The organism is Planifilum fulgidum (assembly GCF_900113175.1).
Classification (GTDB): Bacteria; Bacillota; Bacilli; order Thermoactinomycetales; family DSM-44946; genus Planifilum; species Planifilum fulgidum.
Map to the genome: position 1 here is coordinate 1 of NZ_FOOK01000014.1, position 84,706 is coordinate 84,706.

The 84,706-nt window shown below is 58.4% G+C and carries 91 protein-coding genes and 1 pseudogene; 55 read left to right on the forward strand and 37 right to left on the reverse strand.

Features of this window, described 5'->3' with window-relative positions; translation table 11 throughout:
• Positions 1 to 219: 219 nt before the first annotated feature.
• Positions 220 to 486 carry a hypothetical protein gene (locus tag BM063_RS09185; protein WP_092038191.1) on the reverse strand — a complete coding sequence of 89 codons (267 nt, stop codon included), beginning with the start codon at positions 484 to 486 and terminating at the stop codon, positions 220 to 222.
• Positions 487 to 854: 368 nt separating this feature from the next.
• Positions 855 to 1,277, reverse strand: coding sequence for a DUF2621 family protein (locus BM063_RS09190; protein WP_092038193.1), 423 nt, complete (start codon positions 1,275 to 1,277; stop codon positions 855 to 857).
• A 402-nt stretch (positions 1,278 to 1,679) separates the two neighbouring features.
• On the opposite strand from BM063_RS09190, the gene BM063_RS09195 reads away from it, so the two are divergent.
• The 6 genes from BM063_RS09195 (at position 1,680) to BM063_RS09220 (ending at position 7,458) form a co-directional block, all read left to right on the forward strand.
• Positions 1,680 to 1,982 (forward strand): hypothetical protein, encoded by a 303-nt coding sequence (locus BM063_RS09195; RefSeq protein WP_092038195.1) that lies wholly within the window; start codon positions 1,680 to 1,682, stop codon positions 1,980 to 1,982.
• Positions 1,983 to 2,120: 138 nt separating this feature from the next.
• The gene (locus BM063_RS09200; RefSeq protein ID WP_092038197.1) at positions 2,121 to 3,302 is read left to right on the forward strand and encodes a type III polyketide synthase; all 1,182 of its coding nucleotides are present in this window, start codon (positions 2,121 to 2,123) and stop codon (positions 3,300 to 3,302) included.
• Between the two features lie 21 nt (positions 3,303 to 3,323).
• On the forward strand, positions 3,324 to 3,887 hold the full coding sequence (locus BM063_RS09205; protein WP_092038199.1) for an isoprenylcysteine carboxyl methyltransferase family protein: 564 nt from the start codon (positions 3,324 to 3,326) through the stop codon (positions 3,885 to 3,887).
• 754 nt (positions 3,888 to 4,641) lie between these two features.
• A complete protein-coding gene (locus tag BM063_RS09210; protein ID WP_092038352.1) occupies positions 4,642 to 5,460 on the forward strand; it encodes an ABC transporter ATP-binding protein in 819 nt (272 codons plus the stop codon).
• The gene (locus BM063_RS09215) at positions 5,435 to 6,403 is read left to right on the forward strand and encodes an ABC transporter permease (RefSeq protein ID WP_218154431.1); all 969 of its coding nucleotides are present in this window, start codon (positions 5,435 to 5,437) and stop codon (positions 6,401 to 6,403) included. The genes BM063_RS09210 and BM063_RS09215 overlap by 26 nt, the downstream gene beginning before the upstream one ends.
• A gap of 20 nt (positions 6,404 to 6,423) precedes the next feature.
• Positions 6,424 to 7,458, forward strand: a complete 1,035-nt coding sequence (locus BM063_RS09220; RefSeq protein ID WP_177199069.1) for an ABC transporter substrate-binding protein — start codon at positions 6,424 to 6,426, stop codon at positions 7,456 to 7,458.
• 52 nt (positions 7,459 to 7,510) lie between these two features.
• On the opposite strand, the gene BM063_RS09225 is transcribed toward BM063_RS09220, so the two are convergent.
• From BM063_RS09225 to BM063_RS09270, 8 genes are all read right to left on the reverse strand, one after another.
• The gene (locus tag BM063_RS09225) at positions 7,511 to 8,284 is read right to left on the reverse strand and encodes a glucose 1-dehydrogenase (protein ID WP_092038203.1); all 774 of its coding nucleotides are present in this window, start codon (positions 8,282 to 8,284) and stop codon (positions 7,511 to 7,513) included.
• 156 nt (positions 8,285 to 8,440) lie between these two features.
• Positions 8,441 to 9,262, reverse strand: a complete 822-nt coding sequence (locus BM063_RS09230; protein ID WP_092038205.1) for an SDR family NAD(P)-dependent oxidoreductase — start codon at positions 9,260 to 9,262, stop codon at positions 8,441 to 8,443.
• An 11-nt stretch (positions 9,263 to 9,273) separates the two neighbouring features.
• Positions 9,274 to 10,362, reverse strand: a complete 1,089-nt coding sequence (locus BM063_RS09235) for a class II aldolase/adducin family protein (RefSeq protein WP_092038207.1) — start codon at positions 10,360 to 10,362, stop codon at positions 9,274 to 9,276.
• A gap of 1,385 nt (positions 10,363 to 11,747) precedes the next feature.
• Positions 11,748 to 12,221, reverse strand: a complete 474-nt coding sequence (locus BM063_RS09245; protein ID WP_092038211.1) for a hypothetical protein — start codon at positions 12,219 to 12,221, stop codon at positions 11,748 to 11,750.
• Between the two features lie 214 nt (positions 12,222 to 12,435).
• Positions 12,436 to 12,831, reverse strand: coding sequence for a hypothetical protein (locus BM063_RS09250; protein ID WP_092038213.1), 396 nt, complete (start codon positions 12,829 to 12,831; stop codon positions 12,436 to 12,438).
• Positions 12,828 to 13,412 carry a redoxin domain-containing protein gene (locus BM063_RS09255; RefSeq protein WP_092038215.1) on the reverse strand — a complete coding sequence of 195 codons (585 nt, stop codon included), beginning with the start codon at positions 13,410 to 13,412 and terminating at the stop codon, positions 12,828 to 12,830. The genes BM063_RS09250 and BM063_RS09255 overlap by 4 nt, the downstream gene beginning before the upstream one ends.
• Before the next feature lie 54 nt (positions 13,413 to 13,466).
• Positions 13,467 to 13,991 (reverse strand): MauE/DoxX family redox-associated membrane protein, encoded by a 525-nt coding sequence (locus BM063_RS09260; RefSeq protein WP_092038217.1) that lies wholly within the window; start codon positions 13,989 to 13,991, stop codon positions 13,467 to 13,469.
• 700 nt (positions 13,992 to 14,691) lie between these two features.
• Complete coding sequence (locus tag BM063_RS09270; RefSeq protein ID WP_177199070.1) at positions 14,692 to 16,224, reverse strand: FAD-dependent thymidylate synthase; 1,533 nt, start codon at positions 16,222 to 16,224, stop codon at positions 14,692 to 14,694.
• 243 nt (positions 16,225 to 16,467) lie between these two features.
• Between BM063_RS09270 and BM063_RS09275 the strand changes: the two genes are divergently transcribed.
• The 5 genes from BM063_RS09275 to BM063_RS09295 all read left to right on the forward strand — a co-directional run bounded on the left by BM063_RS09275 (position 16,468) and on the right by BM063_RS09295 (position 22,155).
• The gene (locus tag BM063_RS09275) at positions 16,468 to 17,487 is read left to right on the forward strand and encodes an ABC transporter ATP-binding protein (RefSeq protein ID WP_092038223.1); all 1,020 of its coding nucleotides are present in this window, start codon (positions 16,468 to 16,470) and stop codon (positions 17,485 to 17,487) included.
• The gene (locus BM063_RS09280; protein WP_092038225.1) at positions 17,453 to 18,430 is read left to right on the forward strand and encodes an ABC transporter ATP-binding protein; all 978 of its coding nucleotides are present in this window, start codon (positions 17,453 to 17,455) and stop codon (positions 18,428 to 18,430) included. The genes BM063_RS09275 and BM063_RS09280 overlap by 35 nt, the downstream gene beginning before the upstream one ends.
• 105 nt (positions 18,431 to 18,535) lie before the next feature.
• Positions 18,536 to 20,155, forward strand: a complete 1,620-nt coding sequence (locus BM063_RS09285) for an ABC transporter substrate-binding protein (protein WP_092038227.1) — start codon at positions 18,536 to 18,538, stop codon at positions 20,153 to 20,155.
• An 81-nt stretch (positions 20,156 to 20,236) separates the two neighbouring features.
• Positions 20,237 to 21,247, forward strand: coding sequence for an ABC transporter permease (locus BM063_RS09290; protein WP_177199071.1), 1,011 nt, complete (start codon positions 20,237 to 20,239; stop codon positions 21,245 to 21,247).
• An 11-nt stretch (positions 21,248 to 21,258) separates the two neighbouring features.
• Positions 21,259 to 22,155: an ABC transporter permease gene (locus tag BM063_RS09295; RefSeq protein WP_092038359.1), complete on the forward strand. Its 897-nt coding sequence runs from the start codon at positions 21,259 to 21,261 to the stop codon at positions 22,153 to 22,155.
• A gap of 97 nt (positions 22,156 to 22,252) precedes the next feature.
• On the opposite strand, the gene BM063_RS09300 is transcribed toward BM063_RS09295, so the two are convergent.
• Positions 22,253 to 22,921: a DUF4328 domain-containing protein gene (locus tag BM063_RS09300; protein ID WP_177199072.1), complete on the reverse strand. Its 669-nt coding sequence runs from the start codon at positions 22,919 to 22,921 to the stop codon at positions 22,253 to 22,255.
• Between the two features lie 222 nt (positions 22,922 to 23,143).
• Entirely contained in the window at positions 23,144 to 24,901 is a 1,758-nt protein-coding gene (locus BM063_RS09305; RefSeq protein WP_092038231.1) for a UbiD family decarboxylase, read from the reverse strand.
• A gap of 549 nt (positions 24,902 to 25,450) precedes the next feature.
• Between BM063_RS09305 and BM063_RS09310 the strand changes: the two genes are divergently transcribed.
• The 4 genes from BM063_RS09310 (at position 25,451) to BM063_RS17250 (ending at position 29,289) form a co-directional block, all read left to right on the forward strand.
• Entirely contained in the window at positions 25,451 to 25,789 is a 339-nt protein-coding gene (locus BM063_RS09310; protein WP_092038233.1) for a DUF4064 domain-containing protein, read from the forward strand.
• A gap of 841 nt (positions 25,790 to 26,630) precedes the next feature.
• Positions 26,631 to 26,870, forward strand: a complete 240-nt coding sequence (locus tag BM063_RS09315; RefSeq protein WP_092038361.1) for a glutaredoxin family protein — start codon at positions 26,631 to 26,633, stop codon at positions 26,868 to 26,870.
• 785 nt (positions 26,871 to 27,655) lie between these two features.
• A complete protein-coding gene (locus BM063_RS09320) occupies positions 27,656 to 29,158 on the forward strand; it encodes a sodium-dependent transporter (RefSeq protein ID WP_092038235.1) in 1,503 nt (500 codons plus the stop codon).
• Positions 29,155 to 29,289: a MetS family NSS transporter small subunit gene (locus tag BM063_RS17250; protein WP_143085296.1), complete on the forward strand. Its 135-nt coding sequence runs from the start codon at positions 29,155 to 29,157 to the stop codon at positions 29,287 to 29,289. Before BM063_RS09320 ends, BM063_RS17250 begins: the two co-directional genes overlap by 4 nt.
• Positions 29,290 to 29,475: 186 nt before the next feature.
• On the opposite strand, the gene BM063_RS09325 is transcribed toward BM063_RS17250, so the two are convergent.
• Positions 29,476 to 30,531, reverse strand: coding sequence for a M23 family metallopeptidase (locus tag BM063_RS09325; RefSeq protein WP_092038238.1), 1,056 nt, complete (start codon positions 30,529 to 30,531; stop codon positions 29,476 to 29,478).
• Between the two features lie 194 nt (positions 30,532 to 30,725).
• Between BM063_RS09325 and lipA the strand changes: the two genes are divergently transcribed.
• Positions 30,726 to 31,604, forward strand: a complete 879-nt coding sequence (gene lipA / locus BM063_RS09330) for a lipoyl synthase (protein WP_092038240.1) — start codon at positions 30,726 to 30,728, stop codon at positions 31,602 to 31,604.
• A gap of 56 nt (positions 31,605 to 31,660) precedes the next feature.
• Here the strand turns inward: lipA and BM063_RS09335 are convergent, their stop codons facing one another.
• Positions 31,661 to 32,284 (reverse strand): YhcN/YlaJ family sporulation lipoprotein, encoded by a 624-nt coding sequence (locus BM063_RS09335; RefSeq protein WP_177199073.1) that lies wholly within the window; start codon positions 32,282 to 32,284, stop codon positions 31,661 to 31,663.
• 196 nt (positions 32,285 to 32,480) lie between these two features.
• On the opposite strand from BM063_RS09335, the gene BM063_RS09340 reads away from it, so the two are divergent.
• A complete protein-coding gene (locus tag BM063_RS09340; protein WP_245752190.1) occupies positions 32,481 to 32,807 on the forward strand; it encodes a YutD family protein in 327 nt (108 codons plus the stop codon).
• Between the two features lie 47 nt (positions 32,808 to 32,854).
• Here BM063_RS09340 and BM063_RS09345 read toward each other — a convergent pair whose 3' ends face one another.
• From BM063_RS09345 to BM063_RS09355, 3 genes are all read right to left on the reverse strand, one after another.
• Positions 32,855 to 33,142, reverse strand: coding sequence for a hypothetical protein (locus BM063_RS09345; protein WP_092038365.1), 288 nt, complete (start codon positions 33,140 to 33,142; stop codon positions 32,855 to 32,857).
• 51 nt (positions 33,143 to 33,193) lie between these two features.
• A complete protein-coding gene (locus BM063_RS09350) occupies positions 33,194 to 33,460 on the reverse strand; it encodes a DUF3055 domain-containing protein (RefSeq protein WP_092038244.1) in 267 nt (88 codons plus the stop codon).
• Between the two features lie 80 nt (positions 33,461 to 33,540).
• Complete coding sequence (locus BM063_RS09355) at positions 33,541 to 34,197, reverse strand: MerR family transcriptional regulator (protein ID WP_177199074.1); 657 nt, start codon at positions 34,195 to 34,197, stop codon at positions 33,541 to 33,543.
• 211 nt (positions 34,198 to 34,408) lie between these two features.
• On the opposite strand from BM063_RS09355, the pseudogene BM063_RS09360 reads away from it, so the two are divergent.
• Positions 34,409 to 35,022, forward strand: a pseudogene (locus tag BM063_RS09360) (LysE/ArgO family amino acid transporter).
• Positions 35,023 to 35,091: 69 nt separating this feature from the next.
• On the opposite strand, the gene BM063_RS09365 reads toward BM063_RS09360, so the two are convergent.
• From BM063_RS09365 to BM063_RS09375, 3 genes are all read right to left on the reverse strand, one after another.
• Positions 35,092 to 35,457 (reverse strand): spore coat protein, encoded by a 366-nt coding sequence (locus tag BM063_RS09365; RefSeq protein ID WP_092038248.1) that lies wholly within the window; start codon positions 35,455 to 35,457, stop codon positions 35,092 to 35,094.
• Between the two features lie 58 nt (positions 35,458 to 35,515).
• Complete coding sequence (locus BM063_RS09370) at positions 35,516 to 35,794, reverse strand: ferritin family protein (protein ID WP_425439147.1); 279 nt, start codon at positions 35,792 to 35,794, stop codon at positions 35,516 to 35,518.
• A gap of 115 nt (positions 35,795 to 35,909) precedes the next feature.
• Positions 35,910 to 36,833 carry a DUF4349 domain-containing protein gene (locus tag BM063_RS09375; protein ID WP_245752198.1) on the reverse strand — a complete coding sequence of 308 codons (924 nt, stop codon included), beginning with the start codon at positions 36,831 to 36,833 and terminating at the stop codon, positions 35,910 to 35,912.
• Positions 36,834 to 37,511: 678 nt separating this feature from the next.
• Here BM063_RS09375 and BM063_RS09380 point away from each other — a divergent pair.
• The 5 genes from BM063_RS09380 (at position 37,512) to BM063_RS09400 (ending at position 41,398) form a co-directional block, all read left to right on the forward strand.
• Positions 37,512 to 37,985, forward strand: coding sequence for a DUF86 domain-containing protein (locus tag BM063_RS09380; RefSeq protein WP_177199076.1), 474 nt, complete (start codon positions 37,512 to 37,514; stop codon positions 37,983 to 37,985).
• A gap of 69 nt (positions 37,986 to 38,054) precedes the next feature.
• On the forward strand, positions 38,055 to 38,693 hold the full coding sequence (locus BM063_RS09385) for a helix-turn-helix transcriptional regulator (RefSeq protein WP_092038254.1): 639 nt from the start codon (positions 38,055 to 38,057) through the stop codon (positions 38,691 to 38,693).
• A 226-nt stretch (positions 38,694 to 38,919) separates the two neighbouring features.
• Positions 38,920 to 39,651, forward strand: coding sequence for a class I SAM-dependent methyltransferase (locus tag BM063_RS09390; RefSeq protein ID WP_177199077.1), 732 nt, complete (start codon positions 38,920 to 38,922; stop codon positions 39,649 to 39,651).
• Complete coding sequence (locus BM063_RS09395) at positions 39,648 to 40,415, forward strand: TIGR01457 family HAD-type hydrolase (RefSeq protein WP_092038258.1); 768 nt, start codon at positions 39,648 to 39,650, stop codon at positions 40,413 to 40,415. Before BM063_RS09390 ends, BM063_RS09395 begins: the two co-directional genes overlap by 4 nt.
• A 17-nt stretch (positions 40,416 to 40,432) precedes the next feature.
• Positions 40,433 to 41,398, forward strand: a complete 966-nt coding sequence (locus tag BM063_RS09400; RefSeq protein WP_092038260.1) for an MBL fold metallo-hydrolase — start codon at positions 40,433 to 40,435, stop codon at positions 41,396 to 41,398.
• Here BM063_RS09400 and BM063_RS09405 read toward each other — a convergent pair.
• On the reverse strand, positions 41,388 to 41,936 hold the full coding sequence (locus BM063_RS09405; RefSeq protein ID WP_092038262.1) for a phosphatidylglycerophosphatase A family protein: 549 nt from the start codon (positions 41,934 to 41,936) through the stop codon (positions 41,388 to 41,390). The two genes, BM063_RS09400 and BM063_RS09405, sit on opposite strands and share 11 nt — an antisense overlap.
• Positions 41,937 to 42,109: 173 nt before the next feature.
• Between BM063_RS09405 and BM063_RS09410 the strand changes: the two genes are divergently transcribed.
• Positions 42,110 to 42,895, forward strand: coding sequence for an SDR family oxidoreductase (locus BM063_RS09410; RefSeq protein WP_092038367.1), 786 nt, complete (start codon positions 42,110 to 42,112; stop codon positions 42,893 to 42,895).
• Between the two features lie 134 nt (positions 42,896 to 43,029).
• On the forward strand, positions 43,030 to 44,115 hold the full coding sequence (locus tag BM063_RS09415; protein WP_092038264.1) for a phosphotransferase: 1,086 nt from the start codon (positions 43,030 to 43,032) through the stop codon (positions 44,113 to 44,115).
• Positions 44,116 to 44,326: 211 nt separating this feature from the next.
• Here BM063_RS09415 and BM063_RS17255 read toward each other — a convergent pair whose 3' ends face one another.
• Both BM063_RS17255 and BM063_RS09420 read right to left on the reverse strand, forming a co-directional pair.
• Positions 44,327 to 44,635: a hypothetical protein gene (locus BM063_RS17255; protein ID WP_143085298.1), complete on the reverse strand. Its 309-nt coding sequence runs from the start codon at positions 44,633 to 44,635 to the stop codon at positions 44,327 to 44,329.
• Positions 44,636 to 45,677: 1,042 nt separating this feature from the next.
• Entirely contained in the window at positions 45,678 to 46,028 is a 351-nt protein-coding gene (locus BM063_RS09420) for a DUF3899 domain-containing protein (RefSeq protein WP_092038266.1), read from the reverse strand.
• Between the two features lie 270 nt (positions 46,029 to 46,298).
• Here BM063_RS09420 and BM063_RS09425 point away from each other — a divergent pair, with 270 nt between their 5' ends.
• The 5 genes from BM063_RS09425 (at position 46,299) to BM063_RS09445 (ending at position 51,967) form a co-directional block, all read left to right on the forward strand.
• Entirely contained in the window at positions 46,299 to 47,927 is a 1,629-nt protein-coding gene (locus BM063_RS09425; protein ID WP_245752194.1) for a peptide ABC transporter substrate-binding protein, read from the forward strand.
• Positions 47,928 to 48,094: 167 nt separating this feature from the next.
• A complete protein-coding gene (locus tag BM063_RS09430) occupies positions 48,095 to 49,024 on the forward strand; it encodes an ABC transporter permease (RefSeq protein WP_143085299.1) in 930 nt (309 codons plus the stop codon).
• Positions 49,025 to 49,030: 6 nt separating this feature from the next.
• Positions 49,031 to 49,960: an ABC transporter permease gene (locus BM063_RS09435; protein ID WP_092038270.1), complete on the forward strand. Its 930-nt coding sequence runs from the start codon at positions 49,031 to 49,033 to the stop codon at positions 49,958 to 49,960.
• A gap of 10 nt (positions 49,961 to 49,970) precedes the next feature.
• A complete protein-coding gene (locus BM063_RS09440; RefSeq protein ID WP_092038272.1) occupies positions 49,971 to 50,987 on the forward strand; it encodes an ABC transporter ATP-binding protein in 1,017 nt (338 codons plus the stop codon).
• Positions 50,984 to 51,967 carry an ABC transporter ATP-binding protein gene (locus BM063_RS09445; RefSeq protein ID WP_092038274.1) on the forward strand — a complete coding sequence of 328 codons (984 nt, stop codon included), beginning with the start codon at positions 50,984 to 50,986 and terminating at the stop codon, positions 51,965 to 51,967. The genes BM063_RS09440 and BM063_RS09445 overlap by 4 nt, the downstream gene beginning before the upstream one ends.
• 152 nt (positions 51,968 to 52,119) lie before the next feature.
• Here BM063_RS09445 and BM063_RS09450 read toward each other — a convergent pair whose 3' ends face one another.
• Positions 52,120 to 53,010, reverse strand: coding sequence for a manganese catalase family protein (locus BM063_RS09450; RefSeq protein WP_092038277.1), 891 nt, complete (start codon positions 53,008 to 53,010; stop codon positions 52,120 to 52,122).
• Between the two features lie 474 nt (positions 53,011 to 53,484).
• Entirely contained in the window at positions 53,485 to 53,706 is a 222-nt protein-coding gene (locus BM063_RS09460; protein WP_092038283.1) for a NifU family protein, read from the reverse strand.
• 249 nt (positions 53,707 to 53,955) lie between these two features.
• On the opposite strand from BM063_RS09460, the gene cysK reads away from it, so the two are divergent.
• The 9 genes from cysK to BM063_RS09510 all read left to right on the forward strand — a co-directional run bounded on the left by cysK (position 53,956) and on the right by BM063_RS09510 (position 62,668).
• The gene (gene cysK, locus BM063_RS09465) at positions 53,956 to 54,873 is read left to right on the forward strand and encodes a cysteine synthase A (RefSeq protein ID WP_483878452.1); all 918 of its coding nucleotides are present in this window, start codon (positions 53,956 to 53,958) and stop codon (positions 54,871 to 54,873) included.
• Positions 54,874 to 54,877: 4 nt separating this feature from the next.
• Positions 54,878 to 56,014 carry a bifunctional cystathionine gamma-lyase/homocysteine desulfhydrase gene (locus tag BM063_RS09470; protein ID WP_092038287.1) on the forward strand — a complete coding sequence of 379 codons (1,137 nt, stop codon included), beginning with the start codon at positions 54,878 to 54,880 and terminating at the stop codon, positions 56,012 to 56,014.
• A gap of 57 nt (positions 56,015 to 56,071) precedes the next feature.
• Positions 56,072 to 56,413, forward strand: coding sequence for a YuzD family protein (locus BM063_RS09475; RefSeq protein ID WP_092038289.1), 342 nt, complete (start codon positions 56,072 to 56,074; stop codon positions 56,411 to 56,413).
• A 255-nt stretch (positions 56,414 to 56,668) separates the two neighbouring features.
• Entirely contained in the window at positions 56,669 to 56,911 is a 243-nt protein-coding gene (locus BM063_RS09480; protein WP_092038291.1) for a DUF1450 domain-containing protein, read from the forward strand.
• A 190-nt stretch (positions 56,912 to 57,101) separates the two neighbouring features.
• Complete coding sequence (locus BM063_RS09490) at positions 57,102 to 58,766, forward strand: ATP-binding protein (RefSeq protein ID WP_092038295.1); 1,665 nt, start codon at positions 57,102 to 57,104, stop codon at positions 58,764 to 58,766.
• The gene (locus tag BM063_RS09495; RefSeq protein ID WP_092038297.1) at positions 58,726 to 59,451 is read left to right on the forward strand and encodes a response regulator; all 726 of its coding nucleotides are present in this window, start codon (positions 58,726 to 58,728) and stop codon (positions 59,449 to 59,451) included. The genes BM063_RS09490 and BM063_RS09495 overlap by 41 nt, the downstream gene beginning before the upstream one ends.
• Positions 59,452 to 59,611: 160 nt before the next feature.
• The gene (locus tag BM063_RS09500) at positions 59,612 to 60,634 is read left to right on the forward strand and encodes a tripartite tricarboxylate transporter substrate binding protein (RefSeq protein ID WP_092038299.1); all 1,023 of its coding nucleotides are present in this window, start codon (positions 59,612 to 59,614) and stop codon (positions 60,632 to 60,634) included.
• Positions 60,635 to 60,662: 28 nt separating this feature from the next.
• On the forward strand, positions 60,663 to 61,127 hold the full coding sequence (locus BM063_RS09505) for a tripartite tricarboxylate transporter TctB family protein (protein WP_092038301.1): 465 nt from the start codon (positions 60,663 to 60,665) through the stop codon (positions 61,125 to 61,127).
• A gap of 14 nt (positions 61,128 to 61,141) precedes the next feature.
• Complete coding sequence (locus BM063_RS09510) at positions 61,142 to 62,668, forward strand: tripartite tricarboxylate transporter permease (protein ID WP_092038303.1); 1,527 nt, start codon at positions 61,142 to 61,144, stop codon at positions 62,666 to 62,668.
• 150 nt (positions 62,669 to 62,818) lie between these two features.
• Here BM063_RS09510 and mqnE read toward each other — a convergent pair whose 3' ends face one another.
• A complete protein-coding gene (gene mqnE, locus BM063_RS09515) occupies positions 62,819 to 63,916 on the reverse strand; it encodes an aminofutalosine synthase MqnE (RefSeq protein ID WP_092038305.1) in 1,098 nt (365 codons plus the stop codon).
• Positions 63,917 to 64,327: 411 nt separating this feature from the next.
• On the opposite strand from mqnE, the gene BM063_RS09520 reads away from it, so the two are divergent.
• The gene (locus BM063_RS09520) at positions 64,328 to 64,570 is read left to right on the forward strand and encodes an aspartyl-phosphate phosphatase Spo0E family protein (protein WP_092038307.1); all 243 of its coding nucleotides are present in this window, start codon (positions 64,328 to 64,330) and stop codon (positions 64,568 to 64,570) included.
• A 110-nt stretch (positions 64,571 to 64,680) separates the two neighbouring features.
• Positions 64,681 to 65,037, forward strand: a complete 357-nt coding sequence (erpA, locus tag BM063_RS09525) for an iron-sulfur cluster insertion protein ErpA (RefSeq protein WP_092038309.1) — start codon at positions 64,681 to 64,683, stop codon at positions 65,035 to 65,037.
• 230 nt (positions 65,038 to 65,267) lie between these two features.
• Here erpA and BM063_RS09530 read toward each other — a convergent pair whose 3' ends face one another.
• Positions 65,268 to 66,293, reverse strand: coding sequence for a trypsin-like serine peptidase (locus tag BM063_RS09530; protein WP_177199078.1), 1,026 nt, complete (start codon positions 66,291 to 66,293; stop codon positions 65,268 to 65,270).
• Between the two features lie 63 nt (positions 66,294 to 66,356).
• Between BM063_RS09530 and BM063_RS09535 the strand changes: the two genes are divergently transcribed.
• Entirely contained in the window at positions 66,357 to 66,782 is a 426-nt protein-coding gene (locus tag BM063_RS09535; RefSeq protein WP_143085300.1) for a peptidase associated/transthyretin-like domain-containing protein, read from the forward strand.
• Between the two features lie 588 nt (positions 66,783 to 67,370).
• Entirely contained in the window at positions 67,371 to 67,892 is a 522-nt protein-coding gene (locus BM063_RS09540) for a DUF4352 domain-containing protein (protein WP_177199079.1), read from the forward strand.
• 433 nt (positions 67,893 to 68,325) lie between these two features.
• Here the strand turns inward: BM063_RS09540 and BM063_RS17640 are convergent, their stop codons facing one another.
• From BM063_RS17640 to BM063_RS09565, 5 genes are all read right to left on the reverse strand, one after another.
• Entirely contained in the window at positions 68,326 to 68,730 is a 405-nt protein-coding gene (locus BM063_RS17640) for a hypothetical protein (RefSeq protein ID WP_177199080.1), read from the reverse strand.
• Between the two features lie 85 nt (positions 68,731 to 68,815).
• Positions 68,816 to 69,157, reverse strand: a complete 342-nt coding sequence (locus BM063_RS09550; protein ID WP_092038319.1) for a hypothetical protein — start codon at positions 69,155 to 69,157, stop codon at positions 68,816 to 68,818.
• Between the two features lie 25 nt (positions 69,158 to 69,182).
• Complete coding sequence (locus BM063_RS09555; protein ID WP_177199081.1) at positions 69,183 to 69,494, reverse strand: hypothetical protein; 312 nt, start codon at positions 69,492 to 69,494, stop codon at positions 69,183 to 69,185.
• Positions 69,495 to 69,507: 13 nt separating this feature from the next.
• Positions 69,508 to 69,711 carry a hypothetical protein gene (locus BM063_RS09560; RefSeq protein WP_143085301.1) on the reverse strand — a complete coding sequence of 68 codons (204 nt, stop codon included), beginning with the start codon at positions 69,709 to 69,711 and terminating at the stop codon, positions 69,508 to 69,510.
• A 166-nt stretch (positions 69,712 to 69,877) separates the two neighbouring features.
• The gene (locus BM063_RS09565) at positions 69,878 to 70,870 is read right to left on the reverse strand and encodes an NAD(P)/FAD-dependent oxidoreductase (protein ID WP_092038323.1); all 993 of its coding nucleotides are present in this window, start codon (positions 70,868 to 70,870) and stop codon (positions 69,878 to 69,880) included.
• Between the two features lie 308 nt (positions 70,871 to 71,178).
• Here BM063_RS09565 and BM063_RS09570 point away from each other — a divergent pair, with 308 nt between their 5' ends.
• From BM063_RS09570 to BM063_RS09580, 4 genes are all read left to right on the forward strand, one after another.
• Positions 71,179 to 72,375, forward strand: coding sequence for an NAD(P)/FAD-dependent oxidoreductase (locus BM063_RS09570; protein ID WP_092038325.1), 1,197 nt, complete (start codon positions 71,179 to 71,181; stop codon positions 72,373 to 72,375).
• 162 nt (positions 72,376 to 72,537) lie between these two features.
• Positions 72,538 to 73,026 (forward strand): NUDIX hydrolase, encoded by a 489-nt coding sequence (locus tag BM063_RS09575; RefSeq protein WP_177199082.1) that lies wholly within the window; start codon positions 72,538 to 72,540, stop codon positions 73,024 to 73,026.
• 178 nt (positions 73,027 to 73,204) lie between these two features.
• Complete coding sequence (locus tag BM063_RS17645; protein WP_177199083.1) at positions 73,205 to 73,351, forward strand: YuiA family protein; 147 nt, start codon at positions 73,205 to 73,207, stop codon at positions 73,349 to 73,351.
• 204 nt (positions 73,352 to 73,555) lie between these two features.
• The gene (locus BM063_RS09580; protein WP_092038328.1) at positions 73,556 to 73,825 is read left to right on the forward strand and encodes a YuiB family protein; all 270 of its coding nucleotides are present in this window, start codon (positions 73,556 to 73,558) and stop codon (positions 73,823 to 73,825) included.
• Positions 73,826 to 73,864: 39 nt separating this feature from the next.
• On the opposite strand, the gene BM063_RS09585 is transcribed toward BM063_RS09580, so the two are convergent.
• Positions 73,865 to 74,686 (reverse strand): ABC transporter substrate-binding protein, encoded by an 822-nt coding sequence (locus tag BM063_RS09585; protein WP_092038330.1) that lies wholly within the window; start codon positions 74,684 to 74,686, stop codon positions 73,865 to 73,867.
• Positions 74,687 to 74,727: 41 nt separating this feature from the next.
• Here BM063_RS09585 and BM063_RS09590 point away from each other — a divergent pair, with 41 nt between their 5' ends.
• The gene (locus BM063_RS09590; protein ID WP_177199084.1) at positions 74,728 to 75,309 is read left to right on the forward strand and encodes a GNAT family N-acetyltransferase; all 582 of its coding nucleotides are present in this window, start codon (positions 74,728 to 74,730) and stop codon (positions 75,307 to 75,309) included.
• On the opposite strand, the gene BM063_RS09595 is transcribed toward BM063_RS09590, so the two are convergent.
• Positions 75,291 to 75,773, reverse strand: coding sequence for a divergent PAP2 family protein (locus tag BM063_RS09595; protein WP_092038334.1), 483 nt, complete (start codon positions 75,771 to 75,773; stop codon positions 75,291 to 75,293). The two genes, BM063_RS09590 and BM063_RS09595, sit on opposite strands and share 19 nt — an antisense overlap.
• A gap of 275 nt (positions 75,774 to 76,048) precedes the next feature.
• Here BM063_RS09595 and BM063_RS09600 point away from each other — a divergent pair, with 275 nt between their 5' ends.
• Genes BM063_RS09600 through BM063_RS09615 form a run of 4 tightly spaced genes read left to right on the forward strand, consistent with a single transcriptional unit; the run spans position 76,049 to position 80,122 of the window.
• The gene (locus BM063_RS09600; protein WP_425439148.1) at positions 76,049 to 77,620 is read left to right on the forward strand and encodes a spore germination protein; all 1,572 of its coding nucleotides are present in this window, start codon (positions 76,049 to 76,051) and stop codon (positions 77,618 to 77,620) included.
• An 18-nt stretch (positions 77,621 to 77,638) separates the two neighbouring features.
• A complete protein-coding gene (locus BM063_RS09605; RefSeq protein WP_092038338.1) occupies positions 77,639 to 78,760 on the forward strand; it encodes a GerAB/ArcD/ProY family transporter in 1,122 nt (373 codons plus the stop codon).
• Positions 78,742 to 79,878 carry a Ger(x)C family spore germination protein gene (locus tag BM063_RS09610; protein WP_092038340.1) on the forward strand — a complete coding sequence of 379 codons (1,137 nt, stop codon included), beginning with the start codon at positions 78,742 to 78,744 and terminating at the stop codon, positions 79,876 to 79,878. Before BM063_RS09605 ends, BM063_RS09610 begins: the two co-directional genes overlap by 19 nt.
• Positions 79,879 to 79,897: 19 nt before the next feature.
• Positions 79,898 to 80,122, forward strand: coding sequence for a hypothetical protein (locus BM063_RS09615; RefSeq protein ID WP_092038342.1), 225 nt, complete (start codon positions 79,898 to 79,900; stop codon positions 80,120 to 80,122).
• Positions 80,123 to 80,138: 16 nt separating this feature from the next.
• Here the strand turns inward: BM063_RS09615 and BM063_RS09620 are convergent, their stop codons facing one another.
• Together BM063_RS09620 and BM063_RS09625 are read right to left on the reverse strand one after the other, a co-directional pair.
• Positions 80,139 to 81,092, reverse strand: a complete 954-nt coding sequence (locus BM063_RS09620; RefSeq protein WP_092038344.1) for an aldo/keto reductase family protein — start codon at positions 81,090 to 81,092, stop codon at positions 80,139 to 80,141.
• 73 nt (positions 81,093 to 81,165) lie between these two features.
• Complete coding sequence (locus BM063_RS09625) at positions 81,166 to 81,903, reverse strand: arginase family protein (RefSeq protein WP_092038373.1); 738 nt, start codon at positions 81,901 to 81,903, stop codon at positions 81,166 to 81,168.
• Between the two features lie 615 nt (positions 81,904 to 82,518).
• Here BM063_RS09625 and arsM point away from each other — a divergent pair.
• The 3 genes from arsM (at position 82,519) to BM063_RS09640 (ending at position 84,274) form a co-directional block, all read left to right on the forward strand.
• Positions 82,519 to 83,331 carry an arsenite methyltransferase gene (gene arsM / locus BM063_RS09630; protein ID WP_092038346.1) on the forward strand — a complete coding sequence of 271 codons (813 nt, stop codon included), beginning with the start codon at positions 82,519 to 82,521 and terminating at the stop codon, positions 83,329 to 83,331.
• 99 nt (positions 83,332 to 83,430) lie between these two features.
• Positions 83,431 to 83,775 carry an ArsR/SmtB family transcription factor gene (locus tag BM063_RS09635; RefSeq protein WP_092038348.1) on the forward strand — a complete coding sequence of 115 codons (345 nt, stop codon included), beginning with the start codon at positions 83,431 to 83,433 and terminating at the stop codon, positions 83,773 to 83,775.
• Position 83,776: 1 nt separating this feature from the next.
• Positions 83,777 to 84,274 carry an arsinothricin resistance N-acetyltransferase ArsN1 family A gene (locus BM063_RS09640; protein ID WP_092038350.1) on the forward strand — a complete coding sequence of 166 codons (498 nt, stop codon included), beginning with the start codon at positions 83,777 to 83,779 and terminating at the stop codon, positions 84,272 to 84,274.
• Positions 84,275 to 84,468: 194 nt separating this feature from the next.
• Here BM063_RS09640 and BM063_RS09645 read toward each other — a convergent pair.
• Positions 84,469 to 84,706 (reverse strand): transposase (locus tag BM063_RS09645; RefSeq protein WP_177199085.1); only part of this gene is annotated, 238 nt, incomplete at its 5' end.

Consider the following 84,706-nt stretch of genomic DNA (forward strand, 5'->3'; position numbering starts at 1 on the left):
CCTCCTTATTGCCGTGGCTCAAAACATCAAAAAAAATGGCCTTGCTCCTCTCGAAGAGAGGAAAAGGCTTTGTGATCCGCCTAATTTACCAAATCTAATCTCCTTTATCTGTTTATTCCCCATAAACACGCAAACCCTGGCGCTTTTCTTGCGAAAAGAGCCAGGGGGTTTGTCATCAATCTCAAGGAGGGGAAACCCCTCCTTTTTTGCAACCCGGGATCAGACCACTTTCGCTTCGGCTTTGGCGGCGGGCTTTTTGTTCCAGGCCGGAACGTGAACGGAAGCCAGTTCGTCGGCGTAGATCAATCCGAAGCGGTCGGTGATGTACACTTTGCGGTTATCGTAATTGTAAGTGTTTTTCACCTTGACGTTGATCTTTTTGCCGAATGCGCTAACGAGGGTGATTTCGTCCCCCGGCTGCAGCCAGTCCATAATCGTGCCCGTGCGGACTCCGCCCATTTCGTACCTTCCGATGTAGCGAGCCATGGAATTTCACTCCCTTCGGTTCAAGATACAATATTCGAAAAAATTTCCCTTAGATCACACCTACTTTACAACTAGATGACATCTATATTGTAATCACAAATTCGCTATTTGTGCAACCATCAATTATGTCTATTTTTCGAATTGGTTCAACGGACCTGTTTAAGGGAATCAAAAAATGTGTTCAAGTCGGTATGGAAAGATATAACGGCAAACATCTTTTGGGATGAAAGGGCTTTCGTGAGGGTTTTCTCCGATCAGAGTGCTTGTTATACAGTCATGATCGCTGTCTGTTCAAAAAATGAGGGGGCGTGACCGCTTGAACAATTGTGCACAAAAAAATCCCCCTGCCGGGGTAGATTGCAAAAATGTTACAGCAGCTCCCGGTAGGGGGTCAGATCGATGTTTTTCCTTTGCAGGGTCTTGATCAGAAACTTGTGGTCCCGGCGGGGTGTGGCCAGGATGTATCCCCGGATGATGAGATCTTCCCGCATCTCCGTCGCCTTTTCCTTCAGGGCCAGTTCGCCGATCTTTGCGGCGATCTTCTGGCGGGCCACATCCCGAAACAACTTGGGAACCGGACGAACCAGCTCCTCCAGCAGCTCCTTCTGTTCCTCCGTCCACAGGTGACGGGTTTGTTCGATGTAATATTCCTGCCATTCCAGAATCGATTTGCCGTCCTCCCGGGGCAGCGATTTGAGGAACTTGCGAAACATGAAGTATCCGCCGATGCCGAGAAAGGCCAGCATGAACAGTCCCCAGAAGAGGACGGCCCAAAACATCCATTGCGACATGAAAAACACCTTCTTAAAATCAATCTCCCGCCCTTTCGAAGGGAACGGGATGACGTCTTTCCCTCATGAGAGGGGGCGGTCCCGCCGGATGCGGGACCCGACTTTCTTCCTTACCCAAATTATATAGAAGAAGGAGGAGATCGCAAGGGAATCCTTCTTCCCCGGGACCGGATTCCGCTCCCGTCCACATTCTTTCGCGGCGGGAAAGGGCTTTCGCGCGGAGGAATGGACCGGGGCGGACGGGAAAGGAGCGGCCCCTGCGGGAAGCGGGATTTTCGGCCGAGATAAGAGCTTGTTTGTCCCGAGCGGATTGAAGTATGCTAGTTTTAAAGAATTGATGAATCCACCGCCGACAAGGCCCGAAGGGGCGTCCTGCAAAACCGAGGGAAAAGGGAGATTTACATGGATCGCGAAAAACTGTCGGAGAAGCTGTTGCAGATGAAGGAGGAGCACATCCTGTTCATTCCTTCCGGAACCGGTGTGCAAATTACGGTAGAGCGCATCCAGGTGGGCAACGAACTGGGCTGGGGGCTTCACGTGAAGGACGAGAAGCAGGTGTCGCGCTATGTGTCCCGCGATCCGGGGAGAATCACGGATTACATACTGACGCTGAAGCCCAGAGGGATTCCCCTGCTCAGGCACCGGGGGGAACGGTTGGAGGAATCGTCCCAGTTCGCGAAGAAGGCTTCCTGGCTGTTGGATTGATCAGCGCCGGGACCGGAACTTTTCCGCGCCGCATCGCGCGGTTTTTTTGTTTTTCCGGGGAAAACGGCGGGCCTTCGCATGACTGGTCCCGCGAAGGGAAATCTATGGGTATCAGGGAAATGGTTGGAGGGATCGCGATTGGCGCGGATTGTCTCGGTGGGAACGGCCGTCCCCGAATACGAGGTGGACCAGCGGGAGGCGCGGGAGTTTGCCCGCGGGCTGTTCCGGGAGGCGTTTGGGGATATTGACCGGTTGTTGAAGATCTTTGATCATGCGGCCATCGAACGGCGCCGATTCAGCAGGCCCCGGTCCTGGTTTGAACAGGACCATTCCTTTGCCGAGCGAAACAAAGCTTATGTGGAAGCGGCGTGCAACCTGGGGGAGGAGGCGGTTCGCCGCTGCCTGAAGGGGGCGGGCCTTGGGCCCCGGGAGGTGGATCACTTTATTTTCGTCTCCTCCACCGGCCTGTCCACCCCCAGCATCGACGCCCATCTGGTCAACCGGTTGGGCATGAACCCCCAGGTGAAGCGAACCCCCCTCTGGGGATTGGGATGTGCCGGCGGAGCGGCGGGGCTCGCCCGCGCCTTCGAGGTGGCCCGGGCCTTTCCGGAACGGCGCGTTCTCCTGCTCGCCCTGGAGCTTTGCGGGCTCACCTTTCGCCGCAATGACCTGTCCAAAAGCAATCTGGTGGCCACGTCGCTGTTTGCCGACGGGGCCGCCGCGGCGTTGGTCGCCGGGGAGAAGGCGGGCGTGGGCGGGGACGGGCCGCGGATCATCGACGCGATGAGCATGACTTGGCCCAGGTCCCTGGACGTGATGGGATGGGAAGTGGTGGACGACGGTCTGAAAGTGATATTTTCCAAGGATATTCCGTCCATCGTGCGCCGGAAAGTGGGGCCGGTGGTGAAGGGGTTTTTGCGCCGGTGGAATTTGACCCCCGAGCGGGTGGGGAGGTATATCGCCCATCCCGGGGGAGCCAAGGTGCTGTCCGCCTACGAGGAGGCCCTTTCCCTGAAGGAGACCGTCCTGTCCAGCGCCCGTTCCGTCCTGCGCGCCCACGGAAACATGTCTTCGGCGACGGTGCTGTTTGTGTTGGAGCGGGAAATGCGGGAGCGGCCCGAACGGGGAACCTACGGACTGATCACCGCCCTCGGCCCCGGATTCAGCCTGGAACTGATGCTTGTCCGGTGGGGGGAGGAAGGGCCGACGGAAAGCCGGGTGGAGGCGGCGGATCACTCCGGGACGGGGGCGCCGGTTTCGGAATCCGGGCGGACCCCTTCGCCGGATCCGCCGGCGTCGTCTCTTCCGAGTCACAGCTGAAGGCGGCAGGGAGGTGAGCCGATGGGGCTCGGGTGGGCGCTGCTTTTGATTGTGGGATTGCAGAGGCTGGCGGAACTGCGCGTGGCCGGGCGGAACGCCCGGTGGGCGCGGGCGCAGGGCGGTTATGAGGTGGGAGGAGGGCACTACATCCTCATCGTCTCGGTGCACCTGCTCTGGTTTCTGGGCATGGCCGGCGAAATCCTTTCGGGGGCGACGCCGCCGGTCTGGTGGCCGCTTCCTGCGCTCCTTTTCCTCCTCGCCCAGGTTCTCCGCTATTGGTCGATTCGTTCCCTGGGCCGCCACTGGAACACGCGGATCTGGGTGATCCCCGGTAAGAAACCGGTCCTCCGCGGCCCTTACCGGTTTATCCGCCATCCCAATTATCTCGCCGTCATTGCCGAGATCCTCGCGCTTCCCCTCCTCCTGGGGGCTTTTTGGACGGCGGCGGTGGCGTCTCTTTTGAATCTGCTGGTATTGCTCGGGGTGCGCATTCCCGCGGAGGAGCGGGCCCTGGCGGCGGCGATGGAAGAGGACGGGGAGGCGGGGCGAAAAAACCGTTTCCTTCCCTTCCCGAAACGGGGATGAAGGCCTGACGCGCTTTCATTGCCGCGTGCTTGCGCCTGATGCCCGGGCAAGGTTTTCCCTTTTTGATGACGCAGGAACCATGACAGAAGTCACGGGGTGTTTCTCCGTTTGTGACCGCAGGCAGTATCTGAAAAAGGGATGGGGAAGGCAAAATAAACAGGAAAAAACGGGGAGATCATCCGATGCTCGCTAAAGGGCGCGGATTGGACGGCCCCCGACGCTTGCCGGGGGTCTCTGAAATGTTGTTTACCGCTTGATCGGTGCGGGAATTTGTGTGGGGAGGCGGAAGCCCTGTTGGGAAGAAAGCCGGGGGCCGACGAAATTTTCCGGAAAGCGGCCTGGGGAGAGGAGGAAATGCCATGATCATAGCCGGCTGCTTGCTTATCGGTGTCGGTTTGGGAATGCTGTTCGGGCAGACAGGCGCGGGCGCATTGATCGGCCTGGGTGCGGGTTTTTTGCTCGAATTCTTTTGGTCAAGGGGAAAGCGGAAGGAATCGTGAGCGGAAAACGCGCCGGTTCCCTTGGCCGGGATCAGGGGCGGCGGTCCGAACGGTCCCGGACGGCCGCCCGTTTCGTTCGGGAAGTTTTTTGCGCTTTCGGCGATCGCGCCGGGGTTTTTTCTTGCGATTTAACGCGTGAACTTGCTAAAATCTTTTCAAAACATCTCTTATTTCAGTTTATTTTGTCTGTTTTTGCGGCTCCGGCCGAATCGGAACGGGCGCTTTTCCGCGCTTCCCGGAAAGGGGGTGGAGAGATGGAACCGGACAAAGGAACGGCGGCTGTAAGCCTGCACCGGGCGACGAAGTGCTTCACGACGCCCGCGGGGAAGGACTATACGGCGGTGCACGAGATCACGCTGGAGGTGCAGGAGGGAACCTTCGTCGCCATCGTCGGCCCGAGCGGATGCGGCAAGTCGACCCTCCTCAACATGACCGCCGGTCTGACGGCGCCCACATCCGGAACGGTGCGCATTTACGGTCAGCCGCTTCGCGGGATCAACCGGCGGGCGGCCTATATCTTTCAGCAGGATGCGCTGCTCCCCTGGAAGACGGTTCTGGACAACGCGGCGCTCGGTTTGGTGTTTCGCGGCCGTCGCACCGACGAGGCCCGCGAGGCGGCGAGGGAGTGGCTGGAAAGGGTGGGGCTCGGTCCCTTCGCCGACCGGTACCCGTTTCAGCTGTCCGGCGGAATGCGCAAGCGGGTGGCGATCGCCCAGAGTTGGGTCGTAAATCCCGACATCTTGCTGATGGACGAGCCCTTCAGCGCCCTGGACGTGCAGACGCGGCAGATGATGGAGAGCGAACTTCTGTCCCTCTGGTCGTCGTCGCGAAAAACGGTGTTGTTCGTGACGCATGACCTGGAGGAGGCGATCGCCCTGGCGGACGAAGTCGTCGTTCTGTCGGCGGCTCCGGCCAGCCGGGTGGTGGGCCGTTTTCCCGTCGATCTGTCCCGTCCGCGCAATTTGATGGACATCCGGACGGACCCCCGTTTTGTCGATCTTTACCGGACGATCTGGTCGATTCTGCGCGAGGAGGTCCTGAAGAGTTATGAACGGAGCAGACACATGGCGTAAGCGGGAAGAGAAGATGTCCCAAGCTTCCCGAGCGGAGCAGACGGGGAACCGCCCGGCGGAAGGGGGGATGTACGCCCCCGCCCGGCCGACGCCGGGCCCCGGAGGGGAAAGGGATGAGGCCGACCCGCGGGCGGCCGGTCGCATCGCCGCGGCCCGGCATCGGCGGAAGGTGCGCCTCCTGCAGGGGGGGTTCGGGGTTGCGCTGCTGGTTTCATGGCAGCTCCTCGCCGACGGGGGAATTCTCGATCCCTTCTTTTTCAGCCGCCCGACCGAGATTTTCAGCCGAATCGCGGAGTGGGTGTCGACCGGATTCATCTGGCCTCACCTGGCGGTCACGCTGGAGGAAGCGTTGCTGTCCTTTGTCATCGGCGTTCTGTTGGGGGTGCTTTTCGGCTTTGTCCTGGCCCGGTTTTCGCTGCTGGCCGAGGTGTTGGACCCTTACATCCAGATGTTGAATTCCTTGCCCCGGGTGGTTCTTGCCCCCATTTTCATGCTCTGGTTCGGCCTGGGCATCTGGTCCAAGGTGGCCCTGGGCGTCACGCTGGTTTTCTTCGTCGTCTTCTTCAACACCTACCGGGGGGTGCGCGAGGTGGACCGGGTGATCATCGACAACGCCCGGATGCTGGGGGCCTCCGAACGGCAGCTGCTGCGGCACGTCCTGATCCCCTCGGCCCTCTCGTGGATCTTCTCCAGCTTGCATACCAGCATCGGCTTTGCCATCGTGGGGGCGGTGGTGGGGGAGTACCTCGGCGCCTCCATGGGGGTGGGCTACGTTATCGCCCAGGCGGAGGGAGTGTTTGACACGACGGGGGTTTTTGCGGGGATGATCATCCTGATGGCGGTGGTGCTGCTGGTGGATCAGGCGGTGAACCGCGTGGAGCGGCACCTGCTGCGCTGGAAGCCGGAAAACGCGGCGGGCTGGGCGGACGGGAAGAAGGAATGAAAGGAACGGGGGGATGTGCGGTGCGGAAAAATCGACGGAGGATTGCAGCCTTTGCCCTGGCGGTGTTGCTGCCGGTTTTGGCGGCTTGCGGCGGCGGTTCCGGGGGCGGCTCCTCCGCCGGGGGAACCATCGATGTGACCATCGGAGTGGGCGGTCAGGCTTCGATCGTCTATCTGCCGACCACCCTGGCCCAGCAGCTGGGCTATTACGAGGAAGAAGGGCTGAACGTGACCCTTCAGGATTTCCAGGGGGGAGCCAAGTCGTTGGAAGCCCTGATGGGCGGGAGCGTCGATGTCGTGTCGGGCTACTACGACCACACGAATCAAATGGCGGCGAAGGGGCAAAAGCTGAAATCCTTCGTCACCATGTTGCGCTATCCGGGCCTGGTGATGGCCGTCTCTCCCGAGACGGACAAACCGATCGGGAAAATCGAGGATCTGAAGGGGGCTGTGGTGGGCGTCAGCGCGCCCGGTTCCTCCACGCATCTGTTTCTCAATTATCTGCTGTCCAAGAAGGGATTGGATCCGCGAAAGGATGTCAGCGTCATCGGGATCGGGTTGACGGGCACGGCCATCGCCGCGATGGAAAAGGGAGAGGTGGATGCGGCGGTGCTCACCGACCCGGCGGCCACCCAACTGGCCAAGCGCCATCCGGATCTGAAGATCCTGATGGACACCCGCACCGCCGAAGGCGTCAAACAGGCCTTCGGAACGGAAACTTACCCCGCTTCGGTTCTCTATTCGAAGGCCGAGTGGATCGAGCAGAATCCGGAGGCCGCGCGCCGTTTGGCCCGGGCGATCCAGCGCACCCTGAAATGGATCCAGCAACATTCCCCCCGGGAGATCGCGGAGAAGATGCCCTCCCGGTTCCACGGCGGGGACGAGTCCACCTATGTGGAGGCCATCGATCACACCATGCCCATGTTCTCTCCGGACGGGGTGATGCATCCGGAGGGGCCGCAAGCCGTAAAAGAGGTGTTGTCCCTCTCGCTGGAGGAAGTGCGCCGGGCGAAATTCGACCTGAAGGAAACCTACACCAACGAGTTTGTCCAATAGTGAGGCCTCCTGCGGCCGGCATCCAATCCCGCGCAGGCCCCTTTGGGGGGTTCTATGCGTAAATCATCTTCACCGTCATGCCGCCGTCGATCACCAGGTTGGCCCCGGTGATGAACTCCGCATCCGGAGAGGCGAGGTAGCGGACGGCCCGGGCGATGTCTTCGGGGCGTCCCACCCGGTCCGAGGGGTGCTGCCGATGGTCCTCTTCGGTCAATTGCGCCGGTTTCCGGGCGCTTTTCTTTTTCCATTCGGAGGTTTCGATCCATCCCGGACTGATCGCGTTGACGCGGACCGTCGGCCCGAGGCTGACGGCCAGCGCGTGGGTGAGGGCCAGAATTCCCCCTTTGGAGGCGGAGTAGGCCTCGGTGTGGGGTTCGGACATCAGGGCCCGGGTGGAGGCGATGTTGATGATGGAGGCCCGTCCGGCCGTCCGCAGCAGGGGCAGGCCGTACTTCGCGCACAAAAAGACGCTCCGCAGATTGACGTGGATCACCCGGTCCCACTCTTCCACGGAGAGCTCCTCCAGTGGGCGGAAAAGGCTGATCCCCGCGTTGTTGCACAGGATGTGCAGTTTGCCCCGTTCCTTGCCGATCCGGTCCATCAGCCGCCGGATTTCTTCCGGCCGCGCCACGTCCGTGGGAACAAAGGTGGCCGCGCCCCCCGCCTTCCGGATCTCCTCTTCGCACTCGGTCCCCGCTTCCTCATCCTGTTCCGCGATGTAGACGTGGGCCCCTTCCCGGGCGAGGAGTTCCGCCACCGCGCGGCCGATGCCTTGCCCTCCGCCGGTGACGACCGCCGTCTGATCCGCAAAAAGCCTTTTTTCCAAAGCTTGTCCCCCCCTGATTTTTTTCAGGCGAAAGATTTGAAAGCCCCCGGCGAAAAGAAGAAGGAGGGATGCGCGCGGGTGCCTCGGCGCGGCGAACCTTGCACCCCTTCCGGCACTTCAACGGGGCTTTTAAACCATTTTAACGCCGGGTACGCTTTATTTCTCGATTGCGGTTGAGGAGGAATTGCCGACGGGGTCCTTCGCTTTTTGACGCTGAAAATGATGATCATACATTTTTTTGGCGATTTTCCGGTAAATCCGGGGAAAGAGGGCCCGGAAAGCGAGGGCGGGCGCGAAGAGGCGCGGCACCACGAGAACCCGGGGGCGGTCGATCAATCCGATGGCGTGGCGGGCCACGGTTTCCGGATCGAGGAGCCGCTTGGCGATCGGGGCGGGGAAAAAGCGGGAGGGGTCTTCGCCCCGGAAAAAGGGGGTGGAAACGGGCCCGGGGCAGAGGACGCCCACCCGGATGACCGGCGCATATTGCAGGTCGAGGGATTCGGAAAAGCCGACCAGGGCAAATTTGGAGGCCGTGTAGGCGGCCAGGTTCGGACTGCCGGTGAGCCCCGCCACCGAGGCGATGTTGACGATCCGTCCCCCGCCGGCTTCCAACATATGGGGAATCACGGCCCGGGTCATGCGGACGGCTCCCAGATAATTGGTCTGCATCATGCCTTCATATTCACTCATCGGGATCTCGAGAAACCCTCCGAAGGCGCCGTAGCCGGCGTTGTTGATCAGGACATCGATGCGCCCCCAGGTACGTTTCACCTCATCCACCAACGCCTGAACGGCATTTTCGTCGGTCACATCGCAGGGGAAGGCGGCGCCGGTGCCCAGCTCTTCCGTCAGCTTTTGGAGGGGTTCCGCCCGCCGGGCGGCGAGGACGGGAAAATCCCCCCGCCGGGCCAGCAGCCGGGCGATTTCCCGTCCGATTCCGCTGGAGGCACCGGTGACGAGAACGATTCGCTTTCGCATGCTCTCTCTCCTCAGGACATGGGGACTTGGGGAATGATTTTTCCCTCGATCCGCTCGAAGATGTCGTCCAGATCGCGGCCGGTGATGGTCAGGCCGTGGTTTTTCAGGCCGACGACCGCCCGGGAGGGATCCTCGGCGCGGCTGATCTGCTCCGCCACCGCCTTGGCCAGTTGAAGGGTGCCGCAGGGGTAGTTGATCTTCGTGGTGGGGACGCCTTCCATCCAGGCGTGGATGTGAACGATGGCTCCCACCTCCGGATGGTTGGTGTAGATCATCCAGTGCTCGATGGCGTCGACGGAGGCGCGGCGCGGCTCCACCTTCGGCGGAACGCTGATTCGCATGGCTTTTTCTTCCGGGGAATATCCCTTGATCATCAGGATGTCCCGGCCGACGGTTTCCAGTTTGGCCTTGTTCACCCCGCTGGCGCTCATCCAGAAGCGGTTTCCATCCTTTCGGGCGCTCAGATTGCCGTAGCTCAAGCCCCCGATCCCGTAGAGGCGCTTCACGTGGCGCAATTCCCGCTCGGACAGGAGCTCCTCGATGGGAAAGGGGGCGGGCAACAGGTTCATCTCGTCCAGCTTTTTCCCCGCCCGGTTGATTTGCCGGGTCAGTTCATCCCCGTCCCAAAGGCTTTCCGGGAGATCCGGTTCAAAGGTGTTGTCGATGATCAATTCCGCGGTGGCCAGGGGAAGGAGCCGCTCGAACACCCGGCGGAAGAAGCCGGGTTCCTCCATGTCCCCCGGGATGGGGTAGCATCCCTGCTCCAGGGTGATGAAGTGGACGGCGGGTTGACCTTTGGAGCGATCCAGGTAAATCATCATGTTGCCGAGGGAGCGCACCAGGATGGGATAACCCGCCTTCAGGATGCTGTCGACCGGTTCGCTTTTCTCCGCCACCGTGACGACGAAGGTTCCCTTTCCCTTTCGCCGGAAATGGCGGGGATCATCCGGATCCACAAAATGGAGGACCAGTTTCAGATCGGGATCCTCCTTGGAGCCGTAGACATACCCGTTTTTGATCAATTCGTTTCGGAGGCCTTCGGCCAGCTTTTTGAGCACGGGACTTTGCCGCCAGTCTCCCGCCATGGTGAACGTGGTCATTCGGCATCTCCTTCCGTCGTTTCTTCCCTTACCCATTTTTTCCAAAGGGGAAGGGAATCATGCCGAGGGACGGCCCTGGCGGGCGTGCCCGTGCGAGCTCCGCCGTCATCGGAATCGGTCGAGATCGATTATATCGCAAGGGGAGGGGAAGGCAAAGGGGCCTGCAGGCGTCCCTTGCCTTCCGGCTGGGTTTCGGGGATGCAGGGATGTCGCAGGGGGGATTCCCATGCCGAAATTCGCCGTCCGCGGCAAATTCCGAGGACGGTCCGCCGCTTGCGCCGCGGTGACGGAAAGGGGACGAGCGACTCGCCGGAACTTGCGGAATACGCAAGGCACACAAATCCATACCCGCCGGTGAATGCATCTATACTTCCTCAGAAAGGAAACCGCCGGCGCGTGCCACTTACATGCCGGGTTGCCATGGGGAGGGTGCCCTGGGAAGTCGGGATTGAGAGGCGATGTTCTGAGGCGGTTCACCGGCTGCGGCAGGCGATGTCATCGCCTGCGACAACGGTGTCCTGAGCGAGGGACCCAAAGGGTGGTCGAAGCGGCGCCTTCAGGCGATTCGCGCCGGAGAGATGCTCGCATCCCTTTGAAATCGGTCTTGGGGAGCCATGGAGCGGTGGGAAGGGGACGTGCCATGCCGTGGATTCAAAGTCTTCATGACCGATAGACTGGGAAGCGCTCTTGCGAAATATCTCGAGATGACGGCGCGCAAGCGCCCCTTTCTTGGCGGGGACGGCCTTGAGACGCTTTCGATGACGGTTCTTCCATCGGTTCGGATGCAGCCGGATGGGGAGCGGGCGCAGCTGAAGGCGTGCCGGGGAAAGCGCGGGGACGGCCGCAGGCACGGAAAAAACGACTCGAAGGCGCAAAGCGGCGGCGGGAAGCAGGTCCCGGGGTCATGCAGCCGGGGCATGGCGCCCTGGGTCCCGAAGATGTCCTCGGCGCTGACGCAGAACCTGTTCAGCCCGTCTGTGCGCCCGGGGGCACGTAAGAAACCGGCGGCGCCGAAGCCGCCGGAACCTGCGGGGGCTGTGGAGGACGGCCCGGCGATTTCAAGGCGAGGAACCCCGGAGGAGCCGGAAAAGGGATTCAGCGCGCATCTTCCTCCTTCTCAAGCGCTTTAGCGATTTCTCGTCGGACTCCTGGGTGGTGGACGTTTCGTCGGGGGAGTCTTCCATGCCCTCCCGCCAGGGTCTCACTCGGGAGGTGTTCTCCCGCCGTTTGGCCCGGCCTTCAATCCCGCCTTCGCGGGGCTTTTTCCTGATCGCGCTTTTCCCCGTTTTGCTCTTTGATCCTTTCCGGTTTTGTCGATCGCATCTTCTCCTGACTGCGGTCTTCGATCCACGGGTGGGATCCGGCTGCGCGATATCATCGGTTTTTCATCCGCTGGCGAAAACACGAAAGACCAAGTAAACGACAAGCAGGATCAGCACAAAACCGTTCACCAGCCTGCCGGCCCGCCGCATCCGGGGGATGAGGCCGGGAAACCATTGACTTCCGGACATTCCGAAAAAAGCCGTGGGAATCGCCCGGCTGAAACCGTAAAGGGCGCCGAAGAGAAGGCCGTGGGCCGGGTCTTTGAAAAAGCCGAGATACAGATAGAGGAGATGGAAGGTGATGTGCGGGATGTACGTAAAAAGGCCCGCGCCCAGGATCAGCCCCCACACCGCCATGTTCCGCATCGGCGGCCCCGAGACCCACGTGTGCGGAACCTGCCATCGGTTTTGCGGCACTTTCAGGCGGATTCCGTTCCACTCATGAAGGATGTAGGGGGCGGCCAGCAGGGCGAGGAACCCCCCCTTGATCGCCGGCGGCAGCCAGAAGGAAAGCAAATACACGATGGACGTGTACAAAAATCCGGCCGCGGCGCCGGATGCGGCGGCCGTTCCGCCGTAGACGAGGGAACGAAAAGCCGCTTCCCGCTTTTTTACCCTCTCCCCGAGAGGGGCGACCGAAAGGGTCGCATTGATCCCTCAGACCGTTCCGACGGCGGTGATTCCCGCGGTGAAGGCCAGGAGAGCCGGCAGGAGGTTTTCCGGATGAAGCCAATCGTTCATGCTTACCCCCTCATTTCCGGAAGGCCCACTTGCATCCGCAAGTATGGCCGTCTTTGATGCAATCGCAACAGACAAAGTAGTGGGGACAATCTTCGGAGGTGGCGCACCAGCAGCCCGTGCTTCGGTACAACCCTTTCCAAACGGTGTAGCCGCTGGGGCACCTTAAGCCGCTGCCGTGGTCCGGACAGCCGGAACAGTATCTCCCGCCCGGCGGATGGCAGTCGCACGCCCTCCACCAGGTTTCACACCACTGGGTGGAGGCGGAGACGGAGGCGGGGTTTCGGGCGATTTCCATCAGTTTAAAGAAGGCCGCCTTCAGGGATTTCTTGAGAAGGGCGCTCTGATCCGACGTCCGGGCCCACTGTTCCGCCGACCGTCTGAAGAGGGAATCGATTGCCCGGATCACCGGAGACCCTCCTGACTGTCGCCGGTTTGAAGGGAGTCTTCCAGTTTTCCCAGCAACTCCTCGATGTGTTCTTTTCCGTTGCACAGCCCCTTGCCCCTCACGATTCCCTTCTCATCGAGGATGAAGGCGAAGGGCGTCACGCGGACGCGGAAATCCCGCAAAAAATGATCCCTCCGGTCCCAGACGATCCGCCCGTGAATCTCCCTTTCCCGCACAAACGCCTCCATTTTCTCCCGGTCGCCGACTCCCATCAGGACGAAGTTCACCTTCTCCCGGTGGTCCAGGCAGCATTGGTTCCATTCGGGGATCAGGTCCCTGCAGGCGTCGCAATTCGGTGAAATGAAGGCCAGGAGGGTCGGCCTCCCTTCCAGGTCTTTGTGTGTGACCGCGCGGGTGGTGGAAAAATCTTCCCCCACAAATTCCGGAATATAGTCTCCGATCGGGATGCCGTCGCGGGAGATGGCATCGGCGGAATTGAGATAGATTTCGCCGAACTGGCGGAAGAGAACGACCAGGGCAAAGATGACCAGCAGCTGGACGATCCACAGCAGGATATTGGAGTAAAGAAGAAACGTTTCCATCGATCTCGCTCCTCAGCGCATTTTCAAGGGCGGGCGCAGGGGGAGTCCTCCCGCTCAGCGGTTTTTCAATCGGTCCATCGCCTTCGCGTGATGGGTCCAGACGGCCTGGGCCGCCAACAGGCATGCGGTCAGGAAGCTTCCGAAAAAAAAGCTTTCGGGTGAAGGACGGACAGGGTGGGAGAAGGAGCGGATCAGCACGGTGATCGCCGCAGCCGTCAGGATCCCGATTTTAATCAGGGTGAACCGGTCCGCCCGGGCGTCGAGAAATTTGCCGTAACATCCGCAGCGGACGGTTTTTTTGGCGCGCAGGACGGCGGAGACGGCCCAGGCGAAGCCGAAGAGGAGAAGGAGCAGGATCAGGGAGCCGCAAAGGGCGGTCTTCGGATGACACAGCAGCGCGGCTCCGGAAAGTTCCGCGAAGGGAAGGAGACTCCCCAACACCCTGGCGAGAGGGCCGGGCAAAACGCCGTACGCGGCCGTCAGCTCCCGGAAGGCCGAAAGGTGCAGGAGCTTGGGCGCGGCGGAGGCGATAAACAGAGTGCACAAAAACATGGCGAGAATATCGGCGAGCATTTGCATGGGATCTTTTCCTTTCCGGCACGGGTTTACGGGCGGTTTTGTGCCCGGCGCCGGCTCCGCCGGGGGCGAAACGGGCAAACCGGAAGTGGACGGCGCGGAAAAAGGGGGATCGGACCGGCGCGGGCGGACACCGGTTTGGCTTTCTGAAATAGTGTAATGCCGGGGGATCCGGATGTGTTCCTCCTCTTTCACATGCGCCGGAAAGCGCAGGGAGACGGATCATTCGCCGCCGCGCCGGCGGGTTTGGGAGCGCCGTGCCGCCGCAGGGACGGAACCATCGCCGGCGCATTCGGGTTTCGAAGGGGACTGTTTCCGGACGCTCCCCGCATTTGCCGCCGATGATCGCATCCGCTGCCGAATTCCGATCCGAGGGAACAAAAAAAAGACTCCATCCTGTGGAGTCTCAGGTGATTGAGAGGGAAGAGAGGGACCGATTGTCCGCCGGGCGCCCCCTGCGGCAGGGAGAGTCGGGATGACGCGTCCCCATTTTTGGAAGCGACTGCAACCCTTCCCTCCGACGTGAAGGGGGGATCCGCCGCCCGCGCGGCAGAGGCGCCGGGCGGCACAGGCCCTTCTCACCCCCCGTTATTCACCAGGCCGTTGGCGCGGAGTCCGTCACCGGCCCCGCTTCCATCCGGCGGGGGTGAAGAGGAAGGCCGCCCTTGGGAGCCGGAGGCGAATTCCTGCCTCCCGCCTGTTTTCATCGCCCCAAAGCTCCGCCGCCGGTCGCCGCCGGATCCCCCGCCCTCCTCTGGGCGTAACGGGCCAGCACCGGGTGGTGCCGCTTCAGCGCCGACAGCAGCTCCTCGAAGACGGCCCGAATATCCCACTGGGCCTCGGGTGAAGTGCGCAGGTTGATCAAATGGTATAGTTCCCACAGGGTGACCGTCGCCGTCACCTGCCGATGATGGGCGTTGGTCACGCAGTAGGGGGCCGCCGCGGGGCATATCTCCCGGATTTTCCTGTGGATTTCCGCCGCCTGTTCCACCAGTCTGCAAAAGGGATCGGACAGGCCGGCGTCCCGGACATGGGGAGGGATCGTATAGCCCAGGTCGGTGGTGGGGAGCCCCCAGGTGAAGTGGGTGCGGCGGTTGTGGCGAAGGAGCTGGTGCCAGTTGGCTTCGGAGATCTTCAGTTCCAGCCGGTAGACCAGGTGCTGGAAGGCGTCCAAGGGATTGTCGAAGAAGCGCAGCCGCTTCAGGGCGTCGTCAACCAGCCGCTCTTTCTCCTCCCGGCTGAGGGCGCGGGCCTTTGCTTCCGCTTCCTCGTAGGAGAGGGAGGAGTGTTCGATCCAGAGCGAAACGGTCAATTGCGTGAGCGCCTCCTCGTAATCCGGGAGGCGGAGGAACCGGGCGGAGGGGCCGCCGGCGGACTCCGGACAGGCGCGAGCCTCCGTTTCCGTTTCTTTCATCTGTTTTTCCAGGCTTTCGCGCGTATCCATAATGTAGGGGCTGGGTTTTACATGTTTGAGAAGGGTGGGAATCACCCGTCCGATTTCCCGCTCCATCTCCCGGGCCAGCCGCCGGCATTCCGGGTACCGGCTGGACAGGAGGCGGATCAGGGTGTCCCTGAGGGCGCGGCCGTTGCCGGTCATCCCCAGGTTGGTCAGGGTGGCCAGCGTCAGGACATAGCGGGCGTCCTCGAAGGCCGTCTTTTCCACCCGGAGGTGGAAGCGCTTCTCCGATTCTCCGTCACGGCGGGGCAGGCGGTCCGTCAGGTAACCGATCAGACCGGCCAGCAGCCCTTCGTAGGTGTCGTAGGCTTTCTCCTGCAGGTCGCAATACAGGCTTTTGGCTTCCGGATCATTTTCCAGTTCCGGCGGCAGGTACCAGTCGCCGCGGCGGGGCCGCTGGTATCGCTGGCTGTATTCGGTGAAGCTGTTGAAGGAATTGGCCAGCTCCAGCTCGGCGGATGCGAGCCGGCTGATCCGCTCGATGCCGATGTGGGCCACCGCGTGCTCCGCCACGCTGCTGTGGCCGTATCCCACCACCCATTTCTCGTGAAAGCGGGCCGCCTTCTCCGAATAGAAGGATGCGATCCCGCCGGCGGCGTCGCCGACGGCCAGTTCGTCGTCCTCGAGCAGTTTTTTCAGGTTGTCCCGGAAGCTGAGGGGGCTTCGGCTGACATAGGCGAAAATGACGGCGATCACTTCTTCGGGAAGGTTGTATATGGTGTAAACATTGCGATCCAGGTTGGATACGTATCGGGTCAGGTCGATCTCCTGGCCTTTCACCGGGGCCACCTCCCACGTTGTGCTTCTCTCATTCTACCAAGTTGCGGGACCGCCGGAAAGCGCGGAACCGATTTCGCAAAGGTGCATAAAATCGATTTATTTCCAAAGGAGTTCCGTCTGGTAATATCGAATTGACTGAGAGGGCACTCCTTTCAAACAGACGGAAACGGGGAAAGAGCCCCTGTTTTCAGACTTCGAACTCATGGATGGGTTGCATCGCATTTCATCGATCGAGGTGTTCTCATGCCGGAAGAAGCATTGTTGGAGATTTCGCAGCTAAAATTGCACTTTTTCACCGATAAGGGAGTGGTCAAGGCCGTTGACGGCGTGGACCTCACCGTCAAGGAGGGCGAGGTGGTGGGTCTCGTCGGGGAGTCGGGATGCGGCAAGAGCGTCACCTCCCTGGCGGTGATGGGATTGGTGGAAGCGCCGGGGAAGATCGTCGGCGGGTCGATCCGCTTCGGCGGAAGGGACCTGACCAAGTTGTCCCATAAGGAGATGCGGCAGATCCGGGGCAACGAAATCGCCATGATCTTTCAGGAGCCGATGACCTCCCTCAACCCGGTCTTCACCATCGGCAATCAGATGGTGGAAGCGGTTCGCCTCCATCGGGACGTCTCCAAGCGGCAGGCCCGGGAGATGGCCCTGGAGATGCTGAAGAAGGTGGGCATTTCCCGGGAGGGGATTCTGGACGAGTATCCCCACCAGCTGTCCGGGGGGATGCGGCAGCGCGTCATGATCGCCATGGCCATGGTTTGCCGGCCGCGCCTTTTGATCGCCGATGAGCCGACCACGGCTCTGGACGTGACCATCCAGGCGCAGATCCTCGACCTGATGCGCAGCCTCAACCGGGAGTTCGGCACGGCCATCCTGCTCATCACCCACGACATGGGCGTTGTCGCCGAAATGTGCGATCGGGTGGTGGTGATGTACGCCGGTCAGGTGGTGGAGGAAGCCGATGTCCGGCGCATCTTTCGCGCCACGCAGCATCCCTACACCTCGGGGTTGCTCCGCTCGATTCCCAAGCTGGATGAGCGGCGAAAGCGGCTGTATTCCATTCCCGGCAACGTGCCGAGCCCCCGCAAGATGCCGGCGGGCTGCCGGTTTGCCCCCCGCTGCGACCGGGTGATGGAGATCTGCCGCGAAGCGGAGCCGGAATTGTTCACCGTCGAACCGGGCCACCTGAGCCGGTGCTGGCTTCACGTCCGCGGGGAGGAGGTGACCGGCGGTGGAGGCTCCCAAGACCCTGCTCACCGTCCGTAATCTGAAAAAATATTTTCCGATCCGAAGCGGCGTGTTCATGCGGACCACCGGATACGTCCGGGCGGTGGACGATGTTTCCTTCTCCGTCCGGGAGGGGGAGACCCTCGGCCTGGTGGGGGAAAGCGGTTGCGGGAAATCGACGACCGGCCGGATGGTGCTCCGCCTGATCGAGCCGACGGAGGGCGAGGTGGAGTTTGACGGCGTCTCCCTGACGAAGCTGTCTTCCGAGGAGATGCGGAAGCTCCGGCGGGACATGCAGATGGTGTTCCAGGATCCCTTCGCCTCCCTCAACCCGCGGATGACCGTGGGCGACATTTTGGAGGAACCGCTGATCGTCCACGGCATCGGGACGCCCAAGGAGAGGAAGGAGCAGGTGCGCGAACTGCTCCGCCTGGTCGGTCTGGACGCGGAGCACGCAGAGCGGTACCCGCACCAGTTCAGCGGCGGCCAGCGGCAGCGGATCGGCATCGCCCGGGCGGTGGCCCTGAGGCCCCGGCTGATCGTGGCCGACGAGCCCGTTTCCGCCCTGGACGTTTCCATCCAGTCCCAGGTGCTCAACCTGCTGGAGGATCTGCAGGAGCAATTCGGACTCACCTATCTGTTCATCGCCCACGATCTGAGCGTCGTCCGCCACATCAGCGACCGGGTCGGGGTGATGTACCTGGGGCGGTTGGTGGAGCTGGCCGACCGGGATGAGCTGTATGAGCATCCCCTTCACCCCTACACCCAGGCCCTCCTCTCCGCCGTGCCCGTACCGGATCCGGATGCGAAGCGGGAGCGGATCATCCTCCAGGGGGATGTGCCGAGTCCGGCCGACCCGCCCAGGGGATGCGCCTTCCATCCCCGCTGTCCCCACGTGATGGACATCTGCCGGGAGGCGCGTCCGGAGTTCCGCGACCGGGGAAGCGGCCATTTTGTGGCCTGCCATCTGGTCGACAAGTGAGCGGGAACTCCGCTCCGACGGGAAGGAGGTGTCCGCCTGGAGGAGGAGATGGAGGACATAGAAAAACGAAAAAAAAAGGCACAGATTCAAGGGGGTTGACAATCAATGAAATTCCGGAAATCATGGCTTCTCGCCTTGTCGCTTCTGCTCGCCCTTTCCGCCGTGCTGGCGGGCTGCGGCTCGTCGGGGGACAGCGGCGGATCCCAGGGGGAAAAGACCCTGATTTACGGCCGCGGCGCCGATTCCAAGTCGCTGGATCCCATCCAGGTGACCGACGGGGAATCCCTGAAGGTGACCAAAAACATCTTCGACACGCTGGTGGATTATGCCGATGACAACACCGAGGTGGTTCCCGGCCTGGCGGAGCGGTGGGAGTCCTCCAAGGACGGGAAAACCTGGACCTTCTACCTGCGCAAGGGCGTGAAGTTCCACGACGGAACGGATTTCAACGCCGAAGCGGTCGTCTACAACTTCGAACGGTGGATGGATAAAAACCATCCCGAGCACAAGGGCGGCGAATTCCCCTATTACGGATACATGTTCGGCGGTTACAAGGGGGACAAGGGCCATGTGATCAAGAGCGTCACCGCCGTGGACGAGTACACGGTGAAATTTGAGCTCAACTATCCGCAGGCGCCGTTTTTGAACAACTTGGCCATGCCGCCCTTCGGGATCGCTTCGCCGACGGCGGTCAAAAAGGATCCGGAAGGGTTCGGCCAGAAGCCGGTGGGCACCGGTCCCTTCAAACTGGAAAGCTGGAAGAAGAACGACACCATCACCCTGGTCAAAAACGAGGACTACTGGCAGGAAGGACTGCCCAAGCTGGATAAGCTGATCTACCGCTCGATCCCGGACAATGCGGCCCGTTTCAGCGCCCTCCAGGCGGGGGACGTCGACATCATGGACGGGCTGAATCCCAGCGATGTGAAGCTGGTGAAGCAGAACCAGAACCTTCAGCTGTTTGAGCGTCCGGGGATGAACGTGGCTTATCTGGCCTTCAACACCGAGAAGAAGCCCTTCGACAATCCCAAGGTGCGGCAGGCCCTGAACCACGCGGTCAACAAAGAAGGGATCATCAAGAGCTTTTACGCCGACTTGGCCAAGCCCGCCAAAAACCCGATGCCCGATGTGCTTTGGGGATACAACGACAAAATCAAGGATTACGAGTTTGACCTGGACAAAGCCAAAAAACTTCTGAAGGAAGCGGGTTACCCCGACGGCTTCAAGGTCGATTTCTGGGCGCCGACGGATCCCCGTCCCTACATGCCCGACGGCAAGAAAATCGCCGAGTTCATCCAGGCGGATCTCGCCAAGATCGGGGTGAAGGCGGAGATCGTCTCCTACGACTGGCAAACCTATCTGGAACGCACCGGCAAGGGTGAACACTCCATGGCCCTGCTGGGTTGGATCGGGGACAACGGCGACCCGGACAACTTCCTGTACGTGCTTTTGGACAAGGACAATGCCAAGGGCCCGGATGCCGGAAACATCGCCTTCTACAAGAACGACAAATTGCACGACATCTTGATCAAGGCCCAGCAGGTTTCCGATCAGGCGGAACGGACGAAGCTCTACGAACAGGCACAGGAAATCATCAAAAAGGACGCACCCTGGGTTCCGTTGGTTCACGTGACCGAACCGATGGTTGCCTGGTCTCACGTCAAGGGATACGTCCCTCATCCCACGGGATCGGACAAGATGCTCAAGGTGGATATCGAGAAGTGATTTGAGATCCGGGGAAGCGTCTCATGGCGAGATGCTTCCCCCTTTTTTCCGGATGCCGCAGGAAAGGTGGGTGAAAGGACGTTGCTCGCATATACCCTTCGCCGGCTGTTGATGCTGATTCCCGTCCTCATCGGCATGTCCATCATCACGTTTTCCATCGTTCACGCGATTCCCGGGGATCCGGCGCGGGCGATTCTCGGGGACAAGGCGTCGCCGGAGCAAGTGGCGCAGATCCGGGAAAGCCTCGGTCTGGACCGCCCCTGGTACATTCAGTACTTTTACTATCTCGGGGATCTGCTCCGGGGGGATTTGGGAACCTCCTTCATCACCCGGGCCCCCATCGCCGAGGAAATCGTCCCCTTTTTGGCCGCCACGATGGAGCTGACCGCGGTCAGCATGCTGATCGCCGTCTTTTTCGGCGTCAACCTGGGGATTATCTCGGCTTGGCGACAGAACTCCTGGTTTGATTACACGGCCATGCTGATCGCCCTGATCGGCATTTCCATGCCCGTCTTCTGGCTGGGCCTGATGGAACAGTGGGTCTTCGCCCAACAGCTGGGGTGGCTGCCCTCCACCGGCCGGTTGGATCCGCGCTTGTCGCTGGAGCCCATCACCCAGTTTTACGTGCTGGATGCGCTGCTTCAGGGAAACTGGCAAGCCCTCGGGGACGTGATCAGCCATCTGGTCCTGCCCGCGGCGGCCCTGGCCACCATCCCGATGGCCATCATCGCCCGGATCACCCGTTCCAGCATGCTGGAGGTGATGCGGTCGGATTACATCCGGACCGCCCGGGCCAAGGGGGCGAGCGAATTTTGGGTGGTTTACAAGCATGCCCTGAAGAACGCGCTGATTCCGGTGATTACGGTCATCGGTTTGCAGTCGGGGATGCTGTTGGGCGGAGCGGTGCTGACGGAGACCATCTTCGGGTGGCCGGGGGTGGGCCGTTACCTGTATGACGCCATCAACTCCCGGGATTACCCCGTCATCCAGTCGGGGATTCTGGTGGTCGCCACCATCTTCGTCCTGATCAACCTGATCGTCGATCTCCTGTACGCCTATCTGAATCCGCGGATCCAGTACGGAAAGGAGTGAACCCCATGGCCATGAACCAACCGATGCCCCAGCCTTCCGAGCCCCTGATGAAGCAGGATGCAGTCCTGGAGGAATCGAGGCTCCGGGATGTGCTCCGATCCCTTCTCCGTCACCGGTCCGCGGTGATCGGCGGTGCGATCGTCCTCTTTTTTCTGCTGGTCGCCCTGCTCGCCGATTTTATCGCCCCATACGACTACGCGGAGCGGAGCGAGGATCTGCTCCAGCCCCCCTCCGCCGAGCACTGGTTCGGCACCGATGAGATGGGGCGCGACATTTTCAGCCGCGTCTTGTACGGCTCCCGGATCTCCCTCCGGGTCGGCTTTTTCGCCATCGCCGGGTCGATCGTCATCGGCTCCTTCCTCGGCCTGATCGCCGGGTTCTACGGAGGGTGGAGGGATGTGGTCATCTCCCGTCTCTTCGACATCCTGCTGGCCTTTCCCAGCATTCTCTTGGCCATCGCCATCGTCGCCATGCTGGGTCCGGGGCTCAACAACGCCCTGCTCGCCATCGCCATTATCAACATTCCCACCTTCGGGAGGCTGATGCGGTCCCAGGTCCTCAGCGTGAAGCAGGAGGATTTCGTCCTGGCGGCCCGGGCGATGGGGATGACCAACCGGCGCATCCTCTTCCGCCACATTCTGCCCAACTCCTGGACGCCGATCATGGTCCAGGGAACCCTCGGTTTCGCCACGGCGGTGATCGAAGCGGCGGCCCTCGGTTTCCTGGGGCTGGGTGCCCAGCCGCCCCAGCCGGAATGGGGAACGATGCTGGCCGACGCCCGGGGATTCATCCAACTGGCTCCCTGGACGATGGTTTTTCCCGGGCTGGCCATCATGCTGACCGTCCTCGGCTTCAACCTGCTGGGTGACGGGCTGCGCGACGTGCTGGACCCGAGGATGAAACGCTGACCGGTCGAGGTTTTCCCGTCGGCAGGCCGATCGGAGCGGGGAAAGACGCATTTTCCTCCCCTTGCGGCGGGCGGCGGAAAGGACAAAAGCCCGGGTTTCAAGGGAAAGCCCGGGCTTTTTCTCTGATTTGCCTTTCCAGCAATGCTCGTTTTTTCGCCAGCCGCCGATCGATCGCCCGCACCAGAAGAAAGGCGGCAAGGCAGAGAAGGATGCCGGCGATGCTGCTCAGAAACATGAAACGAGCCGATTCCCCCGGATCCATGGGAACGAAAGCCGATACCCCGGCGAGTAAATGGTTGAGGAGCCACAAGCCCCACCAACCTTTGAGCAAAGGGGAACCCGTCCGGCCCTTTCCTTCCTCGGGCCGGGAAGGATCTGCGTCGGGGTCGATTTCCTTCCACATTTCCTTCATCACTTGGTAAGGTCGAAACAAATTCATGATCGGTACGAAATACCAGCTGACAGCCCAGCCGGGAGAGAAGCGGAGGTTCCGGTCGGAAAGGGCGCTCAAATGACGGTAAGACCGATAAGTCCACAGGAGAAAGAAGATGGCGGTAATGAAAAAGGAACCCAACTGGGCCAGAATCACAAACCTTTCAAAATCCCGGGCGGAATGGGGGAGATGCCAGTAGAGTTCGGGCATCGCGGAGTACTGGCGATAGGCCCACAGATGGACGTAAAGGCCCGCAAACAACAGGAGGACATGGATGACGAGCAAAATGTTGACGGCTTGGGCCAGCCTCCGGGTGTTTTTGTAGAGGTCCACTTTTTCCATCCTTTCCGAGACAATGATGGAGCCCAAACGACTGTGGCCCGGTTCCATATTAGAATCGGGCCACAGGCTACCAATCGATCAGGAGGGAGGCGATTTTCCGTCTCGGCTCCACGCGGTGGCGAGTCGCCCGACGAAAAATCGCCTCCTGACTCCCGGGTTTTGAGTTTGTCAGCCGTTTTCAGGTCCGGTTCCATAGTAGGGCCTTGGCGCCTTTCACCCGAAATACTCTTTCCACCGCCGGTCCACCAGGGCCTTCACCTCGGGATCGGGTTCCAGCTCCTCCGGATACCCCGGCTTCATCCGGGCGTCGACCAGGATGGGCAACCGGTAGCGCAGGTGGTGGCGGACCGGTTCGCTCCGGGCGTAAATGTCGTGAGCGGGATCGAAGCGGGTGAAAACCGTCCACAAGAAGGGCGTCTGTCCCGCCGCCGCCCCGATGTCGTCCACCAGAAAGACGAAGGGCCACTCGGCGAGGTCCTCCCCGTGCCGCTGGACGAGCCGGGCGGGCAGCTCCGGATCCTTCTCGAAGGATTCCCCTTCCAGGACCAGCGCCCCGCGGCAATAGGGGGCGATTTTCCGGATGCCGGGAAGTTCGGGCCCCCGGTAAGTCTCCGGAAGCCGGCGGACCGGATCTCCGGTGCCGATCAGAACCGCCTTGCTCCCGTGATTGAAGCGGCGGCCGGTGTAATCCAGGGTGTCCATCGATGTGTTGGCGAAGACAAACAGGTCCGTCTCCGGATGGAAACGCTCCAATACCAGTTCGAACAATCCTTTGAAATCGCTCAGATCGGCGGGCCGGTCCGTCAGGATCAGGAACTTGGTCAGGGTGAGCTGACCTTCCCCGAGGATGCGGAAGGCGTTGGCCAGGGCTTCCCGGCTGTAGCTCTCCCGGACCACCGCCGCGGCGAGGGGGTGGAAGCCGGTTTCCGCATAGGTCCACAGGTCCTTCACCCCCGGCATGGCCATCGGAAAGGCGGGGGAGAGGAGGCGCTGCAAAAACTCTCCCAAATAGTAATCCTCCTGTTTCGGCTTGCCGACGACGGTGGCCGGATAGATGGCGTCTTTCCGGTGATGGACCTGCTTGACGTGGAAGACCGGGAAATCGTGGGCCAGGGAGTAATAGCCGTAATGGTCGCCGAAGGGACCCTCCTTCCGCCGCTCATGGGGAGGCACTTCGCCGGACAGGACGAATTCGGCCTCGGCGACGATGGGGTATCCCCCGCCCTCCGGCCGGACGACGGGCAGCTTTTTCCCCAGGATGAGAGAGGCGAGCAAAAGCTCGGGCAGAAACTCGGGCACCGGTGCGATGGCCGCGGCGATCAGCGCCGGCGGCCCCCCCAAAAACACCCGCACCGGCAGGGGGCGGCCCCTCTTTTCCGCCTCGTGGTAATGGAAACCGCCCCCCTTGTGGATCTGCCAGTGCATCCCCGTGGTTTGGTCGTCAAAGATTTGCATCCGGTACATTCCCAGGTTGTGCCGCCCCGTCTCGGGATGCTCCGTGTAGACGAGGGGCAGGGTGATGAAGGGGCCCCCGTCCTTCTGCCAGGAGGTGATGACGGGCAGCCGGGACAAGCGGGGCGGGGATTGGACGCACTCCAGCACGGGCGCCCGGCCGGGAGGGACGGCTTTGGTGCCGATCCGGAGCAGTTCCGCGATCCAGCCGCGTTCCTTCCAGAGGAGGCCCGGTCTGGGCGGCAGCAGTTCATGGATCAGATCGACGGTTTTTTTCATCAGTTGTTCCGGGCGCGGTCCGAAGGCCAAATCCACCCGGCGGGCGGTGCCGAACAGATTGGTGACAACGGGAAAGTCGCTTCCCTTGACCCGGGTGAAGAGAAGGGCAGGGCCTTCCTCCGCAATCACCCGGCGGTGGATTTCCGCCAGTTCCAAATGGGGATCGACGGGCGCGTCGATTTCCACCAGGTCGTTTTCTGCGCGCAATTGATCGAGAAAGGATCGCAAATGGGGGTGCATGGTGTATCTCTCCTGCTCGTCGGATTGATTCGCCTTCCATTATAGCGGTTTTTCCCCCGGCTGTCCGAGTCGGTGGAATATCCGTCACAGAAGAAGGTGTTTTCAGCAGGTGTCGTGAGTGAGCCTGATATTCCATTCCTTACACTTTATTGATAACGTCATGGATGACGCCGTTTTTTCATGGACTACCTGAAAGGTCCCGGGGTTTGATTCAACAGGATCGCTTCCTGTTCAAAGGGAGAATCTAAGGGCTCAACGAGGAGGAGCCGGCGTTTACGACGCCTTGTCCGCCAAGCAATTGGTCAAAAGGATTTTCGGCGGTTACGTGCTGAGCAAATCGCCGATGGATTAAATGGAATGTTGCGATCGACCGGCGAAATTGAGGGTCTTTAAGCGGAACTGATGTACAAGACGAGTCTAAAGGGGGCTGAGTTTCGGGGAAAAGATCATCAGGATTTCACGAGATCCGAAAAAGTGGAGCTTATTATCCAACCGAAATGATCCGGGAGGTTTCGTTCTCACTAGAAAAAGAAAAATGGAGGGGTTGACATGAATCGCACGGCGGAATTTATCCTCGGATTGCTTGGTGGGATCGTGGGATTGTTTTTTTCGATTGGTTTGACTATCTTAGGCGGATTGCTTACTGATTTTGAGATGATAATGATGGTTATTGGACTGCTTAGTGTGGTCTTCTCGGTACTCGGGATTGTGGGATCGATCATTGTAAAGTCTAAACCAAAAAAGGGCGGTATCCTGATGCTGATATCGGCTGTAGGAGGTAGCGTCTGTCTTATCCAGTTGTTTGCAATGTCCTGGCTGTTCCTGCTGATTGCGGGATTGATGGGAATTTTCCGCAAAGGAAAGACGGAAAAGGCGATCCCGCGTTAAGAATTGAAGTGTGTCGATTCCGATTTGAAACGGGCGGCGAAACCGGCCGCCTTTAAAAATTTTCTCGGCAAGCTTTCCGAACCGTGAAAGCAAATTTAAAGCATTGGAACAGGCAAGGGGCCTGATATCGGTCGAAGAGCAGGAGACGGACTTGCTCAGAAGTTCCTGGCGAACCGGATTTTTGTCTTCCTTCAAGCTGAAAGGGTTTCAGAGGTGAGGGAGGCCTGAATTGAGAAATATCCGGAAAGGAGTTCAAGGGGATGGACTCGGAGCCTCCTGAAGAAATCAAAGAAATGCGCTTGACCGGTTGGTGGCGGAGGCGATCTTCGGCGTCCAAGTCAGGACAGAAGCAGCGATGTTTTTTTAAATATACTCGGGTGATTGGGAAGGATGCCGAGGAACCAGGGTATTCGACTTGTGGCAATGATAATTTTTGCATCGTGGATAAGGGACAAATTAAAGGGGTATTCCCGCCATATTGAATATGCGATGGAGTCTGCGGAGAAGACGGGACTATTCCAAAAGTATGTGTTGCGGAAAAAGGACGGCGATAAGTGGTGCATCGGAGTCTTTGACGAAAACGGCCGCTTAATGGAGCTGGTCACCAGTGATTCTCCTGCGGGAGCCATCGTCGAAGCGGCGTTGATTTACAACCGCATGCCGAAAGAAGAGAAAACGGCGGGGAAAAAGGGGAGGAAAGTCCGCAAGCGCAGGATCTACAGGCCGAAGCGGATTCTCCGAATCTTCGCCTATAGCGGTTTTTCTCCCGGCTGTCCGGCAAGCGGATGGCACTCGGCAGGGGAGGGGAGATGTGGTACATTTTTTCCAGGAGGTGCTTTGGATGAGCGTGATTCTTTATTCCAAGCCCCATTGCCTGGAGTGCAACGTGCTGAAACGCTTTTTGAGGGACTATCAAATTTCCTACGAGGAGCGGAACTGCACGGCCCACCCGGAATACTTGGACGAGGTGAAGCGGATGGGATTCCTCGGCGTCCCCGTCACCGTCGTGAACGGAACGCCCGTCCGGGGACTTCAACCGGACAGGATTCTGGAACTGCTGGGACAAAAGGGTGAGTCCTGAACCCGACGGAATCCCGGAGGGGGATGACTGGGGATGCGCACCGGCTCCCCTCCGTCGATTTTCCCCGGAGGGGTGAAAGAACGCATGTATGAATAGCCGTTGTCGGATGGATGTGGCGGAGTCTGACCCGGAGGGAACCGTAATGTTATGGCCGAAGCGATGGGGCGCCTGGTTTATAACTCATTTTTGCAATTGAAGCGGGCGGACGGAAATCCGCAAGCACCTCCCCTATGACATCGAGAAGAAGCCTTTTACCACGATCGACTCGTATACGCTTCCCTGGAGGAAGCCGCCGGGGAAATCCGGAAAAACCGCTTAACCCATCCCTCGCTCCGGGCGATCCGGTTTCAGGTGGAGATGACAAACAAAGGGGGATTACCTGCGTCTTCGTTGAATAAAAACCCGGGAGCGTCCGGCTTCTTCGGATCGTTTTTCTTGACTGCTTCAAATAGGCATATTTTGTATTATAGAATTCGGTTGAATTTTTCCGTTATTCCCGTTACACTTAGCCTGTGCGAATCCCTTGAGGAATCGCAAGTACAGCCAAATTTCCTCCGGATGGGGGTGAACGGAAGATCCATTAAAATCCAATTTTAACCTACAACACTTTTTCTATAAACAATGCAGGAATTTCGGCGGAGTTTGACGAATAGACGAAAATTAGAGAAAACATTAAATTTGCTCGAAAGGAGTGATGATGCTTCACCTCGGAGTATGGTGGCCTTGGCCGGTGAATAAGGTATTACAGGAGTGGATTCATCTCTTTTGTCAAGGGGGGAAACAGGATGAAGCGCGAACAATGGGGAACCAAGTACGGTTTTATTCTCGCCGCAATGGGATCTGCCATCGGACTCGGGAACCTCGTCCGGTATCCGTCCGTGGTTTATGAAAACGGAGCCGGCGCCTTTCTGATCCCCTATTTTGTCGCACTGTTTACGGCCGGAATTCCGATCTTGTTTTTGGAATATTCTCTCGGACACAAATATCGGGGAGCAGGTCCCTGGGTTTACCAGAAGTTGTCGAAAAAGTGGGAATGGCTCGGCTGGTGGCAGTCGATCGTCGCCTTTGTCATCCTGTCCTATTACATGGTGATCCTTGGATGGGCCCTCAGCTACACCTATTACTCCTTCGGAGCCCAGTGGGGAGAGGATACGGAATCGTTTTTCTTCAACGATTATCTGGGCGTGACCGAGGGAGTCGGTGTACTGGGAGGAATTCAGTGGAAGGTGCTGATCCCCGTGGCCATTCTGTGGGCGTTGCTCTTCTGGGTGCTGCACCGCGGAGCCAAGCGGGGGATTGAATGGGCCAGCAAATTCATGATCCCCATCCTGGTCGCCATGATCGTCCTGATCACCATCCGGGGACTGACCCTGGAAGGGGCGGTCAAAGGGTTGGAAGCCTACTTCACGCCCGATTTCGCGGCCTTGTCCAAACCGGAAGTATGGATTAACGCCTACGGCCAGGTATTCTTCACCCTGAGCGTCGGCTTCTGTACCATGATCACCTACGCCAGCTATCTGCCGAAGCGGAGCGATCTGGCCAACAGCGGTTTTATCGTGGCGCTGAGCAACTGCAGCTTCGAATTTTTCGCCGCCATCGGTATCTTCAGCGCCCTCGGCTTCCTGGCCACCCAGCAAGGGGTGGAAGTGGGTGAAGTGGTGGCGGGAACCCTCGGGATGTCCTTTGTCGTATTCCCGCAGATCATCAACCAATTCCCGGGCCTGAACTCCCTGTTCGGCGTCATGTTCTTCGTTTCGCTGTTGTTCGCCGGATTCACTTCCGCCGTCTCCCTGGCGGAGCCGGGCATCGCGGCGATTCGGGAGAAGTTTGGCCTGTCCCGGAAGGCCGCCGTCAACTGGCTGTGCGGAGCCAGCGCCCTCTTGAGCCTCCTCTATGTATTCAAAGGCGGTCTATACTTCCTGGACATCGTCGACTATTTCATCAACAACTACGGAATCGTCGTCAGCGCCATCCTGATGGTGGTGTTGGCCGGTTGGGTCTCCAAGCAGGTGGACAGCCTGCAGAATCACATCAACGACGTCTCCATCGTGCGGATCGGCGCGTGGTGGCCGATTGTCATCCGGTTTATCACGCCCCTTTCCCTGGCGGCCATGGTTTTGTGGAATATCTACAAGGAGTGGATGATGACCTACGGCGGTTATCCCCAATGGTCCGTCAACGTTTTCGGATGGGGGCTGCTGGCGGTGGTCATCATCGCCGGTGCTTTAATCCAGCAACGCAGGTGGGCGACGGAGCCTTCCCCGCATAGGGAGGAGGTATCTTCATGAACGGTGCCGCGTGGGTGATGTTCCTGTTTGGAGCGATCGTGCTGTGGGGAGGACTTGCCTACTCCCTCATGCTGTCCTTCAAGGCGCAGAACGGGAAGGATGAATCGGAGGAAAGCAAGTCCGAATCATGACAAGTCCGAATCATGATCTGAAAAGTTTGCCCGAAAATCGATCCGGCCCGCAAAGGGCCGGATCGATTTTTACGACCTGGCTTCGGTAAAGGGCGGGCCGCGATGAAGGCCGCCTCAGGTGCCGGGTTTTTGGGTCTTGAAGCGGTGTCGGCTCCGACGCTGGATGAGGTCGGAGCGCTTTTTGTTTCACCGGGGAACGGCCTGGGTGGGAACCGGCAACCACCCGGGGCGGGCCTTTTGTTTTTGTTTCTGCTGTTCCTTGAGCCTTTTGCGGGTTTCCCGTTCCCAGGCGCGCAGTCTGGGATACGGATCGACGGAATAGGTGGTGCTTCCGTTGAAGGTGTACAGCCCGAAATGGAGGTGCGGCGGAAACTTGCCGGCGGTTCCGGGGGGACCGTAGCCCGAGGAACCCACATACCCGATGACGGTTCCCGGTTTCACCACGTCCCCTTGTTTGATCTCCTTGTTGAAGCCGTTCAGGTGACCGTAATAATGATAGTTGTTGTGAAGATCCCGAATGCCGATCCGCCATCCCCCGTAGCGGTTCCAGCCCATCAATTCCACATAGCCGTAGCAGGTGGAGAGGACCGGAGTGCCGTAATCCGCAAAGATGTCGGTTCCTTCGTGGATGCGCAGCCCTCCCCAGCCCCTGCGGTCCCCCCAGGTGCTGCGGTAGGTGTAATTGTAGTGCAGCGGGATCGGGAAGTGGTGTTCCTCCAGGTCCAGTTTGCCCATGGTCTCATAGATGCGGGCCATGTGGGTGATGATGTCCACCGCCACCGGATGCCGGTAATATTTCCACAGACCGATGCGGATGTCGTCCCGGGTGCGGCCGAATCCGGCGAGATACCGGGCGAAGGAATAAAGGGCGTCCAAATCGTTCTCCGGATCGGCCTTTCCGTCTCCGTCGGCGTCCCGTCCCATTCCCCCAAAAAACTGGATCGATGCGGGAACCTTGTCTTCCGGGTCGGGATTGAAGGGCCCCGACCAGCGGCGGGGAGGAATGTGGATGGCGATCAGGCCCTTTTCCTCGGGCAGATCTTTGTTGAGCCGCCTCAGGTTTCGTTCGTATTGGTCCACCGCCGCCAGATAGGGCCATGGAACGCCCGTGATGGCTTCCATCCCCTGATAAAGGAGGAGCCGTTCCCTTTCGGGGTTGGACGGGGCGGCCTCTGCGGGGATGCGGAAGGCGACAAGGACGAGGCAAAGCGTGATCCAGGATGTGAGTATTTTCTTCCCCATCAGTTCCTCACCACGATTTCCGTCTTATTCCTAGGTTGGTCCGCTGCCCCTCTTTTCATATCGGTATTTTGTGGCACCCTTTTTGCGATCGGGAAGGAAAGCTTAGCCTCCGCGGATTTGTGGTATTATAGACAGAGAGTTCTGCTGAAAAGGTCCTTAAAAAATGAAGGGCAAACCTGCTGGGAGGAACCATCATGAAATACGAACGGAAACCCGAGTGGCTCAAGGTCCGGTTGACCACCAATGAAAATTTTCATGAGATCAAACGGATGATGCGCAGCAAAACATTGCACACCGTCTGCGAAGAAGCCCGTTGCCCCAACATTTATGAATGCTGGGGGATGAACCGGACGGCCACTTTCATGATTTTGGGGGATATCTGCACCCGGGCTTGCCGGTTTTGCGCCGTCAAAACGGGCCTGCCGACGGAATTGGACTGGCAGGAACCGGAACGGGTGGCGGAAACGGTGGAAAAGATGGGGCTGAAGCATGCGGTGGTGACATCGGTGGCCCGGGATGATCTGAAGGACGGCGGGGCCGCCATCTTCGCCGCGACGATCCGGGCGATCCGGAAGCGCAATCCGCTGACCAGCGTGGAAGTGTTGATTCCCGATTTTCAGGGCAATTGGGATGCCCTGAAAACGGTGATGGATGAACGGCCGGACATTTTGAATCACAATGTGGAAACCGTTCGGCGGCTGTCCGACCGGGTGCGCGCCAAGGCCAAGTATGATCGGTCCCTGGAGCTTCTCCGGCGGGCCAAGGAGATGCAGCCGGACATTCCGACCAAATCGAGCATCATGGTGGGCGTCGGCGAAACGTGGGACGAGATTTTGGAGACGATGGACGACCTGCGGGCAAACCGGGTGGATATCTTGACGATCGGTCAATACCTGCAGCCGACAAAGAAACATTTGTCCATCGAGCGGTACTACACCCCCGAAGAATTTGCCCTTCTCAAGGAGGAGGGGCTGAAGCGGGGCTTTTCCCATGTGGAGTCGGGTCCCTTGGTGCGCAGTTCGTATCACGCCCATGAGCAGGTGAAGTCGGCACAGCAGGCCCTTTCACATTGAGGCATACAGGCGAAATCCCCCGCCGGACGGCGGGGGATTTCCGTCTTTTCTCCGCTTTAATCAAGCGCCGCCGGTTGGCCGGGTCGCCGGATAATGCCGGGCGTTCCCACGCCGGGCAGGGTCGTGTCTCCCAGGTCGCGGAGCAGCCGCTGCAAATCACCGCGGGCACGGCCCGTTCCCACTTCGTTCATCCGGCGGAGCAGGGAACTGTCATTGACGATGCGCACCCGGTAGTATCGCGGGGTGACGCTGAGGGCGGTCTGCCGGATCCGCCGAAGGGTCCGGGAGTCCAGCGCTTTCCCTTGAACGTCGTTAAGTCCGATAAAGACGTGATCATCGGTGACCAGTACGGTGGCGTCCCGGATGCCCCGCTGGTTGGTCACCAGGTAAGCGATTTGCCGGGCGAGGACGTTTCGGTCCACGTAGATGTTGGGCGCCCGATTGCCGTTTCGGTTGTTGTCCCTCCGGTAACGGATGTAGCCGACCGGGTTTTGCGTGTCCATCCGGATTCCGCGGGGCGCTTCCCTGTTCACGTAATCGTAGACGCCGGGGGTCCCGCCGGTTCGGTCCCGGAACAGGGTTTGGTCGGTGTCCGTCTCAGGCCGTTGGCCCGCGGGAGCGCAGGCGGCCGCCAGAGAAATGAAAAAACAGGAAACCAGAGCCAAGACCCGTTGCTTCATCACCTTTGCCCACCTCCTAGCCATAGCGTGCCCCGGCGGGAAAGGCGTATGCGGGGGCGGAGGTGGAAAGGATCGGCGGATTGGGCCAAAAAGGCCCAAGTTTGAGGAGTTCGATCCTTTCTGACGATTGTATTTTATTGCCTGGATATTGTACCATGGATGATAGAAAAAGGCAGAAACATCGGGGTTGGATAGCATGAATATCATCCATATTCAGGGAAAAACATACGAACTGTTGACCAATTACAATGATGCCTGGAATGCTGAGGCCTTTCGGAAGCGGTACAGCGACATCCTCAAAAAGTATGACTACATCGTGGGGGATTGGGGATACGGACAACTTCGTCTGAAGGGTTTTTTTTCCGACGATCACCCCAAGGCCACCCGGGATAACAAGATAAGTTATCTGCAGGAGTATCTGGATGAGTATTGCAATTTCGGCTGCGCCTATTTCGTCCTGAGGCAAGTGCCTTCCAGGAAGGAGGGAGGAAGCCGGAGAAAACACCGAAAGGGCGGCGTCTGAAACCGCCCCAAATGGATAAAACCCACATGGCGTGGGTTTTTTTCGTGCTAATACCGGCTTTCCTCCTCCGGAAGCTCTTCATCCTTCCGGGGATCGTCATGGGTGGGATGGCTGCCGGGTTCCTGCCGGGGGATTCCCTCGTGAAATTCGCGGTTTTCGTAGGTGAATCGCGGCGCGGCGTGCTGGGAGGCGAGCCACGGGGATTCCTTGCCGAGAACATCCTCGTCGTGAGCCGCTCCGTAGGGCCCTTCGGGAAACTCTTCGGGAATCACTTCGTTTCGCAGCGACTCCACGGTGGACAGGTCCGTGTAGGGGGTGTTTTGCTTGGGTTTCATTTCGATCACCTCGCCGTTAACATAACCGGCGAGGGGCCGTTTCATTCCCCTTCAAACCACGCTCAGAAGGAACTTTTTCAGCCGCTTTGCTTCTTCCGGCCCGATGCCGTAAACCTGTTCCAAATACCCCGGCTCTTCCAAATCGTCCTGTCCGATGATGGCATAACGGTTGGACTGAAGGTCGAGCACCAGGGTTTTTCCGAAAAACCGTTCCGTGGTGATGAGGGCCAGGTCGAATCGCGTGTTGTCGTCGACAAAGCTCACATAACGGGTCTGGGTGTCCTCCACCTCGTCATACAGGTACATCGGTTCCGACATGGGGATTCTCCTTTTCCGCATTTTCTGTTCCGATTTCCATTATACACGATGGAGGGAGGTTTCCCGTTTCCGCCCATTCCTTAAAATATTCCGAAAAACCGAGCCGCTCTCGGTTTCCGTTCCTTTCGGGGGACAAATTTGCTTTCCGTGGCCGCCGCCAGACGCTGGGAGAAGGAAACGTTGCGCAGTTCGGCTTTCAACTGCTCATGCATTTTGCGAATCTCGTCGAACATGGACTGCACTTCCTTGGCCGGTGCGTAAAGGGCGTTTTTTTGGGTGGCCATCTTGTTTTCCAGTTTTTCCAGGGCGCCGTACAGGTTAAAAACCTGGTCTTCCATCCGCTGCATCCGGCCCGACAATTCCTCCAGCGTGTCGTTGATGTAGTTTACCGTGTCCATAATGTACCTGTACGCCTTTTCGGCGCTCATGAAGGGAGCCACCTTGGTGTTCGGATCGATGTTTTCCAGAAATTCCGGGGTCTCCGTCGGCGTTTGTTCCAGTTTTCCCTCCTGGATCAGTTCCTGGCGGACCTGGCGCATCGATTTGTTCGGCTTCTGCAGGCGGTTTTGGATGTCGGCCAGCCGGCGGAATCCCTCCTCGGTGAAAATGTAATGGCCGCGGTCGTTCACTTCGGGATGGATGTAATCTTCAAACACATCAATCCATTTGCGGATGGTCCGGGCGTGAACCCGCAGCCGTTCCGCGGCCTCCCGGGTGGTGATGTGCTTTTTTTCCATACCGTTACCCTCCCCGATGGCATGCTTCATCATTACCAATTCGAGGATAAATTGATGAATCCTTCCTGGGCGACAAAGGATGTCATCAAAGAACAAACAAATCGAGACTTTGACAAGCTTTCCGTCTTGGCGGAAAATTTGGGTCTTGCGCAATCGGCGGAAATCGGGTACTTAATGGCTTATTGGCACAATCATCGGAGGAGGGGACGAATTGCTGTCGGCCTTTATTCATGGTCTGGTGTTGGCGCTGGGGCTCATTTTGCCCTTGGGCGTGCAAAATGTGTTCATCTTCAACCAGGGGGCGGTACAGCCCCGTTTGGCGCGTGCCCTGCCGGCCGTGTTGACGGCCGCGTGTTGCGATGCCCTGCTTATTCTGCTTGCGGTGACCGGCATATCCGTGGCGGTGCTTGCGGTGAGCTGGCTTCGCTACGCCCTGCTGGGAGTCGGCGTCTGCTTTCTCTCCTGTACATGGGTTTTATCACCTGGCGGAGCCGGGGGGATGCTCCGGGGGAGTTGCGGGAGACGGCGGCGATTTCCCCGAGGGAACAAGTGATGTTCGCCGGTTCCGTTTCCCTGCTCAACCCGCATGCCATCATGGACACGGTGGGGGTGATCGGAGCCAGTTCGCTGCAATACGCGGGCGCCGAAAAAATGGGATTCACCGTCGCCTGCATCCTGGTCTCCTTTGTTTGGTTTGTCTTTTTGGCCGTCGCCGGGCGGGTGCTGAAAGAAATGAAACCGGGATTCATCCCGGTGTTGAACAAGTTGTCGGCCTTCTTTATCTGGGCGAGTGCGGTTTACATGACGGTGCTGCTGCTTGAATGACGCTTTGTTTTTGCCTTCTGAAGGGGACCGGAGGGCGCCGTGCGGCATTCCCTCCGGTCGGGGTCCCGCTCAGGAATAGGGGAACTGGGTCTGGTAATTGGCGAATTGTTGGGCGGTCTGGTAGACGTCCTGTGCCTGGGCTTGATCGATTTTATACCATCCTTTTCGGTGCATCAGATTGAAAAGATCCCGTTGACATTGATGCAGTTCGTTCAAAAGGTTCATCTGGGTGCGGTAGAGCTGTTCGGTGCTCGCCTCGTTGACGGCGATGTTGTAGGCCGTGGTCAGATATTTTTCCGTCGCCATCACATCATTGATCCGGTCCCGGTCGTTCATCTCCGGCCCCTTGACCCGGGGAAGGCCGGTTTGCTGCCCTCCTGACGGTGTTCCCTGCGGATGGTAGGGCGAGGAGGGATGTTGGGACTGCCATTGCATGATCGGGATCCTCCTTTTGTGGAATTTCTTTGGCGCAAGGCCTGGTGAAAAAAGCGGCTTACGGCTGCATGCCTTCCCAGTTTGTGGAGGGGGAGGTCGCGTGGGTTCCCGTGGAGGACTGCATCTGCATGGTCGGCTGACCGGACGGGCTTAGCTGGTTCAGCAGGATCTGGTAATGTTGCTGATGAATCTTTCCGATCCGGTCGAGCAGCTGGCGAATTTCGGGATCCTGGCATTCCTGGGCGTAGTGATGGCATTTTTTCATGGCCAACAGTTCCCAGGAGAGTTCATCCTTCAGATAGTGAAGATCCTTGGTGGACAGTTGCAAAGGGCTCACTCCTTTCCGTGATTCACCATCCTTTCTCATTGTTTGAAGATCTTGGCGATCCTATTCGCGCCCTCGATACGAAGAAAAACCGGAGGGGCTGTCCCGTCCGGTTTTTCTGTCCGTTTTATTTTTCATCCGGAGGCGGCGCCGCGGAAGCCCGGCGGCGGCGGTACCGTCTCCACAGGGGGATGCCGATCGCCGCCAGGATCAGGAGCGGGGGAAGGGCGGCGGCCAGGAGAATCAGCGCTTTTCTGAAGGTGTTCAGGAGCCAGGCGGTGGAATCGACAAAGGCCTGGAGGATCTGCTGCCAGAGACCCGCGCTCGGATTTTCCAGGACGATCGGCTGTTCCAGGTTGACGGTGACGGTGGCATAGTCGATCCGGTCGTCCAGATAGCGCATGCGTCCCTTGATCCGTTCGATCTCCTCCTGCACCTGGGACAAATGGTTGGTGATGTTTAGGAGATCTTCCGGTTTTTTCTCCTGTTTCATCAGTTCCATCAACCGTTTTTCCACGGCCTGTTTGGCCCGGAGGCGGGATTTCAGGTCCACGTATTCCTCGGTGACATCGGTTCCCTGGATCTGTTTTGAAGTGATTTCCACCGACTGTTTTTCCAGGGCGGAGAGAAAATCCTGAAATCGCTGTTGGGGAATGCGGAAAACGATCGTCCCCCGGAGGGTTTTGCCGTCCCTGGATTCGGTTTCATTGATGATGTAGCCGCCCAGTTTCCGGGCTTCCTTTTCCATCTGTTCCCGGGCCTGTTCATAGCGGGAGACGCGCATGTCCACATCGGCCCGGTAGATCACCTTTTGCTCCGGCGGCACCTTCTCATCCGCCGGGGCGTGCGGTTGCCCGGCCTTTTTCAGGGCCTGTTCCGTCGATGAGGAGGCGGAAGGCGCCTGGGGATCGATCGCTTCCTGTTTGACAACCAGCGGTTCCAACAGTCTCCTTTGCACGGTGCGATTTTCGGGCTGCGGGGATGTCCGTTCCGTTGAACATCCCGCCAGCAGGATGACTGCCAACAGTGAGAATCCGATCCTGCGCCACATCTTCACGTCCTGCTCCTCCCTTCGTGTCTGCCTTTCAGACGAAGAAGGGGACGAAAAGTTGCAGATCCGTCTTCGGTCTTTTGCGGAGACGAGGAGGAAGGGGCCCCGCATCCAGGCGGCGGGAATGCTTTGCAGTCGTCCCCCGTTCCGGGTGCCGATCCGCAAAGAAGGCTGCTTAAGCGCCCGGAACGATTCCCAAAACACCGGGTGAAATCCGGGAAAACCCTCTGCCGGCCCGTGGCGGAGGTCGCTGGGAGAGGCCGGGGCTGAAACGCCATTTGCGCTCGAGAAGGGGGGCGGGACGGCCCTCCGCGGCTGAAATCCGAAGGCCGATCAAGCCGGGCGGGTTGCAGGTCCGGTCCACAGCCCTTTTTCCTCCTATGTCCCGGCGCGCGGTGGCGGCGAACAAGGCGCGGAGGAAATTCCCTGTCCCTTTGACGCGTGTTCGATTCCCCTGCCGATGACCCGCCCGCGAAGGAAGCGGAAATCATATCCCGGAGATTTGCGTCCGATCAACTCCTGTCCATGTGGACGGGCCTGGGGGCTTTGCCTCGGCCTCCTCTTTCCAGGCGTTGCAAAGGATTTGCGCCTTTTTTGCGCGGACGGGCAGGTGCCGTCGGGGGAAGGGAAGGGCCGGAGAGCGGTGCACTGTTTTTTGCCGGCAAGGGATGCGCTAAAATGTTTGGTGACACGGACAGATGTGGGATGGAGGGAAGCATTGTGGTGTACGATGTGGATACGGACCGAATCGAGCGACAACTCCGGGTGCTCCGGGATTGCGTGGCCGTGCTGGAGGAGACGAAGCGCCGCCGCGGGGAGCAGGAAGGGGATCCGGTGCTCTTTTTTGCAGCGTCCCGGGCGCTCCACCTGGCCTCGGAATGCATCATCGATGTGGGCACGGCGATGATTGACGGCTTCATCATGCGGGATCCCGGGGGATATCTCGACATCGTGGACATTTTGGAGGATGAGCGGGTGATCCCGAAAGAGGGGGCCGATCGGATCCGGGACTTGGTGCGATTTCGGGACCGGCTGGTTCGAAGGTACGATGAATTGTCCCCCGGCGAGTTGGAAAAGTATTGGGAGCAGGCGGAGGTGCTTTTGTCCTTCGAGGGATGGGTTCGGGACTACTTGCGCCAAAATCTTTTTTAAGATATCCGTTTAATAAATTTACTTATAGCAGGAATTCGGGTAAAATAATAGAAAGGGCAGGTGAAGACGATGGAGGAAATCACCTCGACTCGCAAGCAGATTTTGTATTTGCTGAAAACGGAAGGTCCGATGACGGTCAGTGATCTGGCGGCCAAACTGGGCATCACCGAGATGGCGGTTCGTCGCCATCTGCAGACGCTGGAGCGAGACAATCTGATCCAGTCCCGCCTGCTCAGGCAAGCGATGGGCCGTCCCACGAACCAGTACGATCTGACCGATCAGGCGGAGGACCTTTTTCCGAAAAATTATCATACATTTGTGTTGGACATCCTTCGGGATCTGGAGAATGCGGAAGGCCCCTCGGCCATCAACGATCTGTTCCGGCGGCGGGAGAAGCGGATGACGGAAGAATACCGGGACCTTTTCGAGGGGAATTCGCTGGAGGAGCGCGTCCGGACCCTGGCTGAACTGCAGGATGAAAAAGGCTACATGGTCCGGTGGGAACCGCGGGGGGACGGGACGTTCGTGCTGACCGAATTCAACTGTCCCATCTCGGAAGTGGCCTGCTGTTACAATCAGGCTTGTTCCGCCGAAATCAACTGGTTTCGCAGCGTCCTGTCGGCCGACGTGGAGCGGATCGAGTGCAAGGCCGAAGGGGGAAGAAACTGCACCTACGTCATTCGACCGCGGGAAGCGGTGAAGAAGTAGTTTCGGCAAAAAAGGAAGGATTGTTCAAACCGTTTTCCATATTTTACAAAAATATGGGTTTTCATTGGATGAATTCGTCAGGATGATCTGAAGCGGGATCGAGCGGCACTTCCGGTGTCGTTCTTTTTTGTTCCGCATCGGATCCCTTCCGCATGGTCGGGCTTTCTACCGGCGGTGTGGTAAAATGGATTTGTGCGCTTGTCAACAACCGAGGGAGGAGACGCGCGTGTCGGAATGGTTTGAGGAAAGTTTCGGAGAAGACTATCTGCTGGTGTACCGCCATCGGACGATGGCCGATGCGGAAGATGAGGTGGATGCGATTGTCGAGTGGCTGGACTTGAGTCCGAAAGACCACATCCTGGATCTGTGCTGCGGAACGGGACGCCACTCCATCGCCCTCGCGCGGCGGGGATACCGCGTGACGGGGCTGGATCTGTCGGAAACCCTGCTGTCCCATGCGGTCGCGCTCTCGAAGGGCCTTCCCGTCCGTTTCGTCCACGGGGACATGCGCTCCCTCCCCTTCTCGAAGGAGATGTTTGATGTGGTTCTCAACCTGTTCACCTCCTTCGGGTATTTTGTGGAGGACCGGGACAATGAACGGGTTTTGGCCGAAATCCGCCGCGTGCTGAAACCCGGGGGGCGTTTTCTGATCGATTTCCTGAACCGCCCTGCGGTCCTCCGGAGCCTTGTGCCCGTGAGCGAGCGGGAGGAGGACGAGGTGAAGATCCGGGAAGAGCGATGGATCGAAGGGGATGTGGTTTGCAAGCGGATTTTCGTGTCCGACGCGCGGGGGGAAAGGCGGTATGAGGAACGGGTGAAGATGTATTCCCGGGATCAGATGGAGGAAATGATGCGGCGGGCCGGCCTCTCCGTTCAGCAGGTGTGGGGGGATTTCGAAGGAAACCCCCATACGGAACGGAGCCGCCGGATGATCATCGCGGGGCGGCGGCCCGAATGAAGCGCTACAGAGGCTATATTCTCGACCTGGACGGCACCCTCTACAGGGGCGACCAGGCGATCCCGGGAGCCCGATTTTTTGTCGAACAACTCCGGAAGCGGGGCATTCCGCACCTGTTTCTGACCAACAACTCCTCCCGCACCCCCGGACAAGTGGCGGACAAGCTGCGGCGACTGGGATTTCCGGTGGAGGAGGAGCAGGTGTTCACCTCCGCTCAAGCGGCGGCGCGCCTTTTGACCGGGAAGGGAGAACATCCGAGAGTGTATGTGATCGGCGAGGAAGGCCTTCATGCGGCCCTGCGGGAAGCGGGCTGCCGGTTGGTTCAGGAGAAGGCGGAGGCCGTGGTGGTCGGAATCGACCGTCAGTTTTGTTACGACAAGCTGAAGCGAGCCTGTCTGGAGATCCGGGCCGGCGCCCGCTTTATCGGCACCAACGGGGACCGGGTCATCCCGTCGGAGGAGGGTCTCTTGCCGGGAAACGGTTCCCTGTGCGCCGCCGTCGCCGCCGCGTCGGGGGTCAGCCCGGTGTTCACCGGCAAGCCGGAACCGCTGATTTTCCGATACGCCCTGGAGCGGCTCGGCACTTTGCCGGAGGAGACGCTGGTGGTCGGAGACAATCTGGAGACGGACATCCGCGGAGGCCGGGACGCGGGGATGGACACCCTGCTGGTCTTTACCGGGGTGACCGCTCCGGCGGACTGCCTTTCCTCCGAGGTCCGGCCGACCCATGCGTTGGAGGATCTCCGTGACTGGAACTTATTCTGAACGGGAGGAGTCGAAGGATGAATCATTGGGAAGACTTGACCGAAGTACCCCTGCCCTTGCCGTTTCCTCTCAAGATCATCAAGGCGTACGTCATACGGGGATCCGGCGGGTACACCCTGATCGATGCCGGGCTGAATTGCGAGGAGGACTGGGCCCTGTGGGAACAGACCCGGAAGGAGATGGGCTGGCGTTGGGACGAGGTGGAAAAGATCGTTCTCACCCATTACCACCCCGATCATTACGGCCTGGCCGGGAAACTGCAGCAGGTGACGGGGGCGCCGGTGCTGATGTCCCGGACCGACGCCGAACAGGCCCGCTTCTTCTGGGATGAAGGGTCCGACGCGCCGGAGGTGCTGGCGGATCTGTACGCCCGCCACGGTTTGTCCGAGGATTGGACCTCCCGGATTCCGGGACATTTGCGGGACTTTCGCAAATGGGTGGAGCCCCATCCCGAGCCCACCTTCATCCAGGGGGGCGAAACGATCCGACTCGGCGATCGGGAGTACCGGATTCTGCACACGCCGGGGCACGCCGACGGCCATTTGAGCTTTTATGATCCGGAGCGCAAGTGGCTGATCGGCGGCGATTTTCTGCTTCCCAAAATCACCCCCAACATCAGCCTCTGGCCCGGTTGCGATCCCAATCCCCTGAAGTCGTATCTGACGACCCTGGATAAAATGGAAAGCCTTCCGGTGAAGCGGGTGTTTCCCGCCCACGGGCCCGTCTTCGACACCTACCGGGAGCGGATCGCGGAGCTGAAGGAACATCACCGGGTGAGGCTGGAGCGGATGAAAGATCTCCTTAAGGCGGGGCCGCTTCCGGCGGCGGAGATCTGTTTCGAGATCTTCGGCCGCAACCTGTCGATTCACAATTTGCGCTTTGCCCTCTCGGAGACCTTGGCCCATCTGGAATATCTGCGTCACCGCGGGGAAGTGACCTTGGAGGAGCGGGGAAAAACCCTGCTTTACGCCCTTAATCCGTGAGCGGGTCCGAGGGTTCCCCGTTTTGGAGGTCCCGGGCTCTCTTCCGGCTGTGGGAGAGGCGGGCGGCGGCCGCGGCTGCGATCGCCCCGACCAAATCATCCAGGAACGTGTGGATTTGTCCGTCCTCCCTGTTGTTGAGCCGGCCCAGGATGCCCGGCTTCACCCGGTCGATGTAGCCGTAATTGGTCATTCCGATGCTGCCGTAAATATGGAGAATCGAGGTGGCCAAAATTTCGTCCACCCCGTAAAGGGATTCGTCTTGATAGATCAGATCTTGAAGCGGGGAGAGCAGCTGTTTTTTCTCGGCCATGAGATCCAGCTGAATGCCGGTCAGGACGGCGTTTTGCACCTCCCGCTTCTGAAGCACCCGTTCCACGTGATGGATGCATTCGTCCAGTGAGAGATCGGGATAAAATTCCCCTTGCAGCCGGTAAACCAGATCGGCGATGTCCTCCAGCCGGACGCCCCGCTCGCGGAGCCAGTTCAGAGTGGTCCTGTGGATCGAATTTTCCGTTGCGACCGTCTGCTCCGTCTGCATGCGGCCAACCTCCTCCCAGGGGATTACAGGGATATTGTTGCCGGCGTCCGGAGGAATATGAATGGGTGATCCCCTGTCACGGGGGGTCTGCGGAAAAAGAAAACGGAATGCGGCGGGGGCGCCCGGCGCCTCCCTTCGGTGCTTTTTTCACCAAACTTCCGAGGAGGGTGGTTATGAAAACCGGTGCGCAGCCGACGGCGCTGATTACGGGAAGTGCGAGGGGATTGGGGCGCATGGCGGCCACGCTCTTGGCGGAAGCGGGCTGGGCCGTCGCCCTCAATTTTCGGAGAAATGAGAAAGCGGCCCGGGAATTGTGCAGCCGGCTGAGGGACGCCGGGCGGACGGCGGAAATTTTTCAGGGGGACCTCACCCGCCCCCGGGAAGTGGATGCCTTGGTCCGCCGGGTGTTGGAGCACTTCGGCAGGGTGGACGCCCTGGTGCACGCCGTGGGTCCCTTCATCCGGGAACGGCGTCGCTTTGCCGATTACACCCCGGAGGAGATCGATGAGCTGATCGACGGCAATTTTCGCAGCGCGCTCCATGCCGTTCGCGCCGTTCTGCCGCACATGCGAAGGCAGGGCGGCGGCCGGATCCTGCTTTTCGGGTTTGGAAGAGCGGGCGAAGCTCCCGCCTGGCCGGACCGGGCCGTCTATGCCGCGGCAAAGACGGGGCTCGTGTCCTTCGTCAAGAGCGTGGCCGTCGAAGAGGCGCCTTTCGGCATCACCGTCAACATGGTTTGTCCGGGAGACATCGTAGGGGAGAACAAAGAAAAGCGCATCGGCGATGTGAGCGGGCAGCGGGACGAGGAAACGCCGCGGGGGCGTCCGGGCACCGGGGAGGATGTGGCCCGGGTCATCCGGTTTTTGTGCGAACCCGAATCGGATTTTGTCACGGGCAACATCATCAATGTCACCGGAGGTCTGGACGTGATTCACCCGGTTTCCAAAGCGGGAAAGTAATTCGGGGGTTGCGCCTTTCGGGGCGCAATCCTTTTTGTTTTGCGTCCCGGGCATCCCCCGAAAAAAGGGAAAGATCTTCTCCTCAAAGACATACCGTGATACAGGCGGACTCGAGCGAAAGGGATGATGGAAGGATGTCCGTCCTGGAAAAGGTGACCCGGTGGACCGGCGAAGAACGGATCGACGAACTGCTTCTGGCCCATTACGGCCTGCGTCTTGAGGGAGCCGCGCCGGTGGGCGGCGTGCTCAGAATCGACACCGATCGGGGAGCCTTCGCCCTGAAGCGGGCGGGGAAGGGAGGGGAGGCCCACTGGCGAGGGGTGGCGGAGGTGGGGCGGCACCTGCGTTTTGCGGAAGCCGGTCGGATTCCCGTACCCCTTCGCACCCGTTCGGGAGGGTATACCTTTGCCGGTTACGTCCAAAGCTATGTCCTGTTGCCCTGGATCCCCGGGAAACCCGTCCCTTATGTCCGTCCGAAGGATTTTCGGGACACCAGTTGGGGGTTGGCCCGGCTTCACGCGGGAACGAGGGGGCTCAGTCCTCCCCCGTTTCAAGCCCGCGTTTCCTGGTCCCGCGCCTGGGAAAGGGCTGTCGACCGGATTGGCCTGTACCGGGTGGCCGTCGATTGGAGCGGCGTTGCCGTCGAGGCTGACGACGCCTTTCGCGATGTGGCCCCCTATGCCGAGGGCATGGCGGAGAACGCCATCCGGTATCTCCACCGGTCGGGGGCGGATCCCCTGTCGCCGGAGATTGCGGACCGGGGATTGGTTTGTCACGGCAATCTGCATGAGGGGAATATGCTTCGGGATGAGAGGGGCGCGGTGCGGTTCATCGATTGGAACCGGATGGCCTGGGATGTGCGGGCCCGGGACATCGCCCAATGGCTGTTGTACGCCTACGGCCGCACCGGCGATTTCGACCTGGTCGCCGCCCTGCTGAAAGAGTACCAGCGTGCGGATCGCTTGATGGAAGAGGAGCTCTGCCTGATTTACGCGCTCTTTCTCTATCCGCACCGGCTGATGCGCGCGCTGGACCGGGTCTACGGGGAGCAATCCCTTCCTCCGGATCAGGCGGCCTTTCACCTGACGCAGGCGGTTGCCGTGGAGGAAAAGAAGATTCCCCTGTTGCGCCGCTTTCCCGATCTCGTCAGGGAGGCCCTCGGCCGGAAGATCCCGCGGGTGGATTGGCTGGAGCAAGGTTCCGAAGGCTTCCGCGCTTGATCAAGCGGAATTCGCCTTACCGGCTGAATTGACGTTTCCAAAGGCACCCCCCTTCCTCATCAAGAAAGCGGAATGCTGTCGGAACCGGCCGGAAATTGTCGGACCAGACGGAGTGCCGTTTTTCCACCCCATGCGTGCTTCCCGCCTTCTTCCGGAGTGCTGTGGGGAACACGGGCGGTTCGGGAGGAGGACGCGCGTTGTTTATTTTTTTCTATCCGCCAACCTGCGGCGATCCCCAAGAGGCGAGGCGAGCCGCTTCTTGCGCGCCGTTAAATCCTCCGCGCCGGACTGTTCCGCAGGAGGACTTCAATTTAGCATAGCATTCACTTAATATATCGTAATTTAATTTTCCTGTTTTCCAATCACCTGTTTCACTGGATTTTCCGTGAGCAATTGCTGCATTTCTATATCTGGTTATTAAATCCGTCAAATCAGCTGCCTGAAACTGCATCGGATGCGGGTTGGTCAGTCCTCCGTCCCCCCGGAGAACCTCGGGCTTCAAACCGGTCTCTTTCTCCATCGACGGCGGGACAGCCCCTTTCCCGCGGCGAAGCGGAGGCGGAAGAATGGAAGCGGCCTTCGCGAAGGATTGGAACAAAACCTCTCTCTGGGAATCACCAAGGAGGGTGTGCGGGTGGGGGATTGGCTTTCGTTTGCCGAATGGATCACCGCGATGCACACCTTTATCCATACTGTCCAGGAGAGCATGCACCGCTTCCCCACCCAGGAGCTGGCACGGGACGTTCCACGGGGCGGTCACGTTTGTCTCGCCCGTTCCGTAAATCCCCCGCCGCCCGGCTGCCCCAAGTGGAGAAGACCCGCGGAGAGTCGTCATCCAGGGGCGGCAACGGGTGAAGGAAACGGGAATGGGCGACTACCTGTCCGAGCCGGGGAGGGGACAAGGAGGCTTTGTTCCAAGATGAGAGATTCACACCTTCCGGATGGTTGAGACGGGCTGATGAACGCGATTGCTGGGCCGAGGCGGACAACCCTCTGCCCCGCGGGGCCCGAACAGGCTGATCATCGCGTCACCCCCTGTTTGATCGCCCTTGCCCCCTCCGCCCGGATCGCCTTGAACTCCACCGGGGCGGGAAATCGTTCGAGGATACGGAAGCCGGCGGGTGAGGAGATTAGGCTTGAGGGGATGAAGGGATCGAGCAGCTCCCGTTTTGATCGCCGATTCGCCGCTCCCCTTTGGCGATGTCCGCACCCGCGGTCGGGCGGTTTTTTCCCTTGGGGCGATGTCTGGCGGGAAAACCGGCCAGCTTCGAAGGGTTGCACCTGCATGACCCCTGAAAGGGCGGCACAAACTTCGGGGGGTGAGGGGATGTCGGCGGAATGCATCGTAATGGTTATGAGGATCAAACAGGGCAGGCGCCGCCACCGCTAAAAAAGCGTCCGCCAGAATCCTGGCGGACGCTTTTCGGCGTGAAGGCGGATCGGAAGAATTCCCTGGAAACGGCTCCCCCATGTCGAATCCTGTGGTAGGATAGATAGAAAAGGAGATCAAGAGGAAGAGGGTGAAGCAAGGGCGGTTTTGGACTTCATTTCGCACCACGGCATCACAGTAACAGCAGAAGAATGGAGAGGAGAATGTGGACCAGTCCCGCGGTGAAGAAGGCGGGAATGATCCACGGGCGGGACCTTTCCCGGGGGGAATCCGGCGAATCCTCCGTTGCTGGGAAGTCATTTTCCCACCGGCCGAATTGCCTGCGGAATCCCATGACAAAAACGCGGAAGAATCCTCCCTTCCATACGGTCACCGCTCCTGCGACGACGAGAAACAAAAGACCGGTTATGAACAGCGAATCAATCCATTTCAGCCGGTCCGACAGGGAATAAGTTCCGCAGAGCAGGATTCCGATCGCCAGAAGGAGCATCGTTTTGCGGAAGTGCTTCCGAATTTGAAACATGCTTGTCCTCCCATCTTCCGGTTGATCGGCATCAGGGGAGGCCGTGCCGTGCGGGTGATCCGGCCAATCCACCGGCGGAGCGCGGCGCGCTCCATGGCCGACCTCTTTTCTATTTAACCTTTTTCCTATATAATATACAAGGTTTCATGTCGGTCCGGGGTTCGGATTTTTCTTGTCCGCTTTTTCTTTAAAATTCGCAGAAATCATCCTTTCCAGGAGAGGCTTGCTTGTCCGGTTCCCAACGACACAACAAAGGAGGTCGTGTTTTTCGTGAAGAAACGAGCTGCTCTCTCGATGGCGGCGGCGCTGGTGCTTTCCGCGCTGCTCACCGCCTGCGGAGGACTCCAACCCCAGGGGAATATGGAAGATCAGGGAGCCCAGGGGCCCCAGGTGCTCCAACTGGTGACCAACAACGAGCCCGCCGATCTGGACAGCGCCACCTCGACGGACGTCATTTCGGGAACGATTCTGAACAACGTGATGGAAGGCTTGATGCGTTTGGACAAGGATGACAAGCCGCAGCCCGCCATCGCCAGCAGTTATGAGGTGAGCGAGGACAAGAAGACCTACACCTTCACCCTCCGCGACGCCAAATGGAGCGACGGGGAGCCGGTGAAGGCCCAGGATTTCGAGTACGCCTGGAAGCGGGCCCTCGATCCCAAAACAAAGTCGGAATACGCCTACATCCTCTATCCCATAAAAAACGCGGAAAAGTACAATACGGGAAAAGCCAAAGCCTCTGATGTAGGGGTTCGCGCTTTGGACGACAAAACCCTCGAGGTGCAATTGGAGGAACCGATTCCCTATTTCCTCAGTCTCACGACCTTCTCCACCTACCTGCCGCAGCGGAAGGACATCGTGGAAAAGTTCGGCGGGGATTACGCCAAGGAACCGGACAAAATGGTGTTCAACGGCCCCTTTGTTCTGGCGGAATGGGCGCACGAGCAGAGTCTCCTCTTGAAGAAGAACGACAATTACTGGGATCGAAACTCCGTATTCCTGCAGGATGTGAAAATCGACATCATCAAGGACACCTCCACGGGCTTGAACCTTTACACCTCCAATCAGAAAGACATGACCATGCTGGACAAGGCCTTTGCCGAAGCCTTCAAGAGCAGTCCCGAATTTATTTCGGTCTCCGGATCGCTGGTTCAGTACATTAATTTCAATACGAAAAACACTTTCTTGTCCAACACGAAGATCCGGAAAGCGATCAGCCTTGCCATCGACCGGGAATCGATCGTGAAACAGGTTCTCAAGGACGGTTCCCAACCCGCGGGAGGATTTGTTCCCCCGTCCATCCTCGGTTATAACGAATCCTTCCGGAAACAGGCCCGGGATTATCAGCAGTTCCAGCCGGCCGAGGCGAAACAGCTCTTGAAACTGGGGATGCAGGAGCTGGGCATCGACAGCCCCCCGACCCTGACGCTGCTCAGCTACAACGACGAGCGGAAAGATGTGTCCGTCGTTCTGAAGGATCAGCTCGAAAAGACCCTCGGGCTGAAAGTGAAAGTGAATCCGCAGCCCTTGAAGCAAAAAATCGAGTTGGAGCAGAGGGGAGAATTCGACCTTTCCTTTGCCGGTTGGAAGGCGGATTACAACGACCCCATGACCTTTCTGGACATGTGGGTGACCGATGGTCCCTTCAATGTGGGCAAATGGAGCAACAAGAAATATGATGAGCTGATCAAAAAGTCCAAAAGCAATCCCGACTTCAAGGAACGGATCAACGACCTGATCGAAGCGGAGCGGATTCTGCTGGAGGAGAAGGTCGCGATCGCTCCGGTCTATTACAAGAACCAGGCTTACCTCGTCAAGCCCCATGTGAAGAATCTGTACTTCCACTCCTTCAATGTCGAATACACCCTGAAGGAAACGTATATCGAAAATAAGCAATAACGGGATGGATTTACCGCTTTACAATTTCCGGATTTCGCGCAATGATGGATGTTGGAGGGGTCCATGTCTGCAATCCCGCGGCACACCGCTGAAAAGGGGAAAGGTATATGTCCGGGTGCGGACATATACCTTTCGCATGTTCTTTTTCGTGTAAAGGAAGTGGGAATGTGGGAAGCTATGTGGCCCGTAGACTGATCTATCTGCTGTTGACCTTGTGGTTGGTCGTCACGTGCACTTTTTTTCTCATGCACTTTCTTCCGGGAAGCCCCCTGTCCAACGAGGAAAAACTTCCCCCCGCGCTGAAGGAAAGGATCCTGGAGGAATACGGATTGGACAAACCCGTCCCCGTTCAATACGCCCTCTATCTGGGCAACCTGCTGCGGGGCGATCTGGGAATGTCCTTTTCCTATGACGGTCGGAGCGTCAGCGGGCTGATCGCCCAGGGATTTCCCGCTTCACTGCAGATCGGCCTGCAGGGATTGATTTTCGGCGGTCTGATCGGAATTCTGCTCGGAACCGTGGCCGCCCTCAAACGGGGCACCTGGGTGGACAATTCGGCGACGATCCTTGCCGTGCTCGGGGTGTCCGTCCCCAGTTTCGTGCTGGCTGCCGTTTTTTCCTATTATATCGGGGTGAAGATCGGAATCCTTCCCCCCGGCGGCTGGGGAAGCTTTGCCCATACGGTTCTGCCTTCCCTCGCCCTGTCCTTCCTGGTCATCGCCCAGGTGACCCGGTACATCCGCAGCGAATTGCTGGATGTCTTCAGCCAGGATTTCATCAAGACGGCCAGGGCGAAGGGAATGGGGCGCCGTGCGGTCGTTTTCCGCCACGCCCTCCGCAATGCGCTGATTCCCACCGTCACCGTGCTGGGGCCGCTGACGGTCAATCTGATCACCGGGTCGCTGGTGGTGGAGCAGATCTTCGGCGTGCCCGGAATGTCCACCTATTTCGTCAATTCCATCATGACGAATGATTACACCCTGATCATGGGGACCACCATTTTTTATGCCTTTTTGTTCACGGTCAGCGTTTTCGTCGTCGATATCCTCTACGGCATTATCGATCCCCGGATTCGGGTTGCCGGAATGAAGGAGTGAGCGCAGATGGGACCGGCCAAGATCACACCGGACCTTTTCGAGCCGCTTCCGCTGGCGCGGACGGTTCCCGGCCGTGCGGTCTCCAGGCGGAGGCGGGCCGGTTTTTGGCGGGACGCCCTTCGCCGTTTTGTGAGAAACAAGGGAGCCCTGATCGGATTTTTTCTCCTCCTGGTGATCGTCGGGATGACCTTTGTCGCTCCGGCGCTCAGCCCCCACGACCCTTATGAACAGAAACTGGAGGCGCAAAACCGCCCTCCCGACGGGACGCACTTTTTCGGGACAGACCAATTCGGGCGGGATTTGTGGACCCGCACCTGGCACGGGGCCGGCATATCCCTTAAGATCGGCCTTTTGGCGGCGCTGATCGATCTGGTGGTGGGAGTTTCCTTCGGAGGCATCTCCGGTTACTTCGGCGGAAGGATCGATTTGGTGATGCAGCGGATCCTCGAGGTGATGTACAGCATTCCCAGCTTGATCGTCCTCATTCTGTTGATGATGTGGTTTGAGCCGGGAATCGTCACCATCGCCGTCGCCATCGCCTTGACCGGATGGGTTCCGATGGCGAGGGTCGTCCGGGGACAAATGCTGCAGCTGAAATCCCGGGAGTTTGTTTTGGCCGCCCGGACCCTGGGGGCGGGTCACCTTCGGATGCTCACCAGGCATCTGCTTCCCAACGCCGCCGGTGCGATCATCGTGACGGTCACCTTGACGATCCCGTCGGCGATCTTTCTGGAGGCGGTGCTCAGTTTCATCGGGTTGGGGATGGCTCCTCCCGAACCCAGTCTCGGGTTGTTGCTCTACGATTCCTACCAATTGATCCGTTTCTTCCCGCACCAAATCCTTTACCCTTGTCTGGTGCTGAGCCTGCTGATTCTCAGCTTCAACCTGTTGGGAGACGGACTGAGGGATGCCTTGGATCCCAAACTGCGGCGTTAGGAGGAGCGGCATGAATCCCATTCTGGAAGTTCGTGATCTCCACGTGTCCTTTGACACCCACGAGGGCGAAGTTCAGGCGGTCCGCGGCGTCAGCTTTGACCTTTATGAGGGAGAAACGCTGGCGATCGTCGGTGAGTCCGGTTCCGGAAAAACCGTCACCGTTCAAAGCCTTTTGGGTCTGATCCCGCAGCCCCCCGGCCGGATCAAAAAAGGTTCGATCCGCTACCGGGGGCGGGAGCTCACCCGCCTGCGGGAAAGGGAATTGGACAAAATCCGCGGTGCCGAAATCGGCTACGTCTTTCAGGATCCCATGACCGCGCTCAATCCGACGATGACCATCGGCCGGCAGATCAGCGAGGTGCTGGTGAAGCACCGGAAGATGAGCAAGGAGAAGGCCCTCCGGCACGCCGTCCATTTGCTCCGTTCCGTGGAGATTCCGAATCCTTCCGGGCGGCTCAGGCATTATCCCCATCAGTTCAGCGGGGGGATGCGCCAAAGGGTGATGATCGCCATGGCACTGGCGGCCTCTCCCAAGGTGCTGATTGCGGATGAACCGACCACCGCCCTCGATGTGACGGTGCAGGCCCAGATCCTGGACTTGCTCAAAACCCTGAAGGAGCAAAGGGGCATGTCCATGATCCTGATCACTCACGATTTGGGAGTGGTGGCCGAGGTGGCCGACCGGGTGATCGTCATGTACGGGGGCAAAGTGGTTGAATCGGGTGGCGTGGAGGATGTGTTCAAGCGCTGCCGCCATCCGTATACCCGGGGGCTGTTGTCCTCGATGCCGCGGCTGGATCGTCCGAAGAAAAAAAAACTGGAGTCCATTCCCGGAAATCCGCCCGATCTGCTCTCTCCCCCGAGGGGATGTCCCTTTGTGGAGCGTTGCCAATATGCGATGAAAATTTGCAGCGAATGGATGCCGGATGTGACCGTGCGATCGGAAACGCACCAGCTTTCCTGTTGGCTTGAGCATCCGATGGCACCGCCGGTGAATGAAGCTGTGGGAGGAGGCATAGCAAGATGACGGAAGTTGCGGAAAAAATTCTGGAAGTGAAAAATCTGAAAAAGTATTTTCATGTCGGCCGGAATCAGGTGATCAAGGCGGTGGATGACGTCACCTTCGATGTATACAAGGGGGAGACCCTGGGGTTGGTCGGCGAATCGGGATGCGGCAAGTCGACGATCGGCCGGACGCTGATCCGCCTGTATGAGGCCACTTCGGGAAGCGTGATTTTCAAGAACAAAAACGTCCATCAGCTGAAGGGTCAGGAATTGAAGAAGTTCAACCGGGAAATGCAGATGATTTTCCAGGATCCCTACGCTTCCCTCAATCCCCGGATGACGGTGGGCGATATCGTCGCCGAGGGGCTGGATATTCACGGACTGGTCAAGAACAACAAAGAGCGCCGGGAGCGCGTCCTGGAACTGCTCAAAACCGTGGGGCTCGGTGAAGAGCACATCGATCGGTTCCCCCACGAATTCAGCGGCGGGCAGCGGCAGCGGATCGGCATCGCTCGGGCGTTGGCCGTCAATCCCGACTTCATCATCGCCGACGAGCCGATTTCCGCCCTGGACGTGTCGATCCAGGCACAGGTGGTCAACCTGATGAAGCGCCTGCAGCGGGAAAAGGGGCTCACCTACCTGTTCATCGCCCACGACCTGTCGATGGTGAAATACATCAGCGACCGCGTCGGGGTGATGTACCTCGGACAGCTGGTGGAATTGGCCGACAGTCAGGAGCTGTACGAACATCCCCTTCATCCGTATACCGAAGCGCTCCTGTCGGCGGTGCCCATTCCCGACCCCAACAAGGAGAAGCGTCGGGAGCGCATCATTCTGAAGGGGGATGTTCCCAGCCCGATCAATCCTCCGAGCGGTTGCCGGTTCCGCACCCGTTGCCCCAAGGCGATGGACATTTGCGCGGAGGCGGTTCCCGCCTGGCAGGAAGTGCGTCCCCAGCACTGGGTGGCTTGCCACCTGTACCAGGAAGAGGCAGGGAAATGACGGAGGCGTCTTCCCCTTTGGGGAAGGCGCTTTTTTTTTGAAGGGAAGAGCGGGAAAACGGATGAAATGGTCTTTCCGGCCAGGGAGGAAGGTTCTTAAAAAAAAGATCGCCATTTTGTGGCGTTTTTCTGTCTCGGACGTAAAGTCTCTCTTTACATCGATGCCTTCAACCGCTTCAGCACCTGCATGTAATGGTCCTTTGTCAGCCCCGGCGCGAACTCCTCCGGCAAGGCTTCCAAATCCGGCACGGGAGCGCCCTCCGGTCTGCCGACGACCACGCAGAGGCGTTCCCCCGTTTCCGGGTTTTTTCCTTTCCAGATCTTGTCAATATCCCGGTAGTCTTTGCTGCTCCAGGTGAAAAGGACGTTGTGCAGCCCCTGCTCCATGTATTTTCGGGCGTAGTCGAATTTGGAATTGTCCAGGCTGGGGACGGGAAGCATGCCCGGGAGATACACCCCGGTCAGGATTTCGAGGGCCTTGGCGTAGGCGAGAATGTGCGTGCCGCCGCGCACCAGGAGATAGCCGATCATTTCCCGGGCGGTGGGATGATCGGTCATTTCGTACACCCGCATCTTTTGGGTGCGCGCCCCGATTTCCAGGAAGAAATTGTGAAGCATATCCTCGATCAGATTGCCGCTGCTGTGAACAAAGGTTCCGTTCCAAGGGTTGCCCATGGAGTCCATCGGATAGGATGTTTGTGCCGTGGCGATGAAATATTGCAGGTTGTGGGCCTTCAGTCCCCTGCGGAGGGGCGCGCTGTCCGGATCTCCCGGATGGGTGAGGCCCCTGGACAACAGGTTGATGGTGGTGCTGACCAGTTCCACGTGGCCGAATTCCTCGGCGGTGATGCTGGCCACCAGATCGTAAAAGGGCTTCAATTTCTTTTTGCAGCGGAAATTGAAGGATTGAAACATATAGTTGTTCAGGGTGGACATTTCGCCGAATTTTCCCCCGAGCAGGTTCTGCACCGCCGCCGCCGCATTGGCGTCTCCGTGCTCGGGAACCGGCAATTCGATAAGCAATCGGTTGACCCTTTTAAACATGTTTTCCCTCCTTCGAAGATTTTCCCCTTCCCGCGTGGGTCCGCCATACCCCCCTCAAGGGGCTGGGCGGAGGGGATCAAGGGCCTGTGTCGGTACTTTTGCCGCGGGCTGGAGATGAAGGATCGCTCCGCGGTCAGCCTTTCCGCCCGATCACCTCCGATATTGTCGTCTAAAAGGAATGATATGTCCCGAGAGCCGGATTCAGAATTTGTCCGAAAGGGTCGGAAAAAAGCAAAAAAAACCGGGCGGAAAATCGGCGCGATTTCCCGTCCGGGTTCCGGTGAGACACCCTTTCCGGATGCCGGGGGTGGTGCCGCGAGGGCCTTTCGCCGGGTGGGGCACAGCCCCCTCGGACATGTGTGGAGCGTGGAGCAATCCGTACAGCGGATGCGATCGGTTTTTCGCAAAAAAATACCGCAACCTTTCGGCGGCGGTCGAAGAATAAAGGAAGGGCGATATACTTCCGCTTTTTTCTCAGAGGACCTGTTCCACTTCTTTGACGCCCGGCACTTCTTCCATCAGGGCCCGTTCAATTCCGGCCTTCAACGTGATGGTGGAGCTGGGGCAGCTGCCGCAGGCACCGAGCAGGCGGAGCTTGACGATCCCGTCCACCACGTCGACCAGTTCCACATCCCCTCCGTCGCGCTGGATGAAGGGACGCAATTTATCCAATACTTCTTGAACCTGTTCTTTCATCGCACAGACTCCTTTCTTCAAGCGTCGGATCTTTCAAGGAAGGCGCAGGCGCGAATCGTTTCCCTCGATCTTCCGGCATCGAACCGGAATCCGATCCGGAGGAAACGGCGATTTTCCAACGGGTATTCAGTATCTATCTTACCGGAAATGGGGCCTGTTGGCAATCGGGGGGCGCTGGCAACGGGATTTCGTTTTTTCCCTTTGCAAAACATGATAAGATGGGGGGGGAGGTTGTGGATGGTGAAACGGATTGTTGACGATGTGAAGGAATTGATCGGCTGGACGCCGATGATTCGGATCAAGCGGTTTGCCTTGCCGGAGGGCGTTTCCCTCTTTGCCAAGCTGGAATATTTCAACCCGGGCGGAAGCGTCAAGGATCGCATCGGGTTGGCCTTTATCCGGGAAGCGGAAAAGTCCGGCAAGCTGAAACCCGGAGGAACGATTATCGAGCCGACGGCCGGCAACACCGGCATCGGTCTGGCGCTGGCCGCCGTCGGAACAGGATATCGGGTGATCTTCGTCGTTCCCGAAAAGTTTTCCGAAGAGAAGCAGGAACTGATGCGGGCCCTGGGGGCCGAGGTGATCAACACCCCGACGGAGTTGGGGATGAAGGGAGCGATTGAGGAGGCCCGCCGACTGGAGCGGGAGATTCCGGGAAGCTACTGCCCCCAGCAGTTTCAGAATCCCGCCAATCCGGAAGCCCACTATCGGACGACGGGTCCCGAGATTTGGGAGCAGATGGAGGGGCGGGTGGATGTGTTGGTGGCCGGGGCCGGTTCGGGCGGCACCTTCATGGGGGTATCCCGCTACTTGAAAGAAAAAAATCCCGAGGTCCGCACCGTCGTGGTGGAGCCGGAAGGTTCGATCCTCGGCGGCGGAGAGCCGGGGCCGCACAAGACCGAAGGGATCGGCATGGAATTCATTCCCGATTTTGTGGACACTTCCTATTTTGACGAAATCTACACGGTGCCTGACGAGGAGGCTTTCCGCCAAGTCAAGGAATTGGCCCGCCGGGAGGGACTTTTGGTGGGCAGCTCGTCGGGAGCGGCCTTCTATGCGGCGCTCAGGGAGGCGTGGAGGGCGAAACCGGGAACGCGGATCGCGGTCATCTTTCCCGACGGCAGCGAGCGATATCTGAGCAAGCAAATTTACAGAGGGGGCGTGTGAAGCGTTGCGCTTGGACACCAAATGCATCCACGGGGGCGTGTTCGGCGATCCGCACACCGGAGCCGTCAGCGTTCCCATTTACCAGGTTTCCACCTACAAGCAGGAGGGAATCGGCCGGCACCGGGGATATGAGTATTCCCGCACCGGCAATCCCACCCGGGCCGCCCTGGAGCAATTGATTGCCGATCTGGAAAACGGAAAGAGGGGACTCGCTTTTGCCTCCGGGATGGCCGCCATCTCCACGGTCCTCTCCCTGTTCAGCAGGGGGGACCATCTGATCGTGGGGGACGATGTGTACGGCGGAACCTATCGCGTGCTAAGCCATGTTTTTTCCCGGATGGGGATGGACATCACCCACGTGGATACCAGCGACCCCGATCAGGTGCGGGGGGCGATCCGGGAAACCACCCGGGCGGTGTTGATGGAAACCCCCAGCAACCCCCTGCTCAAGGTGACCGATATCCGAAAGATCGCCGATATCTGCCGGGAACGCGATCTGCTGCTGATCGTGGACAACACGTTTCTCACTCCCTATTGGCAGAATCCGCTGGATCTGGGGGCGGACATCGTCGTCCACAGCGCCACCAAGTATTTGGGAGGACACAGCGATGTCGTGGCCGGCCTGGTGGTCGTCAAGGATGAGGAGCTGGGCGAGCGGCTTCATTTTCTGCAAAATTCCATCGGCGGCGTGCTGGGCCCAAGCGATGCCTGGCTTTTGATCCGGGGCATCAAGACCCTGGGGTTGCGCATGCGCCAACATGAGTCCAACGCCCGCCGGATCGCGGAATGGCTCAGGGAGCGGTCCGATGTGGGAGCCGTCTATTATCCCGGGCTCCCGGATCATCCCGGACATGATACGGCCTCCCGGCAGGCGCGGGGATACGGGGGCATGATCTCCTTCGATGTGGGAAGCGGAGAGCGGGCGGAGCGGATCCTGAGCCGGGTCCGTTATTTCACCCTGGCGGAGAGTCTGGGCGCCGTCGAAAGCTTGATTTCCGTTCCCGCCCGGATGACCCATGCGTCGATACCCGCGAAGCGCCGGGCGGAGCTGGGAATCACCGACGGGCTGATCCGCCTTTCCGTCGGCGTGGAGGATGTCGAAGATTTGCTGGAGGATCTGGAGCGGGCGCTGGCCGACTGAAGGGTGCCCGTCTCCGCCGGGCGATGCGGCCTGTGCGGTGCGAAAGGAGGGATCGGGTTGAAAAAGCCGATTGAAGTGACCGTATACGGGGCAGAGACGATCTGCGCCGGTTGCCACAACCTCCCCTCCTCGCGGGAAACGGCTTCCTGGTTGGAAGCGGCGCTGGGCAGAAGTTACGGCGATCAGGTCCGCGTGCGCTATGTGGACATCCACGGCCCGGAGGGTGAGCGGGACGCGGAATTTTCCCGCCGGGTGATCGAGGAGGAACTCTGGTACCCGGTGGTGGTGATCGACGGAGAAGTGGTGGGGGAAGGGAATCCGAGCCTCAAAGCGATCAGAAAGAAACTGGAACAAATGGGGGCGGAAAGGCTGGAATCCCTTCCGGGACCGCCGGAGTAATCCGGTTTTCCCGTGAGGCCGGGATGGTTCCCTCCCAAGGATGGTAGCGGCAAGTCTTTCAGAGACTTGCTTCTGTTTTTCTCTGAGGGTCCTTCGGTGTTTGACGGAAAGGGACGTGGTAAAAAATGCGGATGGGGAGCGCTTTTTCTCCTTCGCGGCACTTGTGTTTCTCCGTGGGGAGGAGCTTTCCCATCAGCAGATTGATTTGCGAAGATCCGAACCCCTTTTGGATGCGCGACGGATGGAGTGGACGATATGCGGCCGATCATCGAGTTTTGCGTGAACAACCTCACGCCGGACGTGGAGAAAATAAAGGAGGAATTGGAAAAGGATCCGGAACTGGACGTGGTGGAGTACGGATGCCTCGGCCACTGCATGACCTGCGCCGAAGGCCCCTATGCTCTGGTCAACGGTGAGGTGGTGACGGGAGAGACGGCGGAGGAACTTTTGGAAAACATCCGCAGGGCGATCGAGGAGATGGAGGAGTTCGGCTTTTGAGGCCGGCGGCCGCGGAGGCCGGCAGGGCCCGGAAAGGGGCGCTTCAGGGAAATGTGAGGGCCGATCGGAAAATGTTTGCATCGGCCTTTGCATCCCTTCCGCCCCTTCCGGGCTTTTTTTGTATAAAGGAATTAGGAAAGAAATCCCCTTTTGGGTCCTTTAAAAAATGTTTGCTGAAAGGAGGGGTCCGATGAAGAGGAAAGTACGCCTTCAAACCCGGTTGATCCTCTGGATGACGGCGCTTTTGACGTCGGTGGTCGGAATGATGGGTTTTTTGTTTTACGGGATTCTGGTGGACGCCGTGGAGGAACAAATCGGGAAACGTGCCCTCAGTTTGGCGAAGACCGTCGCGGCGGATCCCGAACTGAGGGAGGCCTTCTCCCGGGAGGAACCCTGGCGCCATATCCAGCCCATCGCCGAACGGGCGCGCATCAACTCCGGTGCGGAGTTCGTGGTGGTGGGAAACGAGCACGGGGTGAGGTATTCACATCCGGTTCCGGAACGGATCGGAAAGGAGATGGTCGGCGGGGACAACGGACCGGTCCTCCTGGAGGGAAAGTCCTTCGTCTCACGGGCGGTGGGCAGTCTCGGGCCGTCTCTCAGGGGAAAGACGCCCGTCTTGGATGACGAGGGACGCGTGATCGGGATCGTGTCGGTGGGCTTTATGATCGAGGACATCGAAAAGATCACCTGGGGCTATCTGAAGCGGATGATGATGTTTCTGTTTCCGGCGTTGGGCTTGGGAGTGGCGGGGGCGGTTCTGCTCGCCCGGAAGATCAAGCGGGACACCCTCGGTCTGGAACCGGATGAAATCTCTGCATTGTACAAGGAAAGGAACGCGGTGCTCCAGGCCGTCCGGGAGGGGATCATCGTGATGGACCGGGAAGAGAGGGTGCGGCTGATCAACCAGGCGGCCTGCGACATGTTGTCCCTGCCCTCGGACGAGGTGCGGGGGCGCCCCATCCGGGAGATTCTGCCGCAAACCCGGATGCCCGAGGTGCTCCGCACCGGGGAGACGCATCTCAACCGGGTGATGACCATCCGGGGAAAGGAACTGCTCATCAACCGCTATCCGATCCGGGATAAAGGCGGAAAAGTGACGGGCGTGGTGGCCAGCTTTCGTCTTAGGTCGGAGATGGATGAGCTGAACCGGCAATTGTCCCAGGTTTCCCGCTACGCGGAAGTGCTCCGGGCGCAAACCCATGAGTTTAAAAACATTCTGTATACCATATCGGGTCTGATCCAGCTCGGATCCCACCGGGAAGCCCTGGATCTGATCCACCGGGAGACGGAGGTGGGACGGGACCTGATCCGGCTGGTGGTCAAACGGATTCCCGATCCCTGGTTGGGCGGGATTCTTCTCGGGTTTTACAGCCGGGCCCGGGAGCTGAAGGTGGAGTTTGTGATCGATCCCGACAGCCGGCTTATGCGGCTTCCGGACCATCTTCCGCGGCAATACCTGGTCAGCATCCTGGGCAATCTGATCACCAATGCCTTTGAAGCGGTGGAAAACCGTCCGGAGGGAAAAAGGAAAGTGAAGCTTTATCTGGGAGATACCGGAGGCGAAATCCTGTTGGAGGTGGAAGATTCGGGTCCGGGGGTGCCTGCCGGGCTGATTCCCCGCATTTTTGAAAAGGGGTTTTCGACGAAACCGGGGGACAACCGGGGATTCGGTCTGGCGAAGGCGAAAGAGCTGGCGGAAGAAATGGGAGGATATCTCGCCATTGAACGGGGCGAGCTGGGCGGAGCCCTCTTTTCCGTCAGCCTGCCCAAAAACTTGGAAGAGCCGTGTCGGGAAAGGGAGGGAAATCGGAATGACGGACAAGCCGATCGAAGTGTTGATTGTCGAGGATGACCCCCGCATCGCCGAAATCAACCGGCGATTCACGGAGAAAGAGGAAGGGTTCTCTGTAGTCGGCATCGCCCGGACGGGGGAGGAAGCCGTCACCTGGCTGGAAGTGGTGGAGCCCCGTTTGGTGCTGTTGGACATTTACCTTCCCGACATGCGGGGAACGGAGCTGGTCCGCCGCATCCGGGGGGAGGGAAAGGATACGGACATCATCATGATCACGGCCGCCGGGGAGACGGAAATCGTTCAGGAGGCGATCCGGGGAGGGGTTGTCGATTTCATCGTCAAGCCGATCCAGATGGAGCGATTTCTGAAGACCCTTCAAAACTACCGGCGGCGGTTGGAAAGGCTGAAAGCCTCCGGAACCATGACCCAGCAGGAAATCGACCGGTTGTGGAATCCGGGAACGGCGGACACCGCTTCCCGATGGGCGGGGGTCCGGGAGGTCCCCAAGGGGATCGATCCCCTCACCCTGGAAAAAGTGGTGTCCGTCCTCCGCGCTTCTCCTCCGCCGGGTATGACGGCGGAAGAGACGGGCCAGGCGATCGGAGCCAGCCGCTCCACCGCCCGCCGCTACCTGGAATATCTCGTTTCCGTCGGGGAGGCCGTCGCCGACGTTTCCTACGGATCGGTGGGAAGGCCGGAGCGGCGGTATGTCCTGAAGTCCGCTGGAAAAGGGGTGCCGAAGTGATTCCAAAGACAAAGCGGGTTGAACAAAATGAACGAAATTCCCGAAATGAAACCTATTCTTTTTATGACCAAAAGGGTGAACAAAGGGCCTGGGAAGGTTATTCTGGTGGCGGATCGGAATTTCCCTTTGGGGAAAGCGTTTTCAACAAGGAGGGATGAAAATGAGAAGAAAAATCTTCGGTTCGGCTCTGCTGTCGGGCATTCTCGCCCTGATCCTCGCCGCCTGCGGCGCGGGAAGGGATCCCTTCGCCGAAAAAAGCGGGGGCTCCGGATATCCGGAGAAGCCGATCACGGTGGTGGCCCCCTCCGGCGCCGGAGGAGGCTGGGATCTGACCGCCCGCTCCCTCGCCAAGGTGCTGACCGAAACCAAGCTGGTGGAGCAACCGATCACCGTGGAAAACAGACCCGGGGGCGGCGGGGCGGTCTTTTTGGCGGAATACGCGACCGCGGACAAGAACAATCCCTACAAGCTGTTTGTCAACTCCCCGCCCCTTTTGATCAACAACCTGAAAAAGGAAGGCAACAGTCCCTACGGTTTCAGGGACACGACGCCGCTGGCCCAGTTGACCCGGGACTACGGTGCCATCGTGGTGCAAAAGAGTTCCAAATACCGGGACATTCGGTCCCTCGTCGACGATTTGAAAAAGGATCCGAAGCGCGTCACGCTGGCGGGAGGCTCCGCTCCCGGCTCCATGGACCATCTGATCGCCGTTCTGCCCGCTTACAAATCGGGGATCGATCCGAAAAAACTGAAATACGTCTCCTATGACGGAGGCGGCGAAGCCATCGCGGCGTTGCTGGGCGGAAATGCCGACGCCATCGCCACCGATGCCTCCGCCGTCGGAGAGTACGTGAAGGCGGGCAAAGTGAGGGTATTGGCCGTCACTTCCCCCAAGCGGATGGGAGGCATCTTGAAGGACGTCCCCACGCTGAAAGAAGAGGGGATCGACGCCGAATTCACCATCTGGCGCGGCGTTTTCGGCCCCAAGCAAATGCCCGACGAGGTGAAGCGGTTCTGGGATGAGAAACTGAAGGCGCTTCAGGAGTCGGAAGAGTGGCAAAAGGAACTGGAAAAAAACAATTGGGAAAGCGAGTACCGTAACAGCCGGGACTTTGCCGCCTTCCTGGAGGAGCAGGAACAGCAGATTCGGGAGCTCCTGGAATCGATGGGCATGGCCAAATGAGGGACGGAAACGAAGGGAGGGAAACGCGATGCATCGCATCTTCGACCGGTCCGCCAGCCTGATTTTCGCCGCCGTCGGCGCCGCCTTCATCCTGGGGGCCCGCAACCTGTCTTCCACCGCTTACGGCTCCCAGGTCGGACCGGACATTTTTCCGATGGGGCTGGGCGCGATTCTGATTCTGCTGAGCCTTCGCCTCTTTTTCGAAACCTTCCGTTATCCCGAAAAAGAGAAATCGGGGAACAGGGGGAATTTGGATTGGCGCCGTTTCGGAGGGATGCTGGCCGCCGCCCTCCTTTACGCTCTGCTGTTGGAACCTCTCGGGTACGTGCTTTCCACCTTTTTGTTCCTGTTTGTCGGGTTTCAGTTGATCGAGCGGGGCGGCAGGATGCGCTCCGCTCTGGTGGCCGCCGCCTTTTCCGGAGGAGTTTACTTTCTGTACGCCGTCGTCATGAAGGGAACGCTGCCGGGATGGCCCGTCTGGATTGCGGGATGAAGGGAGGCTGAAGGATGGAGTCTTTGGAATATTTGATGAAGGGGTTTCTCGTCGCCTTTCAGTGGCACAATCTGCTGTTCGCTTTTGTCGGGGTGCTGATCGGCACGGCCGTCGGCGTGCTGCCGGGGATCGGCCCCATGAGCGGAGTGGCCCTCTTGATTCCCATCACGGCGACGATGACCGGCGGAATGCCGCCGGAACACGCGGCCACCAGCGCCATCATCCTGCTGGCCGGGATTTACTACGGAGCGATGTACGGCGGGTCGACCACCTCCATTCTCCTGAACACCCCCGGCGAATCCTCCTCCGTGGTCACCACCCTGGACGGTTACCAGATGGCCCGGCAGGGAAAGGCGGGTTCCGCTCTGGCCATCGCGGCGATCGGTTCCTTCGTCGCCGGGTTGATCGCGCTGATAGGGCTGGTGTTCCTGTCGGAGCCCCTGTCCGATTTGGCGCTCCGCTTCGGGCCGGCGGAATATTTTTCCCTGATGGTTTTGGGGCTGTGCGCCGTCAGCGGCCTGGCGGGAAAATCCATGACCAAGGCGTTGATCATGACCGTTTTCGGCCTGCTTTTGGGGACGATCGGAGTGGACAACGTATCCGGAGTGGCCCGTTTCACCTTCGATATGCCGGTCCTGTACCAGGGTCTGGAGTTTCTCACCGTCGCCGTGGGCTTGTTCGCCCTGGGCGAAGTTTTTAAAACCCTTCTGGTAAGGGAGGATGGACCGGGCGGCATCCCTCGGGTGGGGAGGGTGCTTCCCGGACGCGACGACCTGAAACGAAGCGCTCCCGCCATCCTTCGCGGTTCCCTCCTCGGCTTTTTCGTCGGAGTCCTGCCCGGTGCGGGCGCCACAATGGCCTCTTTCTTTTCGTACATTCTGGAGAAGAAGTGGAGCAAGCACCCGGAACGATTCGGCAAGGGTGCGATTGAAGGAGTGGCCGGTCCGGAGTCGGCCAACAACGCCGCGTCCGGCGGGGCGTTGATTCCGCTCCTCACCCTGGGGATTCCCGGGTCCGGGACGACGGCGATCCTGTTGGGGGCTTTCATCATGTACAACGTCCAGCCGGGGCCGCTTTTGTTCGATGAACATCCGATGGTGGCCTGGGGATTGATCGCCAGCATGTTCGTGGGCAATGTGATGCTTCTCATCCTGAACCTGCCCCTGGTCAAGGTGTTTGCCAAGATCATCGTCACTCCCCGGCGATATCTGCTCCCCATCATCATCGCCATCTCGGTGTTCGGCGTCTACGCCGTCCAGATCAACACCTTCGATCTGATCCTGCTGGTCGCCTTCGGGGTGATCGGGATGGTCCTGGCCCGGCATGAGTATCCCTTGGCGCCGCTGGTGTTGGGGCTGGTGTTGGGACCGATGATCGAAAACAACATGCGGAGGGCCTTGACCGCCTCCAACGGCGACTTCATGATCTTCCTGGAAAAACCCATTTCCCTGACCTTTCTCCTCCTCGCGCTCCTGTGGATGATTCTCCCGCTGGTTCTCAAGTGGCGCAGAAAGGGGATCCTTTCGGAAGAGGAGGCCTGAAATGAAAATCCCCGGCTCGGTTTGCCGGGGAAAAAAGGGCGGGCCGGAGAACTGAACATTTCCGGATCTTTGGAGATGAGCGCGGAACGCCGGACTGCCGGGCGCGCTCTTTCGGGCAATGCCCGGCTTTTTCGTTTTGGGAGGGGCCTCTCAATACACCCGGATTTCATTGTAGAAGGTGTCCCGCTCCACGGGAATCCGGTTGGCTCCTTTGATCAGCCAGACCAGCTCGTCCCGGGTGAGGGCGGTTTGGGTCAGGGCGCCGGCGGAGTGGCTGATGCGCTCTTCCACCAGGGTGCCGTGGATGTCCGAAGCTCCGAAATGCATGGAGAGTTGGGTGAGCTGGGTGCCGATGTTGATCCAATAGGATTTGATGTGCGGGAAATTGTCCAGCATCAGGCGGCTGATGGCGATCGTTTTGAGATCGTCCATGGCCGACGTGCGCCTCTTGATCGAAGCGCTCTTTTTCCGCGGCTGAACGGCCAGGGGGATGAAGCACAGGAAGCCGCCCGTCTCGTCCTGCAATTCCCGGACGCGGATCATGTGGATCAGCCGTTCCTCCAGGGTTTCGATGGAGCCGTAAAGCATGGTGACGTGGGTTTTCATCCCCAGGGAATGGGCGATGCGGTGGCATTCCAGCCATTGGTCGGTGCTCGCCTTGTCCGGGCTCATCTTGGCGCGGTAGCGTTCGGTCAAAATTTCCGCTCCGCCGCCGGGCAGCGTATCCACCCCGGCATCGATGAGCTCCTTCAGCACCTCTTCCATCGAACGGCCGGTGAGACGGGAAAAGAATTCGATTTCCGCCGCGGTATACGCTTTGATCGTCACTTGGGGATAATGTTTTTTCAGGATGGAGATGATGTTCAGATAGTAGTCAAAGGGCACCGTGTGGTTGTGGCCGCCGACGATGTGAAACTCGCGGATGTTTTCCGTAAAGCGCTCCCCGACGTATTCCAGCACCTCTTCCGGCGACATGGTATAAGCCCCTTCTTCACCCGGGTCGCGGCGGAAACCGCAGAAGGCGCAGCGTGCCTCGCACACGTTCGTGGGGTTGATGTACATATTTTGAATGAAATAAACCTTTTCCCCGTTTTTGGACAGGTTCACCTGGTTGGCCAGCTGCGCGATCGTCAAAAGATCGGGTGAATTGTAGAGGGTAAGGCCGTCTTCCAGCGTGAGCCTTTCGCCGGCGCTTACCTTTTCGATGATGGGAGCCAGATCCTGGCGGGGGGCGGCACTGATGGACATGGAAAATTCCTCCTTTCAGGGTAAAAGGGAAAACGGTGCACTTGCAACAAGACACGGCGAAACCGCGGAAAAGGTTGGCAATAAAATAGACGCGGCCGCCTGTCCGCGAAAGCAGGGGGCAGGCGACTCCGTCGTCTGGGGCCGGCGGGCTTGCGTTTGATGCATTTTATGGAATTGACCGAAACAAACAGGTTTTTCGCTGCTCGAAAGAAAAAGGTGACAATTTCAGTTTACCACAACCGGTTGTCCTTTTCACCCCCGAAGCGAGGGGAGGGAAATCCGGAAAAATCCATTTTTATTGGAAAAAGCTTTCTTTTCCCCTTTGCAATGTGTAAAATAATATAAAAAAATATTTCTTAATCATTTTCCCTTCATCCCTCAGGGACGTCATCCACGAAAGGGGGGCCCCTTGTGGGCAAGAGGTTGGAGCGGGAATTTGAGGCTGTCCGAAGGAAAATGGAAGAGGCAGCCACCCGGCTGGGACTGGATCATCCGGAAGTTCACCGGTTGAGCAAGAGACTGGATCGGCTTCATAATCAGATGCTGTGGGAAAGGAAGGCGTTGATGGAGGTGCCCCGTCGCGGAAGGGACCGGTTTTATCGCATTCGCCGCTACAGCTATTATTTGAGGGAAACGTCGGAAGGTTGCGGATAAAGGGGCCGCCCTTGGCCGGTTGTTTCCCTGCGGCGTTCTCCGGTATACTTAAAATATACACAGGGACGATTCCGGTTCGCCGGCCGTTTCTCATAAAGGAGGGACAGGAATTGATCAGTTTGACCGAGCAGGCCAGTCTCAAAATCAAAGAGATGATGGCTGAGGAAGACAATCCGGAATCCCTCTATCTCAGGGTGGGTGTAACCCATGGCGGTTGCACCGGTTTCACCTATGGCATGGGATTTGACGACCAGAAACAAGACGATGACACGGTGTTGGAGCAACACGGCATCAAGATCCTGGTCGATGCCCAGAGCATCCCGTACCTCCGGGGTTTGGAAATCGACTACAAGGAATCGGTCATGGGCGGAGGGTTCACCCTCCACAATCCCAATGCCGTCGCCACCTGCGGCTGCGGTCAATCCTTCCGCACGGCGACGGATGCGGGGAAACCGGAGGAGTGTTGAGCTGCCGAGGGATGTGAAGGGTGAACGTGTTTCGTCACGGGTGACACATGATCGACAGACCGTCTCCGGCTGAAGGGAGGCGGTTTTTTTGTCAGAGGGCGGAGGAAGGCTCGTTTGCTGGCGCCCCGATTCGGACTTGAAGGGAACGGAAATGCCGGGTTATTCGCCGATCAGAACGGTCACGGCGCAGGGGGGCCTTCGCCCCCCTGCGGGAAAGGAACCAGATCGCATTATCCGTTTTCGTTTGCCCATTCATATATTAAGTTGTAGACACTTGAATGGATAAGGGGTGACCAACTAGTGGTGGAGACGATACCAATCGCTCTATTGCCGGATTGTGACCAGATTGGACCTCCGCTCGTTCCATGCCAAACATAACAACTGTGAGTGATTACGTTGTATGATGTATCCCAATTTGTGATTTTTCCGGTACTGTTATACATGTAACCGTATTCTTTGTCCCCCGGAAATCCCGTTGCGTTTACAGTATCTCCTTCACCATAACCGAAGGGGTAAAGATCCATCCATTTTGAATGGGAATCCGCCACTTGAATCACGGCAAAATCGTATTGAACCTGATCGTACGAAAGATAACCTTCTTTGGGCGGCACCACATTGACCCATCCGCTGACAATGTTTAACTCGATGCCGTACGTCCAATCATAGGGAAGTTCGTTTCCTTTTCTTCCGGGAGCGACCCAGACAAGTTCGGGGAGCCATTCGTCGTTCCAGGTGTCGAACACACAATGGGCAGCCGTCACGACCGTATTTCTGTCGATATAATATCCCGTGCATGAGTATACATTTTCGTCCTTGTCTAGAAACTCGAGAGAAGCAATCGCATTATAGGGGGGAGATGTCGTTGCGTCGATCCTGATTCGATTATCCTCTGCCTGGATCCGGGATTTGGACAAATAATGTTCTTTCGCCCGTTGCATAAGCAGCTTTCCTTTTTTGACATATTTGCTCTGATCTATGATTTTCCCATGTGAACTTACCATCGCATAGGGACCAAGTTCCTTCAATTTTTCGATCTGCTGGGCGGATAGTTCCTTTCGGACCGGTTTTTCTTTTATCCTATTCTTATTTTTCAATAAATTAGATTCAGATGTTTTTACCTTCGGCAGTTCAATTTTTTCATATCTTTTTACGCCTTTTGCATGGGAGGAGGCATTCGCTTGAGCGCCATGGAAATCCCATGACAGCAGGGTTACTGCAAGCAGCAATCCCAAAAACACCAAGAGAATCCTTTTCAAAATAATCCCTCCCATATTGATATTTCCCAAAAATATTATAATCTATTTTGAACATTATTACAAATGGAGAAAAGGAGGAGGGATATTATTCTGCGCTGTTTGACTGTTCTTTTAGTCTTCATGCTCACGACGGGTTGTGGAGCATCGGGGACGCAACCGCTGAAAACCACCACTGTGGTGGTAAAGGTTCAGAACCAAGACGGAAAGCCCCTGCCGGGGATCGGGGTTGGCTTCGAGCCGCAATCCCGGGATCCGGACAATTCCGTCCAACACCATCCGATCCTTCCATTTACGGATAAAAAGGGACAAGTGACGTTTGAACTTGTCACAAATGAACAGTATGTGATCAAAGTTTTTGCCGGGAAAACCGTTGAAAAATCCCTTCAAGTTCCCGAACGGCCGGTTACGGTGGAAATCACGGTGGAAGGCGGTGATCACGGCGTCAAAGGAAAGGATTCCGCTGGCAAACAGGGAGAGGATGATAAGTGATCAAAAACGCACACATCCATCCTTCCGCGCGGTGACGGATGCGGGGAAGCCGAAGAAGTGTTGGGTCGTCAAGGGCTAGGGGATGTTTGTCGGGTGACAAATTTTTATGGCGATGTGGCGGATCAGCCTGCCCGTCTCCTGACGAGAAGGAGGCGGGTTTTTCATGCCGCAAAAAACGAACGGTCACGCGACGGACAGCGCTTGAGGCAGGGCGTGGAAAGGTTCGCTTCGTGTCAGTCTGATACCTTGACAAAATCATACAGGATTTGTGCCGAGATTGGACTCGTCAAAGGATTGTCATGCATCTGTTTTCAATACGGCTGTCCGACGTGAGGAAAATAACATTTTGATCTAAGGACCAAGGCAAACACGCCGCAAGGACGGATATCGATTCAAATACGGGACGCTGCATACAAGATGAGCGGCATGGCGACGAGCAAAGACCCGAACAACATATGCGGAAACGGCCCAAACCAATATGTTGAAGAGCCGGAGATGTAATTCATTTGACAAAAATTTTTCAAGACAAATGTACTGGTTACAATTGACAGTCCATCCCTCGATGATGCAATCTCGCGGATAGCAATGATGAAAAAGTTTTTTATGTCTGTACTGATGTTGGGTCTGATTGCGGGGTTGATCGCGGGGTGTGGTGAATCGGATATTCAAAAGGTGGAAGGTGACGATTCCAAGCAGGAAAAGGCGGAAAAGAAACAGGAAACACTGAAGATCGGCGAGGCGGTGAAGTTTGACGGACTGAAAGTGAAACTGACGGGGGTGCGCGAGTACAAAGGCGATCAGTTTATAAAGCCTCAGAATGACAAATTTGTGTTGATTCAGTTGGAGATCGAAAACACGACGGACAAGCCGCAAACGGTTTCGTCGCTGTTGCAAATGAACCTCGTAGACGCGGAGGGTCAAAGCCAAGACGTTGCCATCACCGGAAATGAAAAAGGAAAACTGGACGGTGAGCTTGGAGCCGGACGCAAAATGAAAGGCGAAGTAGCCTTTGACGTAATGAAATCCGATAAATACGAATTTATTTTCGATAATCCGTTTACAACGGGACAAGCGATTTGGGAAATAAAGAGCAAAGACATCAAAAAATAAACCGGGGGCTGCGCGCCCCCTTTGTCTGTTATCCCCGAAAAGAGGGATGCGGGCCAGAGGGTTGCCTGCCCGGCATACACCTAAGGGTCGGAATTTCTGAGTGAAAGGCGGCATGCAAGCTTTGTTCGGGGAAGGGCATTCGCGAGAGGCGGGCGTATGGAGGGCTGTTCAGGAAAGATGCGTAACGGGGCGTGCAGGAGCGACGATGCCTGATCAATGGCGATTGTTGGATGATCTTCGCCGGCGCATTGCCTGTTTGCGGCGTGTGGAAATGGAAAAGCAAGCTCGGCCCCGGAGCGTGCCGAAGTGTATCGGGAACGGAGGCAGGAACTTGAATTCATCGTTCAACAAATCGTAGGTGGTACTGAACAGATAAAAGCATAAGCCCCTTGACGGGGGAGAACATTGTCGGCGGGGAGATGGAGGAGGTGCGTCAGGGAAAGCCGGTATCGGATAAAGGGAAGCGACTGCGTGTGCTGAAGATCGGGCGCTCCGGCGCGGCGGGGGTGGCGTTATTGCCGGGGAGTATCGGATTTGTGGTTGCTAAAAACATTGCTTCATCGAAGTGAAGTTGCGGTGGAATTGAAGCGTCGGCGAAGTCCTGTTTTTCACGTATTTTTTGCGCGGTGGGATTGGTTTTTTTTGTCCTCCTTCCTCTAAGCGCAGCTTCGGAAGATTTCCCGCCGAAAGCGAATTCACCGGTGGAGCGGTAAAAAACCGAGACAAGTGCTTTCCGGCCAGGTTGGGTTCGAGCCGGAAAAATCTCTCCCCGCCGCGACGGAATTGACGGGAGAGACTTGGCATACTCCCGGCTTGGGAATCGGAGGCGGCGGGTCACTCGGGCGAGATCCCGCCTTTGGGCGGGATTCTCCACCCTTTTCGTGGGCGGGCCGGGAAGAGGAGTGCAGGCGCCGGCCTTCCGCTCAAGTTTCCTTCATGAAGGAGACCACCCCGGTTTGTTCCATTTTCTGTTTGGTTTCCGGCGTCCCCAATTCGTAGATCGTTTGGTAAATGCGCTTCAGTTTTTGATCGAAGGCTTCGCTGTTTCCGAACTCGTCGTGGGAAACCAGGGGAATGTGGGCATCCACAAAGGATTGAACATCCTCGTTGTGCGCTTCTTCAAAAAGGGATTTGAGCCGCCGGATCTCCTCCGGGGTCGCCATGATTTCGAAATCGTAATAGGAATCGTTCAGATCAACGTGTTCCTTGATCTCGCCGATCATGCCTCCCGAGTGGATGGTGACGTAGTAGGTCTTTTTCTCCATGGGATCGATGGCTCCTTTCCGGCGTTTATGACGGACGGTTTTCCGGGGCGAACACGGGCGTTCCCCCGCCGGGATGGACCGATTTGCCCGAGGGAATCTCGGAAACCATGTGCAGCTCGGACCATCCGCAGTGCGGACACCAGAGGGTGTGGGGGCACTGATGGGAATGGAGGTCGGATAATCCGTCGGTTCGCTTCATGTCGTCGATGGGCCGGTAAGGGCTGTAATCGGCCCACAGGTCCGAGATGCGCCCGTGGTCTTCCATCGCGCTGCCGCAGCGAGGGCATCGGCGGTTAAGCGGGGTCAGTCCGTTGCAGACGGGACAATTCCATCCCATCGTTTACTCCTCCTCATTCATCCCGGCGGCCGAGGATGGACGGAAAGATCAGGTAGGAAAGCAGGATGAGAAAGGCCAGAATCCCCGCAAACCAACCGTATTGGATGTCGACTCCCCGGGCCCGGGCGCCGGCGATGATGGCGATCGGGATGAACAGGGTGAGGGCGATGAGAGCTCCGTAATACAAAACGGCCGTCCATTTTCTTCTGGTGCGCATGGCTCCTTGCTCCTTCCCTCGGTGGGCTCTTTCCTCCTTAGCTTCTTCCCGGACCCGTTCTTTCATGCAAAAAAATCCCTCTGCGCCGTGCGCGAGGGATTTTTCGACAGCATTTTCCGTTACAAAAGATCAAAGCGGCCCCGTCACTGCCTGCGCCATCCCGGGCTTACGCCAGATTCATGCTGGAACTGTGGCCGGGCTGAAGCCGCGCTTCGGGATCGATGTACTGCTTGGCGTTGTTGACGGCGGTGGGAGCTTCGCCGAAGCCGGCGGCGATCAGTTTCACTTTTCCGGGGTAATGGGCGATGTCACCGGCGGCGTAAATGCCGGGAATGTTGGTTTCCATTTTCGAATTGACCAGGATGGCCCCTTTTTCAATGTTCAAGCCCCAGTTTTGGATCGGGCCCAGGGAGGAGACGAAACCGAAGCTGACGATCACTGCATCCGCTTCCACTTCTTCCGTTTCGCCGGATTGTTTGTTTACGATGACCACTTTTTCGATTTTTTCCTCCCCGTGGAGGGATTGGATTTCCCTGGGAGTGATGACCCGGACGCTGGATTTCATCATCTGTTCTACGCTGTGTTCGTGGGCGCGGAAACGGTCCCGGCGGTGAATCAGGGTGACGCTTTCGGCAATCGGTTCCAGCATCAGGGCCCAATCGACGGCGGAATCGCCGCCACCGGCGATCAGCACTTTTTTCCCGGCAAACTGCTGCATGTCGTTGACAAAATAATAAAGTCCTTTTCCTTCAAAGCGTTCCGCCTCGGGCAAGTTCAGTTTGCGCGGTTCAAAGGCGCCGCATCCCGCCGTGATGATGACCGCCCGGGAAAGGTGGACCTGTTTGGTGGTGGTGAGCTCGAAGATGCCGTCGGAGCGCTTTTCCACCTTCAACACTTTTTCGTTGAGACAATAAATGGGATCGGCCGTTTTGGCCTGTTCAATGAGGTTGTCTATCAGTTCCTGGGCGCGCACCTTGGGGAATCCCGCCACATCGTAAATGTATTTTTCAGGGTAGAGGGCGGAAAGTTGGCCGCCAAGCTGGGGCATGCTCTCGATCACTTTGACGGACATCTGGCGCATTCCCGCGTAAAAGGCGGCGAACAAACCCGTCGGGCCACCGCCGATGATGGTGATGTCGATAATGGGATTTTTGCTCATCTCCTTACACCTCCAAGTCGCTTCAATACCTTATCCGGAAACACCCTTCCTCATTATAACACCGCGGGGAAAAAATCAGGCGAACGACCCTCCCCCTTCCGAAAAAGGAGTTAGCAAAACTTTCCATGCCGCCGGTGCGGTTGAATGGGAAGGGTTGGGGGCAATGGATAAAATGAAATAAAACGCTTGCCAAAAGTTCGTGAAGGTTTTATCATATGATATTGTATGGATAGGAGAATCCCGGGCTATTCTCCATGGGCTTATGTGATAATTCTCTCATAAAGTACAAGGCATTGGAAGTGATAAGGATGGGCAAAAAACCGAAAATTGTGGTTCTGGGCGCCGGTTACAGCGGAATGATGACCGTCATCGGGCTGCAGAAACAATTGCAATATAACGAAGCGGAAGTGATTCTGGTCAATCAGCACCCCTACCATTACCTCACCACCAAATTGCACGAGCCGGCCGCCGGAACCCGGCATCACGAAGCCGCCCGCGTTTTGATCGAGGATGTGATCGATCCCCGCAAAATCACCTTTATCCAGGACAAGGTGAAGGAAATCCGTCCGAAGGAACGGGCGGTGGATCTGGTCAACCGCGAGGAGCCGCTCACCTACGACTACTTGGTGATCGGGCTGGGAAGCGCGCCCGAGACTTTCGGCATCCGGGGCCTGAAGGAGAACGCCTTCTTCATCCGCAACATCGACAGCGTGCGGATGATTCGCGAACACATTGAATACATGTTCGCCAAGTACCGCAACGAGGAACAGCGGGATGAATACATCACGATCGTCGTCGGCGGAGCCGGTTTCACCGGCGTGGAGTTTGTCGGGGAACTGGTGGATCGGATGCCCAGACTGTGCAGGGAATTCGACATTCCGCGGGAGAAGGTGCGCTTGATCAGCATCGAGGCCGCGCCCACGGTGCTCCCCGGCTTTGACCCGGAACTGGTCCAGTATGCCGTCGAATACCTGGAGAAGCAGGGTGTGGAGTTCCGGATCAACACGCCGATCGAGCAATGCGACGAGGACGGCGTCATCCTGAAGGGGGGCGAAGAGATCAAGGCCGCCACGGTGGTGTGGACGGGCGGCGTCCGGGGCAATCACCTGATCGAGGAAGCCGGATTTGAAACGATGAGGGGACGGGTCAAGGTGGACGAATACCTGCGGGCTCCCGGCTATGAGGACGTGTTTGTCGTCGGAGACTGCTCCCTGGTGTTCAATGACGAAGGACGTCCCTATCCCCCGACCGCCCAGATCGCCAGCCAGCAGGGGAGCAAGGTGGCCAAGAACCTGATCGCCCTCATCCGCGGCGGAAAGATGCAGCCCTTCCGCTTTGATCTGAAGGGAACCCTGGCTTCCCTGGGCCGGCACAACGCCATCGGGATCATCGGAAAGCGGAAAGTGTTCGGTTCCACGGCATCCTTCCTGAAATGGGCCAATGATCTGCGCTGGCTGTACACCCTTGGCGGCGTTCCGCTGGTGTTAAGAAAAGGCTTCATCTGATGCTTCGCAAAAAGTCCCGGTGCCAACCCTTTCCCCGACGGGAAAGGGTTTCCCGCATTGGGGCGGGAGAGGCCGATTCCAAAGGTGAAGACCGGGGAGGCGGTTTCTTCCGGGCCGGAGGGCCTTGGGGCACCTCGGGTTTTCCTGGAAAGGAGTGAGACCGTGACGCGGTCCGGGGTTTGGCTGGGGGTGGGGGGACTGGTGCGCCGGGGTGACTCCGTGTTGGCAGTGAAAAAGCGATATGGCGCCACAAAGGGTTTGTGGACGATGCCCGGGGGATTCGTCGCGCCGGGGGAAACGCTGGATGAGGCGGTCGTCCGGGAGATTCGGGAAGAGACGGGAGTGGAGACGGCCGTTTGCGGTGTCATTGCCGTTCGGACGGGAGTGCTGCGGACCGGGGTGAGCGACAACCTCGTCCTCTTTTCCATGAAATACCTGTCCGGAGAACCGGAGCCGGACGGGAGGGAATTGTCCGAAGCGCGTTTTCTTTCCCGGGAGGATCTGCTTGAGGACCCCACCGTCACGGAGCTGTTGCGGACGCTCGCCCTGTCGGAGACGACGGCGTCCCTGGTTCCCGGGGCATTCCATCCCCGCCGGGATTTCGGTTACCGTTCCTACAAAATTTTCAGGGAAGAGAGGGCGAAAAAATAGCCGAGCGGACAAAATATGCAGCTTACAGCCGGTGTTTCCGCTTACATGGGGATTGTGGGGGAAATCGCCATCTTCCTTTTGAAAAGAAGATCTGATATTATATTACGAAATTACCTTTTTTATACGACAAATTGACCAAACCTTCCGAAACTTCCTGTACTTTTGAGGGGGGAGATGGATGAAAACCCAAACGCTGCGTCGCGCCGATCAAAAATGCCTTTATTGCGGGGGAACCGGCTATTACCAGCTGCTGCTGGGGGGGACGGAAACCTGTGCCCACTGCGGCGGAACGGGGAAACAGCCCGCCGAAAAAACGGAGGATTGAGATCCGATGGAAAAGCCCCCGGCTCTCACCGGGGGTTTCGTCTTTGCCGGGCGAGGCGGCGCTTCTTCTGCCGCCGGACGAGACGGTGAAAAGCTTGATTTTATCCCTTTCATGCACTAAGGTAAAATAGAAGTGAACCGATGACAAAACCGAGCGATCCCCCTTGGGGGATTTATCGTGAAGGTTGATCGGAGGCGATAAAGGTTGAGCCTTCCTCAGGTGATTATTTCCATTCCGCTTTTTTTGGTCCTGCTGTTCGGCATCGGATTCATTCTCAACATGATCCTGAAAACCACCTGGTTGCCGAGCTATTTGTATGCGGCTTTGATCATCGGTCTGGCCGGGTACATGTTCGTGGAAAGGGGCGGTTTGAAGCCGGTGGACTGGATCATCCTCTCCGCGGGCATGATCGGGGTGCTGTTGAGCGGTTGGACCATCAAGATGTTGCGCGCCAAGGGATACCGCATGTTCTGAGCGGTATCCCTTTTTTTGTTGGATCCGGAAGTCGTTTTTTCAGGCCCAGTCCCGGCCGAGGGGAGCGTCCGGGTCGGGCGGGGAGAACACCTCCGGATACAATAGATGGGCCAGGTATTCGATGCCCGTCAGCAGCCGGGGAGAAGGGCGGCAATACCATCCTTCCTCCAGGATGTGAACGCGGTCTTCCCGGGCGAAGGGTTTTCCCCGCCAGGCGGGGCGGCCCGTGATTCGTTCCTTTCGGATTCGGTCGATGGGAACCCCCGTCCATACGATCAGGGTGAAATCGGGTTCCCGTCGGGCCACGCCTTCCCAGTCCGTTTGGACGCTCTCCCGGTCCACGTCCCCGAAAATGTTGACGCCCCCCACGATTTCGCTCACGTCGTTCAGCCAGTTGCGCCTGCCGGGGGTGAAAACCGGTTTGGGCCACCATTCCCAATAGAGACGGGGCTTGGGACGGCCCTGCGGCACTTTGCTTTTGATCTCCTCCAACCGCCGTTCGAAACGCTCCGCAACCCGCTCCGCCCGCTCGCCGACCCCCGCCGCTTCTCCCGTGCGTCGGATGTCGTCCGCCACATCTTCGATTCTCTTCGGAGACAGGACGAGATGGGGAATCCCCTCCCGCCGGAGCCCTTCGATGTTTTTTTCCATTCCGGGAACACTAAGGGAGGCCACCACCAGGTCGGGACGGAGCGCTTTCACCTTGTCGAGGTCGATGTCCAGGTCGGGGCCGCATCGCGGCAGTTGCTCCACTTCCTTCGGCCAGTCGGAAAAATTGTCCACTCCGACGATGCGGTCTTTCAAGCCGAGGAGAAAAAGGATTTCGGTGTTGCTCGGGCAGAGAGAGACGATTCGTTTCATAATCAACCTCCTGTCGGGATCAAGGGAAAGGAGTGAGGGATTTGGCCACAAGGGTCAAGCCGGTAAAGTCCGCCTTTTGCGAAAGGCGTGTCGGGCTGGCCAAGGACGGCCGGATCGTCATCATCCGGCCCGCCAGGACCAGCGACGCCGCCGAAATCGCCCGGCGGATGGCCAGGGTGGTGAAGGAGGGGATATACCTCGAAGAGGAGCCGGACACCCTTCCCACAGACCGGGAACAGGAACAGGAAATACGGAAAATCCGGGAGGACGGCGGATTGTACGCCGTGGCGGAGGTGGACGGGAAAATCGCCGGCGTCGCCCTCCTCCGCAGAGGTCCCCTGGAGATGAACCGCCATGTGGCCAAATTTCGGATGTGGCTGGTTCCCGGCTACAGGGGGCTGGGACTGGGGAAGAAATTGATGGAGTACGTCATCGACGGGGCGCGCGCCCGCGGAGTGGAAAAGATCAGCCTCGATGTCTTTTCCAACAACGAGCGCGCCATCGGGTTGTACAAAAAATTCGGATTCCGGGTCGAGGGGCGCCTCAAAAGGCAATATGTGCTGGAAGGCCGCTATGTGGACGAGATCGTGATGGGACTGTCCCTTCAGGACCAGGCGAGGTGAACCAACCAGGCGATGAGCATTCCCATCGAGGCGCCTGTTGCCACTTCAATGGGCTGGTGTCCGAGGATCTCCTTCAGTTTGGTCCCGGTTTCCCGGGGGGATCTGTCCTTCAAGTGGCGCATCTCCCGCAGCAATCCCGCCACATCCTCCGCCAGCCGGTTCAGCACCCGGGCCTGAATGCCCGCGTGCCGCCGGATTCCCGCGGCATCGTACATCACGATGAAGGCGAGGACGGCTGTGATGGCAAACAGCGGGGAGCCCCATCCTTCCTGAATGCCGATCGCCGTGGCGAGGGAGGTGACGGCCGCCGTGTGGCCGCTGGGCATGCTGCCGGTCTGGATCAGCCAGTTCCAATTCCATGTGCCGTGGATTCTATAGTTCCAAAACACTTTGGTCAGCTGGGTGATAACCACGGCGATGACCGAGGACCACAGGGGATAGTTGTGCAAAAGTGTCGGGAGCATGGAGCTTTTTTCTTCCTTTCGCCTGACATCTGCTGTATCTGTTGTTCCAACCTATCCTCTATGATATACCGCGAAATCCGGATTGGAAAGGTGAAGGGAAAAAAGTAGCAGAAGGTGCCGAGGTTTCAATCCTTCCTCGATCATCGGGGAAGGATTTTTGTCGGGTAAAAAAGTCACCGATATTGGAAGTTCGTGGTTCCGCCTGTTTGCCAAGGATTCGGAGGCGGATTCATTTTTTGTTTTTGAAACAAAATGATGGATAGAAACGACAGGGGGTGTCATCCTTGCGCGGCTTCAGAGGGTTTTTCAGGAAAAAACCCGAGGTGAAAAACCCGGTCATCCCGAGCACAAGGGAAGATCTGCGGGTCGGCCTTTATCGCGATCTGGAAAAAAACCACCGGGTGATGAAAGACCTGTTCAACCGGTGTTACGATGTCAACTTTCGCATCTTCCGGATTGGAAAGGAAATCGAGGCGGAAATCATCTATGTCGATAATATGGCCCACTTCGATGACATCAACACCCACATTTTGGCGCCGCTGATGCGGAAGTCCTGCTCCCGGCCGGAGGAGGTCGAAGCGTTTCTCCGGGAAGAGCTGCCCGCCGTATATGTCAAACCGGTTGAAACCTTTGACGAATGCGCCAGACTGGTTTCCTCCGGCGAGCCCGTTCTGTTCATCGACGGATGGAACCGCGCGCTCAATTTGGGGCTGATTCAACTGGAAAGACGGGCTGTGACGGATCCGGAGGGAGAGCCGATCATCCGCGGCCCCAAGGAAGGATTCATCGAATCGGCCCAGACGAACACGGCCCTGCTGCGCCGCAGGATTCAAAGCCCCAAATTGAAGTTGGAAGAGATGCGGTTGGGGCGTTACACCCAAACCCGGGTCATCATCGCCTATATGGAAGGAATTGCAAACAACAGCGTGCTGGACGAGGTGAAGCGGCGTCTGGAGCGGATCGATGTCGACGGAGTGTTGGAGTCGGGAATTATCGAGGAGCTGATCGAGGACAATCCGTATTCGCCCTTTCCCCAAATCCACTTTACCGAACGGGTCGATGCGGTGTGCGCCGATTTGCTGTCGGGGCGGATTGCCATCATTACGGACGGAACTCCCGATGTGCTGGTCGTCCCCGTCAGCTTTCCGGCGTTTTTGCAGGCAACGGAGGACTACTACTTGCGAGCCATTTATGCCACGGCGGTTCGGTGGCTCCGGTACCTGCTGTTTTTTTTCTCCCTGGTGGCCCCTTCCTTTTATGTGGCGACCATCTCCTTTCACCCGGAAGCGGTGCCGACGGAACAGCTTTTCACCTTTGCCTCGTCCCGGGAGCGGATTCCCATGCCGACCATCGTGGAAACGGTGTTGATGGAGCTCGCCTTCGAGGCGGTTCGGGAGGCGGGGCTGCGCCTGCCGAAACTCGTCGGTTCGGCCGTTACCATCGTGGGGGCGCTGATCATCGGGGAAGCGGCGGTGACGGCGGGGATCGTTTCCGCCCCGGTGGTGATCGTCGTGGCCCTCACCGGAATCGCATCCTTCACCATTCCCCGCTATTCCTTGGGTTTTGCCATGCGCGTCCTCCGCTTTCCTCTGCTTTTCATTTCGGGAGGTTTCGGCATGGTGGGGTTCAGCCTGGCGTTGATCGCCCTCGTGATCCATTTGGCTTCCCTCCGTTCCTTCGGCATGCCGTATCTGTCTCCCATTGCGCCCTTTAGGCCCAAGCAGATGAAAGATGTTTTCTGGCGCACTTTCTGGTGGAAAATGAGGACCCGCCCCACCGAATCCGCCAACACCGATCGGCAGGCGCCGGATCAGAAGCCGGGACCGGAGCGGGGCGGAGAGCAATGAGGGAAGGGAGGAGCGGCGATGATTGAAAAAGGCCGCATCAGCGGCGGTCAGATGGCTTTGCTTTTGTTCGTTTCGACGATCGGGATCACCGTGGCGACCATTCCCTACTTGGCCGCCAAATGGGCAAAACAGGACATGTGGATGACCCCCGTGCCGGCGGCCGCCTCCGGGCTGGTGGCCTTCTTTCTCGCCTATTTTCTCCACCGCCGGTTTCCCGGGGAGACGGTGATCCAGTACTGCCCCCGGATTCTTGGCTGGCTCGGCAAGGTCATCCCCCTGGTGTTCCTGTTGACCTATATCCATGCCAATTCCTTTGTGCTCCGGATTTACGCCGATTTCGTCAACGGCGTGTTTTTGCAGAAAACGCCCCAGGTGGTGGTGATGGGCGGGATGGCCTTGCTCTGCGCGGCCGCCGTCCGGGGGGGACTGGAGACCGTCGCCCGTACGGCTCAGTTTCTCGCCCTGCTGACGGCGGGCATCCTGGGGGTGGTCACCTTTTTGTCGATGCCGGAGTGGGAGATGAGCAACATGTTGCCCATCCTGGAGCACGGCTTCAGGTCCGTGGCCAGGGGAGCCGCGGCCCCGGCGAGCTGGTTCAACGACTTTTTTATAGCGACCTTTCTGCTGCCCCATGTGAGAAAGCGGGACAAAGCGGCCCGCTGGGGAGTCGTCGGCCTTGTCGGTTCAATGTTGATGCTGATGGTGTTTCACCTGATCATCCTGTTCATATTGGGAAATCAGGCGGACAGATTCCTCTTTCCCCTCTTCGAAGCGTTCCGGCTCATCAACCTGGCGGGGTTTCTGGAACATGTGGACGCCTTTTTGCTGGCGATATGGCTGTTCATCATCTTCATCAAAATCACTTTGATGCACTACGCCGTCGTCCTGGGAACGGCCCAGTGGCTGGGGCTTGCCGACTACAAACCCCTGTCGCTGCCCATCGCCCTTCTCCTGGTCGCCGTCGGGGGTTGGACCGTGCCCACCCTCACGGATCTGAACCAATTTTTTGATGGGGAATCCTTTGTCTACAGCAGCCTGGTCCAAATCGCGATTCCTCTTTCGCTTCTGGCGGTGGCGGTCATCCGCCGGGTGAAAAGGCCGCGAGGGGAGGATGGAACATCATGGGAGCGGGACCGCTGAAGGGAGGAGGCAAAAGGGCGCTCTGCCTGCTGTGGGTCGCCTCCCTGCTCATCCTCTCCGGCTGTTGGGATCGAAAGGAATTGAACGAGATCGCCCTGATCCGGGCGATCGGGATCGACCGGACGGAGGACGGGCAGGTGGAAGTGACGCTTCTGCAGGCGATCCCCCAACGGGCGGAGGATGCCGGAGGAGGGGAAAAAACCGGGGGAACGCAAAGGGTCCTTTCCGCCCGAAGCATCAATATTCCCGAGGCAAAGGCGAAATTGCAGCAAAAGCTGGGGCGCGAAATCTTCACGGGTCACCAAGAAGTGGTGGTGTTCGGGGAAAGAATGGCCCGGACGGGAATCAGGGAGGCCCTGGATTACATGGCACGTCAGCCGCAGGTGCGGTTGGATGCCGTGGTGTTCGTGAGCGATTCGCCGAAGGAGATTTTCACCACCATTCCGCTGGCGGAAATCACCGCCTCCGAATCCCTTTACAAGCTGGCGAGAGTGGAGGGATACACCGAGATCACCGTCATGCGGGTGCTGAGGGAAGTGACCGGCGATGCGAAAAGCACGGTCATCCCGGTGGTGAAAAAAACGGGAAAAAAGTCGCTGTCGCTGGACGGGGTGGCCGTTTTCCGGGGGGAACGGATGGTCGATCATCTGGATCGAAAAAGCAAAGAAGGCTTGATGTGGATCCGGAATGAGTACACCACGGGAACGGTCAACACCCGGATCAAGGGTGAAAAAGGATATGTCGCCATGAAGGTGGATCGGACGAAGACCGAGCTGATTCCCAAACTGAAGGGGAAAAAGCCCCACATGACCATCCGGATGACCTCGGAAAATGTGTTAACGTACAACGGAACCGACATGGATCTGTACTTCCCGTCGAACATGGACCGGATCACCCGGGAGATGGAGAAGCAGCTTCGGCACCGCCTGCGCTGGACGGTGGAAAGGCTGCAGAAGGACCGGGCGGACGCCTTCGGCTTTGCGGAGGTTTTTCACCGCAAATACCCCAAAGAGTGGGCCCGGATGAAAAAGGATTGGAATCAACGGGTGTTTCCCCGGATGGACGTGGATGTCCAGGTCTTTGTGAAAATCCGTTGGCCCGGAATGACGGACAGTTGAGCGGACGAGGTGACGGGCCGTGATTGGAAAGATCTTGGCGGTTACGGCGGTCAGTTTGCTGATCATCGGTTTCGAGTGGCCGAAGATCAGTCCGGAACACAAAAAGGAAAGGGCGGCGCTGTTGGTGTCCGCCGCCCTCGCTTGGGGATTGTGGCTTGTGCTTATTCTTTTTCCGAACTTGCCCGGCCCCACGGAGCTGATGGAAAAATGGCTGCGCCCGCTTGTCGGCTGGATGGGAGGATAAGGAAAGACGGGGCCCTTTATGGGGTTTGGAAGATTTTGTCGATGCGGTCGATCACCTCTTGCGGGAGGGTCACACCGGAGGCCTTGACGTTGTCCTCCACCTGCCCGGGCACGCTTGCCCCGATGATGGCGCTGGAGACGTTGGGAAGGCGAAGGGTCCAGGCCAAAGCGAGCTGGGCCAGGGAAAGCCCCAATTCTTCGGCGATGGGACGAAGCCGTTCCACTTTGGCCAAGTTTTCCTCCTTGAGCCACGATTTGACCGTTTCCGCCCCGTGCTTGTCGGTGGCGCGGCTGCCGGAGGGTGCGTCATTTACCGATTTGTATTTGCCGGCAAGAACCCCTTGGGCCAGGGGAGAGTAAACGACTTGTCCGATGCCGTGGCGCTCGCAGAGGGGGATGATCTCCTTTTCGATATCGCGGGCGAACAGGTTGTACAAGGGCTGGTTGGCCGCGATCCGGTGCAGCGAGTGCCTGTCGACGATCGACAGGGCTTCGGCGATTTGCGCCGCCGTCCAATTGCTGACGCCCACATACAGCACTTTGCCCTGACGCACCAGATCGTCCATGGCGCGCAGGGTTTCCTCCAGAGGCGTGTCAGGGTCGAAGAAGTGGCAATAGTACACGTCGATGTAATCGACGCCCAGCCGTTTCAGGCTGGCTTCGCACTGCTCCATGATGTGTTTCCGGGACAGCCCCTGGTCGTTGGGCCCTTTCCCCATCGCCCCCCGGACCTTGGTCGCCAGCACGTAGGATTCGCGGGGATACTTCCTGAGCGCTTCGCCGACGATCCTTTCCGCCTCGCCGTTCATGTAAATGTTGGCCGTGTCGAAAAAGTTGATCCCCAGTTCATAGGCCTTGTCGATGACGGAGATCGCTTGCTCCTTGTCCACATATCCACCGTACGTCAGCCAGCTTCCCAGGCTGATTTCGCTCACTTTCAAACCGGTGTTTCCGAGACGGCGGTACTTCATCTTCGATCCCCTTCCTCTAAAGGTTATCGAAGCTTTGATTCAGTCGGCATGCGGCCCGGCAATCCGCCGGAGGTCACGCCAGGAGCGATCGGAGGATGGACAGGTTGGCGCGTTCGTTCAACCGGAGCCGGTCCGAATGAATCCACGCTTCGGCGGGGGAGACGGGCAGTTCCCCGCAGATGTCGACGCCGAGCACCTGTTTGCTCCGAACGAGGGCTTGAAGAACCTTCAGCAGCTCCGTCAGGTGCATGGTCCCGTGATCCCAGTTGGTCGCGGCGTAGGCGCGATCCAGGACATCCTTGTCAATGCTGATGTACACGCGTTCCGTCGGGATGGCGGAGAGGAGATCCCCGCCTTGTTCCGGGTCGGGCCAGAGGAGCACTTTTTCCCCGGCGTCCCGGAGGCGAAGGTTCCGCTCCCCGGTCCCGATCAGGATGATTTTCACAAGATGCGGCAGCTTCGCCGCCTCTTTCACCCAGGAACTGCATGTAAGAAGCCCCGGCAGACTGTCCGGGGTTTTTGCATCCGTATGGTTGTCGAAAAGGATGAGGCTGAAGGGATCTTTGATTTCCCTCAGCAGCAGATAGGTGACGTAATGGTAATTTCCGTTTCCGATAAAGGTGATGCCCCGACCTTTTCTGCGGGACAGCCGGCGGATGATTTCCGACCGCGATCGATCCGTGCAAAACAGATTGGCCTCTTGAATGTCTTTGAGTTGGATCCATTCGCCGGCAAAACGGGCCAATTGGCGTTGCTTTGGATAAACGTCGTCGAAGTTCAGCAGCGTCACGTCACGATGCAGAAGACCCATGATCCTCATTTCCCTTCGATGAAATGAACGATCCGGTCTATTGCCATACGCTGACGGTGATCCTTCGACTTCTACTATAAATATACAAAAAAATTGAAGGGCGGTTAAGGGCCGGCCTTCGACGAGGATCCTGTCTTTCGATGCCCATTGAAAAACGGAAAAAAGATCGCGGACAGTCTGTAAATTTGCACAACCTGATGACGTCGCGCGATGGTCGGTGTTTGTGGCTGTGGCCGCCGGGGAACGGTGGAGATCGCGGGTGCCGCCTTCGCCTGCTGGACGAGGCGACCTTCAGGACCGGGCGCGTCACAGCGATCGGCGGGGAAAGGGTGATGCAGGGGCGCCTGTGCCATGCCGCGTGGCGAAAGGCCAAGTCGGCTGTCCCGTAGATGGCGGAAAAAAGACGGGGCAGACCGTCGTTTTCCTTTCCGGTGATTTTGGGGGGGTTTATGGCTTGGGGACGTCGGGGAGTTTACATATCAAATTTTTTTGATGTATAATCATATCAACGAAAGTTGATATGAGGAGGCGGGGCGGATTTCTTCACCCGTCAAGGAGAGGTCTTCCTGAAAGGTTTCGGTTGCATGAGATATGAGATATAAGGGGGTTATCCGCGTGAGAAGGGTCATTCGGGAAGAAATCAAGGCGTATTACGGAAGTATCGCCAGGAGAGCGGCCGGGAAAGAAGCGGGTTCCTGCTGCGGGGGATCGTCCTGTTGCGGAGAAGGTGCGCCCTTCTATTCCTCGGGCGATCTGGAAGGATTGCCGGAGGAGGCCGTCAAGGCCTCTTTGGGGTGTGCCAACCCGGTTGCCCTTGCGAATCTTCAACAGGGAGAAACGGTCCTTGATCTGGGAAGCGGGGGCGGGATCGATGCGTTGATCTCGTCGAAGTATGTGGGTGAAACCGGAAAGGTTTACGGACTGGACATGACCGATGAGATGCTGGAATTGGCCCGGCGGAACCAAGAGAAGAGCGGGGCGGCCAATGTCGAGTTTATCAAGGGATATATCGAGGAGATTCCCCTGGCGGATGAAACGGTGGATGTCGTCCTTTCCAATTGTGTCATCAATCTGAGCGGGCGAAAGGAGGATGCCTTGAGGGAAGCGTATCGGGTGCTCAAAAAAGGCGGCAGGCTGGCCATTGCGGATATTGTCCGGCTGAAGCCGGTTCCCGAATCGCTTCGGCGGAACATCCAAATGTGGGTGGGTTGCGTTTCCGGCGCTTTGGGGATCGATGAATACGAGCGGATTCTGAAAAAGGTCGGATTCAAGGACATCGAAATCACTCCCGTAAACCACATCGGAGGTGTCCCCAGGGGATTTGCGGAAGAGAAGAACCCGGATTCTCCCTTTTCGGCGGGCGGTGCGTGGGAGGAAGCCTTTGCCGCGGCTTATGTGAAGGCGCGCAAAGGGACGGAACCGGCATGAAAATGTAGTATGATGTAGGTGAATATCCAATTTCATGATAAGCGCCGTGCATCCCGGGGCGATCGACGCATGTTTTTCTCGCCGGAAGGAGGGGAAGGAATGGATTGCCGCAGCGACGAGCAGTTATTGATGGTGGCCCGGGCCCTGTCCGACCCGATCCGGTGCCAAATTCTCGACCTGATTTCCCGGTGGAATGCGGAGGAGCCCGCCCGGTGCTGCCCGGACGGGATGTGCGTGTGCGACATACAGGAAGCGCTGGGTTTGAAGCAGTCCAAGGTGTCCTACCACCTGAAGGAACTGAAAAACGCCGGTCTCCTTTATGAGCAGAGGAAGGGCAAGTGGCACTACTACACCGTCAACCGGGAGACCCTGAAGCGGTTCTGCCTGGAGCTGAACCGCCGCTTTTCCCTGAAACTTCCCGGCCTGGAGATGGAAGTGAGGTAAAATGGACAACAACTGGATGGTGCGTCAGGCGGAGGAAAAGGATATCCACCGAATCCGGGAGATTTACAATCAGGGGATCGCCGATCGGATCGCCACCCTGGAGGAAAGGCCCAAGACCCGGGAAGAGATAGAGCGGTGGTTTCGTCAGCGCCCTTCCCGCTACGCGGTGCTGGTGGCGGAGCGGGACGGTTCCGTTCAGGGCTGGGCGTCCCTCAACCCCTATTCCCACCGGTGCGCCTACAGCGGCGTGGCGGATGTCTCCATCTATGTCGATCGTTCGTGGCGCGGGAAGGGAGTCGGCACCCTGCTGCTCGGGGCTCTGGAGGAAAAGGCGAGAGAAAACGGTTTCTACAAGATGGTCCTGTTTACCTTTCCCTTTAATCAGCGCGGCCAGAGGCTGTACCGGAAAAGGGGATTCCGGGAGGTCGGGATCTTCCGAAACCACGGAAAACTGGACGGCCGGTTCGTCGATGTGATGGCCATGGAAAAGTTGTTGTAAGCCGTTTGCGGAACACCATTGATGCTGGCTGCATCCAAGCGGGAAAACGGCATTTTGCCGGGCGATTTGCCACTCTGGGACGTTTGAGCCGCATCCTAACGGATGCGGCGAGATTGATGACAAACCCCCTGGCTCTTTTCGCAAGAAAAGCGCCAGGGGTTGCATGTTTATGGGAAATAAACAGATAAAGGAAATTAGATTTGGTAAATTAGGCGGATCACAAAGCCTTTTCCTCTCTTCGAGAGGAGCAAGGCCATTTTTTTGATGTTTTGAGCCACGGCAATAAGGAGGCATTGCTCTCTGACTTTGGCAAGCCCCCTGTAGCGTGCATAACGAAGCCCATGAAGTTCTTTGGCGTCAGCGAAGCTGCGCTCAATGGTCTGACTCCGTCGTTTATACAGTTGTTTGCCCCTTTCACTTAAACGGTTTTGA

What these genes read in the sequence shown, in the direction of transcription:
- BM063_RS09185 (WP_092038191.1), bottom strand. Translation starts at nt 486, where the DNA reads ATGGCTCGCTACATCGGAAGGTACGAAATGGGCGGAGTCCGCACGGGC.
- BM063_RS09190 (WP_092038193.1), bottom strand. Translation starts at nt 1,277, where the DNA reads ATGTCGCAATGGATGTTTTGGGCCGTCCTCTTCTGGGGACTGTTCATG.
- BM063_RS09195 (WP_092038195.1), top strand. Translation starts at nt 1,680, where the DNA reads ATGGATCGCGAAAAACTGTCGGAGAAGCTGTTGCAGATGAAGGAGGAG.
- BM063_RS09205 (WP_092038199.1), top strand. Translation starts at nt 3,324, where the DNA reads ATGGGGCTCGGGTGGGCGCTGCTTTTGATTGTGGGATTGCAGAGGCTG.
- BM063_RS09210 (WP_092038352.1), top strand. Translation starts at nt 4,642, where the DNA reads ATGGAACCGGACAAAGGAACGGCGGCTGTAAGCCTGCACCGGGCGACG.
- BM063_RS09215 (WP_218154431.1), top strand. Translation starts at nt 5,435, where the DNA reads ATGAACGGAGCAGACACATGGCGTAAGCGGGAAGAGAAGATGTCCCAA.
- BM063_RS09230 (WP_092038205.1), bottom strand. Translation starts at nt 9,262, where the DNA reads ATGCGAAAGCGAATCGTTCTCGTCACCGGTGCCTCCAGCGGAATCGGA.
- BM063_RS09235 (WP_092038207.1), bottom strand. Translation starts at nt 10,362, where the DNA reads ATGACCACGTTCACCATGGCGGGAGACTGGCGGCAAAGTCCCGTGCTC.
- BM063_RS09255 (WP_092038215.1), bottom strand. Translation starts at nt 13,412, where the DNA reads ATGGAAACGTTTCTTCTTTACTCCAATATCCTGCTGTGGATCGTCCAG.
- BM063_RS09260 (WP_092038217.1), bottom strand. Translation starts at nt 13,991, where the DNA reads ATGCAAATGCTCGCCGATATTCTCGCCATGTTTTTGTGCACTCTGTTT.
- BM063_RS09275 (WP_092038223.1), top strand. Translation starts at nt 16,468, where the DNA reads ATGCCGGAAGAAGCATTGTTGGAGATTTCGCAGCTAAAATTGCACTTT.
- BM063_RS09285 (WP_092038227.1), top strand. Translation starts at nt 18,536, where the DNA reads ATGAAATTCCGGAAATCATGGCTTCTCGCCTTGTCGCTTCTGCTCGCC.
- BM063_RS09295 (WP_092038359.1), top strand. Translation starts at nt 21,259, where the DNA reads ATGAACCAACCGATGCCCCAGCCTTCCGAGCCCCTGATGAAGCAGGAT.
- BM063_RS09305 (WP_092038231.1), bottom strand. Translation starts at nt 24,901, where the DNA reads ATGCACCCCCATTTGCGATCCTTTCTCGATCAATTGCGCGCAGAAAAC.
- BM063_RS09310 (WP_092038233.1), top strand. Translation starts at nt 25,451, where the DNA reads ATGAATCGCACGGCGGAATTTATCCTCGGATTGCTTGGTGGGATCGTG.
- BM063_RS09315 (WP_092038361.1), top strand. Translation starts at nt 26,631, where the DNA reads ATGAGCGTGATTCTTTATTCCAAGCCCCATTGCCTGGAGTGCAACGTG.
- BM063_RS09320 (WP_092038235.1), top strand. Translation starts at nt 27,656, where the DNA reads ATGAAGCGCGAACAATGGGGAACCAAGTACGGTTTTATTCTCGCCGCA.
- BM063_RS17250 (WP_143085296.1), top strand. Translation starts at nt 29,155, where the DNA reads ATGAACGGTGCCGCGTGGGTGATGTTCCTGTTTGGAGCGATCGTGCTG.
- BM063_RS09325 (WP_092038238.1), bottom strand. Translation starts at nt 30,531, where the DNA reads ATGGGGAAGAAAATACTCACATCCTGGATCACGCTTTGCCTCGTCCTT.
- lipA (WP_092038240.1), top strand. Translation starts at nt 30,726, where the DNA reads ATGAAATACGAACGGAAACCCGAGTGGCTCAAGGTCCGGTTGACCACC.
- BM063_RS09335 (WP_177199073.1), bottom strand. Translation starts at nt 32,284, where the DNA reads ATGAAGCAACGGGTCTTGGCTCTGGTTTCCTGTTTTTTCATTTCTCTG.
- BM063_RS09340 (WP_245752190.1), top strand. Translation starts at nt 32,481, where the DNA reads ATGAATATCATCCATATTCAGGGAAAAACATACGAACTGTTGACCAAT.
- BM063_RS09345 (WP_092038365.1), bottom strand. Translation starts at nt 33,142, where the DNA reads ATGAAACCCAAGCAAAACACCCCCTACACGGACCTGTCCACCGTGGAG.
- BM063_RS09350 (WP_092038244.1), bottom strand. Translation starts at nt 33,460, where the DNA reads ATGTCGGAACCGATGTACCTGTATGACGAGGTGGAGGACACCCAGACC.
- BM063_RS09355 (WP_177199074.1), bottom strand. Translation starts at nt 34,197, where the DNA reads ATGGAAAAAAAGCACATCACCACCCGGGAGGCCGCGGAACGGCTGCGG.
- BM063_RS09365 (WP_092038248.1), bottom strand. Translation starts at nt 35,457, where the DNA reads ATGCAATGGCAGTCCCAACATCCCTCCTCGCCCTACCATCCGCAGGGA.
- BM063_RS09375 (WP_245752198.1), bottom strand. Translation starts at nt 36,833, where the DNA reads ATGTGGCGCAGGATCGGATTCTCACTGTTGGCAGTCATCCTGCTGGCG.
- BM063_RS09380 (WP_177199076.1), top strand. Translation starts at nt 37,512, where the DNA reads ATGTTTGGTGACACGGACAGATGTGGGATGGAGGGAAGCATTGTGGTG.
- BM063_RS09385 (WP_092038254.1), top strand. Translation starts at nt 38,055, where the DNA reads ATGGAGGAAATCACCTCGACTCGCAAGCAGATTTTGTATTTGCTGAAA.
- BM063_RS09395 (WP_092038258.1), top strand. Translation starts at nt 39,648, where the DNA reads ATGAAGCGCTACAGAGGCTATATTCTCGACCTGGACGGCACCCTCTAC.
- BM063_RS09400 (WP_092038260.1), top strand. Translation starts at nt 40,433, where the DNA reads ATGAATCATTGGGAAGACTTGACCGAAGTACCCCTGCCCTTGCCGTTT.
- BM063_RS09405 (WP_092038262.1), bottom strand. Translation starts at nt 41,936, where the DNA reads ATGCAGACGGAGCAGACGGTCGCAACGGAAAATTCGATCCACAGGACC.
- BM063_RS09410 (WP_092038367.1), top strand. Translation starts at nt 42,110, where the DNA reads ATGAAAACCGGTGCGCAGCCGACGGCGCTGATTACGGGAAGTGCGAGG.
- BM063_RS09415 (WP_092038264.1), top strand. Translation starts at nt 43,030, where the DNA reads ATGTCCGTCCTGGAAAAGGTGACCCGGTGGACCGGCGAAGAACGGATC.
- BM063_RS17255 (WP_143085298.1), bottom strand. Translation starts at nt 44,635, where the DNA reads ATGGAGAAAGAGACCGGTTTGAAGCCCGAGGTTCTCCGGGGGGACGGA.
- BM063_RS09420 (WP_092038266.1), bottom strand. Translation starts at nt 46,028, where the DNA reads ATGTTTCAAATTCGGAAGCACTTCCGCAAAACGATGCTCCTTCTGGCG.
- BM063_RS09435 (WP_092038270.1), top strand. Translation starts at nt 49,031, where the DNA reads ATGGGACCGGCCAAGATCACACCGGACCTTTTCGAGCCGCTTCCGCTG.
- BM063_RS09440 (WP_092038272.1), top strand. Translation starts at nt 49,971, where the DNA reads ATGAATCCCATTCTGGAAGTTCGTGATCTCCACGTGTCCTTTGACACC.
- BM063_RS09445 (WP_092038274.1), top strand. Translation starts at nt 50,984, where the DNA reads ATGACGGAAGTTGCGGAAAAAATTCTGGAAGTGAAAAATCTGAAAAAG.
- BM063_RS09450 (WP_092038277.1), bottom strand. Translation starts at nt 53,010, where the DNA reads ATGTTTAAAAGGGTCAACCGATTGCTTATCGAATTGCCGGTTCCCGAG.
- BM063_RS09460 (WP_092038283.1), bottom strand. Translation starts at nt 53,706, where the DNA reads ATGAAAGAACAGGTTCAAGAAGTATTGGATAAATTGCGTCCCTTCATC.
- BM063_RS09480 (WP_092038291.1), top strand. Translation starts at nt 56,669, where the DNA reads ATGCGGCCGATCATCGAGTTTTGCGTGAACAACCTCACGCCGGACGTG.
- BM063_RS09490 (WP_092038295.1), top strand. Translation starts at nt 57,102, where the DNA reads ATGAAGAGGAAAGTACGCCTTCAAACCCGGTTGATCCTCTGGATGACG.
- BM063_RS09495 (WP_092038297.1), top strand. Translation starts at nt 58,726, where the DNA reads ATGACGGACAAGCCGATCGAAGTGTTGATTGTCGAGGATGACCCCCGC.
- BM063_RS09500 (WP_092038299.1), top strand. Translation starts at nt 59,612, where the DNA reads ATGAGAAGAAAAATCTTCGGTTCGGCTCTGCTGTCGGGCATTCTCGCC.
- BM063_RS09505 (WP_092038301.1), top strand. Translation starts at nt 60,663, where the DNA reads ATGCATCGCATCTTCGACCGGTCCGCCAGCCTGATTTTCGCCGCCGTC.
- BM063_RS09510 (WP_092038303.1), top strand. Translation starts at nt 61,142, where the DNA reads ATGGAGTCTTTGGAATATTTGATGAAGGGGTTTCTCGTCGCCTTTCAG.
- mqnE (WP_092038305.1), bottom strand. Translation starts at nt 63,916, where the DNA reads ATGTCCATCAGTGCCGCCCCCCGCCAGGATCTGGCTCCCATCATCGAA.
- BM063_RS09535 (WP_143085300.1), top strand. Translation starts at nt 66,357, where the DNA reads ATGGAGAAAAGGAGGAGGGATATTATTCTGCGCTGTTTGACTGTTCTT.
- BM063_RS09540 (WP_177199079.1), top strand. Translation starts at nt 67,371, where the DNA reads ATGAAAAAGTTTTTTATGTCTGTACTGATGTTGGGTCTGATTGCGGGG.
- BM063_RS09550 (WP_092038319.1), bottom strand. Translation starts at nt 69,157, where the DNA reads ATGGAGAAAAAGACCTACTACGTCACCATCCACTCGGGAGGCATGATC.
- BM063_RS09555 (WP_177199081.1), bottom strand. Translation starts at nt 69,494, where the DNA reads ATGGGATGGAATTGTCCCGTCTGCAACGGACTGACCCCGCTTAACCGC.
- BM063_RS09560 (WP_143085301.1), bottom strand. Translation starts at nt 69,711, where the DNA reads ATGCGCACCAGAAGAAAATGGACGGCCGTTTTGTATTACGGAGCTCTC.
- BM063_RS09565 (WP_092038323.1), bottom strand. Translation starts at nt 70,870, where the DNA reads ATGAGCAAAAATCCCATTATCGACATCACCATCATCGGCGGTGGCCCG.
- BM063_RS09570 (WP_092038325.1), top strand. Translation starts at nt 71,179, where the DNA reads ATGGGCAAAAAACCGAAAATTGTGGTTCTGGGCGCCGGTTACAGCGGA.
- BM063_RS17645 (WP_177199083.1), top strand. Translation starts at nt 73,205, where the DNA reads ATGAAAACCCAAACGCTGCGTCGCGCCGATCAAAAATGCCTTTATTGC.
- BM063_RS09585 (WP_092038330.1), bottom strand. Translation starts at nt 74,686, where the DNA reads ATGAAACGAATCGTCTCTCTCTGCCCGAGCAACACCGAAATCCTTTTT.
- BM063_RS09595 (WP_092038334.1), bottom strand. Translation starts at nt 75,773, where the DNA reads ATGCTCCCGACACTTTTGCACAACTATCCCCTGTGGTCCTCGGTCATC.
- BM063_RS09605 (WP_092038338.1), top strand. Translation starts at nt 77,639, where the DNA reads ATGATTGAAAAAGGCCGCATCAGCGGCGGTCAGATGGCTTTGCTTTTG.
- BM063_RS09610 (WP_092038340.1), top strand. Translation starts at nt 78,742, where the DNA reads ATGGGAGCGGGACCGCTGAAGGGAGGAGGCAAAAGGGCGCTCTGCCTG.
- BM063_RS09620 (WP_092038344.1), bottom strand. Translation starts at nt 81,092, where the DNA reads ATGAAGTACCGCCGTCTCGGAAACACCGGTTTGAAAGTGAGCGAAATC.
- BM063_RS09625 (WP_092038373.1), bottom strand. Translation starts at nt 81,903, where the DNA reads ATGGGTCTTCTGCATCGTGACGTGACGCTGCTGAACTTCGACGACGTT.
- BM063_RS09635 (WP_092038348.1), top strand. Translation starts at nt 83,431, where the DNA reads ATGGATTGCCGCAGCGACGAGCAGTTATTGATGGTGGCCCGGGCCCTG.
- BM063_RS09640 (WP_092038350.1), top strand. Translation starts at nt 83,777, where the DNA reads ATGGACAACAACTGGATGGTGCGTCAGGCGGAGGAAAAGGATATCCAC.